At 58.2% G+C, this 115,343-nt stretch carries 108 protein-coding genes, 1 tRNA gene and 1 pseudogene (2 of these 110 running past the window's edge); 61 read left to right on the forward strand and 49 right to left on the reverse strand.

The window, feature by feature from the left end; translation table 11 throughout:
• From H8699_RS08145 to H8699_RS08160, 4 genes are all read right to left on the reverse strand, one after another.
• Positions 1-494, reverse strand: partial view of an MFS transporter gene (locus H8699_RS08145; protein WP_249285248.1) — the 5' portion only. It extends 757 nt beyond the left edge of the window; the window shows 494 of its 1,251 coding nt (coding positions 1-494); its start codon is at positions 492-494; the stop codon falls past the left edge of the window.
• 101 nt (positions 495-595) lie between these two features.
• Positions 596-1,249: an RpiB/LacA/LacB family sugar-phosphate isomerase gene (locus tag H8699_RS08150; RefSeq protein WP_249285249.1), complete on the reverse strand. Its 654-nt coding sequence runs from the start codon at positions 1,247-1,249 to the stop codon at positions 596-598.
• Between the two features lie 161 nt (positions 1,250-1,410).
• Positions 1,411-1,845 carry an RrF2 family transcriptional regulator gene (locus H8699_RS08155; protein ID WP_249285250.1) on the reverse strand — a complete coding sequence of 145 codons (435 nt, stop codon included), beginning with the start codon at positions 1,843-1,845 and terminating at the stop codon, positions 1,411-1,413.
• 75 nt (positions 1,846-1,920) lie between these two features.
• The gene (locus H8699_RS08160) at positions 1,921-2,355 is read right to left on the reverse strand and encodes a DMT family transporter (RefSeq protein ID WP_138294650.1); all 435 of its coding nucleotides are present in this window, start codon (positions 2,353-2,355) and stop codon (positions 1,921-1,923) included.
• 447 nt (positions 2,356-2,802) lie between these two features.
• Between H8699_RS08160 and H8699_RS08165 the strand changes: the two genes are divergently transcribed.
• The 11 genes from H8699_RS08165 (at position 2,803) to H8699_RS08210 (ending at position 11,222) form a co-directional block, all read left to right on the forward strand.
• Positions 2,803-3,939 carry a sodium ion-translocating decarboxylase subunit beta gene (locus H8699_RS08165; protein WP_138294649.1) on the forward strand — a complete coding sequence of 379 codons (1,137 nt, stop codon included), beginning with the start codon at positions 2,803-2,805 and terminating at the stop codon, positions 3,937-3,939.
• A 12-nt stretch (positions 3,940-3,951) separates the two neighbouring features.
• Positions 3,952-4,074 carry a hypothetical protein gene (locus H8699_RS12460; protein WP_279230265.1) on the forward strand — a complete coding sequence of 41 codons (123 nt, stop codon included), beginning with the start codon at positions 3,952-3,954 and terminating at the stop codon, positions 4,072-4,074.
• 76 nt (positions 4,075-4,150) lie between these two features.
• On the forward strand, positions 4,151-5,158 hold the full coding sequence (locus tag H8699_RS08170) for an FAD:protein FMN transferase (RefSeq protein ID WP_249285251.1): 1,008 nt from the start codon (positions 4,151-4,153) through the stop codon (positions 5,156-5,158).
• 152 nt (positions 5,159-5,310) lie between these two features.
• Positions 5,311-5,712, forward strand: coding sequence for a Fur family transcriptional regulator (locus H8699_RS08175; protein WP_249285252.1), 402 nt, complete (start codon positions 5,311-5,313; stop codon positions 5,710-5,712).
• 23 nt (positions 5,713-5,735) lie between these two features.
• Positions 5,736-6,542, forward strand: coding sequence for a ZIP family metal transporter (locus H8699_RS08180; protein ID WP_249285253.1), 807 nt, complete (start codon positions 5,736-5,738; stop codon positions 6,540-6,542).
• 80 nt (positions 6,543-6,622) lie between these two features.
• On the forward strand, positions 6,623-7,162 hold the full coding sequence (gene rbr / locus H8699_RS08185; RefSeq protein ID WP_138294645.1) for a rubrerythrin: 540 nt from the start codon (positions 6,623-6,625) through the stop codon (positions 7,160-7,162).
• A gap of 15 nt (positions 7,163-7,177) precedes the next feature.
• Entirely contained in the window at positions 7,178-7,834 is a 657-nt protein-coding gene (locus H8699_RS08190; RefSeq protein WP_249285254.1) for a flavin reductase family protein, read from the forward strand.
• 260 nt (positions 7,835-8,094) lie between these two features.
• Entirely contained in the window at positions 8,095-8,373 is a 279-nt protein-coding gene (locus H8699_RS08195; protein ID WP_147517333.1) for a FeoA family protein, read from the forward strand.
• The gene (gene feoB, locus H8699_RS08200; protein WP_330605212.1) at positions 8,370-10,385 is read left to right on the forward strand and encodes a ferrous iron transport protein B; all 2,016 of its coding nucleotides are present in this window, start codon (positions 8,370-8,372) and stop codon (positions 10,383-10,385) included. The genes H8699_RS08195 and feoB overlap by 4 nt, the downstream gene beginning before the upstream one ends.
• A gap of 9 nt (positions 10,386-10,394) precedes the next feature.
• Positions 10,395-10,568 carry a FeoB-associated Cys-rich membrane protein gene (locus H8699_RS08205; RefSeq protein ID WP_249285255.1) on the forward strand — a complete coding sequence of 58 codons (174 nt, stop codon included), beginning with the start codon at positions 10,395-10,397 and terminating at the stop codon, positions 10,566-10,568.
• 150 nt (positions 10,569-10,718) lie between these two features.
• Positions 10,719-11,222, forward strand: a complete 504-nt coding sequence (locus H8699_RS08210) for a hypothetical protein (protein WP_249285256.1) — start codon at positions 10,719-10,721, stop codon at positions 11,220-11,222.
• Positions 11,223-11,317: 95 nt separating this feature from the next.
• On the opposite strand, the gene H8699_RS08215 is transcribed toward H8699_RS08210, so the two are convergent.
• From H8699_RS08215 to glgB, 7 genes are all read right to left on the reverse strand, one after another.
• A complete protein-coding gene (locus tag H8699_RS08215) occupies positions 11,318-12,778 on the reverse strand; it encodes a CoA-acylating methylmalonate-semialdehyde dehydrogenase (RefSeq protein WP_249285257.1) in 1,461 nt (486 codons plus the stop codon).
• An 81-nt stretch (positions 12,779-12,859) separates the two neighbouring features.
• Positions 12,860-14,791 (reverse strand): glycoside hydrolase family 13 protein, encoded by a 1,932-nt coding sequence (locus tag H8699_RS08220; protein ID WP_249285258.1) that lies wholly within the window; start codon positions 14,789-14,791, stop codon positions 12,860-12,862.
• Between the two features lie 23 nt (positions 14,792-14,814).
• Positions 14,815-17,298, reverse strand: coding sequence for a glycogen/starch/alpha-glucan phosphorylase (locus H8699_RS08225; protein ID WP_249285259.1), 2,484 nt, complete (start codon positions 17,296-17,298; stop codon positions 14,815-14,817).
• A 118-nt stretch (positions 17,299-17,416) separates the two neighbouring features.
• Positions 17,417-18,868: a glycogen synthase GlgA gene (gene glgA / locus H8699_RS08230; RefSeq protein WP_249285260.1), complete on the reverse strand. Its 1,452-nt coding sequence runs from the start codon at positions 18,866-18,868 to the stop codon at positions 17,417-17,419.
• Between the two features lie 259 nt (positions 18,869-19,127).
• Positions 19,128-20,255, reverse strand: a complete 1,128-nt coding sequence (gene glgD / locus H8699_RS08235; RefSeq protein WP_138294636.1) for a glucose-1-phosphate adenylyltransferase subunit GlgD — start codon at positions 20,253-20,255, stop codon at positions 19,128-19,130.
• Between the two features lie 13 nt (positions 20,256-20,268).
• Positions 20,269-21,480, reverse strand: a complete 1,212-nt coding sequence (locus H8699_RS08240) for a glucose-1-phosphate adenylyltransferase (RefSeq protein WP_249285261.1) — start codon at positions 21,478-21,480, stop codon at positions 20,269-20,271.
• Positions 21,481-21,573: 93 nt separating this feature from the next.
• Positions 21,574-23,700, reverse strand: coding sequence for a 1,4-alpha-glucan branching protein GlgB (glgB, locus tag H8699_RS08245; RefSeq protein ID WP_249285262.1), 2,127 nt, complete (start codon positions 23,698-23,700; stop codon positions 21,574-21,576).
• Positions 23,701-24,249: 549 nt separating this feature from the next.
• On the opposite strand from glgB, the gene H8699_RS08250 reads away from it, so the two are divergent.
• Both H8699_RS08250 and H8699_RS08255 read left to right on the forward strand, forming a co-directional pair.
• Positions 24,250-25,203, forward strand: coding sequence for an aldo/keto reductase (locus tag H8699_RS08250; protein WP_249285263.1), 954 nt, complete (start codon positions 24,250-24,252; stop codon positions 25,201-25,203).
• A 245-nt stretch (positions 25,204-25,448) separates the two neighbouring features.
• Positions 25,449-27,377 carry a DUF4838 domain-containing protein gene (locus H8699_RS08255; RefSeq protein ID WP_249285264.1) on the forward strand — a complete coding sequence of 643 codons (1,929 nt, stop codon included), beginning with the start codon at positions 25,449-25,451 and terminating at the stop codon, positions 27,375-27,377.
• 58 nt (positions 27,378-27,435) lie between these two features.
• Here the strand turns inward: H8699_RS08255 and H8699_RS08260 are convergent, their stop codons facing one another.
• A complete protein-coding gene (locus tag H8699_RS08260; RefSeq protein WP_249285265.1) occupies positions 27,436-28,356 on the reverse strand; it encodes a LysR family transcriptional regulator in 921 nt (306 codons plus the stop codon).
• Positions 28,357-28,491: 135 nt separating this feature from the next.
• Between H8699_RS08260 and H8699_RS08265 the strand changes: the two genes are divergently transcribed.
• Genes H8699_RS08265 through H8699_RS08280 form a run of 4 tightly spaced genes read left to right on the forward strand, consistent with a single transcriptional unit; the run spans position 28,492 to position 31,946 of the window.
• Positions 28,492-29,418 carry a 4Fe-4S binding protein gene (locus tag H8699_RS08265; RefSeq protein WP_249285266.1) on the forward strand — a complete coding sequence of 309 codons (927 nt, stop codon included), beginning with the start codon at positions 28,492-28,494 and terminating at the stop codon, positions 29,416-29,418.
• The gene (locus H8699_RS08270) at positions 29,412-30,398 is read left to right on the forward strand and encodes an ABC transporter substrate-binding protein (protein ID WP_249285267.1); all 987 of its coding nucleotides are present in this window, start codon (positions 29,412-29,414) and stop codon (positions 30,396-30,398) included. Before H8699_RS08265 ends, H8699_RS08270 begins: the two co-directional genes overlap by 7 nt.
• Positions 30,355-31,188, forward strand: a complete 834-nt coding sequence (locus H8699_RS08275) for a FecCD family ABC transporter permease (RefSeq protein WP_249285268.1) — start codon at positions 30,355-30,357, stop codon at positions 31,186-31,188. The genes H8699_RS08270 and H8699_RS08275 overlap by 44 nt, the downstream gene beginning before the upstream one ends.
• Positions 31,185-31,946, forward strand: coding sequence for an ABC transporter ATP-binding protein (locus tag H8699_RS08280; RefSeq protein WP_249285269.1), 762 nt, complete (start codon positions 31,185-31,187; stop codon positions 31,944-31,946). Before H8699_RS08275 ends, H8699_RS08280 begins: the two co-directional genes overlap by 4 nt.
• 121 nt (positions 31,947-32,067) lie before the next feature.
• Here the strand turns inward: H8699_RS08280 and dnaB are convergent, their stop codons facing one another.
• The 4 genes from dnaB to H8699_RS08300 form a co-directional block, all read right to left on the reverse strand.
• The gene (gene dnaB, locus H8699_RS08285) at positions 32,068-33,408 is read right to left on the reverse strand and encodes a replicative DNA helicase (RefSeq protein ID WP_147517317.1); all 1,341 of its coding nucleotides are present in this window, start codon (positions 33,406-33,408) and stop codon (positions 32,068-32,070) included.
• 25 nt (positions 33,409-33,433) lie between these two features.
• A complete protein-coding gene (locus H8699_RS08290) occupies positions 33,434-34,396 on the reverse strand; it encodes an L-lactate dehydrogenase (protein ID WP_249285270.1) in 963 nt (320 codons plus the stop codon).
• 71 nt (positions 34,397-34,467) lie between these two features.
• Complete coding sequence (gene rplI, locus H8699_RS08295; protein WP_138294624.1) at positions 34,468-34,914, reverse strand: 50S ribosomal protein L9; 447 nt, start codon at positions 34,912-34,914, stop codon at positions 34,468-34,470.
• 136 nt (positions 34,915-35,050) lie between these two features.
• A complete protein-coding gene (locus H8699_RS08300; RefSeq protein WP_249285271.1) occupies positions 35,051-36,121 on the reverse strand; it encodes a DUF2232 domain-containing protein in 1,071 nt (356 codons plus the stop codon).
• 172 nt (positions 36,122-36,293) lie between these two features.
• On the opposite strand from H8699_RS08300, the gene nudC reads away from it, so the two are divergent.
• Positions 36,294-37,154 carry an NAD(+) diphosphatase gene (gene nudC, locus H8699_RS08305; protein WP_249285272.1) on the forward strand — a complete coding sequence of 287 codons (861 nt, stop codon included), beginning with the start codon at positions 36,294-36,296 and terminating at the stop codon, positions 37,152-37,154.
• Positions 37,144-37,623, forward strand: coding sequence for a YbaK/EbsC family protein (locus tag H8699_RS08310; protein ID WP_249285273.1), 480 nt, complete (start codon positions 37,144-37,146; stop codon positions 37,621-37,623). Before nudC ends, H8699_RS08310 begins: the two co-directional genes overlap by 11 nt.
• Before the next feature lie 218 nt (positions 37,624-37,841).
• On the opposite strand, the gene H8699_RS08315 is transcribed toward H8699_RS08310, so the two are convergent.
• On the reverse strand, positions 37,842-38,213 hold the full coding sequence (locus tag H8699_RS08315) for a DUF1292 domain-containing protein (RefSeq protein WP_147517311.1): 372 nt from the start codon (positions 38,211-38,213) through the stop codon (positions 37,842-37,844).
• 354 nt (positions 38,214-38,567) lie between these two features.
• Here H8699_RS08315 and H8699_RS08320 point away from each other — a divergent pair, with 354 nt between their 5' ends.
• Positions 38,568-39,347: a sugar phosphate isomerase/epimerase family protein gene (locus H8699_RS08320; protein WP_249285274.1), complete on the forward strand. Its 780-nt coding sequence runs from the start codon at positions 38,568-38,570 to the stop codon at positions 39,345-39,347.
• A gap of 63 nt (positions 39,348-39,410) precedes the next feature.
• Here the strand turns inward: H8699_RS08320 and H8699_RS08325 are convergent, their stop codons facing one another.
• The 6 genes from H8699_RS08325 to H8699_RS08350 form a co-directional block, all read right to left on the reverse strand.
• Positions 39,411-40,358 carry a Tim44 domain-containing protein gene (locus tag H8699_RS08325; protein WP_249285275.1) on the reverse strand — a complete coding sequence of 316 codons (948 nt, stop codon included), beginning with the start codon at positions 40,356-40,358 and terminating at the stop codon, positions 39,411-39,413.
• A gap of 48 nt (positions 40,359-40,406) precedes the next feature.
• Entirely contained in the window at positions 40,407-41,222 is an 816-nt protein-coding gene (locus H8699_RS08330) for a TIM44-like domain-containing protein (protein WP_249285276.1), read from the reverse strand.
• Between the two features lie 17 nt (positions 41,223-41,239).
• Positions 41,240-42,148: a TIM44-like domain-containing protein gene (locus H8699_RS08335; RefSeq protein ID WP_249285277.1), complete on the reverse strand. Its 909-nt coding sequence runs from the start codon at positions 42,146-42,148 to the stop codon at positions 41,240-41,242.
• A 39-nt stretch (positions 42,149-42,187) separates the two neighbouring features.
• Complete coding sequence (locus H8699_RS08340) at positions 42,188-43,246, reverse strand: TIM44-like domain-containing protein (RefSeq protein ID WP_249285278.1); 1,059 nt, start codon at positions 43,244-43,246, stop codon at positions 42,188-42,190.
• A 70-nt stretch (positions 43,247-43,316) separates the two neighbouring features.
• Entirely contained in the window at positions 43,317-43,865 is a 549-nt protein-coding gene (locus H8699_RS08345) for an HD domain-containing protein (RefSeq protein ID WP_249285279.1), read from the reverse strand.
• 188 nt (positions 43,866-44,053) lie between these two features.
• Positions 44,054-44,749, reverse strand: a complete 696-nt coding sequence (locus H8699_RS08350; protein ID WP_249285280.1) for a hypothetical protein — start codon at positions 44,747-44,749, stop codon at positions 44,054-44,056.
• Between the two features lie 197 nt (positions 44,750-44,946).
• Here H8699_RS08350 and H8699_RS08355 point away from each other — a divergent pair, with 197 nt between their 5' ends.
• The 11 genes from H8699_RS08355 (at position 44,947) to H8699_RS08405 (ending at position 58,996) form a co-directional block, all read left to right on the forward strand.
• The gene (locus H8699_RS08355; protein WP_249285281.1) at positions 44,947-45,867 is read left to right on the forward strand and encodes a sugar phosphate isomerase/epimerase family protein; all 921 of its coding nucleotides are present in this window, start codon (positions 44,947-44,949) and stop codon (positions 45,865-45,867) included.
• A 14-nt stretch (positions 45,868-45,881) separates the two neighbouring features.
• On the forward strand, positions 45,882-46,859 hold the full coding sequence (locus H8699_RS08360) for a 2-hydroxyacid dehydrogenase (RefSeq protein WP_249285282.1): 978 nt from the start codon (positions 45,882-45,884) through the stop codon (positions 46,857-46,859).
• 24 nt (positions 46,860-46,883) lie between these two features.
• Positions 46,884-48,224: a DUF1015 domain-containing protein gene (locus H8699_RS08365; protein ID WP_249285283.1), complete on the forward strand. Its 1,341-nt coding sequence runs from the start codon at positions 46,884-46,886 to the stop codon at positions 48,222-48,224.
• A 106-nt stretch (positions 48,225-48,330) separates the two neighbouring features.
• The gene (locus H8699_RS08370; protein WP_249285284.1) at positions 48,331-49,650 is read left to right on the forward strand and encodes an aspartate kinase; all 1,320 of its coding nucleotides are present in this window, start codon (positions 48,331-48,333) and stop codon (positions 49,648-49,650) included.
• Between the two features lie 55 nt (positions 49,651-49,705).
• Positions 49,706-50,650 carry an AEC family transporter gene (locus H8699_RS08375; RefSeq protein WP_249285285.1) on the forward strand — a complete coding sequence of 315 codons (945 nt, stop codon included), beginning with the start codon at positions 49,706-49,708 and terminating at the stop codon, positions 50,648-50,650.
• Between the two features lie 171 nt (positions 50,651-50,821).
• Positions 50,822-54,592 carry a phosphoribosylformylglycinamidine synthase gene (locus tag H8699_RS08380; RefSeq protein WP_249285286.1) on the forward strand — a complete coding sequence of 1,257 codons (3,771 nt, stop codon included), beginning with the start codon at positions 50,822-50,824 and terminating at the stop codon, positions 54,590-54,592.
• Between the two features lie 202 nt (positions 54,593-54,794).
• Complete coding sequence (locus H8699_RS08385; protein ID WP_249285287.1) at positions 54,795-55,607, forward strand: sugar phosphate isomerase/epimerase family protein; 813 nt, start codon at positions 54,795-54,797, stop codon at positions 55,605-55,607.
• A 71-nt stretch (positions 55,608-55,678) separates the two neighbouring features.
• Positions 55,679-56,488, forward strand: coding sequence for a sugar phosphate isomerase/epimerase family protein (locus tag H8699_RS08390; protein ID WP_249285288.1), 810 nt, complete (start codon positions 55,679-55,681; stop codon positions 56,486-56,488).
• 35 nt (positions 56,489-56,523) lie between these two features.
• Complete coding sequence (locus tag H8699_RS08395) at positions 56,524-57,330, forward strand: sugar phosphate isomerase/epimerase family protein (RefSeq protein ID WP_147517301.1); 807 nt, start codon at positions 56,524-56,526, stop codon at positions 57,328-57,330.
• 28 nt (positions 57,331-57,358) lie between these two features.
• The gene (locus H8699_RS08400) at positions 57,359-58,168 is read left to right on the forward strand and encodes a sugar phosphate isomerase/epimerase family protein (RefSeq protein ID WP_249285289.1); all 810 of its coding nucleotides are present in this window, start codon (positions 57,359-57,361) and stop codon (positions 58,166-58,168) included.
• A 21-nt stretch (positions 58,169-58,189) separates the two neighbouring features.
• Positions 58,190-58,996, forward strand: a complete 807-nt coding sequence (locus H8699_RS08405; protein ID WP_249285290.1) for a sugar phosphate isomerase/epimerase family protein — start codon at positions 58,190-58,192, stop codon at positions 58,994-58,996.
• Between the two features lie 79 nt (positions 58,997-59,075).
• Here H8699_RS08405 and H8699_RS08410 read toward each other — a convergent pair whose 3' ends face one another.
• The 5 genes from H8699_RS08410 to H8699_RS08430 all read right to left on the reverse strand — a co-directional run bounded on the left by H8699_RS08410 (position 59,076) and on the right by H8699_RS08430 (position 64,566).
• Positions 59,076-60,215 carry a hypothetical protein gene (locus tag H8699_RS08410; protein WP_249285291.1) on the reverse strand — a complete coding sequence of 380 codons (1,140 nt, stop codon included), beginning with the start codon at positions 60,213-60,215 and terminating at the stop codon, positions 59,076-59,078.
• 171 nt (positions 60,216-60,386) lie between these two features.
• A complete protein-coding gene (locus tag H8699_RS08415; protein ID WP_249285292.1) occupies positions 60,387-60,689 on the reverse strand; it encodes a Dabb family protein in 303 nt (100 codons plus the stop codon).
• 77 nt (positions 60,690-60,766) lie between these two features.
• On the reverse strand, positions 60,767-61,933 hold the full coding sequence (locus H8699_RS08420) for a phosphoglycerate dehydrogenase (RefSeq protein ID WP_249285293.1): 1,167 nt from the start codon (positions 61,931-61,933) through the stop codon (positions 60,767-60,769).
• A 27-nt stretch (positions 61,934-61,960) separates the two neighbouring features.
• Positions 61,961-63,043 (reverse strand): 3-phosphoserine/phosphohydroxythreonine transaminase, encoded by a 1,083-nt coding sequence (serC, locus tag H8699_RS08425; RefSeq protein ID WP_249285294.1) that lies wholly within the window; start codon positions 63,041-63,043, stop codon positions 61,961-61,963.
• 206 nt (positions 63,044-63,249) lie between these two features.
• Positions 63,250-64,566 (reverse strand): replication-associated recombination protein A, encoded by a 1,317-nt coding sequence (locus tag H8699_RS08430; protein ID WP_249285295.1) that lies wholly within the window; start codon positions 64,564-64,566, stop codon positions 63,250-63,252.
• A gap of 130 nt (positions 64,567-64,696) precedes the next feature.
• Between H8699_RS08430 and H8699_RS08435 the strand changes: the two genes are divergently transcribed.
• The 5 genes from H8699_RS08435 (at position 64,697) to H8699_RS08455 (ending at position 70,361) form a co-directional block, all read left to right on the forward strand.
• The gene (locus tag H8699_RS08435) at positions 64,697-65,788 is read left to right on the forward strand and encodes a DUF362 domain-containing protein (protein WP_249285296.1); all 1,092 of its coding nucleotides are present in this window, start codon (positions 64,697-64,699) and stop codon (positions 65,786-65,788) included.
• 120 nt (positions 65,789-65,908) lie between these two features.
• Positions 65,909-67,003: a glucuronyl esterase domain-containing protein gene (locus H8699_RS08440; RefSeq protein ID WP_249285297.1), complete on the forward strand. Its 1,095-nt coding sequence runs from the start codon at positions 65,909-65,911 to the stop codon at positions 67,001-67,003.
• A 237-nt stretch (positions 67,004-67,240) separates the two neighbouring features.
• Positions 67,241-68,005, forward strand: a complete 765-nt coding sequence (locus tag H8699_RS08445) for a hydroxypyruvate isomerase family protein (protein ID WP_249285298.1) — start codon at positions 67,241-67,243, stop codon at positions 68,003-68,005.
• Between the two features lie 89 nt (positions 68,006-68,094).
• Positions 68,095-68,370 carry a metal-sensing transcriptional repressor gene (locus H8699_RS08450; RefSeq protein ID WP_249285299.1) on the forward strand — a complete coding sequence of 92 codons (276 nt, stop codon included), beginning with the start codon at positions 68,095-68,097 and terminating at the stop codon, positions 68,368-68,370.
• Positions 68,371-68,492: 122 nt separating this feature from the next.
• Positions 68,493-70,361, forward strand: coding sequence for a heavy metal translocating P-type ATPase (locus H8699_RS08455; RefSeq protein ID WP_249285300.1), 1,869 nt, complete (start codon positions 68,493-68,495; stop codon positions 70,359-70,361).
• A gap of 92 nt (positions 70,362-70,453) precedes the next feature.
• Here H8699_RS08455 and H8699_RS08460 read toward each other — a convergent pair whose 3' ends face one another.
• A complete protein-coding gene (locus H8699_RS08460) occupies positions 70,454-71,218 on the reverse strand; it encodes an SDR family oxidoreductase (RefSeq protein WP_249285301.1) in 765 nt (254 codons plus the stop codon).
• Between the two features lie 21 nt (positions 71,219-71,239).
• Positions 71,240-72,208 carry a transglutaminase domain-containing protein gene (locus H8699_RS08465; protein WP_249285302.1) on the reverse strand — a complete coding sequence of 323 codons (969 nt, stop codon included), beginning with the start codon at positions 72,206-72,208 and terminating at the stop codon, positions 71,240-71,242.
• Between the two features lie 190 nt (positions 72,209-72,398).
• Here H8699_RS08465 and H8699_RS08470 point away from each other — a divergent pair, with 190 nt between their 5' ends.
• From H8699_RS08470 to H8699_RS08485, 4 genes are all read left to right on the forward strand, one after another.
• The gene (locus H8699_RS08470) at positions 72,399-73,784 is read left to right on the forward strand and encodes a TldD/PmbA family protein (RefSeq protein ID WP_249285303.1); all 1,386 of its coding nucleotides are present in this window, start codon (positions 72,399-72,401) and stop codon (positions 73,782-73,784) included.
• Positions 73,785-73,796: 12 nt separating this feature from the next.
• The gene (locus H8699_RS08475) at positions 73,797-75,149 is read left to right on the forward strand and encodes a TldD/PmbA family protein (RefSeq protein ID WP_249285304.1); all 1,353 of its coding nucleotides are present in this window, start codon (positions 73,797-73,799) and stop codon (positions 75,147-75,149) included.
• Positions 75,150-75,856: 707 nt separating this feature from the next.
• On the forward strand, positions 75,857-77,029 hold the full coding sequence (locus H8699_RS08480) for a phosphopentomutase (RefSeq protein ID WP_249285305.1): 1,173 nt from the start codon (positions 75,857-75,859) through the stop codon (positions 77,027-77,029).
• Between the two features lie 79 nt (positions 77,030-77,108).
• Complete coding sequence (locus H8699_RS08485) at positions 77,109-77,927, forward strand: MoaF C-terminal domain-containing protein (RefSeq protein WP_249285306.1); 819 nt, start codon at positions 77,109-77,111, stop codon at positions 77,925-77,927.
• 64 nt (positions 77,928-77,991) lie between these two features.
• Here H8699_RS08485 and H8699_RS08490 read toward each other — a convergent pair whose 3' ends face one another.
• The gene (locus H8699_RS08490; RefSeq protein WP_249285307.1) at positions 77,992-78,516 is read right to left on the reverse strand and encodes a DUF6125 family protein; all 525 of its coding nucleotides are present in this window, start codon (positions 78,514-78,516) and stop codon (positions 77,992-77,994) included.
• A 157-nt stretch (positions 78,517-78,673) separates the two neighbouring features.
• On the opposite strand from H8699_RS08490, the gene H8699_RS08495 reads away from it, so the two are divergent.
• From H8699_RS08495 to ileS, 3 genes are all read left to right on the forward strand, one after another.
• Entirely contained in the window at positions 78,674-79,135 is a 462-nt protein-coding gene (locus H8699_RS08495; RefSeq protein WP_249285308.1) for a MarR family winged helix-turn-helix transcriptional regulator, read from the forward strand.
• The gene (locus H8699_RS08500; RefSeq protein WP_249285309.1) at positions 79,132-79,647 is read left to right on the forward strand and encodes a flavodoxin domain-containing protein; all 516 of its coding nucleotides are present in this window, start codon (positions 79,132-79,134) and stop codon (positions 79,645-79,647) included. The genes H8699_RS08495 and H8699_RS08500 overlap by 4 nt, the downstream gene beginning before the upstream one ends.
• 388 nt (positions 79,648-80,035) lie before the next feature.
• Positions 80,036-83,161, forward strand: coding sequence for an isoleucine--tRNA ligase (gene ileS, locus H8699_RS08505; protein WP_249285310.1), 3,126 nt, complete (start codon positions 80,036-80,038; stop codon positions 83,159-83,161).
• Positions 83,162-83,226: 65 nt separating this feature from the next.
• On the opposite strand, the gene H8699_RS08510 is transcribed toward ileS, so the two are convergent.
• Positions 83,227-83,511: a DUF6809 family protein gene (locus H8699_RS08510; protein WP_249285311.1), complete on the reverse strand. Its 285-nt coding sequence runs from the start codon at positions 83,509-83,511 to the stop codon at positions 83,227-83,229.
• Positions 83,512-83,747: 236 nt separating this feature from the next.
• On the opposite strand from H8699_RS08510, the gene H8699_RS08515 reads away from it, so the two are divergent.
• From H8699_RS08515 to H8699_RS08525, 3 genes are all read left to right on the forward strand, one after another.
• Positions 83,748-84,617 (forward strand): class I SAM-dependent methyltransferase, encoded by an 870-nt coding sequence (locus H8699_RS08515; RefSeq protein ID WP_249285312.1) that lies wholly within the window; start codon positions 83,748-83,750, stop codon positions 84,615-84,617.
• On the forward strand, positions 84,614-85,348 hold the full coding sequence (locus H8699_RS08520; protein WP_249285313.1) for an RluA family pseudouridine synthase: 735 nt from the start codon (positions 84,614-84,616) through the stop codon (positions 85,346-85,348). The genes H8699_RS08515 and H8699_RS08520 overlap by 4 nt, the downstream gene beginning before the upstream one ends.
• A gap of 87 nt (positions 85,349-85,435) precedes the next feature.
• Entirely contained in the window at positions 85,436-86,143 is a 708-nt protein-coding gene (locus H8699_RS08525) for a hypothetical protein (RefSeq protein WP_249285314.1), read from the forward strand.
• Positions 86,144-86,199: 56 nt separating this feature from the next.
• Here the strand turns inward: H8699_RS08525 and H8699_RS08530 are convergent, their stop codons facing one another.
• The 3 genes and pseudogenes from H8699_RS08530 to H8699_RS08540 form a co-directional block, all read right to left on the reverse strand.
• Positions 86,200-87,225: a LacI family DNA-binding transcriptional regulator gene (locus tag H8699_RS08530; protein WP_249285315.1), complete on the reverse strand. Its 1,026-nt coding sequence runs from the start codon at positions 87,223-87,225 to the stop codon at positions 86,200-86,202.
• A 221-nt stretch (positions 87,226-87,446) separates the two neighbouring features.
• Positions 87,447-87,902 (reverse strand): annotated as a pseudogene (gene ybaK, locus H8699_RS12610) (Cys-tRNA(Pro) deacylase); the annotation flags it as partial.
• Between the two features lie 89 nt (positions 87,903-87,991).
• Positions 87,992-89,128, reverse strand: a complete 1,137-nt coding sequence (locus H8699_RS08540) for a Gfo/Idh/MocA family protein (RefSeq protein ID WP_249285316.1) — start codon at positions 89,126-89,128, stop codon at positions 87,992-87,994.
• Positions 89,129-89,339: 211 nt separating this feature from the next.
• Between H8699_RS08540 and H8699_RS08545 the strand changes: the two genes are divergently transcribed.
• The 6 genes from H8699_RS08545 (at position 89,340) to rpsR (ending at position 94,112) form a co-directional block, all read left to right on the forward strand.
• Complete coding sequence (locus tag H8699_RS08545) at positions 89,340-90,464, forward strand: aldo/keto reductase (protein WP_249285317.1); 1,125 nt, start codon at positions 89,340-89,342, stop codon at positions 90,462-90,464.
• A 58-nt stretch (positions 90,465-90,522) separates the two neighbouring features.
• The gene (locus tag H8699_RS08550; RefSeq protein WP_249285318.1) at positions 90,523-92,052 is read left to right on the forward strand and encodes a family 43 glycosylhydrolase; all 1,530 of its coding nucleotides are present in this window, start codon (positions 90,523-90,525) and stop codon (positions 92,050-92,052) included.
• A 48-nt stretch (positions 92,053-92,100) separates the two neighbouring features.
• Positions 92,101-92,955: an aldo/keto reductase family protein gene (locus H8699_RS08555; RefSeq protein ID WP_249285319.1), complete on the forward strand. Its 855-nt coding sequence runs from the start codon at positions 92,101-92,103 to the stop codon at positions 92,953-92,955.
• A gap of 128 nt (positions 92,956-93,083) precedes the next feature.
• Entirely contained in the window at positions 93,084-93,371 is a 288-nt protein-coding gene (rpsF, locus tag H8699_RS08560) for a 30S ribosomal protein S6 (protein WP_138294565.1), read from the forward strand.
• A 16-nt stretch (positions 93,372-93,387) separates the two neighbouring features.
• Positions 93,388-93,822, forward strand: a complete 435-nt coding sequence (locus H8699_RS08565; RefSeq protein WP_138294564.1) for a single-stranded DNA-binding protein — start codon at positions 93,388-93,390, stop codon at positions 93,820-93,822.
• A gap of 38 nt (positions 93,823-93,860) precedes the next feature.
• A complete protein-coding gene (gene rpsR, locus H8699_RS08570; RefSeq protein WP_207670646.1) occupies positions 93,861-94,112 on the forward strand; it encodes a 30S ribosomal protein S18 in 252 nt (83 codons plus the stop codon).
• 76 nt (positions 94,113-94,188) lie between these two features.
• Here rpsR and H8699_RS08575 read toward each other — a convergent pair whose 3' ends face one another.
• From H8699_RS08575 to H8699_RS08600, 6 genes are all read right to left on the reverse strand, one after another.
• A complete protein-coding gene (locus tag H8699_RS08575; RefSeq protein ID WP_249285320.1) occupies positions 94,189-94,719 on the reverse strand; it encodes a GrpB family protein in 531 nt (176 codons plus the stop codon).
• An 84-nt stretch (positions 94,720-94,803) separates the two neighbouring features.
• On the reverse strand, positions 94,804-95,358 hold the full coding sequence (locus tag H8699_RS08580; protein ID WP_249285466.1) for a phosphoribosyltransferase family protein: 555 nt from the start codon (positions 95,356-95,358) through the stop codon (positions 94,804-94,806).
• A 104-nt stretch (positions 95,359-95,462) separates the two neighbouring features.
• Complete coding sequence (locus tag H8699_RS08585; RefSeq protein WP_138294562.1) at positions 95,463-96,809, reverse strand: NCS2 family permease; 1,347 nt, start codon at positions 96,807-96,809, stop codon at positions 95,463-95,465.
• A gap of 326 nt (positions 96,810-97,135) precedes the next feature.
• The gene (locus H8699_RS08590; RefSeq protein ID WP_249285321.1) at positions 97,136-98,047 is read right to left on the reverse strand and encodes an SPL family radical SAM protein; all 912 of its coding nucleotides are present in this window, start codon (positions 98,045-98,047) and stop codon (positions 97,136-97,138) included.
• 27 nt (positions 98,048-98,074) lie between these two features.
• Positions 98,075-98,536 (reverse strand): GNAT family N-acetyltransferase, encoded by a 462-nt coding sequence (locus H8699_RS08595; RefSeq protein ID WP_249285322.1) that lies wholly within the window; start codon positions 98,534-98,536, stop codon positions 98,075-98,077.
• Positions 98,537-98,547: 11 nt separating this feature from the next.
• Positions 98,548-99,666 carry a GGDEF domain-containing protein gene (locus H8699_RS08600; protein WP_283244181.1) on the reverse strand — a complete coding sequence of 373 codons (1,119 nt, stop codon included), beginning with the start codon at positions 99,664-99,666 and terminating at the stop codon, positions 98,548-98,550.
• A 381-nt stretch (positions 99,667-100,047) separates the two neighbouring features.
• On the opposite strand from H8699_RS08600, the gene H8699_RS08605 reads away from it, so the two are divergent.
• From H8699_RS08605 to H8699_RS08625, 5 genes are all read left to right on the forward strand, one after another.
• Positions 100,048-101,121: a PTS transporter subunit IIC gene (locus H8699_RS08605; RefSeq protein WP_138294558.1), complete on the forward strand. Its 1,074-nt coding sequence runs from the start codon at positions 100,048-100,050 to the stop codon at positions 101,119-101,121.
• Between the two features lie 70 nt (positions 101,122-101,191).
• Entirely contained in the window at positions 101,192-101,344 is a 153-nt protein-coding gene (locus tag H8699_RS08610; RefSeq protein WP_249285323.1) for a hypothetical protein, read from the forward strand.
• Between the two features lie 115 nt (positions 101,345-101,459).
• The gene (serS, locus tag H8699_RS08615; RefSeq protein ID WP_249285324.1) at positions 101,460-102,737 is read left to right on the forward strand and encodes a serine--tRNA ligase; all 1,278 of its coding nucleotides are present in this window, start codon (positions 101,460-101,462) and stop codon (positions 102,735-102,737) included.
• A gap of 24 nt (positions 102,738-102,761) precedes the next feature.
• On the forward strand, positions 102,762-103,319 hold the full coding sequence (locus tag H8699_RS08620) for an SIS domain-containing protein (protein ID WP_249285325.1): 558 nt from the start codon (positions 102,762-102,764) through the stop codon (positions 103,317-103,319).
• Positions 103,320-103,414: 95 nt separating this feature from the next.
• Entirely contained in the window at positions 103,415-104,221 is an 807-nt protein-coding gene (locus tag H8699_RS08625; RefSeq protein ID WP_249285326.1) for a TraX family protein, read from the forward strand.
• Positions 104,222-104,268: 47 nt separating this feature from the next.
• Here H8699_RS08625 and H8699_RS08630 read toward each other — a convergent pair whose 3' ends face one another.
• The gene (locus H8699_RS08630; protein ID WP_249285327.1) at positions 104,269-105,252 is read right to left on the reverse strand and encodes a Gfo/Idh/MocA family protein; all 984 of its coding nucleotides are present in this window, start codon (positions 105,250-105,252) and stop codon (positions 104,269-104,271) included.
• A gap of 440 nt (positions 105,253-105,692) precedes the next feature.
• Here H8699_RS08630 and H8699_RS08635 point away from each other — a divergent pair.
• Both H8699_RS08635 and H8699_RS08640 read left to right on the forward strand, forming a co-directional pair.
• Positions 105,693-105,769: transfer RNA gene (locus H8699_RS08635), tRNA-Arg, on the forward strand.
• A 155-nt stretch (positions 105,770-105,924) separates the two neighbouring features.
• Positions 105,925-107,226 (forward strand): ABC transporter permease, encoded by a 1,302-nt coding sequence (locus H8699_RS08640; RefSeq protein WP_249285328.1) that lies wholly within the window; start codon positions 105,925-105,927, stop codon positions 107,224-107,226.
• Between the two features lie 219 nt (positions 107,227-107,445).
• Here H8699_RS08640 and H8699_RS08645 read toward each other — a convergent pair whose 3' ends face one another.
• The gene (locus H8699_RS08645) at positions 107,446-108,012 is read right to left on the reverse strand and encodes an RpiB/LacA/LacB family sugar-phosphate isomerase (RefSeq protein WP_249285329.1); all 567 of its coding nucleotides are present in this window, start codon (positions 108,010-108,012) and stop codon (positions 107,446-107,448) included.
• Positions 108,013-108,196: 184 nt separating this feature from the next.
• Here H8699_RS08645 and ade point away from each other — a divergent pair, with 184 nt between their 5' ends.
• Entirely contained in the window at positions 108,197-109,921 is a 1,725-nt protein-coding gene (gene ade, locus H8699_RS08650; protein ID WP_249285468.1) for an adenine deaminase, read from the forward strand.
• Between the two features lie 41 nt (positions 109,922-109,962).
• Here ade and H8699_RS08655 read toward each other — a convergent pair whose 3' ends face one another.
• The 6 genes from H8699_RS08655 to H8699_RS08680 all read right to left on the reverse strand — a co-directional run bounded on the left by H8699_RS08655 (position 109,963) and on the right by H8699_RS08680 (position 114,060).
• The gene (locus H8699_RS08655; RefSeq protein ID WP_249285330.1) at positions 109,963-110,331 is read right to left on the reverse strand and encodes a sporulation initiation factor Spo0A C-terminal domain-containing protein; all 369 of its coding nucleotides are present in this window, start codon (positions 110,329-110,331) and stop codon (positions 109,963-109,965) included.
• A gap of 22 nt (positions 110,332-110,353) precedes the next feature.
• On the reverse strand, positions 110,354-110,719 hold the full coding sequence (locus H8699_RS08660) for an Hpt domain-containing protein (protein ID WP_249285331.1): 366 nt from the start codon (positions 110,717-110,719) through the stop codon (positions 110,354-110,356).
• Positions 110,716-111,531 carry a response regulator gene (locus tag H8699_RS08665; protein ID WP_249285332.1) on the reverse strand — a complete coding sequence of 272 codons (816 nt, stop codon included), beginning with the start codon at positions 111,529-111,531 and terminating at the stop codon, positions 110,716-110,718. Before H8699_RS08665 ends, H8699_RS08660 begins: the two co-directional genes overlap by 4 nt.
• A 228-nt stretch (positions 111,532-111,759) precedes the next feature.
• Entirely contained in the window at positions 111,760-112,473 is a 714-nt protein-coding gene (locus tag H8699_RS08670) for a CvpA family protein (RefSeq protein WP_249285333.1), read from the reverse strand.
• Positions 112,474-112,503: 30 nt separating this feature from the next.
• Entirely contained in the window at positions 112,504-113,598 is a 1,095-nt protein-coding gene (locus H8699_RS08675) for a DUF5711 family protein (RefSeq protein ID WP_249285334.1), read from the reverse strand.
• 207 nt (positions 113,599-113,805) lie between these two features.
• Complete coding sequence (locus H8699_RS08680; protein ID WP_249285335.1) at positions 113,806-114,060, reverse strand: hypothetical protein; 255 nt, start codon at positions 114,058-114,060, stop codon at positions 113,806-113,808.
• 111 nt (positions 114,061-114,171) lie between these two features.
• On the opposite strand from H8699_RS08680, the gene H8699_RS08685 reads away from it, so the two are divergent.
• A protein-coding gene (locus H8699_RS08685) for a U32 family peptidase (RefSeq protein WP_249285469.1) crosses the window boundary here: on the forward strand, positions 114,172-115,343 show its 5' portion. It continues 934 nt past the right edge of the window; the window shows 1,172 of its 2,106 coding nt (coding positions 1-1,172); the start codon lies at positions 114,172-114,174; the stop codon falls past the right edge of the window.

Below are 115,343 nucleotides of genomic sequence, written 5' to 3' on the forward strand. Positions count from 1 at the left end.
AACGCCAGCGTGCTGATCAGCACCACGGCCACCTGACCCCAGCAGTAAAAAGAGTGCAGCAGGCTCATGGCGGGGGCTTTGGCGTCCCCGGGCAGGGCGTTGACGATGGGACTGATCAATACCTCGATCAATCCGCCGCCAAAGGCGTAGATCACCACGGCCAGCATCAATCCGGCATAAGGCGAGGGCAGCAGATTGGGCAGCACGGCCAAAAGGATCAACCCCAGCGCGCTGCACGCCTGGGCCAGCACCACCGCAAACCGGTAACCCACCTTATCCACGAATTTGATGGCGAAAAGATCGGTCAGAAGCTGTACGCCGAAATTCAGCAGGATCAGCTGGCCGATCAGCGTCAGCGAGATGGCAAAGCGGGTTTGAAAGATCACAAACAGCAGCGGGGCCAGGTTGTTGATGATCGCCTGGGTGATATAGCCCCAATAGCAGGCGTGCAGGGTATCGCGGTAGGTCTTTTGCCGCAAGGTAATCGCCTCCATTTTAAAGGATAACGCCTTTATTATAAAGGGCGGGTTAACTTCGCGTCAATGGATCAAAAAAAGACCGGCCCTTTTAGAGGCCGGCCTTTTTCGCAAACCGTTTACGCCTTGGCGTTATTATATTTTTCGGTAAGGATGGCCTTGAGCTGCGCATCCTCCAAGGTATCCACATCCAAGATCTCCCACACGCCCGGGAAGGTCAGCGTACGGGCGAGCACGCCCTGATCCATGCTGTTCAAGATATCTTTAAAGGGCAGGTGCGTCTGCGCGCTCATCTCCTTGAGCAGCTCACGGCTCTTGGCCTGCGCCTCTACGCGGGATTCGGGATAGCCCGCACCGCTGCCCGCGGTAAACAGTTTTTCAAAGATGAACTGCAGGTTGACGTCTCCAGCCCAGCCGTAGCCCTTGTTCAGCGGCAGGGAGATACAGTTGCCGCCGTTGATGCGCGCAAAGAGGAACGCATCCGTCGGCTCGGTGATCAGGCCGCAAAACACACCCGGATATTGCAGCGCCACGTTGACAAAGCCCTGGCCCGTGCCGCAGCTGCCCACGATAAAGTCCGCCCGGCCGGTGTTGAGCAGCAGCGCCGCCAAAAAGCCGGTCTCGATATAGCTCAGCTCCGGATCCCCGCCCTGCTGTTTCATGCCGGCGTTGATGATCGTATGCCCCTGGCCCGCCAATGCGGTCTCCAAAGCTTTCATGACATCGGGATTGCGATGGCCCGCGCTGGTTTCATTTACGACTGCGATTTTCATATTCATCACCTTAATCCAAATTTCTTTCGGCAAGCAAGCTGGCCGATTTATCTATAGTATAACACCAGATGCGCCTATTGTCTTGCGTATTTTAACAGGATATGAAAAACGCGCCGCTGCGATGCGGCGCGCGTCAGGCTAGCCCTTTGTTATCGTGCGCGCTAGAGTACGGATTGCGCGTCTTTTTGCAGCTGTATCTGCATCAAATCCGCCAGGGTGATCCGGTCGATTACGCTGGAGATCGCCTCGTCCAGCTGCTTCCATACCTCCAGGGTCGCGCACTGGTCGCGGCGGGCGCAAGGGTTATCCAGCCCCTCCAGGCAGGCCACCGGCGCCAGGCTTCCTTCGGTCAGGCGCAGGATAGACCCCACTGTATAGGTCTTGGGGTCGGCAGATAGCCGGTAGCCGCCCTGCGGGCCGCGGGTGCTGCGTACAAAGCCGGCCCGGACCAGCATGGTGATGATTTGCTCGAGATATTTATCGGAAATTTGCTGACGGGAGGCGATGCTGCGCAGCGAGATATTGCTGCCGTCGTTGTGCAGCGCCAGGTCCAGCATCATTCGCAGGGCATAGCGGCCCTTGGTCGAAATTTTCATAGCGTCACCTTCTTTAAGGCTATTATACCGTAGCCCGCGCGCTAAAGACAAGCGTTTAGAAGGGCGGCCGCTGGATTAGGACTTGCATTTGAATACCAGAACGCCTCCGATCATCATCGCCAGGCCCAGGTATTTGGTCCAGTCAAAGGCCACTTTTTCGGCGCCCAGCAGGCCGAAGGCGTCGATCAGCGCGGCTACCAGCAGCTGAGAGATCAGGATCGTGGAGATGGCGATGGTCGGGCTCAGGTCTTTAATGCCGATCATCACCGTGACGGTGATGACCAGACCTAACACACCGCCTAACAGGTATAGTTTGTTAACGTCGAATAATCCTTTTAAATTGTGATGCTCGCCCATCACCAGCATGGCGATGACCGATAGCACAAACGCCGTGCCCTGCACAAAGGCGTTAGAGCCGTATAGCCCGACTTTTTCGCTCAACCGCGTGTTCATGACGCCCTGTACGCTCATGGCCGCGCCGGCGATGATGCTCATAATCACACCTAACAATATAATCACCTCTGATGCTATTATGGTCCAAGCCCGGCAAAAAATACGGCGCGCCAACTTTAGAAGTTTTTACCGCTTTGGGCGGTTGCCAAATGGTGGGAATTCGTGTAAGATAAGTAAAGACAATTTTATCTGAAATAGGGGAGTAGTCTGCATAGCGATATGTAGTTAAGCCAACAAGCATGGGCGGATGCGTCAGATCTACCCTGGTTTAACTTTAAAAGGCGAGACTTATGAGTTGATTTTGACTCATAAGCCGCGCCTTTTTTGTTGAAGGTCTTGTCCACCTCTGTCGGGGTATATCGCGCCCCGCATGAAAGTGCGGGCAGGCCAGCATAATAAGGAAAGCGTGCGCGCTGCGGCCTGGCGCGGGACAGGGTATGGCGGTTTCGACCGGGCTTTGCCCGGCTTGAATATAAATAAAAAGGTTTAGAGAGGTGGAATCCCATGTCATTTCTACTCGATGGCATCATGGCGATAACCTGGCAACAGGCGCTGATGTGGGTGATCGGCGCATTGCTGATCTATCTGGCGATCATGAAGGAGATGGAGCCGGCGCTGCTGCTGCCCATGGGCTTTGGCGCGATCCTGGTCAACCTTCCGTTTTCCGGCGCGCTGACCCAGCAGATGGCGGGCATCGGCGAGGTTACCGGTATTTTGGACTGGATGTTTGAAGTGGGCATCCATGCGGCCGAGGCGCTGCCGCTGCTGCTGTTTATCGGCATCGGCGCGATGATCGACTTTGGTCCGCTGCTTTCAAATCCCAAGCTGTTGTTCTTCGGTGCGGCGGCGCAGTTCGGTATCTTTTTGACTATTTTACTGGCCTGCATGCTGGGCTTTGATCTAAGGGACGCGGCCTCCATCGGTATTATCGGCGCGGCGGACGGCCCCACGTCCATTCTGGTATCCCAGGTGTTAAACAGCAAATATATCGGGGCTATCGCGGTGGCGGCCTATTCCTATATGGCGCTGGTACCCATTATCCAGCCCTTTGCCATCAAGCTGGTGACGACGAAAAAAGAGCGGGCCATCGCCATGCCGTATAATCCCATGAAGGTATCCAAGCTGGCGCGCATCCTGTTCCCCATCGTGGTAACGCTGGTGGCTGGATTGGTAGCGCCGGCCAGCGTATCGCTGGTGGGCTTCCTGATGTTCGGTAACCTGATCCGCGAGTGCGGCGTGCTGCGCTCGCTGTCGGAAACCGCGCAAAAGGAGCTGGCCAACCTCATCACGCTGGTGCTGGGCATCACCATCGCCGCGAGCATGAAGGCGGAAAACTTTGTCAACGTGCAGACGCTGATGATCATGGGCCTGGGGCTGCTGGCGTTCGTATTCGACACGGTTGCGGGCGTGCTGTTTGCCAAGATCATCAACCTGTTCTCCAAAAATAAGATCAACCCCATGGTGGGCGCGGCAGGCATCTCGGCCTTCCCGATGTCCGCGCGGGTGGTGCAGAAGCTGGGGCTGGAGGCCAACCCGCAAAATCACCTGCTGATGCATGCGGTTGGCGCGAACGTGTCCGGACAGATCGCATCGGTCGTAGCGGGCGGCGTGATCTTGGCGCTGCTGCCCGGGTTACTGTAGGAGGGATTGCATATGAATTTACAGGTGCCTTTGATGTTGATGGGCCAGGGAATGGGCGCTATTTTTGTGGTGGTGCTCGCCATCTTCCTGCTCACCTGGCTGCTGGTTAAGATGAGCGGCAAAGCCAGCAAATAGCTAGAGCTGCAAAGCGGCGCATGTTCACCCATGCGCCGTCTTTTCATACAAAGAGATCCTGAAGGGAGCGGTTAAATTGAAGCAGAGGTCTATGAGTCTGGTGCTGTGCCTGCTGCTGGCCGTCTTATCCGGTTGCACGGGGCAAAAACAATCCGTCTCCAAAACGGATTTTGCTTTTGATACGGTGATTACCCTAACGGCCTATGGCGACGTGGATACGGCCGTGCTGGACGAGGCGCTGGCCCTGTGCCAGCGGTATGATGCGCTTTTGAGCCGAACCGAACCCGGCAGTGATGTATTTAATCTCAACGCCGCGCAGGGCGAGTGGGTGAAGGTGGATGAACAGACCTATGCGCTGCTGGAAAGGGCGACCGCTTATTCTGAATTGAGCGCAGGCTGTTTTGATATTACCACCGCGCCGCTTACCCAGCTGTGGAATTTTAAGGCGGAGCAGCCCCGGGTGCCGGGCAAGGAGGCCATTGAGGAGGCTTTGACGAAGGTCGATTATCATAAGATCGAAATGCGCGATGGCAATGAGGTACGCTTAAACGGCGGCGCGCAGATCGACCTGGGCGGCATCGCCAAAGGCTATGTGGCTGACCGGGTGGCGGAATTTTTAAAGGACCGCGGCGTGCGCCACGCCATTATCGACCTGGGGGGCAATGTGCTGGCCTTTGGCGGCCTGGCTGATGGGCGTCCCTTTACCATTGGCATACAGGATCCGGCGGGCGAACGGGGCACGCTGATGGCTACCTACACCGCTACGGATCTATCCTGGGTGACCTCCGGAAGCTATGAGCGGTATTTTGAGGTAGATGGGCAGCGCTATCATCATATTTTAGACCCCAAAACAGGTTACCCTGTCCAAAACGGCCTGGCTTCTGTCACGATATTTTCTAGCCAGTCGATTGAGGGCGATGCACTGTCGACAGCCTGCTTTGTGGCCGGGCCGGAAAAGGGGATGGCGATCATCGAGTCGCAGCCGGGTGTAGAGGCGCTGTTTGTGCTGACTGGAGGAGAGGTCTTGCGCTCCAGCGGCCTTGAGAACGACGAAAATTTAAAAATAATGGCGGCGGGGCAATAGGCAGGTATATTGGGACATAAAAAAGCGATACTAAACCAGTAGAACATTTTGCTTGCCGTGGAAAATTTGTCCAAAAGCTATTGACTTTCCTCTAATTTGATATATAATATCAATAAAGATTAAATTTTACTTGAAGAACGGTAGTGGAGACTATGAAGAAAAGGAATACGATTCAACGGCAATTGGTACTGCAAGCGGTGATTGACCATGGCATGCACCCCACGGCAGACGAGGTGTATGATAAGGTCAAGGCCATCTATCCGGATATCAGCCGGGCCACGGTCTACCGCAACCTCAATATCCTGGCAGAAGAGAGCAAACTGCGGCGCATCGCCGTACCGGATGCGGCAGACCGGTTCGACCAGACCTGCTCGGATCATTATCATATAAAGTGTACGGTCTGCGGCGCCTTCAAGGACATCGACCTGCCCTATCTGGAGCAGCTGGATGAGACGGTGGCAAAGATGACGGAATACGAGATGGAAAGCCACGATATCGTATTTATGGGCACCTGCCCACAGTGCCAGGAGGCCAAGCGCACGGGTAGCGATTAAAAAATGACTTGGAGGCGAAGGCGATGGATAATCCGGTCCTTTTAGCCCTGGCGGCGACCACGGGCACGTGGCTGTTGACAGCGGCGGGCGCCTCTATGGTATTTTTCTTTAAAAAGATACGCCCGCATGTGTTTAACGCGATGCTGGGCTTTGCGGCGGGCGTGATGGTAGCGGCCAGCTTCTGGTCTTTGTTGGCCCCGGCGCTGGAGATGGCGCAGGGCCGGGCGATACCGGCTTGGATGATTGCCGCGATTGGCTTTATCGGCGGGGCGCTTTTCCTGCTGGCGGCGGATCACCTGCTGCCGCATATCCACATAGGCCCTGAGGGCGGCCAGAGCCAGGCTGAAGGGTTGCCTTCCAAGCTGCGGCGCAGCATTTTGCTGGTATTTTCGATTACTTTACATAATATCCCTGAGGGCCTGGCGGTGGGCGTAGCCTTTGGCGCTGCGGCAAACGGGATGAGCGAGGTAACCGTGCTAAGCGCGATGGCGGTAGCGATCGGTATCGGCCTTCAAAACTTCCCTGAGGGCGCGGCGGTATCCATTCCGCTGCGGCGGGAGGGCCTTTCCCGAAGCAAGAGCTTTTTCTACGGCCAGGCGTCGGGAATTGTTGAACCCATCGCCGGCGTGATCGGCGCAGCACTGGTCAGCAGTATGCAGGCGATCCTGCCCTATGCGCTGGCATTTGCCGCCGGGGCTATGATCTATGTGGTGGTGGAAGAGCTGATCCCGGAGGCACAGTCGGGCGACCACCAGAGTACGCACTTGGCTACGATGGGGTGCATTGCCGGGTTTGCCATTATGATGATGATGGACGTGGCATTGGGCTAAAAGCGATATTCCCTGCCAAGCCCTGGGGCGCGGCGGTGAACAAATAAAGATTATACAATCGAGAAAAAGGAGAGACTACGATGAGCAATTTAAAAGGATCTAAAACCGAAGCGAACTTGATGGCGGCTTTTGCCGGCGAATCCCAGGCCCGCAATAAGTATACCTACTATGCCTCCCAGGCTAAGAAGGACGGCTACAACCAGATCGCCGCGATCTTTGAGGAGACCGCTAACAATGAGAAAGAGCATGCCAAGATCTGGTTCAAGCTGCTGCACGATGGGATGCCCCAGACGGCCGACAACCTGAAAGATGCCGCCGCCGGCGAGAACTATGAGTGGACCGAGATGTATGCCGGCTTTGCCAAAGAAGCCAAGGAAGAGGGCTTTGACAAGATCGCTGCGCTCTTTGAGATGGTCGCCAAGATCGAGAAAGAGCATGAGGAGCGCTACAATACGCTGCTGGCCAACGTTGAGGCGGGCAAGGTGTTTGAGCGCGACGGCGTGCAGTATTGGAAGTGCGCCAACTGCGGCCACATCCATGTAGGCCCCAAGGCGCCCGAGGTATGCCCGGTATGCGCGCATCCCAAGGCTTATTTCGAAATCAAGGCTGAGAACTACTAAGCCGAAGGAATGACGATGGACAGCGCGGTTTTATGGCAGCTTTCCTATGGCATGTATGCCATAGGCGTATCGGATAACGGAAGGCCCTGCGGCTGTATCGTCAATACCGTTACGCAGGTCACGGCGGAAAACCCGGTGATCGCCTTAAACGTCAACAAGCAGAACTATACTTATGATGTGATGATGCGTACGGGCGCCTTTAGCGTTTCGATCCTTACCGAACAGGCGCGGCCGGAGGCCATAGGCGCACTGGGTTTTGCTTCCGGCAGGGATCAGGATAAATTCCAGAATCTTGACTATGCGTTGACGGCGGATGGCCTGCCGATCCTGAAGGAGGGCACTTGCGGGTTTATCACCTGCAAGGTGATCTCCACGATGGAGATGGAGACCCACGTCGTGGTGCTGGCCCGGGTGCAGGATGCGTTTAAGGGCGCGGACGGCGTGCCGATGACCTACCGCTATTATCACGAGGTGGTCAAAGGGCGGGCGCCGAAGAACGCACCCACCTATCAGGCTCAGTCCGAGGAAGTATCGCAGCCCGAGCAGGGGCCGGGGAAATATGTGTGCGACCGGTGCGGTTACACCTTTGAGGGGGATTTCTCTCAAACGCTGGCAGACTTTACCTGCCCGCTGTGCGGCGCATCGCGCGGGCACTTTAAAAAACAGGGTTAATGCCTTTGCACACGCGTATTGAAAGGGAAGAGGACGTTTTCGGTCCCCTTCCCTTTTGTATTATGCGACCGGTTCTAGCGGACTGGATGCCGGGATATATATTGAGTAGATCATAATCCATACGCGATGCATGGCCGGGGAATATTGACAATCCAGTGGGGTTGTGGCATCATGATGGGCGGAGGATGTGTTAGGATACATTAACTCGATGCGATGCCGGTATGGCCGGCAGGCCGCATCCTAGTGGGGTAGTGGGGAAAATGAAATTAAGCGAAATGAAGATCGGCGTGCCATCCAGGATCGTGCAGGTCGGCGGCAGCGGCGCGCTGCGCCGCAGGCTGCTGGATATGGGGCTGACGCCCAGAACGCGGGTGATCATCCGCAAGGTGGCGCCGATGGGCGACCCGATTGAGCTGACCGTGCGGGGTTACGAGCTGACGCTGCGCCTGGACGATGCGGACAAGATCGACGTGCAGCCGCTGGACGAGGGCGAACGCGTGGCCAAGGCCGCGGTGCGGCCGGTGGGAGGGAAGGTATGAAGCTGACCTTTGCGCTTATCGGCAACCAAAACTGCGGTAAAACCACGCTTTATAACCAGCTGACCGACAGCAACCAGCACGTGGGCAATTTCCCCGGTGTGACGGTGGAGAAAAAGGAAGGGCAGATCAAGCGCCAGAAGGACGCCTGGGTGGTAGACCTGCCGGGCATCTACTCGCTCTCCCCCTATACGTCTGAGGAGCTGGTCAGCCGGGATTTTTTGTTTGACGCCAAGCCGGACGCGATTATCAACATCGTAGACGCAACGAACATCGAGCGTAACCTGTACTTGACCTTGCAGCTGATGGAGCTGGGGCTGCCGATGATCATCGCCTTGAACATGATGGACGAGGTGCGTGCCAACGGCGGTAGCATCGATATCCAAGCCCTGGAGCGGGAGCTGGAGGTGCCGGTAGTCCCCATCACGGCCAGTAAAAATGAGGGCGTAAGCGAACTGACCCAGCGGGCCATCGCCGTAGCCAAGGAAAAAAAGGCGCCGCCGCGCATCGATTTTTGCAGCGGCGCAGTGCATGAGGCGCTGCACGCCATCGCCCACCTGATCGAGAGCAAGGTGAAAAAGACCCCCTATTCGGTACGGTTTGCGGCCACCAAGCTGGTGGAGAACGACCAGCCCATGCAGCGCGCGCTGGGGCTGAGCGAGAGCGAACTGGATATTGTCGAGCACATCGTAAAACAGATGGAAGATCAGCTGGGGACGGACCGGGAGGCAGCCCTGGCGGACATGCGCTATTCCTTTATCGAAAAGCTATGCGCCAAGGCGGTGAAAAAGCAGGGCGAATCGGTAGCGCAGCAGCGCTCCCATAAGATCGACAATGTGCTGACCCATAAGGTGTTTGCGCTGCCGATCTTTTTAGGGATCATGATGCTGATTTTCTACCTGACCTTTGGCCCTATAGGGACGTTTTTGAGCGATCTGCTGGACGAGGGGATCGGCGCCATTACCTATATGGTGGATTTCAGCCTGACCCAATGGAACGTCAGCCCCTGGCTGCACTCGCTGATCATCGACGGGGCGTTCCAGGGCATCGGCAGTATTCTGTCCTTTTTACCCATTATATTGCTGCTGTTTTTCTTTCTCTCCATGTTGGAGGATAGCGGCTATATGGCGCGCGTCGCCTTTGTGATGGATCGGCTGCTGCGCAAGCTGGGGCTTTCCGGGCGCTCGTTTGTGCCCATGCTTATCGGTTTTGGTTGCAGCGTGCCGGCGATCATGGCCACGCGCACCCTTTCCAGCGAGCGGGACCGCAAGATGACGATTATACTGACGCCCTTTATGTCCTGCAGCGCGAAACTGCCCATTTATGCGGTATTTACGGCCGCCTTTTTCCCGCAGCATAAGGCGCTGGTGATGATTGCGCTCTACGTATTGGGTATGGCGGTGGCGGTGCTATCGGCACTGATCTTGAAGCGCACAGCCTTTAAGGGGGAGCCGGTGCCCTTTGTAATGGAGCTGCCGGCCTACCGTTTGCCCACGCCTAAAAGCGTACTGCTGCATATGTGGGATAAGGCCAAGGACTTCATCCACCGGGCCTTTACCATCATCTTCGTAGCCAGCGTGGTGATCTGGTTCCTGCAGACCTTTAACTGGTCCTTTGATATGGTCAGCGATAATGCGGACAGCATCATGGCCTCCATCGGCCGGTTGATCGCGCCCATCTTTATCCCCCTGGGCTTTGGGGACTGGCGCATGTCTACGGCGCTGATCACGGGCCTTACGGCAAAAGAAACCGTGGTGAGCACGCTAAGCATCTTAACAGGGGCCGGCGCCTCGGATACCGCGCTGCTGGGGGCGCTGGGCGGGCTGTTTACGCCGCTGACGGCGGCGTCTTTCCTGGCGTTCACGCTGCTTTACATGCCCTGCGTGGCGGCGCTGGCAGCTACCAGGCGGGAGATCGGTTCGACTAAGGGAGCGCTGGCGGCGATGGGCTACCAAACGCTGGTGGCATGGATCGTCTCTTTCATCGTATTCCAGGTAGGCTCGCTGTTTGTGTAAGGAGCGGTTATGAATTTACCGGAGATCTTACTCATCGTGTTGCTGGCGGCGGCGCTGGGACTGGCGATCCTGGCGATCATCCGGCGGCGCAAAAAGGGCTGCTGCGGTAGAGATTGTGCGGCCTGCGCGGCGCGCTGCGCCGATCCGCGGGAGCAAGAGCAGCATCCGTGGTGCAAAAAGTGAGGAGAGCCTGCATGGGCTTTACTTGAAAAAACGGCGATGGATTGTTATAATAATGAGGTATTAAAGCGCGTATAATGGTTCAGCGCGGGATCAAATGATCCCGCGCTTTTTCTTTTATTGCGCTATAAATCAAGAAAGAGAGGCTATGGAATGGATTTTCGCACAAAGCTCCCCCGGAACAAAAAGGAATTCGCACTGTTTATGGCGATTATTTCGATCCTGTCGGTCAATATCATTGCCCCGCTAATCACCTGTTTAGAGCTTGAATTCTCGCTGGAAATATGGGCGGATGTGTTGAAGGCTTTGCCTTTAATATGGATTTGCGTGGTGGCATTGGTATTATTGACATATAAGCCGGCTGAATGGTTGACGGGAAAGATTGTTAAACCGGGTGATAGCTTTTCCGCCCATATGGTAGTAAATGCTCTGTGCTCGGTCCTGTTGATGTCGGTTTTTTTAACGGTGATTGGTAGCTGGATCGGCAGCCGCCAGATCTCATTGGAGCCAATACGGATGTTCTTTTACAAATGGCCGCGTAATTTTGCTATATCCTTTGGAGTAGAGGCCTGCATCGCTCAGCCCATCGCCCGGATGGCAATGGCGAGCCTGCATCGCCGGAGGGATGGCGGTGTGGTGCCTAAAAGGACAGCTTAACTTAAAAGGATGAAGCATATCTGGGATTGCTGTGCAAATGAGCAGCAAAAAAGGCCTCCGGCGTCAGCCGGAGGCCTTTCCAATTCCTTAGTCCATTAGTCTTCCGCAAAGAAGCGGGTGGTGACGACCTTGCGCTGGGTCATAAAATCGAACACATCGCGGCCCTGGGCCTTGACGTCGCCATAGATGGACTCCTTTTCGCCGCCGAAGGGGAAATAGGCCACCGGCGCGGGGATGCCCACGTTGATGCCCAGCATGCCGGCCGAGGCGTTTTGCTGGAACTGGCGCGCCCAGTATCCATTCTGCGTGAAGATGGAAGCGCCGTTGCCAAAGCGGCAGTCCCGAATCAGCGCCAGCGCCTCGTCCAGGTTGGCGGCCTTCATCACACCCACCACGGGCCCGAAAATCTCCTCTTGATAGATGGCCATATCCTTTGTGACGTTGCCAAAGATGGTGGCGCCCACAAAGTGCCCCTTATCAAGCGGCGCGGGTAGCTGGAGATTGCGCCCATCCAGCAGCAGTTCGGCCCCGTCGGCAATGCCCTTTTCGATCAGGCCCAAAATGCGCTCTTTCGCCGCGGCGCTGATCACCGGGCCCATATCGGTATCCGGAGATAGCGCGTCGCCCGCGACGACGCCCTTGGCCGCCTCGACGAATTTGGCCACCAGCTCGTCGTACACTTCCGGCATGGCGACCACCAGGCTGGTGGCCATGCAGCGCTGCCCGGCGCAGCCAAAGCAGCTGGTCAGCAGGGCTTTGACGACCCGGTCCAGGTCCGCATCCGGCATGACGATGGTGTGGTTCTTGGCGCTGCCCAGCGCCTGGAAGCGCTTGTTGTTCGCCGCGCAGGCCATGGCGATCTTCTTGGCGGTAGCCGTGTTGCCCACAAAGGATACGCCCTTGACTTTGGGATTCTCCAACAGCGGCGCGGCAGTGTCCTTATCGCCATTGACCATATTGATGACGCCCGCAGGCAGCCCCAGTTTGTCGATCAGGGTAAAGATGCGCTGCATGGTCAGCGGTACCTGCTCCGAGGGTTTGATGACCAGCGTATCGCCCGCGGCCAGCGCGTAGGGCATAAACCAGAAGGGCACCATCCCCGGGAAGTTGAACGGCGCAATGATGCCAAATACCCCCAGCGGCTGGCGGATGACTTCGCCATCCATGCCGCCCGAGGCGATATCCATCAGCTTTTCGCCGGCCAGCAGCATAGGCGCGCCGCAGGCGCATTCCACATTTTGCATCATCCGCTTGATCTCCGCATCCGAATCGGCCTTGTTTTTGCCGCCCTCGATGGAGATCAGCCGGGAGATCTCCGGCAGGTCCTCCTGCAACAGTTGATAGAACTTAAACAGATAGGAAACGCGCACGCTCACCGGCGTTAAGCGCCAGGAACAAAAGGCTTCCTGCGCGGCGTCGATGGCGGCGTCCATCTCGCTTTGGGGCGAGAGCGGGACCTGGCCAATCAATTCGCCGTTGGAAGGATTGTAAACGTCTTTCAGTGCGCTTGCGGACTCCACCCATTGGCCCGCAATGTAGTTTTTCAGTGCCTGCATAGTAATAGATGCCTCCCCTAAATAATGGTATATAACAGTTAACCATATCTAAAGCATAGCAAATTGCAGGATATCCGTCAATTATTTTGCGGTAAGCAGGCGAGCCGTAAAACCTGAAAGCTTTAATTCCAGTTTTCCCTCCTGGAGCGCTGCAGCTTCACCGGTCAGCGCATCTGTCCAGAGCGGATAGGCGCTTAGACCATCCGGCAGCGATAATGTACAGCAGACCTCATCGGGATCGCGGTTGACGATGCAAAGGGCTGCCCCCTCCAGCGGCGCGCCCAGCGCGCCCATGCCGTCCTTTGAATAGCGCCAGATGCACAGCAACCCATCGCTGGGGGCGGTCACCACCAGGTAGCCCGTGCGCAGCGCGGAAAAGCGCCGGCGCAGCGCGCCCAGCGCCCTGAAGGCTTCCACCAGCGCGCCATCCTCCCGCCCCCAGGGATAGGCGGCACGGTTAAACGGGTCGCGCATGCCCTGCATGCCGGCCTCGTCGCCGTAATAGATACAGGGCGCGCCCGGCAGGGCATAAATCGCGCTGGCCAGCAGCAGCAGCTTTTGTTTGCCGCGCTGCAGCGCTTCTCCCTCATAAGATACGGCGGCCTGCTGCTCCCGGGTGAGGGTATCCGCCTGCGGCGCGCCGCACAGCACGGTCAGTGCGCGGGGCACGTCATGGCTGCTCATCAGGTTCATCAGCGCGTAAAAGGCCGGGACCGGGTAATTCTCCTGCAGGCTGAGAATGTGCCGCATGCAGCTACCGGCGGTGAGCGCGCCGGTCAAAAAGCCCAGCAACACCTCGCGAAGGGGATAGTTCATCACGCTGTCCAGCTGGCTGCCGCCGAAATAACGGCGCTGCTCGCCATAGCTCTGTTTGTTGGTGGCATCCTCCCAGACCTCGCCTAAAACGGCAGCCTGCGGGTCCTCATCCCTTACGGCCTGGCGCAGACGCTCTAAAAAAGCGCTGGGCAGTTCGTCCGCCACATCCAGCCGCCAGCCGCGCGCGCCGTCGCGCAGGTACTGGCGCACCACGCCCTGTGGGCTGCCCAGGATATAATCCTGAAAGCCGGGGTCCAGCTCCTTCACGCAGGGCAGCGTCTTAAACCCCCACCAGCAATCGTACTGGTCGGGATAATCCATAAAGTGATACCAACTGTAGTAGGGCGACTCCGGCGACTGATACGCGCCCAGGGTAGGGTAGCGCCCTTCTTTATTAAAATAGCGGCTATCAGAACCGGTGTGGGAAAAGACCCCGTCCAGCAGGATAGAGATGCCGCAGGCACGGGCCGCGGTGCAAAGCGCCTTAAAATCCTCGCGGGTACCCAGCAGCGGATCGATTTTCTCGTAATCCCCGGTATTATAGCGGTGGTTGCTGTCCGATTCAAAGATGGGGTTTAAATACAGCACCTCCACGCCCAGGCTTTTAAGGTAGGGCAGCTTTTCCTGAATGCCGCGCAGATTGCCGCCGTAATAATCGTCTGGGATGTATTCCGCCCGGCCTAGGGTAGGGGTATGATCCGGCACTTCGTACCAATCATGATGGAACCGCGCGGGCAGCTTTTCCGGCAGAGGGCCGGAGCGGGCGAACCGGTCGGGAAAGATCTGGTACATCACCGCGCCCTGCAGCCAGGCGGGCACCTGGTAATCCGGCCGGTAAACGGTGATCTGAAAGCGGGGCCCTTCGCTTTGTTCGCGCACAAGCCCCTCGCCCCCCAGCCCGTCGGCCGCGTTGCCATAATACAGGTCGCCCTGCTGGCGCTGGATCTCAAAATCATAGAACAGGGGGCCCTCCTGCGTGCCGGCGTCAAACTGAAGCTCAAACACCAGCTGGGAGAGGGAGCGGTCCCGGCAGCCCATTGCCAACTTGTGGATTTCGCCGCCGCAGGGCTGATAGCGCAGGTATACGGCCGTGGGCCAAAGGCTGGCTTCCACCACCAGGCGCAGGCGTATTTTTGTGTTAAAAACGACCGCGCCCGTGGGGGCGCGGTAACGTTCCTGTTGCGAATGATGAATCATAAAGTCTCCTGTTTAGCGTTCTTTCACTCCCGCTCCATCTGGATCGGCTCTAAGTGCCAGATGCGCTCGTTATACTCCTGAATCGTCCGGTCGCTGGAGAAAAAGCCCGCGTGGGCGGTATTGAGTACGGCGCGGCGGGTCCACTCCTGGGTATCGCGATAGACCCGCTGCACCTCCTCCTGCGCCTCGGCGTAGGGGGCAAAATCGTCCAGCACCAGATAGGGGTCGGCAATATTGCCGCCATCCCCGAAGAGCAGGGATTGGTACAGGTCGCTGAATTGGCGGGGGTGGTCGGCAGGCAGAGAGCCGTCTACCAGCATATCCAGCACGTTTTTCAGCGCCCGGTTGGTCTCGTAAAGCTCGCCGGCGTGGTAGAGCTTGTTGCGCAGCATGTTTTCCACTTCCTGCGCTTTGCGGCCAAAAATAAAGATGTTTTCGCCGCCCATCAGCTGGGCCATCTCGACGTTGGCACCGTCCAGCGTGCCGATGGTAAGCGCGCCGTTGAGCATAAACTTCATATTGCTGGTGCCCGAGGCCTCCTTGCCGGCGGTGGAGATCTGCTCGCTCAGTTCCGCCGCGGGGATCAGCACCTCGGCTAGCGATACGCAATAGTTGGGCAGGAAGACGACCTGCAGCTTCTCCCGAACCACCGGGTCGCTCTCCACCAGAACCTTAACGGCGTGAATCAGGCGGATGATCTCCTTAGCCCGGTAATAACCCGGCGAGGCCTTTGCGGCAAAGAAGAAGGTGCGTTTTTCGATGTTTGCGGCCGGGTCTTCCTTGAGCCGCCGGTACAAGTATAGAATATGCAGGGCATTGAGCAATTGCCGCTTGTACTCGTGCAACCGCTTGGCCTGGCAGTCAAACAGGCTGCCGGGGTCGACCTTGATATCCATCTTGGAGGCGATGTAATTGGATAACCGGGCCTTGTTTTCGGCCTTTACCCGCCGGAACCGCTCGCAAAACGCGGCGTCGGCGGCAAAGGGGATCAGCTTTTGCAGCTGGTCCGCATCTTTGATCCAATCCGGACCGATGGCCTCGGTGATCAGATCCGTCAGCCCCGGGTTGGCCTTGACGCACCAGCGCCGGATGGTGACCCCATTGGTGATGCCGATGATCTTGTCCGGCTCGGTGCGGGCCCAGTCGGCAAACAGATCCTTGCGCAGGATATCCGCGTGCAGCTGCGAAACGCCGTTGACCTTATGGCTCATGGCCAGGGCCAGGTTGGCCATACGCACCTGGTCGTAAGCGATGATGGACATGTAGCTGATCTTGCCGAAATCGTTGGGGTAGATCTCCCAAAGGTCATGGCAGTACTGCTCGTTGATGGCGTTGGTGATCATATGGATGCGGGGCAAAAGCTCCCGGAACATCTGCAACGGCCAGCGCTCCAGCGCCTCGCTCATCACCGTATGGTTGGTATAGGCAAAGCAGTTGCGCGTCACCTGCCAGGCGTCCTCCCAGGACAGCCCCTCCTGATCCAGCAGAATGCGCATCAACTCCGGGATCGCCAGGGCGGGATGGGTATCGTTGATATGGATGGCCACCTTCTCGTGCAAACGGGTGAGCGGCATATGCGGATAGCGTTTTTTAAAGTCCTTGACGATGTACTGGATGGTAGCGGAGGTAAAGAAGTAGTGCTGCTGTAGGCGCAGCATCTTCCCCTCCTGGTGATTATCCTCCGGGTAAAGCACCTTGGAGATGGTCTGCGCCAGCTCCGCTTCCTCCGCGGCGCGCGCGTACTCGCCCCGGGAAAACAGGCTCATATCCAGCTGCTGCGGGGCGCGCGCGCTCCACAGGCGCAGCGAAAGGGCCACGTCCGAATCATAACCGGAGATGGGGATGTCATAGGGCACCGCGATCACCGTATGGTAACCGGTATGGCGGATATGCAGCTGGCCACTGGACCAGTCCTCCTCGATCTGCCCGCCGAAGTGCACCTCCATCTGGTCGTCCAGGTTGGGCACTTCCCACACGTTGCCGTCGTCCAGCCAGTTATCCGGCATCTCTACCTGGCTGCCATCCACGATCTTCTGGCGGAACAGTCCGTATTCGTAGCGGATGCCGCAGCCCATGGCTGGAAGGCCCAGTGTAGCCAGAGAATCCATAAAGCAGGCGGCCAGCCGGCCCAGACCGCCGTTCCCCAGGGAGGGCTCGGGCTCGGACTGCTCGATCTCGGCTAGGTCTACGCCCAGCTCTTCGAGCGCCTGGCGGTAGGCCTCGTCCTGACAGAGGTTAATGATGTTGTTCACCAGCGAGCGGCCGATGAGAAACTCCACGGACAGATAGTACAGCCGCTTTTTCTGCTGCTGCACCCGGGCTTTGCGGGTCGCAGTCCACTTTTCCATGATGGCGTCCCGCACCGTCATGGCCACGGCCTTATAAAGCTGAGAGGGCGTGGCCTCCTCCAGCGTACGGCCAAAATGGCGGCGGAGTTTGCCGATCACTTCGCTTATAATCTGTTCCTTACGCGCCTGCAGGTCGGGCTGATTGCGCTTGATATCCATAAATTAAATACTCCTTAAAAAAAGGCCATCAGGGCAGAACCCTGATGACCTGTCGTTTGGGCAATACCCGCAAAAAGCATAACAAATCCGCGCAGAACTGTCAAATTTCGCAGTGGCCTTAAACCTGGCTGTACAGCTCCAGATAGGCGCGCGCGGAGGCATCCCAACTATAGTCACCGGACATAGCACGCTGCTGTAGTGTATGCCAAACATCCTTTTGCATGTGATAAAAGTAATTGGCCCGGCGGATGGTGTAGAGCATATCGCTGGCCCGGTAGGGCGCAAAGGAGAAGCCGTTGCCTTCACCGGTCTGCTCGTTGTAGGAGGTAACGGTGTCTACCAGGCCGCCGGTCTCCCGCACGATGGGCAGCGTGCCGTAGCGCAGGGCAATCAGCTGTGAAAGGCCGCAGGGCTCAAAGAGCGAGGGCATCAAAAACGCATCGCATCCGGCATAGATCCGGTGGGCCAGGTCCAGGTTAAAGCCGATGTATGCCCCTAGCTTGCCCCGGTACTGTTGGCAGGAACCGGAGAAGAAATTGGCAAAATGCGCGTCGCCGTCGCCCAAGATCACCAACTGCACCTCATCCTGCATAAAATCGCCCAGAACCTGTTCGACCAGATCCAGCCCCTTTTGGGTGTTGAGCCGCCCGACCATGCCGATCAGCATGGCCTTGGGGTTTTGCTCCAGGCCAAACTCCTCTTGCAAGCTGCGCTTGCAGGCCGCTTTGCCGGAGAGGTCGCCGGCTGTATATACGCTGAAAATCTTGGGGTCTGTTGCCGGGTCGTACTCCAAAACGTCAATACCGTTTAAGATGCCGTGCAGCTGCCCTTGGCGGGCGGAGAGCAGGCCTTCCAGCCGTTCGCCATAGTCCGGCGTTTGAATTTCTTTTGCATAGGTGGGGCTGACGGTGGTCAACTGGTCGGCATAGGTCAGGCCAGCTTTCATAAAGCTCAGGTCCCCGTGGAACTCCAGCACATCCGGGCGGAAGTATTCATCGGGTATGCTCAGCATCTCCTGTACGTGCGGCCAGTTGGAGAGACCCTGGTATTGCAGGTTGTGGATAGTAAATACCGTCTTTATGCTTGAGAAGGCGGGCAGATGCGCATATTGGGTCTTGAGCAGGAAGGGGACCATGCCGCTTTGCCAGTCGTGGCAGTGCAGCACATCCGGAATAAAGCCGATGCGCTCCAGGGAATTCAGCACCGCGCGGCAGAAAAAGGCGTACCGCTCGGCCTCGTCGTTCCCCCAGCCGTAGATATAATGGCGGTAAAACAGGTACTCGTTATCCACAAAATAATAGGTGACCCCATCCTGGCACAGCTGCTCGATGCCGCAGAAAACGTGCCGCCAGCCCAGGTCGAGGTAGAAATCCGTCACATGGGTCATCTCATTGCGGTAATGCTCGGCGATCTGCCCATATTTGGGTAGGATCACCCGCACGTCGTGCCCGGCTTTGGCCAGGGCGCGGGGCAGGGCACCCACTACGTCGGCAAGCCCACCGGTCTTGACGAAGGGCACGCACTCGCTGGCGACGTGCAAAATCTTTTTAGGGGCGAAATGTTGCTCCATTTGAACCTCCTGTTCTGGCGCCGAAGCGAGGGCGCTATGCTGCGCTGAAAGGGGCTTGTCCTTGCGGGGCGCGGCCCCCTTGCCCGGGGCCTTTTTCTTGGCAGGGGCCTTAGATGTGGCTTTGGCGCCAGCCTTTTTGGGTTTTACGCCCTTTTGATAAACGCCGGCGGGCCTGCGCTTGGCAGGCGCCTTTTTTGCCGCAGGGGCGGATTTTTCTATCGGAACAGCGCTTTTTTCGGTCTCTGGCATTTTTTCCTCCCTAAACGATGGCATTTTTCCCGATCAGCACCGGGTAATTCTCCTGGCCTACCAGGTGGCGGTCCCGCCGGATGATGGCGGACTTATCGATGATGACGTTTTCCAGGACAGCGCCGGATTGGATCTCCGAGCCCTGCATGATCACGCAGTTTTTGACCACCGCGCCGGGGGCGATGTGCACCGAGCGGAAGAGGATGCTGTCCTCAACCGACCCTTCGATCACGCAACCATCGGCGATCATGGAGTTGGAAACGTGAGAGCCGTTTTCATACCGGGTGGGCACCTCGTCTTTGACCTTGGTGTAGACCGGCCCGTTTTCATAGAAGATCTCCTGGCGCATTTCCGGCTCCAATATCTTCATGGAGTGCTTAAAGTAGCTCTGTACCGAATCCAGCCGGGCCACATAGCCCTTATAATCGTAGCCGTACAGCCGCAGGTCCTTGACCCGCTTCATCAGGATGCCCTCGGTAAAGTTATGCTCGTTATGGGCAAAGGCCTCGCCGATGAGGTATTCCAGCAGCGATTTTTCTAGGATAAACACGTTCATCATCACCTGGTTGGAGTGCGGGCTGGCGGGGTTGATCTCAAAATCCCAGATGCGGTTATCCTCCCGCAGCTGGATAAAGTCCCCGTCCACCATGGCGCTCATCTCCGCCGGGGTGGCATCTTTATAAAAGACGGTGATGTCCGCATTGGTAGCCACGTGCTGGGCAAGCGCATCGTCAAAGGTGCTTTTAAACAACACGCTGGAACCGGACAGAATCACATATCGCTGCGGCGCGTGACGGATATAGGTCATGGTGCGCTGCAGCGCGTCCACAATGCCGGTATAGCCGGTGGAGGAACTGCTCGAATCGATATAGGGCGGCAAAATGCGCAGGCCGTAACGCTTGCGGTCCAGATCCCAGGCTTTGCCGCTGCCCAGGTGATCCATTAAGGAGTTATAGTTTTGCTGGGCGATGACGCCCACGTTGCCCACGCCGGAGTTGACCAGGTTGGTCAGCAAAAAGTCGATGGCCCGATAGCGCCCCCAAATGGGGATGGCGGCGATCGGCCTCTTGGAACAAAGATCGCGCAGGTGGTAACTGTCCTCGCCGGTATAAATCATCCCTAAGGTATCTTTAATCATGCTTTCATCCCCCTTATTTGCCCGCTTGCAGGTCTTCAGCCGCCAGCATCTGCCCTTGGGGGATCTCCATCCCCGGGGGCACATAGGCGCCCGTGCCGATGACGGTGATGCCCTCGTTATCCGGCGTACCCTCTTTGAGCGGTACGCCGATCAGGGAGCCGGCCCCCACGGTGGTGTCCGGCGCGACGATGGCGCGATAGATGCGCGCCCCGCGTTCGACCTTGACGCCGGGCATCAGCACCGAATCGATCACCTCGGCGCCCTCGGATATCTGCACCGAGTTAAATAATACGCTGTGGTTGACCCGGCCGCAGACCAGGCAGCCTTCCGTCACCAGCGATTGGGTGACCTCGCCGCCATGACAGATCTGATGGGGCGGCTGCACGGCGTTGCGCGCATAGATGCGCCACATGGGGTCGTTGAGCTCAAAGCGCGGCGGGGAGGCGATCAGGTCCATATGGGCTTCCCACAAGCTGTACACCGTTCCCACATCCTTCCAGTACCCTCTGAAGGGATAGGCGAATAGATTGAGCTGATCCTCCAGCATACTGGGGATGATGTTTTTGCCAAAGTCGTTGCTGGAGAGCAGGTTCTCCTCATCCGCCTCCAGGTATTTGCGCAGCGCGCTCCAGGTGAAAATGTACACGCCCATGGAGGCCTTGTTGCTCTTGGGCTCCGGCGGCTTTTCCTCAAAATCGATCACCCGGTCGTCCTCGTCGGTATTCATGATGCCAAAGCGGCTGGCCTCGTTCCAGGGCACCTCGATCACGGCGATGGTGCAATCCGCCCCCTTGGACTCGTGGAAGTCTAGCAGCATGCTGTAATCCATCTTATAGATATGGTCGCCCGAGAGGATGAGCACGTACTCCGGAGAGAACTGCTCGATAAAGGGGATGTTTTGATAGATGGCGTTGGCCGTGCCCTTATACCACTCGCCCCCCTGCCCCTTCATATAGGGCGGCAGAACGAATACGCCGCCGTCGGTCCGGTCCAGATCCCAGGGCTGGCCGCCGGCGATATAGCTGTTTAGTGCCAGCGGCTGGTACTGGGTCAAAACGCCCACGGTATTGATGTCGCTGTTGGTGCAGTTGGAAAGCGGAAAATCGATAATACGGTATTTTCCGCCAAAATGAACGGCCGGCTTGGCGATATTGCGCGTCAATATCCCCAGACGGCTGCCTTGGCCGCCTGCCAGCAGCATCGCGATACATCTTTTGTGTTTCATGTGGTTCAGCCCCCCTAAGGTCGTTAAAATTATACTTGCGGCGCGCCCCAGCAGGGCGCCTGCCCGCGCTATATTATGGCCCGTCCGTACAGGCTATGACGGATCGGCCTTAATACCGGTTTTATCGTCCTTTTTTTGAGAAGATACCGCGCGCTTTCTACCCTTTGCCGTTGGCTTTTTGCCTATGTTTGCGGCGGGTTTTGCCGGAGAAGCGGCGGGTTCTCTTTCTCCTTTGGCTATATCTAAGTCCGGTGCGGTATTCTTTTTAGCAGCTTTTTTACCGGCGCCGCTGTTTTTCCGGGCTGGCGCGCGCTTGGGCTTAGGTTCCGGGTCGGGCGTATAGCGCAAAATGCTCACGCCCAGCGGCGGCACGCGCAGCTGCAGGGAGTAAGGGCTATCGTTCCACAATACCTCCTGGGTATGGAGCAGGCCGGTATTGGTCACGCCCGAGCCGCCCCAGCCGGGCTGGTCGCTGGAGAAGATCTCCTCTACCGTGCCGGGCTTCGGCAGGTTGATGCGGTAGTCCTCCCAGGCCACGGGGGTAAAGTTGCAGATCACCACCAGCTGCTCTGCGCGGCCCTTGCGCAGAAAGGAGATGATGGAGTGCATCGAATCGTTGGCGCCCAGCCACATAAAGCCCTCCCAGCTGAAGTCCTCCTCCCACAGGGCGGCGTGCTCCACATAAAAGTGGTTGAGGGCGGCCACATAACCCTGCATGTGCCGGTGCATCTCATATTGCAGCAGGTGCCATTCCAGCCCCTCGTAAAAGCGCCATTCGATAAAAGGTGCCAGCTCCGTCCCCATAAACAGCAGTTTTTTCCCCGGATGGGTAAAGGTATAGCCCAAAAGCAGGCGCAAAGAGGCGAACTGCTGCCAATAATCCCCCGGCATCTTGCCCAGCAGGGATTTTTTGCCGTGTACCACCTCGTCGTGATCCAGCGGAAGGATAAAATTTTCCGAAAAGGCGTACATCAGCGAAAAGGTCAGCTTATCATGGTGGTACTTGCGGTACACCGAATCCATGGACATAAAGTTCAGCGTATCGTTCATCCAGCCCATATTCCACTTGTAATCAAACCCCAGCCCCCCGATATAGGGCGGCTTGGTGACCATGGCCCAAGCGGTAGCTTCCTCGGCGATCATGATCGCCGAGGGCTTTTGCGCGTGTACCGTATCGTTTAGTTGGCGCAGGAAGGCGATAGCCTCGATATTCTCCCGCCCGCCATATTGGTTGGGCAACCAGTGGCCGGCTTCGCGCGCATAATCCAGATAGAGCATGGAGGAGACCGCGTCCACCCGCAGGCCGTCTATGTGGAATTCATTCATCCAATAAACGGCGTTGGAGATCAGAAAACTGCGCACCTGTGGGCGGCCGTAGTCAAAAATACAGGTACCCCATTCGGGATGCTCGCCCCGCAGGGGATTGGGATGTTCGTAGATCGGCGTGCCGTCGAACCGGCGCAGGCCCGGGTCGTCTTTGCAAAAGTGAGCGGGCACCCAGTCCAGAATCACGCCAATCCCCGCTTGGTGCAGCTGATCGACCAGATATTTGAAATCTTCGGGCTGCCCGTAACGGGAGTTGACCGAGAAAAAGCCCGTGACCTGGTAGCCCCAGGAATCGTCCAGGGGATACTCCATCACGGGCAGAAATTCCACATGGGTAAAGCCCATCTCCTGCACGTAATCCACCAGCTGCGCGGCGATCTCCCGGTAGGTCATCAAGCTTCCATCCTCATGCTGGCGCCAGGAGGACAGGTGAACCTCATAGATGGACATGGGGGCGCTGCGCTGATGCTGCCCGGCGTGGGCGGCCAGGTAGTCCGCATCCCCCCAGGCGTAACCGCTGGCATCCGCCAGGCAGGAGGCGGTGGCGGGGCGCAGCTGTGCGGCCTGTCCATAAGGATCGGCCTTGTAGATCCATTTGCCTTCCGGCGTTAAAAATGCATATTTATAACACTCGCCCGGCGCAAGATGATCGATCACCGCGGCGAACAGCCCCTCCCCGATAGGCTGCATGGGGTTGGCTTCATAATCCCATACATTAAACTCGCCTACTACGGCCGCCTTTTGGGCATGGGGGGCCCAGACCACAAATTGCCACTGGCTTTTTTCCGCGTCAAGCGGATGCGCGCCCAGGTAGCGATAAGCATCATATAACAAACCCTTTGTAAAAAGTGCTGATTTTTCGGCAAAGACAGGCGATTGAAATTGTATATCCATGTTATAGACCCCCGGATCTTGGCGGGCAGAACCTGTGCGCCAGATTGTTGGATGCCCCCGGTTTGTGCAGGAACATAAGGCGGTTAATACAGGCCGGAGGGCGGATAAACACCATGTTTACCTGTAGTATAGCACATAACGCATGGGTTGGAAATAGATTTAAACAAAGGCGAACGAAGCTTTTCAAGATGCGATTTTATTCGGGAATATAGCGTATAATCGTACAAAAGTATGCGTAAAAATGAATGCTGTAGCGAACTATGTCAAAATTCTGCAAAGAGAGATTGAACGATCATCCGGGGAAAAGAAAAAACGGACGGGAAAATCACGGCGTTACGGGTTATGCTGCCTGTATTACAGAACTGTTGAGGTGAGCTGGCAGTACCCGCCAAGCTGCCCGGACGGAATACGCTTGCTTTTATCGTTTATAAACTTTATAATATTTCGTAGGGCCATGTGGGCCCGTAAGCTGCGATTATAGGCGCGAGCGCTGACTACCCGGGGGACGAGCCTTGCGCAATATAAAAATGTAAATATGGAGGGAAAATCATGAGGTACAAACGCTTAGGAAAGACCGATATGAACGTATCCGTCGTCACCGTGGGTACGTGGGCCATTGGCGGCGCCGGCTGGGGCGATGTGGACCGCAACGAGTCCATCAAGGCGATCCGCGCGATGCTGGATAACGGTGTAAACTTTATCGATACCGCGCCGGTATACGGCCGCGGCTATTCCGAGGAAGTGGTGGGCGATGCGATCAGCGGCTTAAAGCGCGACGATTTCTACATTGCCACCAAGGTGGGCCTGACCTGGCAGGGCGAGGACGATCCCATCGTGCGCAACAACGGCCGGGAGAACATCTTCCGCGAGATCGACCTTTCGCTCAAACGCTTAAAGACGGATTATGTGGACCTGTACATCGTCCACTGGCCGGACTTTAAGACTGACCCCGCCGAGACCATGGGCGCGCTGACCGATCTGGTCAAGGCCGGCAAGATCCGCAATATCGGCGTATCCAACTATGACGAGCAGATGATCCTGGACGCCGAGAAATACGGCGTGGTGGGCGCCATCCAGCCGCCGTACTCCATGGTCAACCGCAGCGCTGAAAAGCTGATGAAATTCTGCAAAGAGCGGGATATCGGCACCATGACCTATGGCTCTTTGGGTGCGGGTATTTTGACCGGCGCCATCCGCGAGCTGCCCAATTGGGACCCGTCGGATACGCGGTTGAATTTCTATGATTACTTTAAGGAGCCCAAGTTCTCCAAGATCCAGCAGCTGCTCAAGGTGATGGATAAGATTGCCGAGGCGCACAACGCGCCGGTAGCGCAGGTCACCGTCAACTGGAGCACGCAAAACCCCATCGTGGATACGGCGCTGATGGGCGTGCGCAATCCCCGCGAGGCGGACGAGAACTGCGCCGCTACCGCCTGGGAACTCTCCGCCGAGGAGATCGATACCTTGAACAAGGCGATCGACCAATATCTGGGCGAAGCATAATCCGGGTAACAGCAAAAATGATAAAGGGCCCCGCATTTTGTGCGGGGCCCTTTGCTATACAAAAAAATTATTGTGCCCGAACGGTTGGACAGTAACGGACAAATGGAATGAACGGGATAGCAATAGCGCTGTGGGACCGGGCAGCGTGCAAAATCTGCAAATTATACCTGGTTTAACCGCCCGATTGGAATATAATAGGAAATAGAGGGGCGGGACAAAAGCCCCAGACGAAGGAGGGTCAATCGATGCGGTGGAACCTGCTTTATCCGGCGGCGGAACAAACGCTGGCCTTTGCGGCCGATGAACTCAAAGATTACCTGGAGCGGATGGCACCGGAGCTTGCGATAGCGCAAAACGGCGCGCAGGGGGAGGGCGTCCCTGTGCATTTGCGGGTGGGGGAGCCAGGAGAACTGGACATGCCCGAGGATGCTGACCCGGCACTGGACGACTGCTACAGCGTGGAGATCGGCCCGGAGGGTGGCCAGCTGGTGGGCAGCAACCCCAGAAGCGTGCTGCTGGCGGTATACGCATACCTTACCCGGCTGGGCTGCCGGTTCTTAAGGCCGGGAAGGCGCTATGAGCATGTCCCTAAAGTGGAGGATGAGGCGCTGGCACAGGCCTTTCAAAAGGCGGCCAGCCTGCGGCACCGGGGCATTTGCATCGAAGGGGCGGACGCCATCGAAAACGTGCTCGATACCATCGACTGGTTACCTAAGGTGGGCTACAATAGTTTTTTTATCCAGTTCCGCATCCCCTATTTCTTTTTGGAGAACTGGTACCGGCATACCGGCAACCCCTGCCTGGAAGCGGGCGAGTTTAATATGGCGCTGGCGCTGCACTATACGGACGAGATGATCGCCGCGATCAAGCGGCGCGGCCTGTTAGAGCACCGCGCGGGGCATGGCTGGACGGGAGAAGCCATCGGTTATCCGGGCCTGGGGTGGCAGCGCAGCGCCCAGCAGCCCCGAGAGGAAGTGCGTCCGCTGCTGGCGCAGGTGGATGGCAAACGCACGTTTTGGAATGGCATTCCGCTCAACACCAATCTGTGTTATTCTAATCCGGCGGTCATCGAGCGGGTGAGCGAGGAGATCGCCTGCTATGCCAGAGACAACCCGGACGTGGATTATCTGCACGTCTGGCTGGCGGATACCTATAACAATATCTGCGAGTGTGAGGCCTGCCAAAAGGAACATCCAACGGATCAATACATCCGCCTGCTCAACGCAGCGGATGAAAAGCTCCGGCGCATGGGGCTGCATACCCGCATTGTGTTTTTGCTTTACCAGGAGCTTTTATGGCCGCCGCAAAAAGAGCGGTTTAACCACCCTGAACGTTTTATCCTGATGTTTGCTCCCATTACGCGCACCTTTAACGCCAGCTATCCGGCGATGGAAGGCCTGCCGCCCATCCCGGAATACCGGCGCAACCGCATCACCCTACCGACCAGCCTGCAGGAAAACCTGGCCTACTATGCCGCCTGGCGTAAGGTTTTTAGCGGGGATAGCTTTGTCTACGATTACCCGCTGACCCGCGCCCACTATGGCGACCTGGGCTATGTGGGCATCTCCCGCATCATCAGCGGGGATATCAAGCAGCTGGCGCCCATGGGGTTTGGAGGTTATATGAGCTGCCAGCAGATCCGCGCGGCCCTGCCCAATGCCCTGCCCAATTACGTGATGGGCCTGACGTTGATGGACACGGACCAGGCGTTTGAACCCCTGGCGCGGGACTACTTTGCCCATGCTTATGGGGAGCAGGGCGAGGCGGTCTACGCTTATCTAAGCGCGCTTTCCGCCCTGAGCGACTGCGATTATCTGATGGGCATCGGCCCGCGGGAAAACGCGCAGGTGCGGGAAAACATGGCGGCCTGCCTGAAAAAGATCGACGCCTTTGCTCCGGTGATCGAACGCAACGTGGCGTGTCAGACGGGGCTGCGGTTGGATTTTTGGCAGCACCTTAGCTACCATGCGGATTACGCACGGGCCCTGGCGCGCACGCTGATGGATCTGGCAGCCGGGGATACCCGGCAGATGGAAACGGACTGGGGAAAATGGCGGGAGCTGATCTGCAAAAACGAGATGGACTATCAGGGCTGCCTGGATGTATACCGGGTCAGCGAGATCACCAGCAAATACACCGGCTTTCCCCGGGTGGAGAGCATTGACCTGTTTTAAGCAGCCATAAGGGAATAAAAAACTCCGGCTCATATAAATGAACCGGAGTTTTTTGGGTTTACCCCTGCAAGGCGTTAATCGGCAGAGGCGGCAGATTTTGCTCGGCGCAGATCTGGTCGCATTGGGCAAAAAACAGGCGCAAAGTGGGGGAGATAAACTTGTTTTTATGATAGACCAGGCTAAAAAAGCGAGTGAGGCGAACATCCTGTAAGGGGAGCTGCACCAAAAGCCCGCTGTCCAGCTCTCCCTGCACCAGACGGCGGGAGATCACGGTCATCCCCTGACCGGCCAGCAGGGCGCTTTTGATGGACTCGGGGCTATGGCAGACCCATTTGGCCTCAATGGAGACGCCGTTTTCGGCCAAAGCCTGCATAAATAACGCCCGCGTGCCGCTGCCGTCCTCCCGGAGGATAAAGGGCTGATCCTGTAAATCGCACAAATGAAGGTGACTGCGCTGGACCAGCGGATGCCCGGGAGGACAGACCAGGATCAGCTCGTCCCGGAAGAGGGGATGCACCTGAAGATCACGGCTTTTGACCTGCCCCTCGACGATGGCCAGGTCCAGCTCGCTTTTCAGCAGCCGGGCCTCGATCTCGCGGGTATTGTCGATATACAACTGGCAGCGTGCTGCGGGATGTTCCCCTTCGAAACGGGATACGATGCCGGACAGCACACAGGCGCCCACCGTCATCGTCGCGCCGATCATCAGCCTGGGCGCCTGGGAGGTTTGCTTGATGTCTGCCTCCATATCGTCAAATTGGGCGACGATGTGGCGCGCGTATCCTAAAAGGCGGGTGCCTGCGGGGGTGATATAGAGCTTTTTGGAGAGCCGCTCAAAAAGCTTACAGCCATAGTGCTGCTCCAGCTCGCCGATCGCCTGGCTGACGGTGGGCTGGGCGAGATACAGATGCTTTGCGGCCAGGCTCATCTTGCCCGCATCGGCCACGGCGATAAAGATGCGAAGGTGGCGAATAGTCATCTTGCTTCTCCTTACTATTGTAAATATCTATCGATCTGATTCAATAATACTATTATCATCTATAGAAGGCAAATGATATAATAGTGAAGAGGCGGCCGTGTGGGGGCCGCCCTAATGAGGAGGAGGGGTTCTAAAATGGAAATTAGCGCAGAACAACGCAAAAAGGTCAAGGGCGAGGGCTTTTTATCCAATAACGACGGCGTGCATTTTTCCGCCCGCATCATTACGGAGAACGGCGTACTGAATGCCAAACAGTTAAGAAACATCAGCGAGGTGGCCGACAAGTACGGCAACGGCGATATCGCCTTTACTGCGCGGCTGACGCTGGAGGTCCCCGGCATTAATTTTGAGGACATCGAGGCTGTGAAGGAATATGTAGCCCGCGAGGGGATGGAGACCGGCGGCACTGGGGCAAAGGTGCGCCCGGTAGTGGCCTGCAAGGGGACGGTGTGCACCTTTGGTCTGATCGATACCCAGGCCCTGGCCAAGGAGATCCACCGCCGCTTTTATAAGGGCTACCGCGCCGTGGCGCTGCCGCACAAGTTTAAGATCGCCGTGGGCGGCTGCCCCAATAACTGCGTCAAGCCCGAACTGAATGACCTGGGCATCGTAGGGCAACGGGTGCCGGTGCTGGATGTGGAGGCCTGCCGGGGATGCGGCAAGTGCAGCATCGTACAGACCTGCCCGGTGGGTGCCGCCAAGGTGACTGAAGGCAAACTGGTGATCGATCCTGCGGTATGCAATAACTGCGGCCGCTGTGCGCAGGTTTGCTACTTTAAGGCGCTGGCGCACCAGGAGGCGGGCTATAAGGTCTATGTGGGCGGCCGCTGGGGCAAGGATATCCGCCACGGCACCGCGCTTAAGACCATCTTTACCAGCAAGGAAGAGGTGCTGGATGTGATCGAAAAGGCCATCCTGCTGTTTAAAGAACAGGGCCGGGCGGGCGAGCGGTTTGCTACGCTGGTGGAACGCCTGGGCATGGAACAGGTGGAGCAGATGCTGCTGGCGGATGACCTGCTGCAGCGCAAAGAGGAGATTTTGGGAGGTTCGGACGCGTGCTGAAAAAAACTGGCGTGATCGCCGCAAGCCTGCTGTTGTGCGCGGCGCTGCTAGGCTCCGCCTGCGCCGGGCCCCAGGCGGCTTTAGAGGCGACGCCAACGCCTCTGGCGACGCAGACCCCGGCCCCAGCGCAGACCTATACCTTTCAGGATGCTTTGGGCCATGAGGTGACCGTGGCGTATGGCCCAGAGCGGGTGGTCGCCCTGATGGGCTCTTATGCCGAGACCTGGCTGTTGGCTGGGGGAAAACTGGTGGGGACCACGGAGGATGCCATCAGCGAGCGCGATCTGGAACTGGATGCGGATACCAAGGTGATCGGCCAGGTCAAAACGCCGGATGTGGAGAAGGTGCTGGAACTGGATCCGGATTTTGTCATCCTCTCTCCGGACATCGAAGGGCACCTGAAGTTGGATGAACTGCTGGGCAAGGCCGGCGTGTCGCATGCCTACTTTAAGGTGGAGGAGTTTGAAGAATACCTGGCCATGCTCAAGATCTGCACGGAGCTGACCGGCCGGGAGGACCTGTATGTGCAAAACGGCACGGCCATCGCCGAGCAGATCGATAATGTCAAGATGCAGGCAGCACTTTCTTCCTACCGACCCAGCGTGCTGTTTGTGCGGGCGCTGAGCACGAAAGCTAAAGCCAAGGCCAAGGATAATTTCGTATGCACCATGCTAGACGAGCTGGGGTGCGACAATATCGCCGCCCGGCACGATTCCCTGTTGGAGGACCTGAGCATGGAGGAGATCATCACAGAGGACCCGGACTTTATCTTTGTGGTGACCATGGGCGAAGAGCAGGCCGCGCTGGATGCGCTCAAAGCGGGTATCCAATCCAACCCGGCGTGGAACAACCTTTCGGCGGTAAAAAACGGAAAGTATATCATTCTGGATAAAGACCTGTTCCACTATAAACCGAACGCCAGATGGGGGGAGAGCTATGAAACCCTTGCAAAATATCTGTACCCCCAGCTCTTCCAATAGGGCGGGACGCAAATTCCTCGTATTGGGGCTGACTGCAGGTGCGCTTTTGATATTAGCGGTACTGAGTTTTTGCCTGGGTTCTTCGGGCCTGAGCCCGGAGCAGCTGTGGCGGGCGCTCATCCAGGGCGATGCGGGGGATAAGGCCTACCAAATACTGATGTATGTGCGCCTGCCCCGCACGCTGGGCGCGGTGCTGGCAGGCGGTGCGCTGGCCGTTTCCGGCGCGCTGCTGCAGGCGGTGCTGGGCAACCCGCTGGCCAGCCCGAACGTGATCGGCGTCAATTCAGGCGCCGGGCTTTTTACCATGGCTGCGGCGGCGTTTTTTCCAGGGGCCATCGCGTTGGGGCCGGTGTTTGCCTTTATAGGGGCGTTGGTGGCGGCGCTGGCGGTATATGCCATCGCCACGCGCACGGGCGCATCCCGGCGCACCATCGTGCTGGCGGGCATGGCGGTATCCAGCTTCCTGGGCGCGTTTACGGACATTATCCTCACCCTGTTCCCGGAAACGCAGATGAACCGCATCGCCTTTATGATCGGCGGATTTTCAGGGCTGAATATGAGCAGCCTGAGCCTGGTGGGGATATTGATCCCCATTGGGATCGCGCTGGCCATTGCTTTGGGGTACGAGCTGAACGTGCTCTCTTTGGGAGAAGAAGTCGCCGGCTCGCTGGGGCTGCGGGCGGGCGTCTACCGTACCGTTTATCTGGCGGTGGGCATCATTATGTCTATTCTGGGCGGCCCGTTCTTTGTCTATCTGCTCTTCCGGCGTAAAGGGGGGATGAGGATATGATCGAGCTTGGCCATATCCATGCGGGATACGAGGGCAGGCCCGTGCTGGAGGACGTTACCCTGCGGGCGGACGGCGGCGTGACCTGCATTATCGGGCCCAACGGCTGCGGAAAATCCACGCTGCTAAAGGTAGCCGCCCGGCTCAAAAAGCCGGAGACGGGCAGCCTGCGCTTAAACGGCAGGCCCTATAGCGATTTTTCGCCCCGGGAATTTGCGCGCCAGCTCTCCTTTTTGCCGCAGATACGGGATACCGCCGCGGCAACGGTTTACCAGATGGTGATGCATGGACGCTTCCCCTATCTAGGCTTTCCCCGCCGCCCCGGCAAGGGGGACCGCCAGATCGCCTGGCAGGCCATGGTAGACACCGGGGTGGAGGCCATGGCGGATAAGCCGCTGGCGGCCCTGTCGGGCGGAGAGCGGCAAAAGGTTTATCTGGCCATGATGCTGGCACAGGATACCCCCGTGGTCTTGCTGGACGAACCGGCCACATATCTGGATATCCGCCATCAGCTGGAGATCTTGAACTTGATGGGGAACATGCGCCAGCGGGGGAAGACCGTGCTGGCGGTGATGCACGACCTGAATCAGGCCCTCGAGATCGCCGACCGGGTCTGCCTGATGGATGCGGGCCGCATTGTGGCGCTGGATGCACCCAAAGCGGTGATCAAGAGCGGCGAGATCGACCGGGTATTCGGCGTGCGCACGCGGCGCATGGCCGATGAAGCGGGCCGGGAGTATTACCGGTTCGTAAAAGAATAGAAAGAGCCTTTGCCGGTGATTTGGCAAAGGCTTTTTAGGATAAAAAGCGACAGGCCGTTTAGGACTTGACGCAAACCAAAAGGGATGCTGCGCGCAGCATCCCTTTCCTTTAAATTTTTTGTTAGCCTTGCCAATCCCTGGCCAGATCCATAAACCGGGTATATTGCCCCTGCCAAAGCAGTTTGACCGTACCGGTGGGGCCGTTACGCTGTTTGGCGATGATCAACTCGGCAATATTGCGGTCCTCCGATTCGGCGTTGTAGTATTCGTCCCGATAAAGGAACATGACCACGTCCGCATCCTGCTCAATGGCGCCGGATTCGCGCAGGTCGCTGAGCATGGGGCGGTGATCCTGCCGGGCCTCAGGCGCGCGGGAGAGCTGGCTCAGCGCGATGACGGGCACCTCCAGCTCACGGGCCATCTGCTTTAAGGAACGGGAAATGGCCGAGATCTCCTGCTGCCGGCTCTCCGCGCCGCTGCCGCTCATGAGCTGCAGATAGTCGATCACCACCAGCGAAAGGCCTTTTTCCAGCTTGAGGCGGCGGCATTTTGAGCGCATTTCCAGTACCGTGATGCCGGGCGTATCGTCGATATAGATGGGCGCCTGCGACAGCGGAGCCATGGCCAGGGTAAGCTTTTGCCAGTCCTCGTCGGTCAGGTCGCCTGTACGCACCTTTTGCAGCTCTACCAGCGCCTCCGCGCACAATAGGCGGTTGACCAGCTGATCGCGCGACATCTCAAGGGAGAATACCGCCACGGTCTCATGATTTTTGACTGCGGCGTTCTGCACGATATTCATGGCGTAACTGGTCTTACCCATGGAGGGGCGCGCGGCGATCAGGATCAGTTCAGCCGGGTGCATGCCGCTGGTCTTGTAATCGATATCCGCAAAACCGGTAGGCACGCCGGTAATGCGGTTTTTGTGCGAGTAGATATCCTCGATCTGGGCCAGGCTCTCCAGCAGTGTGGGCTTGATGTGCACCAGCGCGTTGGCCGTGCGGCCCAGTGATAGGTCAAAGATCTGCTTTTCGGCAAACTCCATCACGCCCTGTGCGGGGCCGCTGGCCTCATAAGCCTGCTGCGAGATATCGCCGGAGGCCTTGATCAGCCGGCGCATCAGCGAATGATCCGCGATGATCTCCACATAGGAGCGGACGTTGGCCGTTGAGGGCACAAAGCGGCTGAGCTCTGTGATGTACTCAAGCCCCCCTACCCCCTCGACAGAGCCGCGGCGATAAAGCTCGTCCACCACCGTTACCAGGTCTACCGGTTGGCCGGCCTCGTAAAGCGCGGCCATGGCGCGGAAGATCTCCTGGTGCTGGGGCCGGTAAAAGTCCTCGTCCTTCAGGCGTTCCAGCGCGATGGCGACCGACTCGGCATCCAGCAGCATACAGCCCAGAACGGACTGTTCAGCTTCCGCGTTATGGGGCGGCAACCTGCCACCGGTTCGCTCCTGCGCCATGGGGTCAGCCTCCTTATGGTTAAGATTACAAGTTCAATTCATCAAGCGCTGCGCGCAGCTTATTGGCCGATGCGTGCAGCAGCAGCATTTCCTCTCCGCTTAAGGCAACGGGCAGCACGCGCTCTACACCGCCTTTGCCCACCACGCAGGGCAAAGACAAAGATACGTCCGGCAGGTCCAGATAGCCCTGCACATGGGTCGAAACGGTGAGCACGGCCTTTTCGTCGCGCAAAATAGCCTCGGCGATCCGTCGCACGGCCAGCGCCACGGCATAATAGGTGGCCCCTTTGCGGGAGATCACGTTGTACGCCGCGTCGCGCACATCCTGGTAGATCTCACTGCGCACCACATCGCTTAAGTGCCGGTCGCACGCGCCGCACTGGTGGCAAAAATCCATCAGGTCCATGCCGGCTACCGAGGTCAGCGTCCAGGCGGCAAACTCGCTATCCCCATGCTCACCTAAGATATAACCGTGGATATTGCGCGGGTCGATGCCGGTATGCTGGCTCAAAAGCAGGCGGTACCGGGAGGTATCCAGCACTGTGCCCGAGCCGATGACCCGCCCGGAGGGCAGATGATCCAGCATGATCGCGCTGATGTGGGTGAGCAGATCCACCGGATTGGCCACGATCAAAAAGACCGCGTCCGGGCACTGCTCTTCCAGGATCGGGATGATCTGGCGGTAGATGGCCATGTTGCGGTTCATCAGATCCAGCCGGGTCTCGCCCTCTTTTTGGTTGACGCCCGCGGCCAAGATGACCAGCGCCGCGCCGGCGCAATCCTCATAATCTCCGCTGCGCACCTGCACCGGCGGCATAAAGGCCGCGCCGTGGGCGATGTCCATGGCTTCCCCTTCGGCCCGGGCCTTGTTGACATCCACTAAAACCAACTCTGAAGCCAGGCCGGAATCCGCCAGGGTAAAGGCGCAGGTGGCGCCCACAAGGCCTGTGCCGACGATGGCGATCTTATCATGCTGTAAAACGCTCATGGCAAATCCTTCTTTCTTGTTGCCGGCCGCTGCGGCCGCCCTTTACCATAGCTTATCCGGGTTGCAGGCGCTTATTCGCCCACCACGTCTACCAGAATGTTAAAGGTGATCTCGGGATAGTAGCGCACCAATACCTGCACGCTGCCCAGCGCGCGGATGGGCTCGGCCAGCTCGACCTTGCGCCGGTCCACCTCCATGCCCAATTGCTGCTGCATAGCCTGCGCGATCTCCTTGGCGGTGATGGAACCAAACAGGCGTCCATCCTTGCCGACGCGGGCGGCGATCTTCACGCGCTTGCCCTCCATCTTTTGGGCCAGCGCCTGCGCATCCTGCTTTTCCTGCTGCTTGCGGTGGGCCTGCGCATCCTGCTTTAAGCGGATGCTGTTGAGCTGGGCCGCGGTGGCTTCTACCGCCAGCTTGCGCGGGAAAAGAAAATTGCGGGCGTACCCTTCGGAAACCTCGGCCACCTCGTTCTTTTTACCGGTGCCCTTCACGTCCGCTAATAAAATAACCTTCATTTTTATGACCTCCCCAAACCGTTATCAAAACGGAAATTTGCTTAGAACCATAGCCATTATACCACGCTTAATGCAAGCTGACCATCGCCGGGCTTGCGTTTGGCATGGTGAATATTATACTAACGCATAACCCGATTTACAAGCTGTTTAGCGGCCCGTGCCCGCCGCCGCCGCTTTTGCGGCGCAGCTCCATGATCTCACGGATGCGAAAGAGCAGGTCCGCCATGCCCAGCATCATCACCAGCGGCGAGGCAAAGATCAGCGCCAGGACCATGATGATAAAGCGTACAGCCTTTGGCACCTTGCCGGAATAATTAAAATAGTAGCTGAGCAGAGCCAGCCCCTGCGCGCCGAAGCAGATGGTCATCAGCGCGGAGGATACCATCTGGCCGATGCTGAAGATCGCCCCGCCCAGGCAGGAACCCACAAAGGTGAGCGCCGTAAGCCCCAGCAGGCTAAAGCCCAGCCAGCGGGGCATGCGCCAGTAGCGTAGCGGAGGCAGCTTCGGGATGGGCGCGGCCCCCCAGCCCAGCGCCCGGCTCAGCAGGGAGAGGCGCGCTTTGGCGCCGGCGCGGCGCAGCGCCCAACTGGGTAGGGCGTATAGCAGCAGCCCGCCTAAGGCGCTGGCGCCGATCAGCGCAGTGGGCGCCATCAGCCCCAGAGAATTTTGGAACAGCAGAATAAACTGCTCCATCTGGCCTTCAAACGTGGCGGCATCCAGCGGCTGGCCGGCCGCCGACAGCATCTCGTTCACCTGGGCGATGAGCAGCTGGCCGCTGCCCTCGATATTGGCCAGCACCATCTGGCGCACCACATCGGCTACCGTAGCAAAGATATCCTTGCCCGTCAGCACCGGGGTGAGCAGGATGGCGGCCATTAACCCCACCAAAACGCCGCCGCAGATGAACAGCAAACTGTCCACAGGGCCTTTGCGCCTGCCGATCATCTCGCCTGCCACCACCACGGGTAGCGCTACGGCGATCAGCGCCAGCGCGCCGGCCGGCGCGAAATCCAGGAGGGATACGGCCAGGGCGTAGATGACCAACGCCCCCAGGGCGGCGTACTGTTCACCGCGGGCGTAGAGATAGCTCAGCAGCGCCATGGGCAGTAGGATCAGCGGCGTAGCCCCGGAAAAATAAAGGGCTGCCGCGCAGAGCAACATCAGCAATATAAGGGTGAAAAAACGCTTTGCGCTGAATTTTTGCAACGAAAAAGGCCTCCTTTACCGATACCTTTGCAATAAAACATAGTTAGAGTTTATTCTATCTTTAATATAAAGCGATGTCAACACGCCAACTATCTTGATCGTTTGCATTGAACGGCTGCCAGTGCTAAACTACTGCTTAGAAGTTTTTAGTAAAGGGATGGGAAAAGAGAACATGTTCCATCATATCGCGCCGCATCGGTTTTCAAACGCATTTGCCCCGGCCTTGGCCCGGGCGCAGGATTTTATTTTACACTACAGCGCCAAGGGCGAGATTTTGCTGCTGGCCCGGGAGGGAGATTATGCGCTGCCACGGCTTTGCGACGTGGCGCCTGAAACGCTGGGGCAGCTACAATATCTTTTTGAGATGGATGGGCAGGGCTGTTACCTATCGGCGGGGGAAACGGCGCTGCGCGTGCCGGGGGGCGGATATTACCCGGTGAACCTGCTGCGCTCCAACCTCAACCGGGATACGGCCTATGCGGGCGTTGTGGGCGCGCAGCTGAGCCGCTGGTATGGGGACAACCGGTTTTGCGGGCGCTGCGGCGCGGCCATGGCGCCCAGCCAGGGCGAGAGGGCGCTGATCTGCACCGGCTGCGGCAAAACGGTGTACCCTAAAATCTCGCCGGCCGTGATCACTGCGATCATCGATGGGGACAGGATTTTGCTGGCGCGCGGGGCGCACTACGGGGCTAAGTTCTTCTCGCTGATCGCCGGGTACGTGGAGATCGGCGAGACGCTGGAGCAGGCCGTGGCCCGGGAAACGATGGAGGAGGTGGGCGTGCGGGTCAAAAATATCCGCTATTACGCCAACCAGCCCTGGCCGTTTTCCGATTCGCAGATGATCGGCTTTTTTGCCCAGCTGGACGGGGACTCCACCTTGCATATCGACCCGGCGGAGATCGCCGAGGCCGCCTGGTTCGAGCGGGAAACGCTGCCGGATCATCCCTACAGCATCTCCATCGCCGGAGAGATGATGGAGGCCTATAAGCGCGGCAAAGTTTATTACCGGGGAGGGGATCTGATTGTCGATTGAAGCGGCGCGCGAGCATTTGAAAAAATGGGGCAGGGATCAGGACATCATTGAATTTGACGCATCCAGCGCCACGGTGCCGCTGGCAGCACTGGCGGTGGGCTGTGTGCCGGGGCGCATCGCCAAGACGCTTTCATTCCAGGCGGAGGAGGGCTGCCTTTTGATCGTGGCCGCGGGGGATGCCAAGATCGACAATGCCAAGTATAAGGCGCGGTTTGGGCGCAAGGCCAAAATGCTGACCCCGGAACAGGCGCTGGAGCAGACCGGACACGCCGTAGGCGGGGTATGCCCCTTTGGTGTGGGCGCGCAGGTACAGGTATTTTTGGACATATCCCTCAAGCGCTTTGAAACGGTCTACCCGGCCTGCGGTTCGGGGAACAGCGCCATCTGCCTGACTTTGCCGGAGCTTGAGACCTACTCGGGCAGCCGGGGATGGATTGATGTATGCAAGGGTTGGCAGGAAATAGGCTGATATAGCGATAAAAAAAGAGCCCGTAGAGGCTCTTTTTTACTGCGCCCTTCCCTTTCCTCGGCGGGGCGCAGCCAGCGGTGCCAGCGCATCCCTTAGGATCGCTCGTTGGATCACTTCTACCGTCATTTGACTTTTGGATCGCCAGGGGCAAAGCTATTTAGAAAAGTTAATACGAGAAAAGCCGGGCCTTTTCGGCCCGGCTTTTTGATCATTCCTGCTTAGTCGATGCTTTCTTCCTCATCCTCGGCGGCCTCTTCCAAACGCTTCTGGGCGATGGCGGCTACCGTGTCAAACAGCTCGTCGGGCACCGGCATGAACTCCTCGGTCTCCTCGCCGGTCACCACTTTCATGATGTACACGTCGCGCTCGCCGCAGCCGTCTTCACAGCCGCAAGCTTCGCCTTCGGCATGTTCATGCTCGCAGTCGCAGCCCTCGCTCAGGTCGATCAGTACGGCGTACTCCTGGCCGTCGTGGAAAAAGTAATCGATAACGTCCAGCTCAAACTCGTTGCCATCATCGTCGGTAAAGACGACGAAATCGCGCTCCTCGTTCTCCAGCTCGTTATTGACGGGATTATTCGTATTTTCCATATTTGTGCACCACCTTTTATACTTTTTAGGTTGCTCCGGCTCATTTTACCCTATTTAGAAGGGCTTTGCAAGTGGATAGGTACGCGACTTTTGAGGAAATGCGGCAGCTATGGGGCGCAAGCGAGGCATAGGGATGCACGCATGCAGGAATTATTGATATTTTGAACAAAAAAGTTGGGCACCGCTTGTTGATTTTGCGCTGTGAGAGTACAATAAACAAAAACGTTGTAAAATGCCAATATTTAAGCGATTTGTGTTTAAGGGAATATCCCTTGCATGGACTGGTTGCGCGTGAAGTTCCGCGCTGACCAAATGATTGGCCGCTTAACGGCCGCAGATTAGGAAAGAAGGTAGATGAAAATGAAATTTGGCATCTGTACGCCATCTAAGAATTATGAGGCGGCGGCTAAAATCGGCTATGATTTTATCGAGCTGCCGGGCACGGAGCTTGCGCTGATGTCCGCCGGGGAGTTTGCAGCCCTGCGCGCACGCGTTCAGGAGACAGGATTGCCGGTAATCAGCCTCAACGCGATCTTTACCCCGGAGCAGAAGATCCTGGGGCCGCAGCCTACGCCCTGGGCGGAGCTGTGCGCGTTTTTCGGCACGATGGTACGCCGCGCCGGGCTGCTGGGCGTCAGACAATTTGGCATCGGCGGCGGCTTTGCGCGGGATATCCCCGAGGGGTTTGACCGGGCAGCGGCCGCGGCGCAGTATATCGCCTTTGTGCGGCTGCTCTCGGATATGGCGCAAAAGGCCGGCATTGGGGTGAGCATCGAATACCTGCGTGCTGCCGAGACCAATTTCATCACCGATTTTGACCAGGCTAAAGCCATGCACGATGCGGTGGACCGCGCCAACGTGGGCCTGCTGGTAGACGCCTACCATAGCGCGTTTGACGTGGCGCCGGGCAATGTGCTGCGCGCTGGCGCGCGGCTGTGGCACTGCCATGTGGCCTGCCCGGAGGGGCGCTATTGGCCCCGGCGGGAGGATGGGACGGATTACGCCCCCTTCCTTAGGGCGATCGAGCAAAACGGCCGGCCGGGCCGGGTCAGCATTGAGGGTAACGCGCCGGGCGAATTTGAGCCCGCGGCCGCGGAGGCGCTGGCTGTTTTAAAGGCGGCGGCGCGGCAGTAGTCATAGACGAATAGAAAACCACCCCGTGACCACGTGCACGGGGTGGTTTTTATTTAAACTGAACTAAGCGCCGCCCTTTTGAGATACCGCGCAGATGGTATAAGAGGCAAAGCGCCAATCCGCCTGGGAATTCTGTAACCTGCTATCGCAATAGGCACAGCGCGCTTGCCCCGGCCCGGCCACCGGCGCGCCGCAATGGGGGCAACGCCGTAGATTTTGGCTGGCGCGGGCAGCCGTGCGCGCCATTTTAGAGCGGATCAGCGTCCATTCATAAGTGGTGTATAGCTGCCGGGTGCGGCTACCGGCCACCACGGTGTCCCCCGTCCCCTGGGTGATATAGTCGATTGCGCGCACCTGCATCCGCACGGTCAAAATATCGTATGTCGCGTCCTGCTTGTAATCTGTGATCTCATTTGTCAGGAGGGCCGTCTGCTCGATGTGATGGGTACGATGGCGGCGGGTATCCTGCGCAATCTCCTGGCTGAAGTGTTTAAACAGCGCCTCAGTGGTCAAAGCCCGAAGGGTAGACAGGTCCTTATCCTGCCGGGCGCGCTGTATTTGAAGGAATCTTTGTCCTGCCTGCAGCAAGAAGTCCTGCTTGGAAAACCCTGGGTCGGCCTTGCGCAGCGGCTGTATCAGCGCATCGGACAGGTGATGGGAGGGCGGCAAAGGCGCCAGGTAGTTTTCCTTTTTATACCGCTTGTACCATCCGAGAAAACGGAACACATAGTATCCGGCAAACAAGGCGATGAGGATCCACAAGATGGCTAGTGAAGCGCTGGCGTCCTCTTGCCGCACGGCCCGCGTGAGTTGTGAGAGACCGCCGCTGATGGCGTCAATGGCAGCTCCGCTAAGACCGTCACCGGATGAACCGCTGCTAGAGTCAAAGGAAAAATCGCCTTCTCCATGGAAATTGCCTGCATCAGCTAACCCGAATGCGGGTAATATGGAGAGCAGCGCCAGGGTAAGTATCCCGATGGCGAGCAGGCGGCGCAAAGTCGGTTTTTTCATCTTAATAACCTGTATTCCTTAAAAAATAGCGGTTGGAAAGCGACGTGATTAAGGCGTGCGAAGGATCTTGTACACCGTCCATTCTATTTCTGACGATAGAGTGGCGCCGCAATAGCCGCAATGCCCTGGCTGCTCCGGGGTAAGCGGCGCGCCGCAATGGGGGCATTCCTGCGCTTGTATTTGAGGACCCTTGATGGTTTGAAGGCGGCAGGGGCGGCCGAGCGTCCACTGATAGTCCACACGCGGGACGCGCTGCGCTTCCAAATAGGCCATGCCCTCAGGCGCAGGGGCATAGGTCGGCGCAACGGACAGGCGTAGGATGAAGTTATCGCGCCCCGCCTGGCGGAAATAACCGGTAACGCAGCAGGATAGGAGCGTGATCTGGGTCACGGACAAGACAGACGGACCGGCCCAGTATGCGGACAGCTCCCTTTCGAGCTGGGCATAGCAGGCGTCATCCACCAGAGGGCGGATGGCGGTGAGATCCCGCGCCCCGAAGGCCTGCGCCAGCAGCGCAAAGATCCGCGCAGCCTGCCCCAGCAGCTCTTCCTGTGTAAAATCGGGATTTTTCTTGCAAAAGCGCGCGAAAGGCGACGGTGTTTCTTTTTCGGGCAGATGCTCGCGCGCTTTCCTGGCCTGCAGATGGCGGCTATAAAGCCTGCCCAGCCACAGGATCAGGCCGATTATAGCCAAAAGCAAAAGCAGATAACCCGCTGCGGAAACGGGGGAGCCGGCGTGGGCGGCAGCAGCGTCCGCACTGGCCGCGAGCGCCCGTGGCGCAGGGGCCAGAACGCATGCGCCCCCTAAAAGCCCCATAAACGCCCGCCCCAGGCCGGGATGTATTTTGCGCTGCCACCTTTCCAAAGTCTGGCCCCCCTTACTTACCGGCTCTGTTGGGAGATGCCGCGGATGGCGGAGATCACCCAATCGTACTCGCCCGAGGTCAATACGCTGGAGCAGTATTCGCACTGGCCGGACTGGTTGACGTTTACCGGCGCGCCGCAGTTGGGGCACTCGGTCATCCGCACGCCGATCTGCTTGGGCGTTTGCACGCCCTTGGAGCGGATCAGGGTCCACTCATAGGTCATAAACAGTTCCTTGGTCTTGCTGCCGCTGACCACCGCGCCGGTGCGATCGTCGGTCACATAATCGATGATACGGGTCATGATGCGGATGGTCAGCACATCGTTTACCGCATCCTGCCGGTAACCGGTGATCTCGGTGGAGAGCACCGCGATGCGCTCGACATGGTTGGTCTGCTGTTTTTGGATGTACTCGTCGATCTGGCGGTTAAACTGGCCAAACAGCGCATCGGTCATCAGCATGCGGATCGGAGCCCACTGCTTTTGCTCCCAGGCCTGCTGCATCTGCACGTACATGTTGCCCACCCGCTCGAGCAGCGCCTCTTTAGAGAAATTGGGGTCGGCCTGGCGCAGCGGAGCCAGCAGGTTATCGGCCAGCGGCCGCGGCGTATTGCCTGCATTAAAGGAGACGCTGGAGGTTCCCTTCTTTTTACGGGTACTTTTAATGATTAGGTAGACTACCACGATTACAACCAGCACGAGGATGCTAAACGGGGAGAATGAGCCGCCGCCCGAATAACTGCCGCCCGAACTCCAGCTGCTGGAACTGGAACCGCCCCAGTCGGAACCGCCGCCCGAGCTGCCGCCGTAATCGCTCCCGCCGGCGAAGTTGCCCGCGTCGGCCAAACCCAGCGCCGGCAGGGCGCACAGCAGCGCCGCGGCCAGGGTCAAGGCGATCAGGATGCGGAAGAGTTTTTGCTTTTTCATAAAGTAACGCCCCTACAAAAATTTTATGGGATAAACCCGTCAACGGCTGCGCTGGGAGATGCCGCGGATGGCGGAGATCACCCAATCGTAGGCGCCGCTGGTCAACACGCTGCCGCAATATTCGCACTGGCCGGATTGGCTGAGGGATACCGGCGCGCCGCAGTTGGGGCACTGGGTCCATTCGGCCTCGTCTGCCTGGCGGGTCTTGGCCAGCTTGGAGCGGACCAGCGTCCATTCATAGGTCATAAACAGCTCTTTATCCCGGCTGCCGCTGATCAACGCCCCGGTATCGTCGTCGGTCACATAATCGATGATGCGGGTTTCAAGAAGCACGGTCAAAACATCGTTCACCGCGTCCTGGCGATAATCTGTGATCTCCACCGACAGCACGCGAATGCCTTCCACGAAGTTGGTGCGGTGCCGGTTGATGTATTCTTGCATCTGGCGGTTAAACTGGCTAAACAGCGCATCGGTCATCAAAGCGCGCATGGGCGCCCACTGCTTGGCCTGCCAGGCCTGCTGCATCTGCACGTACATTTCGCCCACCCGCTTGGCAAAGGCCTGCCGGGTGAACCCGGGGTCGCGCTGGCGCAGCGGAGAGAGCTGAAAATCCGATACCGCGTAGATAGGCGCCGGGCGGACGGGGTCCGGCGGCGGAGCTTCCTTTCGGTTAGCCGGCGGAATAATCCTGAATAATAGATAGAGCCCAAGAGCGATCAGCCCAAGTAGGAATATAATGATCAACATGATTCCCGGATCGGCGGGAGGATGGGGAGACTTTTTGGTGCTATGGGACGCGCTGCCAGCGTTGTAACTGGGGCTATCATCCTGGCTGCTGTACCGATAACTATCTGAACTATCGCTATACCAGCTGCTGGAGCCTCCTGAACTGCTCCAACTGGAATTGCCCGAACTGCTGCCGCCGCTCCAACCGGAACTGCCGGAGCTGCCGCCGCCGCTCCAGCCGGAGCTGCCGCCGTAATCGCTGCTGCCGGCAAAGTTGCCCGCATCGGCCAGCCCCAGCGCGGGGATGGATAGCAAAAGCAGCCCGGCTAAAATCGCGGCGGTCAGCGCCCGGGCCCAATGCCTTTTGCGCATTCAAAACGCCCCTCTCAAACGAACTGGTTTATGTGTTGCAGTTAAGTTGTAACGCCCTGCACGCCGGCGCTTAGGCCTCGTGGAAAGAATCCACGATCTGGGCATCCGCCAGGTCGATGTGTGAAAAGAGCCACGCCTCTTTATAGACGGGGGCCATCTTACTTTGCGGGGTATGGGTCAAGATCAAATGGATGTATTCCAGCGCCATGCCGTGCTTGCGGGCGTAAAAGGCACCCATCGCCCCGTGCTGGATCAGGCGGCCTATCTCGCTTTTGCGGGGCGTGCCATCCGGCCCGGGCTCAAACTCCAGGATCTTGCTTACATCGTGCAGGTATCCAAGGGCGATGATCCGGTCGTGATCCAGCGCGATGCCCTGATATTCTTCCATGGCCTGCGCTACGGCCAGGGCGCCCTGGGTGGCTGCGTTGATATGATCCACCAGCCGGAAAGGATGCGCCTCGGGATTAAAGCAGGCGTCCTCCAGGCGCGGCCATAGGCAATCGGCAAAGGCATCCTGCCAGACGGCGATGATCTGCTCGGTCAGGCGGGCATCGCCAATGCGGCTTAGTAAAGGGAAAATGCGCAGCAGCTCCGCGCGCGAAAGCGAATGTTCAGCCAAAAACAGCGCCCCTTTCGACGAAATAGATACTAATAGTATATTTTCCTTTATCATAGCTTATATTTTAAACGGCTGTAAAGCATGAAAAGGTAAGTGCGACAAGAAAAAGCGGCCCAGGGAAGACCCTGGGCCGCTTTTTCTTGCGCTAAGGCAATGCACTACAGGTGATGGGAGGTTCGGTTAGGGGGTCAGCACCCGCAGTTGCAGCTGCGCGGCTGGATGTTGTTATCCACATTGCAGTTGCAGCCCACGGGGAAAACCGGCAGACTGAAAAAGTCGTTGCACACGCCGGAGGAGAACTCCTCGCAGGGAGGAATCGGGCAGAAGCCGTAGCTGGGGATCAGCAGTTCCACTTCCGCGGTGATCTTCAAGATGATGGTGACGCATACTGTGACCTTGAAGCAGTTGTTATCGCAGTATGTACCGGTTACGCATACGGCGCTGGCCAACGCTTCCGCCGTGAAGGGAACGATGGAGTCGCAGGGCACGCACAGGATTACGTCTTTATGCACCGTGATGCAGCCGTAGCCCAGGCCCTCGCAGCCGTTGGCATCCTCAAAGAGGATCTCCAGGGGGATTTCCACATCGGCGCGGACGCGGGCAAAATTCGGCCGGTCGTCCAGGCGGTCGATGCACAGGTTGTGCAGCTTGCCGGAGCAGGCGGTGGAGCGGCAGGATACAAAGGTCAGCGGATAGCAAAACTGTTTGTCAGCGGGGTAAAGGTCGCAGATGCAAATGTTCACATCGTCGATCTGCTCTTGCTGCATGCAGCTGTCGTACACCTTTTTGACCTGGACGCACACCTTTTCGCTGATACCCTGGGCACCGTTGGTGCGGCCGGGGCACATTTCGTTACCTGCGTTTTGGGGAGAATAGAAAGACATGTCATGGCCTCCTTTAAGATTGTTGTTTGACCGGTTTCGTTATCAGGATATGCTGGGGGCAAAATTTGGTTCCAGTTGCGCGGCTTCCTTTCGCACAATTATTTACAGTTGCGGCGCGGGCGTGGTATAGTTTTACTGGGACAATTTGGGGACGCTGTGTAATAAATCGAGCAGACGACGAAAGGAGCAAAACAGAAATGGACGCTTCGATGTACCGATATTTTAAACCCGGCCTGATTCACTTTATGGCCTATCCCAAATGTATGGGCGGGACGGATGAGAGCATTGTTGAAACGGTGCGCGCCATCGCCCGGGACGATTATTTTACCGCTATCGAGCTGAGCTGGATCAAGGACGACGCGGCGCGCGCCCAGGTCAAAAAGATTGTGACCGACGCGGGGCTTACGGTGCGCTACGGGGCCCAGCCCCGGCTTTTGACCACGGGGCTGAACATTAACGATGTGGATGAGGCGGGCCGGCTGAAGGCGCTTAAGACCTTGAAGGAGGGGATTGACGAGGCCTATGAGCTGGGCGCCAAGGGCTTTGCCTTTTTGAGTGGGAAGTATACCGAGGAAAATAAGGACGCGGCCTATGACGCGCTGGTGCGCTCCACCCGCGAACTGTGCGCATACGCGGCCCAGAAGGATGGTATGCGCGTGGCGCTGGAAGTGTTCGACTATGATGTGGACAAGTGCAGCCTGATCGGCCCGGCGGACCTGGCGGCAAAGTTTGCAGCCGAGGTACGCGAAACCTGCCCCAACTTTGGGCTGATGGTGGACCTAAGCCACCTGCCGCTGCTGCACGAGAGCGCCAGGGAATCCCTGCTGCCGGTGAAGGATTATATCATCCATGCCCACCTGGGCAACGCGGTAGATCCCAAGCTGGACCGCGCCGCCCCGGGTTATGGGGATCAGCACCCCCGCTTTGGCTTCCCGGGCGGGTGCAACGGCGTGCCCGAGATGGTGGAATTTTTGCGGGTGCTGCTGGAGATCGGCTTTTTGAATACCGAGAACCCGCCAGTGGTCAGCTTTGAGGTCAAACCCTTTGGGGATGAGGAGCCGGAGCTGGTGATCGCCAATGCCAAGCGGACGCTGAACGAAGCCTGGGCGGCCCTTTAAGGAGGTAAACGGATATGCAGCCGAACATTTATGTGACCCGGGAACTTCCGGAAAAGCCCATGGCGGCGCTGCGCAAGCTGGGCAACGTGATCTGCAACCCGGAGGACCGGATGCTGACCCATGAGGAATTAATAAAGAATGTGGCGGGGATGGACGCGGTGCTCTGCCTGCTGACCGACCCCATCGACGAGGCGGTGCTCAAGGCCGCAGGGCCCCAGTGCAAGATCTTTGCCAATTACGCGGTGGGCTATAACAACATCGACATTACCGCCGCTACGGATTGCGCGATCTGGGTGAGCAATACCCCGGGCGTGCTGACCGAGGCGACGGCGGATATCGCCTGGGCGCTGCTGTTTGCCTGCGCGCGGCGCATCGTCGAGGGGGACCGCTATATGCGCGAGGGGAAATTTACCGGCTGGGCGCCCAAGCTCTTTTTAGGGCAGGATATTACCGGCGCCACGCTGGGCGTGGTGGGCGCGGGCCGCATCGGCGGGGACTTTGCCCGCAAGGCCAAGGCCTTTGGCATGAAGGTGATCTACCATAACCGCAGGCGGGACGAAGCGCTGGAGCGGGATTGTGACGCGGAATGGGTCACGCTCCCGGAGCTGCTGCAGCGCTCGGACTATGTTTCCCTGCACGTGCCGCTGACCATGGAGACCCGGCATCTGATCGGCGAAAAAGAACTGAAGATGATGAAGCCCACGGCCATCCTCATCAATACAGCGCGGGGCCCGGTGGTGGATGAAAAGGCCCTGGCAAAGGCCCTGAAGGAGGGCACCATCTGGGCTGCCGGGCTGGATGTGTTTGAAAACGAGCCGGAATATGAGATGGAACTGCGGGACCTGCCCAATGTGACCATGATGCCCCATGTGGCCAGCGCCACCATCGCCACCCGCGACAGGATGGGCATGATGTGCGTAGAGAACATCCAAGCGGCCTTGAGCGGCAAGCTGCCGCCCAACTGCCTGAACCCCGATGCGCGCTCGCTTTAACCGGATTGGTAAGGAGGAGACCCTTTGACGGATAGCCAGAATACGGCGCGGCTGCGGCGGGTAGGCATTTGCCCGCCGCAGGTTTTGTTGCCGGAAAAGCAGATCGACTTGAGTAAATGGGCGGTGATCGCCTGCGACCAGTATACCTCCCAGCAGGATTATTGGGATAAGGCGGCGGACATCGTGGGCGGCGCGCCCTCGGCGCTGAACCTGATCTTCCCCGAGATCTATTTGGAGCGGCCGGATGCCGCGCAGCGGATCGAGCGGATCCATCAGGCCATGGCCTCTTACCTGGAAAATGGCGTGCTGGCCGCGCCGAGGCAGGGCTTTATCTATATCGAGCGGCAGACCGCGCACGCGCCGCTGCGGCGGGGCCTGTTGGCCATGATCGATCTTGAAAAGTACGATTACAATAAAGGTTCAACTTCGCCGGTGCGGGCCACGGAGGGCACCATTTTATCGCGCATCCCGCCGCGCCAGGCGGTGCGCCGGGGCGCGGCGCTTGAACTGCCCCACGTGATGCTGCTGATCGACGACCCTGAGCACAGGGTCATCGAGCCACTGGCGGCGCATAAACATGAATTAGAAGTAGCCTACGATACCGACCTGATGCTGGGCGGAGGGCATGTGACCGGGTTTTGGGTAGAGGGGGAGGAGGCCTATGGACGCCTGGCCGACGCCCTGGAAGGGCTGTGGCAGGACATCGCCGCCAAGTGCCCGGAAGCGCCGGTGCTTTACGCCGTGGGGGACGGCAACCACTCCCTGGCGACGGCCAAGGCCTGCTATGAAGAACTGAAAAAGGCCCTGGGCGAGGCGGCGCTGGCCCACCCGGCTCGTTGGGCGATGGTGGAGATCAATAACGTGCATGACGAGGGGCTGACCTTTGGCCCCATCAATCGGGTATTGTTCCATACCCAGCCCCAGGAGCGGCTGGCGGGGCTGTTGGCCCGCGCCAAAGCCCTGGGCTGGCAGCCTGACCTTACGGCGCTGGCGCCTGAGGAACTGTGGCCGGCCGTTTGCGCGGCGGACGCGGCGGGCGAACAGGCCCTTGGCGTAGTAGCCGACGGCGTATGCGGGCTGATCCGTTTGGGGAACCCGGGCCATCCCCTGGAGGTGGGGGCCATCCAGCAGTTGCTGGATGAAACCCTGCAGGACGGTGAGAGCCTAGATTATGTGCATGGCATTGAAACCACCCTAACGATGGGGATGCAGCAGGGCAATATGAGCTTTTTACTGCCGGCCATGGATAAACACGCCCTGTTTCCGGCGATCGAGCAGGCGGGCGCCCTGCCGCGCAAGACTTTTTCCATGGGCGAGGCGGATGAAAAACGCTTTTATCTGGAGTGCCGCAGGATAACGGCTTGACGCGGGATGCAGGCTTACTTTATAATATCACCCATGTGCGCGCGGAATTTGACGCATGCGCGCGAAAATGTGAATTGGGTTTATGCGTGAGGGAGGATGCACCATCATGGGCAATAAGGTGGTCAAGTTCGGCGGCAGCTCGCTGGCGGACGCGGGGCAGTTTGCAAAGGTAAGGGAGATCATCCGGGCGGATGCGGCGCGTCTGTTCGTGGTGCCGTCCGCGCCGGGCAAGCGGTTTGCCGACGATATTAAGGTCACGGATATGCTGTATGAGTCTCAGCGGCTGGCCTGTGCCGGGGAGGACTTTGGGCCGGTGTTTGACCGGATCTGCCAGCGGTACAGGGGTATTGCCAGGGATCTGGGGCTGCAGTGCGACCTGGAAGGGCCGCTTCAAAAAGTGCGGGAAGACCTGGCCGCCGGGGCGGATGCGGATTATGCCGCCAGCCGGGGCGAGTTTTTAAACGGGATCCTGCTGGCGGACTATCTGGGCTATCCCTTTGTGGATGCGGCGGAGCTGATCGTATTTGACGAGGCGGGCAACTTCCTGCCGGAGGAGACCCAGAAAAAGGCCAGCGCGGTGCTCAAGGACTATACCTGCGCGGTGGTGCCCGGCTTTTACGGCGCCAAGCGGGATGGCACGGTCAAAACCTTTTCCAGGGGCGGCTCGGATATTACCGGGGCCATCGTGGCACGGGCCATCGATGCGGCGCTGTATGAGAACTGGACGGACGTTTCCGGCTTCTTGATGGCGGATCCTCGCATCGTGAAAAATCCGGAAACCATCGATTACATCACCTATCGCGAGCTGCGGGAGCTCAGCTACATGGGGGCCAGCGTGCTGCACGAGGAGGCCATCTTCCCCGTAAGGCTGGCGGGCATCCCCATCAATATTAAAAATACCAACGCGCCCGATCACCCCGGTACCATGATCATGGACCGGTTTGACGAGGCGGCCCGCAAGCATACAGTGACCGGCATTGCCGGGCACAAGGGCTTTACGGTCATCACCATTGAAAAAGAGATGATGAACACGGAGCGGGGCTTTGGCCGCAAGGTGCTCAGCGTATTGGAAAAATTCGATATCTCCTTTGAGCACATGCCCTCCTCCATCGATACCCTTTCGGTGGTGATCGCAGACGCGCAGCTGGGCGACAACCTGGATGCGATCCTGACCAGCCTGCACGAGGCGGTCTCGCCGGATGCGCTGGAGGTATCCGACAACATGGCGCTGATCGCCACCGTAGGCCACGGCATGGTGCGCCAGCGCGGCGTGGCGGCCAAGCTTTTTGACGCGCTGGTAGGGGCCGGCGTCAACGTAAGGATGATCGACCAGGGCTCTAGCGAAATGAATATCATCGTAGGCGTTGAAAGCGACGACTTTGACCTGGCCGTAAGGGCCATTTATCAGGCATTCGTAACCGCCTAAGGGGCAACAGGTAGATTGCGCGTCGGGCGGCCCGCGAGGGAGGAAGGGCAGGACGATGGGAGCGCTTATCGTATCCGCATTGCAGGGCGTATTGCCGATTTTGCTGATGATCGCCCTGGGCTATGGCCTTGCGCATTATAAATGGATCACGGAGCATACGGGGCATTTTTTGACCGAACTGGCGCTGAAGGTGGCCATCCCGGCGATGATGGTGAACAACATGAATGTGTACTTCACCACCGAGTCCCTGCGGGAGGCTGGCTGGGGCCTGTTGGCGCCGCTTTTGGCCATTGCCACATCTTACGGGATCGGCACGCTGGTATCCTTGGCGGCGCGTATCCCCAAGGGGCGGCGCGGCGTGTTTCGGGCCATGTTCGCCTGCGCGAATACGGTGGTGATCGGCCTGCCGGTGGCGACGGCCCTGTTCGGGGAGGAGGCCGTATCCCCCGCGCTCTTTTACTTTGCTTGCAACACGCTGGTCTTTTGGACGGTGGGCGTGATGGGGATCCGCCGGGACGGCGGGGGAAAATTCAGCTTTCACTTAAAGGATCTAAAGTCGATCTTCTCGCCTGCGCTGACCAGCTTTATCGTGATGATCGCCCTGACGTTTGCCGGGGTACGGCTGCCCGATTTTATCCTGGATACGGCAAAATCCCTGGGCAGCATGGCCACGCCCCTGTGCCTGATCTATACGGGCTTTATCATCCAAAGCATGGGGCTTAAAAACCTGCTGCACGGCTGGGACCGGTCCTCCGCCCTGGTGATGGCGGGGCGGTTTGTCGTGACGCCGCTGATCGTATTTACGGTATTGTCGGCCATCCGCACGCCGGAGATCATGCGCAACGTATATATGGTACAGTCCGGCATGCCGATCATGAGTCAGACCCCGCTGGTATCCAAGTCCTATGGCAGCGATGCGGGCTTTGCCAGCCGTATGGTGCTGGCGACCACGGTATTTAGCCTGATCTTTGTGCCGGTGATGCGGGTAATTCTGGGCTAACCGGGCTTTGAACGCGCGCCCCCGATAAGGGGGCGTTTTTTGTTGGATTCTCACGGGGATTAATGCCTGAAAGGGCGTGCACGGCGCTGAAAGCTGTGATATAATAACCCTGTATCATTACGTAATAATAAGCATATAGTTCTGAGGGGTCCCCCCTCTAGGAAGCGAGGCATGATTTTGGTCCGTAGGGTATATGTTGAAAAGCGTCCGGGTTTTGATGTGGAGAGCAAGCGCCTGCAAAAGGAGCTGCGCAGCGTTTTGGGCTTAGAGGGCCTGGAGGATGTGCGCATCCTCGTGCGGTATGACGTGGAGAACCTGCCGGAGCAGGACTTTGACAAGGCGGTGCGGATGGTGTTTTCCGACCCGGCGATCGACCAGGTGACCGATGAGGTGCCCCATGGCGAGGGCTACCTGCGCTTTGCCACAGAGTTTTTGCCCGGCCAGTACGACCAGCGCAGCGATGTAGCCGCCCAGTGCGTGCAGATGCTGACGCTTGGCAACCCGCCGCTGATCCATGCGGCTACGGTCTACCTGCTCAAAGGGCTGGATGAGGCGGACCTGCCGCGCGTGAAAGAATATTGCATTAACCCCGTAGAGGCCCGGGAGGCCGGCTGGGATAAGCCGGAAAGCCTGGAGGTTGCGCTGGATGCGCCGGAGAAGATCGCGGTGCTGGAGGATTTCCTCTCTGAGGACGAGGCTGCCTTGAAAGCTCGGGTCAAGGACATGGGCCTGGCGATGACCGTGAAGGACCTGGCCTTTGTGCAGCGCTATTTCCGGGATGATGAAAAGCGCGCACCCAGCATGACCGAGCTGCGGGTGATCGATACCTACTGGTCGGATCACTGCCGGCACACCACCTTTTTGACGCATCTTGAAAACATCAAGATCGAAAAGGGGGCCTGGACGGCGCCTATCGAAAAATCCTATGCGGAGTACTGCGCGGCGCGCAAGGTGCTGTATGCCGGGCGTACCGATAAGCCGGTGACGCTGATGGATATGGCGACCATCGCCGCTAAGGAGCTGCGCCGCCAGGGCCTGCTGGATGACCTGGACGAGTCTGAAGAGATCAACGCCTGCTCGATCGTGGTGCCCGTGGATGTGGACGGGGAAACGGTCGAGTACCTGGTGATGTTTAAAAACGAGACCCATAACCACCCCACGGAGATCGAGCCTTTCGGCGGCGCGGCCACCTGCTTGGGCGGGGCGATCCGCGATCCGCTGAGCGGGCGCTCTTACGTGTATCAGGCCATGCGCATCACCGGCGCGGCGGACCCCCGCCAAAGCCTGAAGGATACCATGCCGGGCAAGCTGCCCCAGCGGGTGCTGGTGCGCACGGCGGCCCAGGGCTACTCCAGCTACGGCAACCAGATCGGCTTGGCCACCGGCAAGGTGGAGGAGATCTATCACCCCGGTTACGTGGCCAAGCACATGGAGCTGGGTGCGGTGATCGGCGCAGCGCCTCGGGAAAACGTGGTGCGCGAGCGGCCGGCGCCGGGCGACCAGATCGTGCTGCTGGGCGGGCGCACCGGGCGGGATGGCTGTGGCGGCGCCACCGGTTCTTCCAAGGCGCACACCGAGGAGAGCTTGACCACCTGCGGCGCAGAGGTACAAAAGGGCAATCCCCTGACCGAGCGAAAAATTCAGCGCCTTTTCCGCAAAAAAGAGGTCAGCCGGCTGATCAAGCGGTGTAATGACTTTGGCGCGGGCGGCGTATGTGTGGCCATCGGCGAACTGGCCGAGAGCCTGGATATCAATCTGGACGCGGTGCCCAAAAAATACGAGGGCCTAGATGGCACGGAGCTGGCCATTTCCGAATCTCAGGAGCGGATGGCCGTGGTGCTGGACGCGGGCGACGTGCAGAAATTTTTAGACTACGCGCAGGAAGAGAACCTGGAGGCGACCCTGGTGGCCACGGTCACCCCGGGACGGCGGCTGCGGATGTTCTGGAACGAGGATTGCATCGTAGACATCAGCCGCGATTTTCTGGATACTAACGGCGCGCCCCAGCAGGCGGACGCGACGGTGGCGGCGCCCTGTGGCGTACCCTTCTTCGATCGGGAGATCGAGGTACTGAAAAATAATGGCGGAGACCGGGCCGCGGCCTGGAAGGAAAACCTTACTGGGCTGAACGTGTGCAGCCAAAAAGGGCTGGCCGAGCGGTTTGACGCCTCCATCGGCGCGGGTACGGTGCTGATGCCCTTTGGCGGCAAGTATCAGCTCACGCCCAACGAGGCCATGGCGGCCAAGATCCCTCTTTTGGAAGGAGAGACCGATACCGCCACGCTGATGGCCCATGGCTACGATCCGGATCTGTCCTCTTACAGCCCCTATCATGGCGCCATGTATGCGGTGATCCATTCGTTGGCCAAGATTGCCTGCGCGGGCGGCGATTACGCTAAGGCGCGGCTGACCATGCAGGAGTACTTCCAGCGGATGACCGGGGACCCCACGGGCTGGGGCAAGCCTATGGCGGCGCTGCTGGGCGCGTATGAGGCGCAAAAGCGCATGGGCACCCCGGGCATCGGCGGCAAGGACTCCATGAGCGGGACGTTTAACGATGTTTCGGTACCGCCTACCCTGGTCTCTATCGCGGTGGGGATCACCAAGGCTTCCCAGATCGGCTCGCCCGAGTTTAAGCAGGCGGGCGGCGCGGTCGCCCTGCTGCCGGTTTTGCCGGGGGCTGACGGCATGATCGACTTTGAAGCTTTAAAGGCCAACCTGGAGCGGGTAGGTCAACTGGTGCGCCAGGGCCAGGTGCAGGCCGCCGCTACGGTGGGCCAAGGCGGCGCGGCCGCCACGGTCAGCAAGATGGCCTTTGGTAACCATATCGGCTTTGAACTGGCGAAGGGCGTGGACGACAAGGCGCTGTTTATGCCCTACTATGGCAGCGTGGTGCTGGCCTTTGCGCCGGGGGCGGATGTGGAACAGGCGCTGAACGGGCTCGATTGGCGCATGCTGGGGCAGACGATCGACGTGCAGGAGATCCGGCTGGAGGGCCAGACCCTGGCGCTTGAGGACTGCATCGCGGCCTGGACGCAGACGCTGGAGCGGGTATATCCGACCGATGCCGCGCCGCTGACAGATGTGATGGTGGATAAGCTTTACACGGGCCGGCCGGCTATCCTGCATGCGTCCGGCAAGGCGCAGCCCCGCGTGGTGATCCCGGCCTTCCCGGGTACCAACTGTGAGGAGGATACGGCGCGCGCCTTCCGCAAGGCGGGCGCGGTGGCCGATATTATCGTGCTGAAGAACCTGACCCCCGCGATGATCGAGGACTCCATCGCGACGCTGGAAAAGGCGATCAGGGGGGCGCAGATATTGATGCTGCCGGGCGGTTTCTCCGGCGGCGACGAGCCGGATGGTTCCGGTAAATTTATCGCGACCACGCTGCGCAACCCGCGCGTGAAGGACGCGGTAATGGAATTGCTGCAAAAGCGGGATGGGCTGGCCCTGGGGATCTGCAACGGCTTCCAGGCGTTGATGAAGCTGGGCCTGCTGCCCTATGGCGAGATTCGGGAGATCGACGCGGATTGCCCGACGCTGACCTATAACACCATCGGCCGGCACGCCAGCTGCATGGTGCGCACCCGCATCGCTTCGGTAAAATCGCCCTGGCTGTCCTACGTAGAGGCGGGCGATATCCACACCATCCCGATTTCCCACGGCGAGGGGCGTTTCGTAGGGCCGGAGGGCCTGATTCGTCAGCTGTTTGAAAACGGCCAGGTGGCGACCCAATACGTGGACCTGGCGGGCAACCCCACCATGGACAGCGCCTTTAACCCCAACGGGGCTATGGCGGCCATCGAGGGTATCTTGAGCCCGGACGGACGGGTGATGGGCAAGATGGGCCATTCCGAGCGCATTGGCGCCAACGTGGTGCGCAATGTGCCCGGTGAGAAAGATCAAAAACTGTTCAAAGCCGGCGTGGATTATTTCCGCTAAGCGATGGGCGGTTTTTAGAAACAGATTGGATAGAGAAGTGGCGCAGTCACTTCTCAAAAACTGGAAAGCGGACGGTTGCCGTCCGTTCTTTCCCGCCCTAAAAGGCAGGAATGTTTACTAATTTCATTTTTGTACTCTGCACGCAGGGCGCGGCTTTTCGTACCCGCGTGAAGCGTAAATATGACTACGGGAGGAATGGAACATGGCGACTACGGTAACGCAACCTACCCAGATCGCTGCGATTACGTATACCATTCGCGATTATTTGACCAACCGCGAAGACTATGCGGAATCGATGAAGAAGATGAAAAATATCGGCTTCAAAGCGATCCAGGGCGGCAAACCCGCGTTCTTTACGAACGAGGAGTTTAAAGACCTGCTGGATGAAAACGGGCTGATGCTTTGCTCTTATGGCGGCAGTCTGGACCGTATGCGTGGCGACTTTGACGCGTTGGTAGAGGAGATCCACTACTTTGGCTGCACGGCCACGTCGATCGGCGCGATCCCGGTAGAATACCGGGATACGGAAGAAGGCTATTACACCTTCGTCAAAGAGTTTAACATGCTGGCCAAAAAGTTTGCGGACAATGGGATCGACCTGATGTATCACAACCATGCGCAGGAGTTCCGCCGTTTCAAGTCCGGCAAGCGGGGGATCGACATCATCTTTGAGGGGTTTGATCCGCTCTACACCAAGTTCATGCTGGATACCCACTGGGTACACTCCGGCGGGGACGATGTACTCAAATGGATCAAAAAGTGCGAGGGCCGCATGCATACCCTGCATTGTAAGGATTATATGATCGATCCGGATCCCAGCATCACGGATCTGGGGCTGGCGCCCAAGCTCTTTGCCGAGATCGGCGAGGGCAACCTGCCTTGGCAGCAAATCGTGGATACGGCGCTGTCCATCGGAGTTAAGTGGTTCGTTATTGAGCAGGACTTCTCCCGCCGCAACCCGTTCGACAGCCTGGCTATCAGCATCAAGGGCCTGCAGAACGTGGGACTGAAGTAGGCAAAAACGTAAATTAAGGGGCAAGCAAAATAAACAACGCGATCCATCGCTATTGAAGGAGGGTATTTTCTATGGCATCTCAGATCGGTGTTTGCAGTTACACAGTGCGCGATTTTATGACCAATAAAACCAGCTTTAGGGATTGCTTAAAGCGCCTGCAGGAGCTGGGCTTTGAGGTTTGGCAGGGCGGCAAGGCCGCTTGCTGCGATTCCATCCCCGAGATGGTGGACCTGCTGGCCGAGTACGGGTTTAAAAATATCACCGGCAGCGCCGGGTACGACGATTTGATGAGCAACCTGGACAAGGTGATTTCCGACGCCAAGGCCTTTGGCGTGCAGCACATCAATACGCCTACGCTGCCGCTGAAAAACCGCGTCAGCGCCCAAGGGTATGAGGCCTATGCCAAAGAGATGAACGAGGTCGGCAAAAAGCTGCGGGACAATGGGCTGAAGCTGATCTATCACAACCACGCGATGGAGTTTGCCAATTTCCCGGGCGGGAAAAACGGCATGCAGATTTTGCTGGACAATACCGACCCGGAAAACTTCGGCTTTATCATGGATACGCACTGGGCTTCCGCCGCGGGTGCGGACCCGGCCGAGTGGGTGCTCAAGCTGGAAGGGCGCATGGATATCATCCACTTTAAGGATTATGCCATCGACCCGAATCCGGAACCCCAGCACATCCAGGATATCGGCGGGGTGTATAAGATCTTTGCCGAGATCGGCTATGGCAATATCAACTGGAAGCCCATCGTAGAGAACTGCCGCAAGATCGGCGTGCAGTACTTTGTGATCGAGCAGGATTATTGGCGCGGCTGCCCCATTGAGGCGCTGGCCAAGAGCAAAAAGTACATGAACGATGTGCTGGACATCCATTAATCAAAACTTGAACAAAATTAGGGGGTAAATGAATCATGGCTAAAATTGGTGTTGTTGAATATACCATCCGTCACTACCTGCAGAATCCTGTAGACTACAAAGAGGCGCACGAGAAACTGGCCCAGATGGGCGTTGAGTACATCCAGGGCGGCGTGCCCAAGTTCCTGAGCCTGGAAGAGTACAAAAAGGGCTTGGATGAGCTGGGCCTGCACAACATTTCTGCCGGCGGCCAGTATGACGATATCATGGCCGACCCGCAGGCGATCGCCGACAAGGCCAAATTCCTGGGCACCCGTTTTGTCAGCGTGGCCACCATCCCGATCCACTTCCGCATGCGCGGTGAGGAAGGCTACAAAGCCTTTGCCAAAGCCATGCAGGAAAAGGTGAAGTTCTTTAAGGCCCAGGGCCTGGAGCTGACCTATCACAATCACGCGGTGGAGTTCGTCAATTTTGACAGCGGCAAGCGCGGCATGGATATCCTCTTTGAGGAGACCGATATGAACCTGATGCTGGATACCCACTGGGTAGCGGCGGGCGGCGCTGACCCGGCGGCCTGGATCAAAAAGTGCAAAGGCCGTATCCCCGTTGTGCATTACAAGGACTACGGCATCGCCAACGTTCAGGAGCAGGACTACATGGAGATGAAGAAAGTCACCGAAATCGGCGGCGTGTACAAACGCTTTATGGAGATTGGCTGCGGCAACCTGAACTGGCCGGCCATCGTGGAGGCTACCAAAGAGGCTGGAAGCGAGCTGGTGATGATCGAGCAGGACTTCACCCTGCAGAATCCCTTCAATGGCTTGCAGACCAGCATCAACAACATTAAGAGCTGGGGCATTTAATCGATAGACTTCAGGAGGAGAAATGGGAATGAATGAGAGAATCGGCCTCCAGTTGATCGGCATCCGCGACCTTTTGACCACCTCCCAGGGCATGAAAGACGCCTTTACCGAAGTGGCTAAGATGGGTTACGGGCTGGTCTCGGCGGGGCGTGGGCGCCTGCCTGCGGATATCAATGTGCAGGAAGTCGCGGATCTGATCCACGGCCTGGGCATGAAGACCGCGCACACCAACGTGCCGTTTGAGACGCTGATGGACGAGGATGGCTTTAAGCAGACGCTGGAGGAGCAGAAGATCTGGGATAACGAGTACATCGTCATCGGGTCTCTGCCGCCCTGCTACCGTACTTCGCAGGAGGGGTACCGTACCTTTGTTAAAGGGCTGAACACCCTGGCCAAAAAGCTGAAGGATAACGGGCAGACCCTGCTGTACCACAACCACGCCCAGGAGTTCCGCCGCTTTGCCGACGGCGTGCGCGGCATCGACATGATCGTGTTCGACAGCGTGCCTGAGCTGGGCTTCCAGCTGGATACCCATTGGATCCAGTCCGGCGGCGGGGATATTTACTGGTGGATGCGCCAGGTCAAGGGCCGCCTGCCCATCCTGCACTGCAAGGATTACATGATCGATCCGGATGCGAGTATTACGGATCTGGGACTGGCGCCCAAGCTCTTTGCCGAAGTGGGCGAGGGCAATATCGATTGGGTCAAGGTGATCCGCGTAGGCGAGGAGATCGGCGTGAAGAACTACGTGGTGGAGCAGGATGAAACGCGCCGCCATCCGCTGGAGAGCGCGCGCATCAGCTTTGAGAATCTGGACCGCGCCATGGCGCAGGCTTAATATTTAAGGAGGATGAATCAAATGCCTAAAGCTTTAATCGGTGTTCAGACGATTGCCTTCCGCGATTATCTGGATACGAAGAATGATTACATGAACGCCTTTAAGCGCGTTGCGGATATCGGGTATGATGGCGTACAGCTGGGCGTGGGCGTGAAGGAAAACGCGCCCTGTGCCAAAGAGATCAAGGAGATCATGGACGAGGTCGGCATCGTTTGCACGGCGATGAACGCCCCCTTTGAGAAACTGGAAGAGCATCTGGATCAGGTGATTGCCGATGCTAAGGCGCTGGATACCAAATACATCGTTATCGGCGCTTCTCCTGAGTGGGTGCGTACGGGCGGCAAAGAGGGTTTCCTGGATTTTGCCAAGCGCTTGAATGTGGTGGGTGAGAAGCTGGCCGCCGAAGGGCTGTATCTGCACTTCCATAACCATGCGCTGGAGTTCCGCAAATATGATGGTGTGACCGGTATGGATATCCTGCTGGAGAACACCGATCCCCGGTACGTATTCTTCCAGCTGGATACCCATTGGGTACAGTCCGGCGGCGGGCATGTGGTCAGCTGGATCTACAAGGCCAAGGGCCGGATGAAGGTCGTCCACTTTAAGGATTACCTGATCGACCGTTATTCGGATACCTCCTTCCTGGAGTGCACCCATCGCCTGTATGCCGAAGTGGGCGAGGGCAGCCTGAACTGGCTGGACATCATTCAGGCTTGCCGCGACATCGGCGTGGAATGGTTTGTGACCGAGCAGGATCGCTGCGTGTATCGTCCGCCGTTTGAGGCGATCAAGATCAGCTACGATAACCTGCGCAATTTCGGCCTGTAAAATAGGGCTGAAAAAAGCAGATTAAAAAAGGCCGGGCATTTTGCCCGGTCTTTTGTTTTATATTAATGCCTTAGAACCGTTAAAGGACGCCTTCGCCGCCAATATCCGCAGGCTGTAAGGTGGCCATAATATCTTGCAGCTGTTGCTGGCGCTCCTGTGATACAGTGGGCATGGACATAAAGGCGCCGTAAAACAAACGATGCTCATAAATAAAGCTGATATAGGTGACGTGCGGCAGGTCATTGTTAGAGCGGCGAGTAATGCAGACCGCCTCTGTACCCAGCTTGTCAAGGGGCATAGTAACCGGGTCTTCCCAGCAGGATTCGTCATCTGCATATCCTGCCCCGCTGGCAAATTCTCTGGCAGTTTCCTCAAAGGCGGCAAACTCCTCCTCCAGCATCGTATCGTAATCCTCGTAGTACCAAAGCTGAATCAGCTGCATGGCGTTATTCCATTGCAGCCCTATGGGGTAATTCCGCATAAATTCGGGAAGACAGATATCCCAATCTTCCGGGACTTCGATGGCAAGACTGTGATCCCAGGCCGTCCAGCGCCCATCTTCTCCGCGAATCGGCTTTCTCTTTAGATAGTCGCTTAAGCGCGCTTCATCTACCCGGAAGCTTTGAACAATGGCCTCCAGTTTATCGTAATAGCTGGCGGGTAAAACAATAGTAAAATTATAGCCTATCTCGTCAGTCATGATCTCCAGGTTGAGGAAGGCATATTCATCCATCTGTGAAAAGGAGTATGTCGCATGGCCGCCCTGGGAGAGCGTTGCGCTTTTTGACTCAAACCGCTGTTCATCAAAAGTAGGAGAAACCATTAGAACCATCTGGCTGCTGTAACTATGGTTGGATCCGGCCGTCAGTTGATAATCATCGATCAGGGCGAAATTGGTGTATACAGAGAAGATCGGGTCGGCCGGCGAGGCGTAGCATTGCGACATCATCAAAGTTCCGTTATACGTATAAGGCCCCAACTCCTCCGGAAGACCAATGGAGTATAGCCCAAACCCCATTTCGGTGCGAACAAGCCCCTCCGCTATGGCCGGAGGTGTGGGCGTGGTAGTAGCCTGAGGAGCGGGAGCGGACGCTGCAGGTGCAGGTGTGGACACCGGCGCAGGCGTAGCGGTAGCCGCCGGTTGGTATTTACCCAGATCGGACGCACAGCCTGGAATAAGCAGTATAATAAATAAAAGCAAAGCAAGGTATTTCTTCATACTACCCCTCCGAAGATTTTCTTTTGTTAATAAATAAATGAAAGAACGTTATAATGGTATTTTTGATAATCATGTGATGCTTTTATCATAACGGCTAAGCTGGCATGCAGTCAATAAAAAAGTGACAGGATTTAATCCTGTCACTTTTTAGCATCTCCAAAGTAAAAACTCTTACCCTAAGTCAAAATCCAGACAGATGCGTTCCTCCATGACAGATTTGACAAAGCCGGCAGCCTCTAGGTGTGCGGGGTGAACCTGGTAGGCGGCTAAAGCGGCCTGGCTCGCAAACAGGCTGATCAGCATCACGGACTTGTCGCTGGTATCGAGCGGATCGATCAAGACCTCTAGTTCCACGACGCCTTCTATCTGGCCCTTGAGGGCTTCCAAAGTCTCTTTTACCTTTTGGGCGTTGTGCTGGTTCTCTTCGGCGCTAAAGCCCTTCTGGTGCGCCCAGGCAACGATATGACGGATCATTTTCGCATCCTCCTTATGTTGTAAAGTTATGAGAAAAGGCCACAGGGGCTATTCCTGTGGCCTTTTTGTATCATGGTCTAGAACGTCAACACGCGGATGACGCCCTCAATCCCTTTAAGGGCGCTGAGCACGTCCTCGCCCGCTGCGTGATTGCTCTCGATCAAGGTATAGGCGAGTTCCCCGCGGGACTTGTTGAGCATGTTATCGATATTGATGTTGTACTGCCCGATGGTGCCGGTGATGGCACCAATCATCTTAGAGACGTTCTTATGCACCACGCCGATGCGGAAGGTGCCCTCTACGCGGGGCATCTCCAAATGCGGGAAGTTGACGGAGTTGACGATATTGCCGTTTTGCAGATAATCGGCGATCTGCTCGGCAGCCATGTGCGCGCAGTTCTCCTCGGACTCCGGCGTGGAAGCGCCCAGGTGGGGGATGCAGATCACGTTATCCACATTAAGCAGCTCGTCGTTGGGGAAATCCGTTACATAGCAGGCCAGCTTGCCGCTCTGAAGCGCCGCCAGCACGGCCGGCGTATCCACCAGCTCGCCGCGGGCGAAGTTCAAAAGGCGCAGGCCCTCTTTGGCGCGGCCCAGCAGATCCGCATTGAACATGCCGCGGGTCGCATCGGCCAGCGGCACGTGGATGGTGATATAATCGCACTCCTCAACCATGGCCTCGATGGATTTGACGTAGTGCACGGCGCGGGATACGCCCCAGGCCGATTTGACCGAGATGTAGGGGTCATACCCGTACACATCCATGCCAAAGGCGGTGGCAGCGTTGGCTACCATGACGCCGATAGCGCCCAGGCCTACGACGCCCAGCTTTTTGCCCTTTAGCTCCGGGCCGACAAACTGGCTCTTGCCCTTTTCAACCAGCTTGCCCACCTGGCCGCCCTGCCCTTTAAGGGTGCGCGCCCATTCGATGCCCTGGGCGATCTTACGGGAGGAGAGCAGCAGGCCCGCCAGCACCAGTTCCTTTACGGCGTTGGCGTTGGCGCCCGGGGTGTTGAATACCACAATACCCTTTTCCGAAGCCTTATCCAGCGGGATATTGTTGACGCCGGCGCCCGCCCGGGCAATGGCCAGCAGGTTCTCATCAAAATCCATCTCGTGCATGGAAGCGCTGCGCACCAGGATGCCCTGGGCGCCCTCCACCTCTTTGCCCACTTCAAACTGGTCGGCGGGGAGGTGGTCATAAATGCTATCGCTAATGGCGTTTAGCGTACCGATCTTAAACATAGGGGAACCTCCTTCTCTATCTCCGTTTTACTTGTTGCGGGCCTCAAAATCGCGCATGAAGGCGACCAGCTTTTCAATGCCCTCGTTGGGCATGGCGTTGTAGATGCTGGCGCGCATGCCGCCCACCAAACGGTGCCCCTTGATGTTGACAAAGCCCTGCTGCGCCGCCTCTTTAACGAACTGGGCGTCCAACTCTTTCGAAGGAGTGACAAAGGGAATGTTCATCAGGGAACGGTCCTCTTTCTTGGCCGTAGCCTTAAAGAAGGAGGAACTATCCAGATAGTCGTAGAGGATAGCGGCCTTTTTCACATTGTTTTCGTACACGGCCGCCACGCCGCCCTGCTCTTTGATCCACTCAAACACCAGCTTAGCCATATAAATGGCAAAGCAAGGCGGGGTGTTATACATCGAATCGTTATTGGCGTAGGTGTTATAGTTCATCAGCACCGGGAGCTTATCGCAGCTGCGCGAAAGCAGGTCCTCACGGATGATGACCACGGCCAGGCCCGCGATGCCGATGTTCTTCTGCGCGCCGGCATAGATCAGCCCAAAGCGGCTGACATCCATGGGCTCAGAAAGGATGTTGGAGGACATATCCGCCACCAGCGGCACGTTGCCGGTCTCCGGCCACTGCGTATAACGGGTGCCGAAGATGGTGTTGTTGCTGGTGATGTGCACGTAGTCCGCCTCGGGGTCGAAATCCTTGCTGTCAAAGGCGGGGATCTCGGCGTAATTCTGCGGCTTGGAGTTGGCCACGATGTTTACGTCCACGAACTTAGCCGCTTCCTTGGCAGCATTGTTGGCAAAGTTGCCCGATACGATGTAATCGGCCTTGCCGTTGACCTTCAGGTTCATGGGCACCATCGAAAACTGCTGGGTGGCGCCGCCCTGGATGAACAGAACTTTGTAGTTATCCGGAATCTGCATCAGCTCGCGCAGCAGGCTTTCCGCCTCAGCGATGATGGCCTCATAGGGCGCGGAGCGGTGGCTCATCTCCATGACGGACGAACCGGAGCCGTTACAGTTGAGCAACTCGGCCTGCGCTTTTTGCAACACGCTAAGCGGCAACATGGACGGACCTGCAGAGAAATTGTACACGCGATTTTCCATTTCGGATGTGCCCTCCTTATTTATTCCCCGTAAAACGGGACGCCGGCTGGAACCGGCGTTTACATTGTTAATTTAATAACGATACAAACTTTATTATACTGCCCCCGCCACAATTTGGCAAGCCGCAAAGCCCCCAATCTCCGGCCCTAAAGGGGCACAATTCCCCATAAAATTGCGGAATGTTTGGGTTTTGCGGCGTGGCGGCATTATTTCCCGTCCGGATCCCAGCCGCGGCGCAGCCAGTTTTCGCGGATGCGCGCCTCGCTGCCCTGATCGGACGGGCGGTAATAGGTCCTGTCCTTGACGGATTCGGGCCGGTATTGCTGGGCCACCCAATGGCCGGGATAATCGTGCGGATACTTATAACCCTTGCCCGAACCCAGTTTACCTGCGCCCTTATAGGAGGTATCCCGCAGGTGTACGGGCACGGGCTGGTGCAGCGTGCCCTCCACATCGGCGTTGGCCGCGTCGATGGCCATCACCACGGAGTTGGACTTGGGACTTTCGCAGATAAAGATGATGGCCTGGGCTAGGTTGAGCTGGGCCTCGGGCAGCCCGTTGAACTCCAACGCCTGCGCCGCCGCCACGGCCTGCACCATGGCCTGGGGATTGGCCATCCCCACGTCTTCGCTGGCATGGGCGATCATCCGCCGGGCGATGATGCGCGGGTCGATCCCCGCACTCAGCAGCCGGGCACACCAGGCCAAGGCAGCGGTGGAATCCGAGCCGCGCAGGGATTTGCAAAAGGCGCTGAGCATGTCGTAATATTGCGATTCGTCGATGTTGAGCACCCGGCGCTGGATGGATTCCTCGGCCGTCTTTAGGTCGATATGGATAATGCCGTCTGCATCCGGCCGGGTGGTGAGTACCGCCAGCTCCAGCGCGTTTAGGGCGCTGCGCACATCGCCATTGGCCACATCGGCAATGTGGCTAAAAGCCTCCTCGTCCATCTGCACGTCCATCATCCCAAAGCCCCGCTCCTTGTCTTCCAGCGCCCGGCGCATGGCCAGCAGGATATCCGCCTCGCCCAGCGCCTGGAATTGGAAGATGCGGCACCGGCTGACGATAGCCGGCGTCATGGCAATGGCGGGGTTCTCAGTGGTGGAGCCGATAAACAGGATGATGCCCTTTTCTACTGCGGGCAAAATGGAATCGCTCTGCGCCTTGTTCCAGCGGTGGCATTCGTCCAGCAGCAGGTAGGTGCGCTTGCCGTATAGCTTCAGGCGGTTTTCCGCCGCCTTGATCACCTCGCGAACATCCGCCACGCCGGAGGTTACGGCGTTTAACTTAACAAAGGCGCCGTTGGTGTTGTTGGCGATGATGGAGGCCAGCGTGGTCTTGCCGCAGCCCGGAGGGCCGAAAAAGATACTGCTGGTCAGCCGGTCCGCTTCGATGGCGCGGCGCAATAGCCGCCCGGGGCCGATGATGTGCTGCTGGCCGATGAATTCGTCCAGCGTGCGGGGGCGCATCCGGTCGGCCAGGGGGGCGCTTTGCTGGGTATTGCTGGTAAAGAGGTCGTCCATGAGCTTCGCTTCCTCCGTTATGATCCAAAATGGTACTTCTTTCTATAGTATAAACCAGGCGCGGACAAAAGGGAAGTTGCCAAGGGCGCAGGCCCGCCGTTATAATAGAGCCGTAAAGGGGGATCAAAGGATGCGTAAGGATCAGATACTGGTGACCTACGGAAGCGATTTAAAGCGGATGGCCGGGGAACTGATGGCTGCGGCGGATGTACAGGCACAGCTTAAAAGCGGCATGCGCATTGCCCTAAAGCCCAACCTGGTAGTGGCCAAGCCCTCATCTACCGGGGCGACCACCTCGCCGGAGCTGGCCGCGGGGATCGTTGAATATCTGCTGGAATATGGCTTTAAGGATATCGACATCATCGAAGGTTCCTGGGTGGGGGACGATACCGGGCGGGCTTTTGAAGTTTGCGGCTACCGGGCTCTGGCCAAGCGGTATGGGCTGGGGCTGTACGATCTCAAGCGGGATGCGACCGTTACCCGCAAGGTGGGCGGCGAGACGCTGACGCTCTGCCGGCGGGCGGCTGAGGCGGATTTCCTCATTAACATGCCGGTGTTAAAAGCCCATTGCCAAACGGCGCTGACCTGCGCGCTGAAGAATATGAAGGGCTGCATCCCGGATCGGGAAAAGCGGCGCTTCCACCAGGCGGGGCTGCACGGGCCCATCGGTGCGCTGGCCAAGGCCCTGCCCCCGCAGCTGACGGTGGTAGACGGACTGTGCGGAGACCTGACCTTTGAAGAAGGCGGGACGCCGGTGCAGATGAACCGCGCCATGCTGGCCTGGGATCCGGTCAAGATGGACGCCTATGCGGCCGAGCTGATCGGCCTGGAATTAAGCGAGGTGCCTTATATCGGCATCGCGGAAAGGCTGGGCGCGGGCAGCACGCAGATCGGCGGAGATACCGTGATCGAGCTGAACCGGGCCGAGGGCGGAGCGATAACCCCGCAGGCCACCCGGCGGGTAGCCCATCTGGCGGCCCATGTGGAGGCGTTCCAGGCCTGCTCGGCCTGCTATGGCAGCCTGATCCATGCCTTGCAGCGCATGGACGAGGCGGGCCAGCTGGGCAGGCTCAAAGGTAAGGTGCACATTGGCCAGGGTAACCGGGGCAAAGCGGGCGCGGGCATCGGCATCGGCGCGTGCTGTAAAGGATACGAGCGGTGCGTGATGGGCTGCCCGCCCAGCGCGCGGGAGATCTTGGCCGAACTGACGAAAGAACGGTAGACACATAAAAATGTGCAAAAGCGCCCAATTTTTGGACGCTTTTGCTTTATTCTCCCCGAATTCCTGCTATAATAAGGGCATAGATAAACGCGGGATCGACCGCGAAAAGGGGGATAAGGCATGTACGAAACAGCACTGCCGCCGATCTTTGAGGGCGAGCCTTCCCGAAAGGCGTGGGAGGAGGGGCGCAGGCAGGAAATTTTGACCCTGCTCAGCGATCAAGTGTACGGCTTTGCGCCCGGGCCGGACCAATACAAGATCAGCTTTAAGCAGATCGGGCAGGAAGATTTTAAAGGGATCGCCACCCGGCGCATGGTGGAAGCGACGCTGCATACGGCGCGGGAGGATTTCCGCTTCCGCTTTGTGGTATTTTTGCCCCATGGGGCGGCAAGGCCGCTGCCTCTGGCGCTGATGATCTGCATCCGCGTGCTGGATCGGCCGATGGACGTGGCGCATCTGCACGAGATCCCCTCCTGGCCGGTAGAGGATATTTTGGCCCGGGGCTATGCGACAGCGGGTTTTTACACCCAGGATATCGCCCTGGACCGGGAGGACGGGTACTTTGAGGGCATCCTCAAAAGCTTTGAAGGGGACGGGGAAGACCGCCCGGCAAACGCCTGGGGCGCTATTGCCGCCTGGTCCTTTGCCGCCAGCCGGGTGATGGATTACCTGCAGACCCTGCCCGAGGTAGACCCGGCGCGCATTGCCGTGGCGGGCCTTTCACGCGGCGGGAAGGCGGCGCTGTGGTGCGCGGCCAACGATACCCGCTTTGCCTGTGTGGATTCCAACGAATCCGGCTGTACGGGCGCGGCCATCACACGGGGTAAGCAGGGCGAGCACGTCAAGGAGATCAATACCACCTTTCCCTACTGGTTCTGCGAAAATTATAAGGCCTATAATGAGCGCGAGGACGAGATGCCCTTTGACCAGCATATGCTGCTGGCGCTGATCGCCCCGCGGCTGCTGTATGTTTCCAGCGCCAGCGAAGATAGCTGGGCCGACCCGGAGGCGGAGTACCGGGGCGCCTATGAGGCGGGCGCCGTCTATGCGCTATACGGCCTTAAAGGGCTGGCACAAAGGCAGATGCCGGGCATTGACCAGCCCCGCCACGAAAACGCGGTGGGCTATCACCTGCGCGCGGGCGAGCACGACATGACGCCTCATGATTGGGCATTTTTTATGGATTTTCTGGATCGCCATTGGCCAAACGACTGATGAGAGGGCGCGAATTTTCGCGCCCTTTTTTGCAGCGCCGCTGCTATACGCGCCCGCCCGGGCGTACAATATAAAAAGATAGATCGAGCACACATCTTTACGTGAAGAACAGGCGACCCAACCCAAGAGAAAAGAACAAAAGCGGCTGCGGAAAATGCCCGGCAGAAGCTTGCATATCGACCTTATGCGTGACCGTATCCTTTTCGCATCCGCATTTTTAAGAAGGGGGATATGAAGTTGAGGATTTCCATTTGCGTCAATTCTGTGTACGCGGGGCGGGACTTTGTGGAGAGCATTTATGCCTGCGCGGCAGCCGGGGTCAAGGCGATCGACATGTGGAGCTGGCGGGACCAGGATATGGAGGCGGTGGGCCGGGCACTGGCGCAGACCGGCATACAGATCGCCGCCATGAGCGCGGGCTGCTCTAAAATGGTGACGCCGAAGGATAGCGCGGCCTTTGCCGGCGGCATACGCGAGGCGATCGCCGTGGCCGACCGGGTGGGCTGCAAGACCCTGATCGCCGGGCCTGGGGATGCGGCCTGCGGGCTTTCGCGGGGCTACCAGCACGACAACATCGTTTCCGCGCTCAAGGCCGCCGCCCCTATCCTGGCAGACGCGGGCAAGACCTTGGTGCTGGAGCCGCTCAATACCGCTGTAGATCATCCTAAGGCTTACCTGTGGTCCTCTGACGAGGCGTATGATATCTTGAACGAAGTGGATCAGCCCCACATCAAAATGCTGTACGATATTTACCACCAGCAGATCATGGAAGGCGACGTGCTGACCCACATCCAGCGCATGCTGGGACGCATCGGCCACTTCCACGCGGCGGGCGTGCCCGGACGGCATGAGCTGGACGGCGGTGAATTAAACTATACCGCAGTGCTCGATGCGATACGGCAGGCCGGGTATGCCGGCTTTGTGGGGCTTGAGTATTACCCCTCTGAGGGGACGGCGCCGGAGGAGGGATTTACGCCGTATTTGCAGCGCTACGGAGGCTAATGGGAAAGTTAGGCAGGGCAATGCTTGACAAGCCGGGCCGCCGCTCTTTACAATAACCATATACCCCTAGCGGTATTTGGAGGTGTGAGATGAGACAGTGTATGGATGCGGAGAACCTGCACCGCAGGCTGAAAAAGATCATCGGCCAGGTCCAGGCAATCGACCGGATGGTGGATCAGGACGTACCCTGTGAGGACGTGCTTTCGCAGATAAACGCCGCAAAATCGGCCCTGCACAAGGCGGGGCAGGTGGTGCTGGAAGGGCACATTCAGCATTGTGTGCGCGATGGGATCGAGCATGGCGACGCGGATAAGACCATTGAAAGCTTTGCCAAGGCTGTAGAGCGGTTTTCAAATATGGGTTAGCCTTTACGATTGACACCAGCGGCTGCTTTTCCGGCCGCTGGTTGTTTTTTACCCCTTGACAATCCTATACCCCTATAGGTATATTATGCACATACCCCTATGGGTATATAGGGAGGTTGTATATGGAAAAGCTGGAAAGAATTTTGGCATGGGGCGGATTTAAAAAGGACATCGTATGCCTTGCTCTATCGGGAATAGCGCTGCTGATCAGCATATTTGACCTGCTCCCGTTGCCCTTTGACGCGGCATGGATAGCGATTGTATTATGCGGTGTGCCCATTGTTTTAGAGGCATTGATCGGCTTGGCGACGGCTTTTGATATAAAAGCGGATGTGCTGGTCTCTATTGCGCTGATCGCCTCTGTCATTATCGGTGAAGATTTTGCGGCAGGAGAGGTGGCCTTTATCATGCAGCTAGGCGCGCTGCTGGAAGAGATGACGGTGGCGAGGGCGCGAGCGGGTATCGAGCGGTTGGTAAAACTAAGCCCCCAGTCGGCCAGGGTGCTTATGGAGCAGGGCGAACGCATGATCCCTGCAGGGGAGGTAAAGGTAGGGGATATCTTGCGCGTACTGCCCGGGGAGAGCATACCGGTAGACGGCGTGATTTTGACGGGGCAGACCTCGATTGATCAGGCGGTGATGACGGGGGAATCCTTACCGGTGGATAAAGCGGCAGGCGATGAGGTCGCCAGCGGCACCGTCAACCAATTTGGCTCTTTTGATATGCGGGCGACCAGGGTAGGAGAGGATAGTTCTATCCAACGCATGATTCGCCTGGTGCAATCGGCCGATGCGGGCAAGGCTAAAATCGTAGGGCTTGCGGACCGCTGGGCTACGTGGATTGTCATCATCGCCCTCAGCGCTGCTGGGCTGACGTGGATGTTTACCGGGCAGATCATCCGGGCGGTAACGATCCTGGTGGTGTTTTGCCCTTGCGCGCTGGTGCTGGCAACGCCGACTGCGATCATGGCGGCCATTGGCAATGCGACCCGGCACGGCTTTTTGGTACGGGAAGGGGATGCGCTGGAGCGATTGGCCGGCGTAGCACGCATCGCCTTTGATAAGACCGGGACGCTGACCTATGGAAAGGCACAGGTGACGGCGGTAAAATGTATGACGCCCCGCTTGGAAGAAGCGGAGCTGTATGCGCTGGCTGCCTCGGCAGAGCGGCGCTCAGAACATCCGCTGGGCAAGGCGGTGGTACAGGGGTATCAAAGCCAGGGCAAAGGCGCGCTACTAACGCCAGAGCGCTTTCAGATGATCCCCGGCCGCGGAGTAGCCGCAAAGGTTGGCGCCCGGATGGTATTAGCGGGCAATGCTGCACTTTTGCAGGACAACGGCATCATTCTCTCGGCGGCAGAAAAAGAGGCGAGGGACTACCTGGAGGAAGGCTGTACCGTGATCTATGTAGCGGTAGACGGCGAGGCGGCAGGTTTTCTGGCCCTGGCCGATACGCTTCGGGCGGATAGCCCAGATATGATCGGGCAGATCTCCAGGCTGGGGATCATGCCCGTGCTGCTCACGGGTGATCACGCGCGCGCAGCCGGGGCGATTGCCGCGCAGGCGGGTATTGCACAGGTGCACGCCGGCTGCCTGCCGGAGGATAAGCTCAACTGGATCGCGCAAAGTCAGGCACAGGGCCAGCACGTTTGTATGATCGGCGATGGCATTAACGACGCGCCGGCGCTGAAAAAGGCGGATGTGGGCATTGCCATGGGTGGGATAGGCAGCGACATCGCCGTTGACGCGGCGGACATCGCACTGGTGGATGACGAAATACGGGAATTGCCCCATCTGCTGGCGCTGTCCAAGCGAATGATGGTCACCATTAAATGCAACCTGGCATTTTCCATGGCGCTTAATTTTCTAGCTATTGCGCTGGCTATTACGGGGGTGCTGAACCCCGTGGTGGGCGCGTTGGTGCATAATGCCGGGTCGGTGCTGGTCATCGTCAACTCCGCCGTGCTTTTAAAATGGCGAAGACGAAGATAGGTTTGACTATAAAACATCCTTTGGTTGGGAAAAGAAAAGCACAGGCTTTCAGCCTGTGCTTTTTTGCGGTTAGAGAGGGCAGCATATACGCGTTACACTGCCAGAATCCCGCCATCTACGGCCAGGATATGCCCGGTCACATAGTCTGAGGCGGCGCTGCCCAGAAAGATAAAGGCGCCGCGCAGCTCTTCTGGCGTGCCCCAGCGGCCCATGGGGAGGCGGTCCAGGGTTTTGGGGTACTCCACCGGATCCTGGCGCAGGCCGGAGCTGATCTCGGTCTCGATAAAGCCGGGGGCCACGCCGTTGACACAGATCCCATAGGGCGCCCATTCGTGCGCCAGGGATTGGGTGAGCAGCTTGAGCGCGCCCTTGGAGGCGGCGTAGCCCTCGATCTGGCGCTTGCCCAGGTAGCTGTGCAGGGAGCACAGGTTGATGATCTTACCGCTGCGCTGAGGGATCATGCACTTTGCCGCCAGCTGGGAAAGGTGCAGGGCGCTTGTCAGGTTGAGCTCCAAGATACGGTCCCAGGCGTCGAGGGGATAATCCGCTGCCGGGAAATCTTCGCACATCCCGGCGTTGTTGATGAGGATATCCACGCCGCCAAGCGCAGCTACAGCTTTTTCAAAGGCATGTTCGCGCGCGGCGCGATCCTGCAGGTCCACTTGAAAGCCATAGGCGGGTGCACAGGGCGTATGCAATGCCTGCGCCGCATCCAATACCGCGCTGGAGCGGGCCAGCAGGGCAACCGACGCGCCCAGTTCGTGGTAGCTTTCCGCCACCGCCCGGCCAATGCCGCGGGATGCGCCGGTAATGACGGCGCGCTTGCCCTTTAGGTCAAATAATTCTGCTGCTTTCATATCGTGCTCCCTCCTTACGTTTCAGCCGTTGGTGTTGCCTGGGATGGGATAACCGTATTTGGTCTTATACGGCAGGGTATGATCCTCCAACAGAGTATCCTCGTTGATCATAAAATAGTTCTCCCGCGGCGTACCGGCGGAGGTGCCGCCGCCATCGTCGGCATACCCAGGGTCGTCATAGGTCGGGTCAATATAATAGACCTGGTCGTCCATCTTTACCAGGTTCCATTCGTGGCCCACGTTATCAGCATACCCGATCACCCGGATGCAGTAAAAGCCGGCCAGGTTGGCGATGTACTGAAAGGTGCGCGCGTATCCGGAACAGACTGCTTCGCCCCGCACCAGCGCGCCATAGATGTTGGAACAATCCCGGTAGACCTCGTTATCCTTCATGGCCCCGTTGGGGTCATAAGGCTTGTTTACGTCATAATCCGTATAATAACGGGCGATGCCGATCACATTATCGTGGATATAGCGCAGCTGCTCGGCATCGCTCCCGATGGAGGGCAGCTCGTCGATAATGGGGCGCACCATCTGGTCGATCACGTCCTGGGCCTGGGCCACCTCGTCGGCGGTCATATAATAGGTATAGGTGATCTTTTGGACGGAGGCGCCGTCGGTTTGCAGGTTGAGTTTGGGATACAGGTAGAAAAACTCCGGATGGTCGTAGAGAATGTATTCAAATACCTTGTTGACCTCGTCCTGCTGGGCGTCGCCATTTAAATGGGTCACCGGCTCTAAGGCCTGGATCTCAAACATCAGCCGGTCGTACAGTTTTTTTTCATCGGCATTCAGGGTGGCATAACCCGCAGGCTCGGTAAAGGCCTGGGCTTTGCGGGTATCCGAGGAGAAGTCCGCCTCCGGGTCGTCGGCTAACAGATCCGCCCCTGAGGTGGCGGCGGGCGCATCGCCCTGCCCCAAAAGGCTGCACCCGGGCAGGGCGGTGAGCAGCCCCAAAACCAATAGCAGTGATATCGTTTTTTTCAACATAATGGCCTCGCTTCAGCATCAATCATTGCGGCGCGCCGGGCGCCGCCTTTATCATAGCATACCGCTAGGGCAGGGGACAAGAGAGGGAGAAAGTGGTATGATAAAAATAAGGAATGAATGGAAAAACGGTTTGCTGGTGCGGCGAACCGGGTAGCCTTAAAAAGAGATTAGACCACAAGGAGGAAGGAAAATGCTGGATCGGGATGCGGCCCTGGGTGCGCTGCAGATCGCGCAAAAGGGCGGAGCGGATTTTGCCGAAGTATTTATGGAGGATACGGAGAGCACGGCGCTGAGCATGGTCGGCGGTAAGATGGAAAACGCGCAGACCGGCCGTATATTCGGCGCGGGCGTGCGGGTGATGCGGGGCGTTACAGCGGCCTATGCCTATACCAATGACGTGAGCCGCTTAGGGCTTGCCCGGGCGGCGCAGCAGGCGGCCGCGGCACTGGACGCTCAGGCGGGAAGCCCTGAGGAGATTGCCTTTCAGGTGGAGGGCGATGGCCGGGCGATTTGGGCGCAGCAGCTGCCCGGAAAGGTGCCGGGGGCGGAAAAGGCCGCACTCGTGCGGGAAGCGGACCGGGCGGCGCGGGATATTTCGCCCGAGATCGTGCAGGTATCCTGCGGCTATAGCGATGTGGATCAGCGGATCTGGGTGTGCAATACCGCAGGGCTGTTTGCCCAGGACCGGCGTGTGCGGGTGCGCCTGGCGGTGCAGGCGGTGGCCTCTGACGAGCAGCAGAACCAGACGGGGTTTGAAGGGCCGGGGGCAGCTATGGGCTTTGAGGCGTTTCGCACGCGGATCGATCCGGCTTTGGCGGCGCAAACGGCGGCGCGCACAGCCGTTACCATGCTGCACGCAAGGGAGTGCCCGGCGGGCCGCTTCCCCGTTGCGATCGATTCCGGCTTTGGCGGGGTGATCTTTCACGAGGCTTGCGGCCACTCTTTAGAGGCCACCAGCGTGGCCAAGGGCGCGTCCGTATTCTGCGGCATGCGGGGTAAACCCATCGCCGCGCCCTGCGTTACCGCCATTGACGACGGCACCCTGCCGGGAGAGTGGGGCTCGGCAGCTATGGACGACGAGGGCAACCCGACCCGGCGGGTGGTGCTGATCGAAAACGGCATCCTTAAAAATTATCTGGTGGACCGGCTGGGCGGCCGGCGCATGGGTATGGAGCCCACAGGCTGCGGACGGCGCCAATCCTACCGGTTCACGCCTACCTCGCGCATGTCCAATACTTTTATCGCCCCGGGGGAGAGCACAGATGAGGAGATCATCGCCTCGATCGACAAAGGCTTGTACGCCAGAAAGATGGGCGGCGGCTCGGTCAACCCGGTGACGGGGGACTTCAACTTCGCCGTGCAGGAGGGGTACTGGGTCAAAAACGGCAGGATACAGGATGCCGTGCGGGGCGCCACCCTGATCGGCAAAGGCGCGGAGGTGCTGATGAAGATCGATAAAGTGGGCGGCGTGCTGGCTCTGGGCCAGGGCATGTGCGGCTCGCTGTCGGGCAGCGTGCCCACCAATGTGGGCCAGCCGATGATCCGGGTATCGTCCATCACTGTGGGCGGCAGATAGGAGGGGTTGAAGATGACGTTTGACGCTTTTAAAGATCGGGTCTTTCAGCAGGCCAAGGCGGCGGGGCTGGAAGAATTTGAGCTATATTACACCGATGGGGAAAAATTTGCGGTAACCGTGTTTGAAGGGGAGGTGGAATCCACCGATATCTCCAAAACCGCCGGGGTGGGTTTCCGCGCCAAATGGCAGGGAAGTATGGGCACCAGCTTTACAGAGGCGCTGGATGAGCGCGCCGCCGGAGAACTGGTGACCCACGCGATGGAGAGCGCACAGCTCAAACACGCGGACGGAGAGGAGTCCTTCCAGCCGGGCGGGGCGGCCTATGCCCATTGGCCAGAGCAGGGGCAAGGGCTGCAGGCGATCACTGCTAGCCAGAAGATCGAGCTGGCCCAAAGCCTTGAGCGCAGGGCTAAGGCGCTGGACGAACGGGTGCAAAGCGTGCAGCATTGCAAGGTGCAGACCGGCCGCGGCAGCGTGCGCCTGGTCAACTCCCTGGGGCTGGATGTACAATTTACCTCGGGGATGGCGATGGCCATGCTCGAGCCCGTAGCAGCCCAGGGGCAGGAACGCAAAAGCGGATTTGCCTACCGGGGCGCGGATCAGTGGGCGCAGCTGGATGCGGACGGCCTGGCGCGCGAAGCGGTAGAAGACGCGGTAGACGCGCTGGGAGCGGGGCCGCTGCGCACCGGCCGGTATGAAGTGATCTTTAAACCACAGGTCATGTGCGACTTTCTGGCGACCTTTGCGGGCTGCTTTAGTGCGGATGCGGCGCAAAAGGGCCTCTCGCTTCTGGCGGGAAAGGAGGGGGAAACGGTGGCTTCCCCTGCGGTCAGCCTGATCGATAACCCGCTGATGCCGCAGGTGCTGGGTGCGGCCCCCTTTGACGACGAGGGCGTGCCGGGCAGGGAAAAGCTGGTGATACGCGAAGGCGTGCTGCAGACCCTGCTGCATAACCGAAGGACGGCGGCCAAGGCCGGGATCGAAAGCACGGGTAACGCCAGCCGGGCGGGCTATGCCGGGCGGATCGGCGTGGCCCCTACGATATTTTATCTGGCCCCCGGCCCGGTGCATACGGAGGCGGCGCTGGCGGCCCAGAAAAAAGCCTTCTACGTTACGGCGCTGGAGGGCCTGCATGCCGGGGCCAACGCGGTCAGCGGGGATTTTTCCCTCTCCGCCCGGGGCTTTTTGCTTGAAAACGGCCAGCGGGCCCAGCCGGTGGAGCAGGTGACCCTCTCGGGTAACTTTTACCAGGTGCTAAGGGAGATCGTCAAGGTGGGGGACGACCTGTATTTTGACCTGCCGGGGGGCAGTTGTTTTGGCAGCCCGACGGTATGGCTGGGCGAACTGAATGTGGCAGGCAAATGATTAAAAATGATAAATAAAAATATTTGAACAAATACTTGACGGATTTTGATCGCAGTGCTAAGATGAAGATGACAAAAGGGAAAGGAAATAAGAATAAGAAGCGGATGGTGTGTAAGAATCCGCAAATTCTTGAAAGGGGGCGATTCCGTTGTACGAAGATCAGCAGTGGCAGCGTTTAGCTGGACGGAATCGTATTCCGGCCTGCTAAACGCAAAGCGAGCGTGAGCCCGGGCGGCCTTAAAAAAGCTAGGGCGGGCAGCTCACAAAAGCGGGATAGGTAAACGCGGCTATCCTGCGGGCGGGAGGATTTGCAACCGCTTATAATAGGCCCAAAAGGTAAAACCCAGGATGGCTTATATACCGGCAGCGTTAAAAAGAGTAAACAGACGGCCGTTAGGCTGGCGCCCCGGCAAGAGGGGCGAAGGAGAAAGGTAAGAGCCGGTCATATCGTAAGAAAGGGCTGAGGGTAAAGCCTTAAAGGCTCCGCGAGAAACATCACAGGGAAAAGTGATGACAATCGCATACATCCAAAGTAGAGGCGGCTTAGACGCTTTGAAAGCAGTAGAAGCGTAACAAGAGTCTTTGAATTGGAGGAAACAGTAAAAGTACAAAGCGCGGGGAGAGACGAATAAAGTCTCTCCCCCTTTTATTTTGGCGGCAGGGGGGATAGAATAAACGTAAGATGATGGACTGGAGGAAAACGCAACATGGCTAAACGCGTGTTTCTAATCGTTTTAGATAGTTTGGGGATCGGCGCACTGCCGGACGCGGCGGAGTTTGGAGACACGGGGAGCAATACCCTGCGCGCAGTTGCCGGCGCACAGGGATTTTCGGCGCCCAACCTGCGGCAATTAGGGCTTTTTAATATTGAGGGCGCCCCGGAAGGGTTGAGCGCGCCTCAGCCCAGCGGAAATTTTGCCCGGATGGCCGAACGCTCCCGCGGCAAGGATACCACCACCGGGCATTGGGAGATCACCGGGGTGATCTCCCCCAAAGCCATGCCGACCTTCCCCCAGGGTTTTCCGCAGGAGGTGATCCGCGCATTTGAGCAGCGGACCGGCCGGGGCGTGCTGTGCAACCGCCCTTACTCCGGCACGCAAGTCATTGCCGACTATGGACAGGAGCATTTGGATACCGGCAAGCTGATCGTCTACACTTCGGCCGACAGCGTATTTCAGATCGCCGCGCACGAGAGCCTGGTTCCCCCGGAGGAGCTATACCGCTATTGCCGTATGGCCCGGGAGATTCTGCAGGGGCCTTACGCGGTGGGCCGCGTGATCGCCCGTCCCTTTACCGGACAGGCGCCGCACTTTACCCGTACGCCCCGCCGCCACGATTTTTCGCTGCTGCCGCCTAAAGATACCCTGTTGGATTTGCTGTGCGCCGCCGGGCGGGAGGTGATCGCCGTGGGCAAGATCAAGGACATATTTGGCGGGCGCGGGGTGACGCGCGCGCTGCCCACTGCCGGGAATGCCGAGGGGATCGTCCGTACCTTGGAGCTGACGCGGGCGCCGTTTTACGGCCTTTGCTTTGTCAACCTGGTGGACTTTGACATGCTTTATGGACACCGGAACGATGTGCAGGGCTACGCCAGGGCACTGGAGGCTTTTGACCAGGCGCTGCCCGCCATCATGGAAGGAATGGGGCAGGAGGATATCCTGATGATCACGGCGGACCATGGCTGCGACCCTTCGACGCCATCTACCGACCATTCCCGCGAATACACGCCGCTTTTGGCCTGGGGGCCGGCGCTCAAGGGCGGCGTGGACCTGGGCACGCGCGCCAGCTTTGCGGATATTGCCCAGACCGTGTTGCAGGCCCTGAACGTTAAGGGAGATAGCCTTGCGGGTACGTCGTTTTTGGATGAGATGAAGCGTTAAGCCGGTTTGCCTTGCGCAGAGGCGGCCGCCTCTGGTAAACTTGATATTAGCAAGCTAAATATTTATTGGGGGGATAGAGATGGAAAGGATCGCACGGCGCTGGAAATCGCTCAGCCAGGAGGAGGTGCGGCGCATCAGAAATGCCTCTTCGGTGGAGCAGTACGCCACAGGTGGCCTGGCAGGCGGACAGTACATGCCGGCGTATACCGGCGCGCTGACGGGGAAAGCGGTAACGTTGAACTTTGAGGGACGGGAGGCCTTGCACTATAAGTTTGAGGATGCGCACGCTTTGGCCTGGCAAGATGGCGCGGGCGGGGAGGGGCGCGAGTTTTATCAAGCCCATGTAGGAGCGCAAAACGTCTACTTTGTACACCACGCGGTGGAAGGGACGCTAGAAGGGCGCACGCTGGTGCTGGATTTTGACACGGGGCTGGTCACGCTGTGCGCGGCGAAGATTGGCAATGGATATGAGGCCCGGGAGGTCGGCCATACCTTCTATTTTGGACGAATCGCGGGGGTGGGCGATGGCAAAGCGCCCTTGCACGGCTTTACCCACGATCTGGTAGGCAAGGCCATCCGCTGGACGTATCGGGAAAATGAGATGATGGTCAAACACGTTTACCTGACGCCGCAGTACTATGCCTATACCATGATCGGCGGGTTGAACGGGTGGACCAGCGCCACCCCGGCGGATTATGTAAAGATCCGCGAGAACCTCTATATCTTTACCTGGCTGGAGGAGCGCCAGGCGGGGATTGAGGGCATCTGCCTGATCGACCTTGAGGCCATGCACGATGTGGGCGGCTTTTTCGGCATCAACAGCGGCGATGCTTTTGAGTGCTATACCTTTGGCGCAAAGGGAGAGTGGAGCACGCCGCATACGGATTTTGAGGATTAATTAAAAGTTTATCATAAAGCAAATGCCCGGATCTTAGCATCCGGGCATTTGGTTTTTTGTGGCGCTATTGCGCCTCATTCAGCGTAAACAGCCAGGAGCAGGCGCAGGTATCGTCGCAGGAGTCCGGATAGCAGCTGACGCACTGGCAGGTGATCCGCTCGTCGATCGTGCGGGCGAACCCTGCATATTCGATCAGCCCGACCGGCTTGCAGGGATGCAGCGCCATATTTTTGCGGGTGCGGGCGCTTTGTACCCGGCATTCCAGCGTGCGATAAAGCAGGGTATTGCCCTGGATACGGATCTCATCCTGATTGATGTTGGCGTAAAAGCGTAAGGAAAGCGCGCGGGCCAGCCCCTCCAGTCCCGCGCGTTCGGGCAGGTTTAAAAACTGCTTGATCCGTCGCGCCTCGATAACCGTAAATCGCTCCCAAGCCTGCGCGTCGTGGACCATCGCCTCGTCCATGCCATATTTTTGCTCGATGGACTGGAACCAAACGCCGTCCATGGCCAGCCAGTTTTTGGAATAGAGCGTGATCAGGGAGATCAGCTCTTCCTTGGTCATTGCCTGCAAAGTTTCATTTTCTCGCATATTGGGGATACTCCTCGTCATTATTTATCGTAATTTGTGCTTCAGCGCTATTATAGCACATGTTGCGTCCCGCTTTTCCGGATATAAAAGCGGATTTGACCTGGAAGAGCCCATATGCTATGATAATACGTAACCAGTTACTATATGGGGAATGACGATGAAACAGGAAAACGAAAAGAAGTTCATCTTTGGCAGCTTGTTCGTGCTGGCCAACCGTCTGCAGCTGGCGGGCGATCAATTCGACCCCCAGGTGACGATGAAGCAGTGGTTTTTGGTGGCGATGGCCTCGCAGTTCCGTGAGCCGCCCACCTTAAGCGCGCTGGCGGAGCTGATGGGCTGCACCCGGCAGAATGTTAAAAAGTTGGCGGTGCTGTTGGAGAAAAAGGGGTTTTTGGAGCTGCGCCGGGATGGACGCGACGCCCGAGCCCTGCGCGTGGTGATGACACCGCACTGCTACACTTACTTTAAGGGGCGGGAGGCGGCGGAGGACGAACTGCTGGAAACGCTGTATGCGGGCATGAGCCAGGAGGAGATCGCTGCGCTGCACCAAGGGATGAAGCATCTGACGGAGAATCTCGAAAAGATAGAAGCGCGAATGGAGGAGGGCTTTAAAGCGTGAAGACGTGCATTATTTATACGACCCGGCATGGCGCGGCCGCATATTGCGCCCGGCAGATCGCCCAGCAGCTATCCGGGGAGGTGCAGTTGCTGGATTTGGGCGAAGGGACGCCTGCCGCTTTGCCGGAGGCGGATCGGTACATCCTGGGCGGCTCTATTTACATGGGGATGGCGCAAAAGGCGCTCAAGGCGTTTTGCGGGAAATTTGCCGATGGGCTGCTCCAAAAGCCGCTGGGTCTCTACCTTTCCTGCATGGGGGTAGAAGAGGAGATGGTGCGCAAACAGCTGCTGGACGCCTTTGGCACGCAGCTGCTGGATCATGCGCGGATCGCCGCGAATTTAGGCGGCGCGTTCGATTTTGACAAGCTGGGGCGGATGGAGCGCTTTATCGTCAAGCAGGTGGATAAGGCCATGCGCAAACAGGGCAAAGAGGGGCTGGGGCCCTTAAAGGGCCAGGTCAGCGCGATCGCGCCTGAAGCGATCGCCGATTTTTGCGTAAAAATGGAAGGGTGAAGCGGCCTGGGGACCCTTTACAAAATTTCGGCAAGGCGCTATAATAGATTGACCATAAGGTAAACGCGGCGATGGAGACCGGCGTTTATCCTTCGTGCCAAGCGAGCCGGGGAGGGTGCGAGCCCGGCCACAGAGGGGTAGATGCGACATCACTCCGGAGCGGCCGGAGCCAACGCGCTTTTTGCGCAAGTAGTTCCGGACGGGGGCCTCCCGTGACAGAGGCGCCCGTATTGCGGTTTTGGCAATGCGGTTTTGAGGTGGGCGCTTTACAGGCGCCAAATTGGGTGGTACCGCGAATCAGTTTTCGTCCCATAGGGGATGGAAGCTGTTTTTTTATGGGTCAAATGGATCATGATGAGGATTTTAGGATAGGAGGAAGCGCGAAGCGATGTTGAAAAAAGTTTCGACAGACCTGAACTTTAATGCCCGCGAAGGCGAAGTGCTGGACTTTTGGAAGAAGAACGATATCTTCAAAAAGAGCATGAAGCTGCACGAGGGCGCACAGACCTTTACCTTTTACGATGGGCCGCCTACGGCCAACGGCCGCCCGCATATCGGCCATATCATCACCCGGGTGATGAAGGATATCGTGCTGCGGTATAAGACCATGAAGGGGTACGATGTGCTGCGCAAGGCGGGCTGGGATACCCATGGCCTGCCGGTGGAGCTGGAAGTGGAAAAGCTGCTGGGCCTGGACGGCAAGCCGCAGATCGAGCAGTATGGCGTAGAGCCCTTTATTGAGGAGTGCAAAAAGAGCGTTTGGAAATATAAGTCCGAGTGGGAAAAGATGAGCGACCGGGTGGGCTACTGGGCCGATATGGAGGACCCGTACGTCACCTACGATAACAACTATATCGAGTCGGAGTGGTGGTCGCTCAAGACCCTGTGGGACAAGGGGCTGCTCTATAAGGGCCACCGGGTGGTGCCCTACTGCCCCCGCTGCGGCACGGCGCTTTCCAGCCACGAGGTGGCCCAGGGCTATAAGGATGTGAAAGAGACCTCCGTCTTTGTCAAATTCAAGGTGGAAGGCGAGGAGAATACCTATATCCTGGCCTGGACGACCACGCCCTGGACGCTGCCCAGCAACGTGGCGCTGTGCGTCAACCCCCACGAGACCTATGTGAAAGTCAGCTTTGAGGGCGAGTTCCTCATCATGGCCCAGGCGCTGGTGCCCTCTGTGCTGGGGGATGGAGCCCAGGTGGTGGAAGTCTACGCCAAGGGCGAGGATCTCAAGGGCCTGCGCTATCAGCCGCTGTTCCCCTACGCCAAAGTGAAGGAGGGCTCCGCCTGGTTTGTGGTAGCGGACGACTACGTCACCTTGAGCGATGGCACGGGCGTGGTGCATACCGCCCCCGCCTTTGGTGAGGACGACGCCCGCGTGGGCCGGGATAATAACCTGCCCTTTGTACAGATGGTAGACGCACAGGGCAAGTTTGTGGAAGGCTGCGACGAGCTGACCGGGATGTTCGTCAAGGATGCGGACCCGGTCATCATCGAAAGGCTAAAGAGCGAGGGCAAGCTGTTCCGCGCCCTGGAGTTTGAGCACAGCTATCCCTTCTGCTGGCGGTGCGATACGCCGCTGCTGTACTACGCGCGCTCCAGCTGGTTTGTTAAGATGACGGCGGTGCGCGACCGGTTGATGGAGATCAACCGCTCGGTCAACTGGATGCCGGAGAACATCAAAGAGGGCCGGATGGGGAACTTCCTGGAGAATGTGATCGACTGGGGCCTTTCCCGCGAGCGGTATTGGGGCACGCCGCTGCCCATCTGGGAGTGCGAGTGCGGCCATACCACGGCCATTGGCTCCATCGCGGAACTGCGGGAAAAGGCCGTGGAGGACGTACCCGAGGATATCGAGCTGCACAAGCCCTATATCGACCGGGTGCACATCCGCTGCGAAAAGTGCGGCAAGCCCATGACCCGCGTGCCCGAGGTGATCGACTGCTGGTACGATTCGGGCTCTATGCCCTTTGCCCAGTGGCACTATCCCTTTGAAAACCAGGATAAATTTAAGGTGCGCTACCCTGCGGACTATATCACCGAGGCGGTGGACCAGACCCGCGGCTGGTTCTACGTGCTGCTGGCCATCTCCACGGCGGTGTTTGACCACGAGGTGTTTAAAAACTGCATCGTGCTGGGCCACGTTAACGATAAAGACGGGCTCAAGATGTCCAAGCACAAGGGCAACGTGGTGGACCCCTGGACGGTGCTGGACAAACAGGGCGCCGACGCGGTGCGCTGGTACTTCTTTACTAACAGCGCCCCCTGGCTGCCCAGCCGCTTTTATGAGGAAGCGGTCAGTGAGGCGCAGCGCCGCTTTATGGGCACGCTGTGGAATACCTACGCCTTCTTCGCCCTGTACGCGGGGATCGACCAGTTCGACCCCACTGGATTAAAACTTGCGGATTGCAAGCTGAATGTGATGGATCGCTGGATCCTCTCGCGCCTTTCCAGCCTGATTACGGCTGTGGATAAGGGGCTGGAGGGGTACCATATCACCGAGACCGCCCGCATGCTTGAGGGCTTTGTGGACGACCTTTCCAACTGGTATGTCCGCCGCTGCCGCGAGCGCTTCTGGGGCAAGGGCATGACGGAGGATAAGCAGGCCGCGTTTATGACGCTGTACACCGTGCTGGTGGAGTTTAGCAAGCTGGCCGCGCCCTATGTGCCTTTTATGGCCGAGAGCATGTACCAGAACCTGGTGCGCTCCTTTGATGAGCACGCGCCCGAGAGCGTGCACCTGTGCGCCTTCCCCGAGGCCGTCTGCCCGGTGGACGCGCATTTGGAGCAGCAGATGCAGGAGGTGATGGAGCTGGTGGCGCTGGGCCGCTCGGCCCGTAACACCGCCGCCCTCAAGAACCGCCAGCCGCTATCGGCTATGTACGTGATGGCGCCCCAGAAGCTGGATGCAGAGTACGCGGCGCTGATGGCCGATGAGCTGAACGTGAAAAAGGTAGCGTTTGTATCCGACGCGCGGGAATTTACCACCTACACCTTTAAGCCGCAGCTGCGCACCGTGGGCCCCAAATACGGCAAGCTGGTGGGCGCCATCGGCAAGGCGCTGGGGCAGGTAGATGGCAATGTTGCGATGGAGGAATTGAACGCAGGTAAGGCGCTGGAGTTGGAAGTGAACGGGCAGAATGTATCCCTGGCGAAAGAGGATCTGCTGATCGCCACCGCCAACAAGCCCGGGTATGTGGCCCAGACCCAGGGGGATATCACTGTGGCGCTGGATACCAACCTGACGGAGGATCTCATTGAGGAGGGCCTGGTGCGCGAGATGATCTCCAAGGCGCAGACCCAGCGGCGAGAGGCCGGCTTTGAGGTGACCGACCACATCGCCCTGGATATCGCGGGCGATGAGAAGATCGACGCGGTGCTGGCCAAGTTTGGCGATCAGCTCGCAGCCGATGTACTGTGCGACGCGCTGCAGCAGGGCAAATCTCAGGGCGGCGTGACGCGGGAATGGAACATTAACGGCATCCCCGTGAAGATGACGGCAAAGGTGCTGTAAATAGCAGTGACAAGGCAAAACCCCCTGCGCGATTTTGGGCAGGGGGTTTTGCCGTCGTATGGGCTTCATTGCATCAGCCTTTCGCGCAGTGCCATGACCTCTTGCATCAGCAGCGTGCCCAGTGCAAAACCGCGGGCGTATATATCGGCTGTTTCCAAATGGTCTGCAAGCGTAAGCAGGTCCTCTAAAGATTGAACACGTTTATAATCGTCCGAAGACATTTTTTCGCTGAAGTAATGCTCTTCGTTTTCGATCTTCTTAAGTAGGGCTTTGTGCTCATCGGTTTTGGGCAAGGCCGATTGCCAGGGAGTGATTTCGCCAGCATATAAAGCTTCTAGCAATGATTTCATACGAATTCCTTCTTTTAAGATTGGGTTTGGGGTGGAACTCCCATAAGCGCATCTTACCGCAAAATGAAGGTTTCCCGGCGATATTGAACAAACTGTTCTAAACGGCGCGAAAAAGCCTGCTCCGCGCCCTTTGCGCCCGGGATGGACTCTGCTATAATAATGAAAATAGATTGATATTCGAGCGGGGCGTGCGCGGGGGCGAGGCCCATCTCGTAAAGGAAAGGAACGCATATAAAATGCTGTTGGCAACCAATTGGCAGGATTATCAGGTGCTGGATACCGGGGATGGAGAGAAGCTGGAGCGTTGGGGCAGGTATGTGCTGCGCCGGCCGGATCCCCAGGTGATTTGGCCCAAGACGCTTGCGATAAAAGAATGGGAAAAGGCAGATGCCTTTTATACCCGCAGCGCCACCGGCGGCGGGCAGTGGACCTACCGCAACCGCCTGCCTGAAAGCTGGCAGGTGGGCTATGGGGCGCTCAGTTTCCGGGTCAAGACCATGGGCTTTAAACACACCGGCCTTTTCCCCGAGCAGGCCGTAAACTGGGATTGGATGGCTAAAAAGGTGGCCGGCGCGGGCCGCCCGGTGCGGGTGCTGAACCTGTTCGGCTATACCGGCGGGGCTACGGTGGCGCTGGCGGCGGCCGGGGCCCAGGTGGTGCACGTGGACGCGGCCAAAAATATGGTGGCCGCCGGTAAGGAGAACCTGCAGCTTTCCGGCCTGGGGGATAGGCCTGTGCGCTGGATCGTGGACGACTGCCTCAAGTTTGTGCAGCGCGAGCAGCGCCGGGGCCGCCAGTATGAGGGGATATTGATGGACCCGCCCTCCTACGGCCGGGGGCCGGGGGGCGAGGTGTGGAAGCTGGAAAACGAGGTCTACGGACTGATTGGCGAATGCGTTAAGGTGCTCTCGGATGCGCCGGTCTTTTTCCTCATCAATTCTTACACCACCGGCCTTCAGTCCATGGTGCTGTACGATCTGATGCAGCGCGCCATCGTGCCCAAGTTCGGCGGCCGGGTAAGTGCCGATGAGATCGGCTTGCCTATCAAGGACCAGAAAATGCTGCTGCCCTGCGGCACCACAGGCCGCTGGGAGGCCGACCGATGAGCCGGGTGGTCTATGAGGATAACCACCTGCTGGTGGTGGATAAATCCCCCAACGTGCCAGTGCAGGCGGATGCCAGCGGCGACAGCGACCTGCTAAGCGAGATGAAGGCGTATATCAAGGCGCGCTATCAAAAGCCGGGGGCGGTCTACCTGGGGCTGGTGCACCGGCTGGACCGGCCGGTGGGGGGCTTAATCGTCTTTGCGCGTACCTCTAAGGCGGCCGCGCGGCTGAGCGACCAGGTGCGCCGCCGCGCGCTGGGCCGGGTCTATTGGGCCGTGGTGCGGGGCCAAATGGCCCCGGAGGGGACGCTGGAAGACTACCTGCTTAAAAATACGGCTGAAAACCGGGTTTCGGTGGTGGCGGGCGATACGCCGGGCGCGAAACATGCGCGGCTGCGCTACCGCGTTCTGGCTGCGCGGGATGGGCTTAGCCTGGTCGCTATCCGCCTTGAGACCGGCCGTTCCCATCAGATACGGGTGCAGTTCGCCCATGCCGGGCATCCGCTTTGGGGCGATCAGCGCTATGGCCGGCCCTACAGCAAGCCCGGGGAGCAGATCGCGCTTTGGGCGCGGGAGCTGCATCTGGAGCATCCCACAAAAAAAGAGCCCATGGCGTTTGAAAGCCCGGCCCCCCAGAGCGAACCCTGGCGCCTGTTTGAGCGGGAGATCGCCGCCATACCGGCCGGCGGGGCGGGCGCGGGCCTGGGCGGGGAGACCGAAAAAACCATATAAAAAGGGCACGCATAAAAATATTTTTATAATATCGGCCAGCGCTGCGCAAACTAGCTTCACTTAAATAGCAATAAGGAGTGGAAAGTGATGCGCAGACAAAAAGCACGGCGCGGGAAACTGGCGCCGTTTATCATTGTATCGGCTGTGGCGGTAGGCGCCGCGCCGCTGGCCATCGGCCAGCTGAAAAGGACCAGTTACCGTCTCTCCCGCTATCACCAGCTGATGGTGGAGCAGGAGGCCGGGGATATGGTCTATATCCTCTTTAAGGGCAGCGACCAGGCGCTGGGCGATATCGGCGTGCTGCCGCTGGACCGGCTGGAGGGCGAATTGAAGCTCCGGGGTCTGGAGGGCGCTGTGGAGGCGCAGGAGGTGCGGGATGCGTTGTGCCTGCGCGAGGGGGATAAGCTGGGCTTTTACCCATTGGCCAAGATTGAGGAGGGCTACCGCATCGCCAGCGATGGGAAGACCTTCCCGCTGGGGCTGGTAGCCGGAGTGCTGACAGTGCTGGCCAACGAGGGGCGGCCAGTGGGCGAGATCTATGAAAAGGACGAGCTGCAGATCATGACCTTTGAGGGGCGGGCCCTCATCAGCCTGGAACTGCCCATGGCGCCGGAAGCGCGGCCTCAAAGCCGTCCGCTACTAGACGCGGCAGGGCAGCTGGGGCAAAAACTCAAGGATGAGTTTGCGCCGGTGATGGAATTGCCGCCCCGCACGCTTTGGTTATGGCAGGGGACGATGATAGCGGCCACCGCCGCCGTAGTCGGCCTGGGCATGGCGCTGATGAAGCGGCGCTGAAGGATAAAAAGAGGGCCGGGGCAGTTAGTAGCCCCGGCCTTTCCCTATCCTTTTTATTAGATATTATAACGGGTTTTGACGATCACATCGGTAAAGAAATATTCCTCCTTGGGCTTTTTGCCGGTAAACAGGTATTGGAACAGCGTCATCACCGGCTGGTAGCCCTGCTCAAAGGAGTTTTGATCCAGCAGAAAGTCCAAAGCGCCCTCGCGCAGGTTCTCGCGGTTTTCCGGCGTGTTATCATAGCACACAACCTTTACCTGGCGGGCCAGGCGCAGCTCCCGCAGGGCCTGGCATACGCCGGATTGCCCGTTGGAGGCGATAAAGATGCCCGCAAGGTCCGGATGCTGCGCTACCGCATCCAGCACCGCCTGGCGGGCTACGGCGTCGTCATCCTGGGTCAGCGCCAGGTCCAAAAAACGGATGTCCGGTGCGATACGCCCCAGCTCCTCCATAAAATAGGCGGCGCGCCGGCTGTGGCTGAGGTTGGAAAGGTGCCCGGTCATCACCAGCACTTTGCCCCGGCCGCCCAGCAACACCTGCATTAGCCCCGCGGCGGTATGGCTGGAGCGCCGGTCGTCCTGGCCGATAAAGCACAGCCGCTTGGTGCCGCTGATATCCGCGTTAAAGGTCACCACCGGTATGCCCTGGGCGATCAACTCGTTGAGCCTGCGGCGCAAAAGGTTATCGTCCACCGGGAGCAGGGCCAGGCCCTTGATGCCCGCTTCCACCAGCTCGTCCACCATTTCGATCTGCCGCTGAGCGTCCATGGTATCAATCTCGCGCAGCAGTACCTCGGCGCCCAGGTTGCCTACCTCTTCGGCCGCCTTTTGCGTCCCCTTTATCAGCATGCGGATAAACGAGGTCTGGGCGGATTGTACGATGACGCCGATCTTAATGGGCTTTTTGGTCAGCGCCAGCGCCCGGCCGATGCGGTTGGGCTCATACCCCTGCTCTTTGGCGATGCGGCGGATGCGTTCCGCCACCTCGGGCTTGACGCGGCCGCGGTTATACAGCGCCCGGTCTACCGTGCCGCGGGAAACGCCGGCCAGCCTTGCAATTTCTTTAACGGTTACCGCCATAAGCAGAAATGTACTCCTTTGATCCTGTCAGATATTATTTACAGTATTATATACATACTTTTATCTTATTTGCAATCAACGTCAGGTAAACAAAAGCTGCCGGTCTCGCACTTCAGGTAGCCGGTAAGGGCTCCCGGGGCCAGGCGCAGCTGTACGCCCCGCGCGCCGCCGCTTACGGATATGGCCGGATGGTCAGGTAAACAAAAGCTGCCGGTCTCGCACTTCAGGTAGCCGGTAAGGGCTCCCGGGGCCAGGCGCAGCTGTACGCCCCGCGCGCCGCCGCTTACGGATATGGCCGGATGGGTAAGCGCGCTGCTGTCCAAATAGGTGGGATAATTCTTTTTCATTCCCACGGGGGAACAGCCGCCGCGGATATATCCTGTGAGGTTTTGAATCTCGCGCATGTGCACCATCTCAACCTTTTTGTCGCCGCAGGCGGCGGCCAGCGCCTTGAGGTCCACGGTCTGCGCCACCGGGATGATGCACACCAGGATGCCGGTACGCTATCCGCGCAGCACCAATGTTTTAAAGACGGTATCGGGGTCCAACCCCATCTTCTGCGCAGCGGTTACGCCGCTCAAATCGCTTTCATCCACCGGATAGGTCAGCACCTCAAAAGGGACCTTTGCCGCTTCCAGCAGGCGGATCGCATTGGTTTTCACTTTTTTTGTGGCCATAGCTTCTGCACTCCTTGCCATGAGATCGAAATAGGGCCGGCGCATTAAACGCCGGCCCTATTTTAGCATATTTTGTTTTGCGGCACAAATCAGTCGTCAAACTGATAAACGCCCGCTTTAGTGCCGCCGGCAAAGGGCCGCGGCCGCTCAAGCGTAGAGGGTACCTCGTAATACTGGCCGCTGCGGGCGGAATCCACCATACCGTCCAGCACGTCCAGCACGTGATAGGGCAGATCCATATGCGCGCGGGGCTTGCGGCCGTTCTGGATGGCCTTGGCCAGATCCGCCACGGCGATACCGCGGCTGTCCTCCGAGAAGGGGAACATCAGCGGAATCTCATAGGTGGGGTTGTTCCAGGCGCCCTCGCGCAGCAGGCCGATGGGGCCGTGGTACATATTCGGGTCGCCGCAATAGAGCACGCCCTCGGTGCCGATGATCTCCACCTGCGGGATCTCGCCCTGAGGGCCTACGCTGGTCACCAGGAAGTTGCCCACTACGCCGCTTTCAAACTCCAAAGTGGCCGAGATGGTCTGGGGCGCCTGGGGTTTGACCGTGTGGCCATAGCGTGGGTTATCCGGGTTTTTATAGGTAAACTGATCTTTGGTGATGGAGAAGTTGCCGGCCACGCGCTTGACGGGGCCCAGCAGGTTGACCAGCGCCGTCATATAATAGCCGCCCATATCGTGCAGGATGCCGGCCCCCGCCGCCATGGAATACTCCCGATCGGTAGAATCCATGTACTCCGGGAAGAAGGGGAAGCCGCGCACGCAGATGGCGCGGGCCGCGATGGGCTTGCCGATGGTGCCGTTATCCACCAGCTTGCGGGCGGTTTGCAGCCCTGCGCCAAGGAAGGTATCCGGCGCGCCGGTGACGTACAGCCCCTTGCGCTTGGCCAGGTCGTACACCTTTTTGGCCAGGTCGCGGTTCAGGCTCATGCATTTTTCGGTATAGACGTGTTTGCCGGCTTCCAGGGCCTGGACGGTCACCGGATAATGGGCGCGCATATACGTCAGGTTCAGTACGATCTCGATCTCGGGGTCGTTAAAGATCTCCTCATTGGTCAGCACCTTGATGCCGTACTCCTGGGCGCGCTTTTCGGCCTTTTCCGGGATCAGGTCCGAGCAGCCCACAAGCTCCACTACGTCGTGAAAAGTTTGGGTAAGGTTCTGCATGTAGATACCGCTAATCATGCCCGAACCGATGATGGCAGCCTTTACTCGTTTCAATGGAAACGCCCTCCTTCATATCGCTTATTGATTTTATTATAACATACGCATCCCGAAAGAGCAGCATTTTTGATCAGGCTTTTCCAAATTATGGAGGGAACTTTATAAACAGGCTTAAATTTTGCCCGCAGTTGCGGTATACTGATAATAAGCGCGCAGAGCGCGATTCATTTCTGCAACCTACATACAATTAAAAAGGGGGGACTGGGGCATGATCTATCGCAATTTTCCCAAGACCAATACGCCGGTAAGCGTGGTTTCGCTGGGAGCGGAGCACCTGCTGCAGGTGGACAGGGCCACCTGTATCGACGTGGTGAGCGCCGCCATCGACCATGAGATGAACTATATCGACCTGTTTATGAGCGAGGACTATGTGCGCGATAACATCGGCGCCGCGCTGAAGGGCCGCCGCGATAAGGTGATGATCGCCGGGCACCTGGGCAACACGCAAAAGGAGGGGCAGGCCTTCCGCACGCGGGAACTGGGGCTGTGCGAGCAGTACTTTGACGAGCTTTTGACGCGGCTGGATACCGACTATATCGACATCCTGATGCTGCACAACATCGACGAACTGGAGGATGCGAAAACCTGCCTGGACCCGGATGGCTTTTTGGGCCTGGCACAGAAATACCTCAAGGCGGGCAAGGCGCGGATGCTGGGCTTTTCCAGCCATTCGCCCAAAGTAGCGGCCTACCTGGCCAATACGGGGATCTTTGATGCGACCCTGTTTAGCATCAATCCGCTGTTTGACCTGATGCCCGAAGAGGCGACGCTGGAGGAGATGTTTGACGAGGGGCGCCAGCAGGAAACGGCGCAACACGCCACCGCCGCCGCATCGGCGCGCACGGCCTTTTACCGCCAGTGTGAGGCGCAGGATATCGGCATCGTGGTCATGAAAGCCTATGCGGCCGGGGCCATGTTCAAACAGGGTTGGACGCCGGAACAGTGCATCGCCTACGCGCTCTCCCGGCCGGGTGTGGTTTCGGTAGCCGCGGGCTGCCGCTCGGTAGCGGAGGTGGAGGCCGCCGCGGCCTATGTGAATGCCACAGAGGCCCAGCGGGACTATACCCTTTTGATGCAAAGCGCCCACTGGAACGCCGAAGGACTTTGCATGTACTGTAACCACTGCCTGCCCTGCGCGGCGCAGCTGGATATCGCGGCCATCACCCGGCTGCTGCACCGCTTCCAGGAGGGGGATAAGACCGCGCAGGAGGCTTACCGCGCCCTGGCGCACAACGGCGGGGAGTGCCTGGCCTGCGGCGGATGCGCCACCCGTTGTCCCTTTAACGTGGATGCGCCGGGGAACATGCGTTTGGCCCATGCGTTGATGGGTTGAGGATAAACAAACCGCCGGCTAGGGCGGTTGTGATCAAAAAAGGGGGAGCAATTTTATTATGGAAAAGAGAACCTATTGCGCGGACCTGGGCGATGGCACTTACCGCAACCCGATCCTGCACGGCGATTATCCGGACCCGGCCGTGCTCAAGGATGGGGAGGACTATTACCTTGTCAACTGCTACCAGCCCATGGTTTGGCACTCCATGGACCTGCTGCATTGGGAGCCGCTATATGAGCTGCCCTATTCGGTGGGCGGTGCGGCGGATATCTGCAAGTACGGCGATACTTATTATATCTATAATATCGATCCTTTCCGCAGGGATGAGGCGGATTACAAGGCCTCCAGCGTAATGGTGCTGACCACGCAGGATATCAAGAGCGGCCACTGGGACGGCCCCTTTTACGTGGGACCGGCCTTTAATATCCTGGGCGGGCACGAGCTGATCGACCCGGGGCATGTGGCGGATTTTGAAGGGCGGCGCTGGCTGTACATGTCTGAAAACGTGTGCTTCCCCTTGACGCAGGATGGGCTGCACTTTGCCGGCCCGGGCAAGCGCGTGCTGGAAGATGAGGTGTTCCCCGACGACTGGGAGATCCAGGGCGTGTATACCGAGGGGCCGCGCTTTACCCTGAAGGACGGTTGGATCTATCTGACCATCGCCGCCGGCGGCACCATGGGCCCGCCCACCAGCCATGGGGTATTCTCCTACCGCTCCAAGCATGCGGACGGCCCTTGGGAGCCCTCGCCCTACAATCCTATTATCCGCACGCACTCGCGGCACGAGCGGTGGATCAGCAAGGGCCACGGCACCTTGGTGGAGGCGCCGGATGGCAGTTGGTATATGATGTATCACGCCTTCCTCAACAACCGCTTCAATCAGGGCCGCATGATGCTGATGGAGCCGGTGGAGTGGACGCAGGATGGCTGGTACCGCATCCCCGAGTGGAGCGGGGCGGATAAGGTATTGCCCGCGCCCAAGGGCGGCAAGGCCGTGCCCCACGGCTATCCCACCCACGTGCAGTTTCCCAGCGAGGATCTGCCCTGCCAGTGGTATTATACCGGGCGCGTGAAAGAGCGTATCCGGGCGGTGGAGGACGGCATCGTGATGCAGGGCAGCGGCACCTCCCTGCACGATTCGGACGGGGTGTTGGCCTATAACGCCTTATATGAGAACTTCGAGGTGATCACCCGCGTAACGGTGGGCAACGGCGCGGGCTGCGGCATCTCCATGTATTACAGCCCCTCGCACGCGGTAGGGTTTGCCCTGAAGGATGGGTTCACCTGGGTGTTCAACTGCGGCCACGCCAATTTACAGCGGCATTTCAGCGGCGTGGAATATCTGTGGGATCAGGCATATTTGAAGTTGACCGTCCGCCATCAGGTGGTCAGCCTGTGGATCAGCCCGGATGGGGAGCAGTGGACCAAGCTGCCGCCCTCCTTTAACATCGCCCATCTTTCGCATATGGCGTATATCCCCCGGGGCGAGATCCACGGCATGGGCATGTACCCGGCACTGTTCACTTACGGCACCGGCGAGGCCACCTTCCATGAATTCACCATCCGGGAGCTGAAGCTGGAGGATTAGGAATATACGCTTAAGGCTGAGGCTGTACCGCATAAGGAGGAACAAGCATTGAAAAACGTTTTGCTTAAAAACGGCGTGAGCATTCCCGCTATCGGCTTTGGCACCTGGACGCTGCAGGGCGAGCGCGGGTATCGCGCCTTTCGCCAGGCGATCGAGTGCGGATTCCGCCACTTTGATACCGCAGAGAGCTATGATACCGAAATCGAACTAGGGCGCGCCATTCGCGATAGCGGCGTCGCACGCGAGGAGTTTTTTATCACCAGCAAGCTGCCCGGCGAGTTCAAGGCCTATGAGATCGCCAAAGCTACGCTGGAGCAAAGCCTGGAGCGGCTGGGGATGGACTATCTGGATCTGTACATCATCCACGCGCCCTGGCCTTGGGAGGAGCAGGACAGCCCGGATTGGGCGGATGGAAACCTTGCCGCCTGGCGCGCGATGAGCGAGGGGTACAAGGCCCAGAAGGTGCGGGCGATCGGCCTGTCCAACTTCTCCTACGCGGATATTGAGCGCATATGGGACCGCTGTGAGATCAAGCCCATGCTCAACCAGATCAGGCTGCATATCGGCCATGTGGCGGCCTCCACGGTGCGCTACTGCAAAGAGCATGGCATCGCCGTTTCGGCATGGAGCCCGCTGGGCGGCGCGCCGCTGCGCGGCAAGGTAGCCCTGCCTGAGTGGGTGACCGTTAAAACCTACGCCAAAAAATATGGCGTAACGCCCCAGCAGCTGTGCCTGCGCTTTGCCATGCAGTATGGAGATATCGTCATCGGCCGCACGGGCAACGAGAAGCACATGCTGGCCAATCTGGCGATCGAGAACTTCACCATTTCCGATGCGGATATGCTGGCGCTCTCCCAGATCGACCCGTACTGGCAGGGCGGCGAGAAAAGCCTGTTTGCCTGAGGGGGATCAAGCCTGGGGCCAGGCAGCGGTTAAATTTGCATTTTCAGGGACGCTGTGCTATAATACTACAGCGTCCTTGCTCTACCCCAAGATGGGCAGGGCCTTAAGTCCAAGAGGAGGTGAAAGGCATGAATCAGTATGAAGTGCTCTACATCATTGATCCGACGCTGGAAGAAGAAGCCACCAAAGCGGTGATCGAACGTTTCAACAAGCTCATTGCCGACAATGGCGCGAAGGTGACGGATATCGATGAATGGGGCAAACGGCGTTTGGCCTATGAGATCAACGATTTGAACGAGGGCTACTATGTGCTTTTGCACATGGAAGCTGCGCCGGAATTCCCCTCGGAGCTGGAGCGTAATTTCCAGATCTCTGAGAACATTATGCGTTACCTGGTTACCCGGGTAGGCGAATAAGGAAGGTGGACAAGGCATGAATCGAGCGATTTTGGTGGGGAACCTGACCCGCGATCCGGAGCTGCGCGCCACGACCAGCGGCGTAGCCGTGTGCTCGTTCACAATTGCCATCAACCGGCGTTTTGCGAACCAGAACGGCGAGCGCGAGGCGGACTTTATTCCCATCGTGGTGTGGCGGGGGCAGGCGGAGTCCTGCGGGCGCTACCTGCATAAGGGCAGTAAAGTGGCCGTTTGCGGCACCATCCAGACGCGCAGTTATGATGCGCAGGATGGCACGCGGCGCTATGTTACCGAAGTCGTAGCCGACGAGGTGGAGTTTTTGACCACCCAGGGCGGTAATGGCGGCGGGGACGGCCGTTATCAGGACCGGGGAGATTCCGGCTTTGGCGCCCAGGCGCCTGCGGCCCCGGCGGATCTGCACAATATCGAGGATGACGAACTTCCGTTCTAAATCCCAAGTATCGTTGATTTTAAAGGAGTGAAAGCATTATGGCTATGGATCGTGGCGAGAGAAGGCCGCGCGGCGGCCGCCGTCCGCGGCGTAAGGTCTGCAAATTCTGTGTAGACAAGGTACAGCATATCGATTATAAGGACGTTTCTTCCCTGCGCAACTATGTTAGTGAGCGCGGCAAGATTCTGCCCCGCCGGATGACCGGCAACTGCGCGAAGCATCAGCGCCAGCTGGCAATCGCCATCAAGCGCGCGCGCATCGTGGCGCTGCTGCCCTACACGGCGGAATAAGAGTTTTAAAGAATAAGGGCTGCCCTTGGACGCGGGGCAGCTCTTTTTTTATATCTTTTTAGGGCGCGGTTGTTCTTTACCGGGCCTTTTGGCCTGCAAGCTTCAAGATAGCTTGGATAAAATCCGCCTTGCCGGCGGTATAACGGTCCCGGTCGTCCGGGTATTGCGCGGCCAGCTGGCGCTTGAGCGCGCAATACTGCTGCGCAGCTTGCGGGTGGGCATTGAGATAATCGCGAAAAGCAACGTGTGCGTCAAAGGCCGGGTGGCCGGCCGCATAGCAGTGGATGTGTTCCAGAGATAAGCTAAGGGGCCCATCGCCCCGGCGCACGAATAGAAACCGCCCGGGTACGCCGCTTTCGCCGCGAGGGTCGTACCCGGCCTTAAGCATCGCATCCTGGTCGATGGCGGCAAGCGATTTGACCTGCACGGCCACATCCAGGATGGGCTTGGCATCGATCCCCGCGATGGCCGTACTGCCCACGTGCTGGATATCCAGCAGATTTTCGCCCAGCAGGGGCATAAGCAGCGCCTTTACGGCCCGGTACTCCGCGGCCCAACCTTTGCAGTGCGGGGCCAGCTTGACCTTGTAACGTGCAACACCTTCCATAGCTGCTCCATCCTTTCCCAGTACTAATATAAAAATAACCCCTCCTGCCTGAAAAGGCAAGGAGGGGTTTGGCTTTGTGCAAAACTAGCCTTTGATGGAACCGTCCGCGTTAAAGACCGGCAGCTTTTCCAGATACCGGATGTCCGCGCGCTCCTGGGCATCGCCCTCGGCCAGCACCGCCATGCGGCCCACCACGTTGCCGCCCACCTGGGTGACCAAAGCCTCGATGGAACGGATGGAATCGCCCGTGCTGATCACGTCATCCACGATCAAAACGCGCTTCCCGCGCAGTAGGGCAGCGTCTTCTCCGCCCAGGTACAGCGTTTGCTCCTTGGCGGTGGTGATGGAGTTGACGCGGGTGGAGACCACGTCCTGCATGTAGAGCTTGGGTGCCTTGCGCGCCACGACGTAGGTGTTCTCGCCGGCCTGTGCCGCCATCTCATAGAGCAGGGGGATCCCCTTGGCCTCCGCGGTGATCATGATATCGTGCGCCGGGGCGAGCTTTAAAAGCTCACGGGCACAGGCTTTGGTGATCTCCACATCCCCAAACATGATAAAGGCTGCGATATACAGCTGGTCGTTTACCTTACAAAGCGGCAGCGCGCGCTTGCACCCCGCAATCGTCATTTCGTGACGCATACCCATTATTCAAGCACCCTTTCTTAAAAGGAGCGGGCGCAGCCGCTTGGCAGTACCCTTTCTGCAAGCTGCGCGCCCCCCTTTTACAAAACCGTTTGTTTTAATTAGATCGCCATGGTGATGATGCGCAGCGCAAACAGCGCAAAGCACACCCACATCACGGGATGGATATCGCGCACCTTGCCGGTGAGCAGCTTGAGGATAACCCAGGTCAGCATACCGAACATGATGCCGTTGGCGATGGAGTAGGTGAAGGGCATCATGATGATAGCCACGAAACCGCCCAGCGTATCGGCGATGTCGCCCTCAAACTCCATTTTCTTGACCGAGCCCATCATCAGCAGGCCGACGAATACCAGCGCAGGCGCGGTGGCAAAGCCGGGGATCGCCGTAAAGATGGGGTAGAAGAAGATCGCCACGATGAACAGCACCGCAGTGGTCAGCGCGGTCAAACCGGTGCGGCCACCCTCGGCCACGCCAGCGCTGGACTCGACATAGCTGGTGACCGTGGAGGTGCCCAGGCACGCGCCCACAACCGTACCGATCGCGTCGCTCATCAGCGCGCGGCCGGCGCGGGGCAGCTTGCCGTCCTTATCCAGCAGGTTGCCCTTGCTGGCAACGCCTACCAGGGTGCCGACGGTGTCGAACAGGTCGACAAACAGGAAGGAGAAGACGATAACGGCAAAGTCCAGCAGATGCTCGCCCACCCAGGCAAAGTCAAACTGGAAGAAGGTGGACTGCTGCACCACCGGCAGCAGCGTCCAATTGGAGAAATCCGGCAGCAGGGAGTTACCCTGATACCAACCGATGCCCTGGGCGATCATGCCCAGCACCCAGGTGATGAGGATGCCCAGCAAGATGGAACCCTTGACGTTGTGATGATGCAGCGCGCCGATCACCAGCAGGCCGATCATCGCCAGGGCAAACTCGGGCGATACCACCCGGCCCAGGTCTACCAGCGTGCTCTCGCTGGCGATAACGATGCCCGCGCCCTTCAGGCCCACCAGGGTGATAAACAGGCCGATACCCGCCGTAATACCCAGCTTGAGGTTGGCGGGGATGGTGTTGACCAGCGTCTCGCGGAATTTGAACAGAGAAAGCAGAATGAAAATGATACCTTCAACCAATACGGCCGTTAACGCTACCTGCCAGGGCACGTTCATCCCCAAGCATACCGAATAGGTGAAGTAGGCGTTTAAGCCCATGCCGGAGGCCAGCGCCACCGGGTAGTTGGCCAAAAAGGCCATGCACAGCGTTGCGATCGCAGCAGAGATCGCCGTGGCCAGGAATACGGCGTTAAAGTCCATCAGCGCTACGCCTGCGTCCGCGCCCGAAAGCATCAACGGGTTGACGATCAGGATGTAGGCCATGGCCAGAAACGTGGTAATACCGGCCGTGATTTCGGTACGTACATTGGTACCGTGCTCTTTGAGTTTAAAGAGCTTCTCCATAATAACCCCTCCAGATAAAAAATGTTTATGTCATCAGGCTACGCGCGCCTGTTCTTCCCAGCTTGTCCGGTCGAGGGCCAAAGCAAAAGCGGCCGCAGAGGCGGCGGTCATCCCATCCGCCGGCGGGCAAAAAGTACGGTTCTCTGCAACAGTAAAAAAGGAAAAGCCATATCCCAGCCTCCGCCTTTTAAGTTACCTAAAGTACGAAGAAGATATAGCCCAAAACCCGCTGAAAAGGGAAAGCGCATAAAGCCATCGGGCTTGTCCCTATGATCTTTATGCGGCCTTAACAGACGCATATATTATAACCAGGTTGGCGCTTTTTGTCAATTTTGAGACCCTAAATTAAAAGCTACCTGCGCGTTCTCTTGCAGGGCCTGCGTCATTTTTTCCTTCATGGGCTTGGCGTAACTGCCCGTCAGGCCATAATGCGCCCGGCGCTCGCCTACCATTTGGTAAAGCGCGTCTTTATAACCCTTAGGCGCGCCGCCGGTCTTGTACAACTCGTGCAGCGGCGCCGAGAGATGGGGATAGTGCTGATCGATAAAGCGGAAAAACACTTTCCGCGTCTGCCCACGCAGGTAAAGGGTACCCGGAAGGCAGTAGTGCACCCGGCTTGCGTGCGCAGCGGCGAACAGCGCGTCGATATTTTCATAGCTGTCCGTTAGGTAGGGGATGATGGGCATCACGTGCAGGCCGGTGGAGGCGTTGGTTTTGCGGAACTGCGCCAGCATCTCAAAGCGCCGGAGTGAGGGCGCCGCGCCGGGCTCCAAAAGGCTGCGGACGGATTCATCCATGGTGGTGACGGTGGCGGCCACGTTGACATAGGTGATGCGGGAGAGCTGATCGATCAGGTCGTAATCCCGTAGGACCAGCTCGCTTTTGGTGGAGATGATCGCCGGCGTCTTGTAGCGGATGAGCAGCCGCAGCACCTCGGTCATCAAGCGGTAATGGGCTTCAGCGGGCTGGTAACTGTCCGTCACCCCGCCGATGTTGACGACCTCCCGCTTCCAGCTGGGCGAGGACAGTTCCCGCTCCAGGGCCTCCAGAATATCAGTCTTGGCGTAGATATGGCCAAAGTAATCCTCCGTATCCAGATAGCGGTGGGAATACATGGCGTAACAGTAGCGGCAGCCGTGTTCGCAGCCGCGGTATAGGTTCAGGTCCCAATGATAGGGCACGCGCCGGCCCAGCTCGTGCAGGGCGCTCTGGCAGGGGAGAATATGATATTCCGTCATAATCGGTTCGGTTCCTCTTTTCTAAGGTTATAGCGGCGCAGCGTAGATCCGCGAGCTTTCTCCCCAGGGATGGTAACCCTGGCCGAGATAGGAAAAGCCATAGCGCTCGTAATAGCCGGTGTGATCGGTACACAGATAGAGCGTTTCATATCCGGCGGCGCGCGCGTCGGTTTTAGCACGCGCCAGCATAAGGGCGCCATAGGCGCGGCCCCGATAGGCCGGTTCGATATATAGGGCGCAGAGCCAGGGATAAAGGTCCATCCGGCTGATAAAGTCGTTGGTGATCAGCCCTGCGCAGCCGATGACCGCGTCCTCCATGAATAGCAGGTACCATTGGGGCAGCGGGGCCTTAGCCCCGATGCAATGGCGGATACAGTCCTCATAGACCATAAGACTTTCCGGGCTGGCCCACTTGTCCTGAAAATAGCGGATCGCGGTATCCGCTATGGCCGGTTGCTGGCATACGGAGACGATCTGCGGTTGTTTCATGCCTTTTCCTCCTAACGGCCCTTTACCTGGCTCAGGCGGGATTTATGCACGTACATTTTACGGTCTGCCAGGACGATCAGCCCATCCAAATGCTGCCCGTTTTCCGGATAAGAGGCGATGCCGAAGCTGAAACCCAGAAACTCGGGTTCCCCCTTGCCCAGGGAGATGGGGCTTCGCTCTAACCGGCCGCGCAACCGCTCGGTCTGCTCCAGGCTGCACAGCAGGATGAACTCGTCTCCCGAGATGCGGTAGGCCTCGCCCATTCCGGCGCTTACCCGCCGGGCGGCGCGCGCAAAGCCCGCCAGATACCGGTCCCCGGCGGAATGTCCGTAGCGGTCGTTAATGGTTTTAAAGCGGTCCAGGTCGATAAAGATGAGGCTGAAGGGCCGCCCTTGGTCGATCAGCGCTTGCGCGTCCTCATAAAAACTGATGCGGTTTTTAAGGCCGGTCAGCGGGTCGGTACGGTTTTGCCGCCGCAGCTGCTCGGCATCCTTATCGGCGCAGACCAGGTCGTGAAAAACCCGGTAACTGCGCAGGATGATCGCACCGATGATTACCACCAGGATCAGCTCCAGTAGGGCCTGGTCCTTGGTAACGAATACGTAATTGAGCAGCACGCAGCTGATAAACCAAAAAAAGCTCAACCGCAACAGGCTGCTGAGGGTTTTATCGGTAACATTTTGCAGGATGTAGAGGAATTGACTTTTAATAAAACGCAAAAATAGCCGGAGCGTAAGCGCGTAAAATACCGTTTGGATGATCAAAATCGTAAGGGAGAAATCTGTTTGGGGCAAGAACGTTGCGACCCGCACCGCCAGGGAAAAGGCCAGCATGGTATAGATCCAGGCTGAACACATGACGGTAAAGGTATATTTGAGCGGCTGGTCGTAGATAAAATAGCAGGGCAGCAGATAAATAAAGCCAAATAGAACAAATAACCCATTCCCATTGCCGTAAGAGGGAAGCGAGCTGAGCAGGCAAATCATGCCGCCTACCAGCGCTGCGGTAAAAAGCGCAAAGGAGGTCCACAAGGCGACGGGGCGAAGCTTGGGTGTAGAACAAAAGTTTAACGTATAAAAGTTGATCGTCACCATTTCAAGGATGATGATCACGTGGCAAAATATCGTCATAGCGCTCTCCATTTGGGTAAAGCCTTAATATGCGTCAGGTTTTCATTAAGCTTAACACAAACCAATGGACAAGTCGATGCCTGGGGATTGCCTAATTCATCCATTAGAGGCCGCCGGTAAAATGATAGACACCCGCTTCCCGGGGAGAAGGGGGGGCCTGCACCATTCCGCTAAAAAAATCGATATCAGGCGGCGCATTGGCGCGGCAAAATACCAGCCCGTCTATGGACTGGAACACGGCGCCGTAAAAGAAGTAGACGCAGTCCCCCTGGACGGCTACGCGGCATACGAAAAAGTACATATGTCAAGACAGGTGCATTGACAATACGGACTATCTTCGCTATGATGAAAAAGATTTAACCAAAAGAGAGGGTAAGGTGTATGGCAAAGGCAAAAAAGGATAATGGAGGCATCATCAAACGTTGGGCCAGGCGCTGGTTTATCGATGCGCTGGGTTCCATGGCGATGGGCCTGTTTGCGACGCTGATCGTGGGATTGATCCTGGAGCAGCTGGCCAAGATCCCGGGGCTGGATGTGCTCAACCAGCTGGCTACGGTGGCCAAATCCGGCCCGGTGGTGGGCGCGGCCATCGGCGTTGCGGTAGCCACGGGGATGAAGGTAAAGCCCCTGGCGGTGTTCTCTGCGGCGGTAGTGGGCGCGGTGGGCTACAGCGCGGGCGCTGAGGTTTTAGTCGCCGGTACCCAGGCAACCATGACCGGCGGACCCTTGGGCGCTTATCTGGCGGCGCTGGTGGGCGCGGAGATCGGCAACCTGGTGGCCGGACGCACCAAATTTGATATTTTGTTGGTCCCGCTTAGCGCCATCATCTCCGGCGGCCTGGTGGGTATCGTTACCGGGCCGTATATCGGCGGGGCCATGGCGGCGATGGGCACCTTTATCAACGATATGACCGTGCTCCAGCCCCTGCCCATGGGTATCGTCATTTCGGTGGTGATGGGGATGATCCTCACCGCCCCGATCTCCAGCGCAGCCATCGCCATCGCCCTGGGCCTGGAGGGCCTGGCAGCGGGCGCCGCTACGGCGGGCTGCTGCGCGCAGATGATCGGCTTTGCGGTGGCCAGTTTCCGCGAGAATGGCTGGGGCGGGCTGGTCGCCCAGGGCCTGGGTACCTCCATGCTGCAGGTGCCCAACATCGTGCGCCGGCCGCTGATCTGGCTGCCGCCTACGCTGGCTTCGGCCATCACCGGCCCGATCGCCACCTGCCTTATGGGGATGACCAATAACCCCGCAGGCGCGGGTATGGGCACCAGCGGCCTGGTGGGCCAGGTCTCCACCTGGATCACCATGTCCCCCACCATGGACCCGGTACTGCTCACCCTGAACATCCTGCTGCTGCACTTTATCCTGCCCGCGGCGCTGACGCTGCTGATCTCCGAGGGGATGCGCAAACTGGGATGGATCAAGTTTGGCGATATGAAGCTGGAGCTGCAGTAGCCCTTGCATTTTAGCGCGTGGCGTGTATAATGTAAGTGCATAGCGGCGATAATAGCCGCGGATACAGGTGATGAAAGGGACATGGGCCTTTTTTGACGCGGAAAGAGAGCCGGCGGTGGGTGCGAGCCGGGGCGCGGCAGTGGGGCTTTCCACCCTGGAGCTTTGGGAGCAGGGGCACTTTGGCCCTCAAACCCGGCGGATCAGCCCCGTTACCGGCTATTGAGGCTGGCCGTTTTTGGCCGGCGAATTTGAGTGGCACCACGGATGACCCCGTCTCATGTATGAGACGGGGTTTTTTAATTTAAAAAGCAATGTAAAATGCTGAAAGGATGAGCGATATGTTGGATTTAAACCGTATCCGCAGCGACGCGCAGGGCGTGCGCAACGCGCTGCTCAAGCGCATGGACGAGGTGAGTTTTGATGAACTGCTGGACTGGGACGCGCAGCGCCGCGCGCTGATCGCCAAAAACGATCAGCTAAAGGCCCAGCGCAATAAGGTCTCCTCCGAGATTCCCAAACTCAAAAAAGCGGGGGAGGACGTGCAGCCCATCTTCGCCCAGATGAAGCAGATCGGCGGGGAGATCGACCAAAACGATGCGAAGCTCAAAGCGCTGGACGGCAAAATCCAGGGCTTCTTACAGGGGCTGCCCAACATTCCGGACGAGGATGTGGTGGCCGGCGGCAAGGAGAATAACGCGGTGCTGCGCCAGTTTGGCGAAAAGCCTGCCTTTGACTTTGAACCCAAGGATCACGTGACCCTGTGCGAGTCCTTGGGGCTGATCGACTATGCCCGGGGCGCCAAGCTGGGCGGCAATGGGTTCTGGATCTATACCGGGCTGGGCGCGCGGCTGGAGTGGGCCCTGCTCAATTATTTTATCGACGAGCACATTAAAGATGGCTACCAGATGATGATGGTGCCCCACCTTTTGACCTATGCCTGCGGCTATACCGCCGGCCAGTTCCCCAAATTTGAGGAGGACGTGTTCTGGCTGGAAAAAGACGGCGAGGCCCGGCAGTTCCTGCTGCCCACGGCGGAAACGGCGCTGGTCAGCCTGCACCGGGATGAGATTTTGGACGAGGCGGAGCTGCCCAAAAAGTACTTCTCCTACACGCCCTGCTATCGCCGGGAGGCGGGCAGCTACCGCTCGGAGGAGCGGGGCATGATCCGCGGCCACCAGTTCAATAAGGTGGAGATGGTGCAGTTCACCCGCCCGGAGGATTCGGCCAAGGCCTTTGAGGAGCTGGTGGGCAAGGCAGAGCGCCTGGTGCAGGGCTTGGGCCTGCACTATCAGGTTTCTAAACTGGCGGCTGGAGATGTAAGCGCATCCATGGCCCGCACGTACGATATTGAGGTGTGGATCCCCAGCATGGGTATTTATAAAGAAGTAAGCTCGGCCTCCAATTCCAACGATTACCAGGCCCGCCGGGGCGGCATGCGCTTTAGGCGGCCGGGCGGCAAGCCCGAGTTTGTGCATACCCTAAATGCCTCGGGCCTGGCCACCAGCCGGGTGCTGCCGGCCATTGTAGAGCAGTGCCAGCTGGCGGATGGCTCGGTCAAGCTGCCGGCGCCGCTGGCTCAGCGCATGGGGATGGAGGTATTAAAACCCGTAAAATAAGCGGCGGAGAAAATGGGGGAGCCAATGATGTTTAAAGAGCTGACCAATATGGTGTTGGGCGAGCTGGAAGCGGTGTTCGCCCGCATGCAGGAGGCGGATGTGCGCCCGCTGCTGGAGGCCCTCAAGTCCGCACCGCGGGTATTCTTGCTGGGCGCCGGGCGTGAAGGGCTGTCCACCCGCGCGTTTGCCATGCGGCTGATGCACCTGGGAAAGGCGGCCTATTGGATCTGGGACGATACCACCCCTGCCATCGGCCCGGGAGACCTGATGGTGTGCGCCTGCGGCTCGGCTGATGTGGGGCACGAGAACTATATCGCCCAACAGGCCAAAAATGCGGGGGCGGATCTGGCGCTGATCACCCCGGCAGGGGAGGGCTATCTGCTGGGCATTGCGGATATCGTGACCCGGGTACCGGCCGCGGCCTACAAGGCGAAGGGAGATTTTGTGCCCTCGGAGCAGTTGATGGGCAACTTGTTTGAGCAGACGCTGTTTTTGCTGTATGATATCCTGGTGATGCAACTGCGCCAGGAGCTGGGCGTGAGCGCGCAGGAGATGGTCGCCCGGCACCGGAATGTGGAATAGCGCGGCGCTATGCGCCTGATAAAAGCCGCATCGCCCCAAACGGGCCGGTGCGGCTTTGCTATGCGGATAGGTTTGCCTAAAATAAGGAGAAAATATTGAATAAAAAGCGGGGTTTTACGGCCGCTGGGCTCAAAGCAGTTGCCGCTTTCGCCATGCTGGCGGACCATGCGTACAAGGTTTTCCAACCGCAGCTGGTAGGCGCCCTGCAGGCGTTTTTCCATGTGGATGCTGATGGCGGACAGCTTTTGCTGCTGCTTTTTTGCGGCGCTACCAGCATCTCTTTTTACATCTTCGCCTACTTCTGTGGGGAATCCTGCCGCTATACCCGGCATAGGGGGCGGTACCTGCGCAACCTTTTTGCCTTTGCGCTGCTGTCCGAACTACCCTTCCAGCTATTGCTCGATATCATCCAAGGGGAGCCGTTGCAGGTGCAATGGGGACTGAGCAACGTAATGTTTACCCTACTGTTGGGTGCATTAGCCTGTTTTGGCTTTGATACCCTAGCCCGGCAGGGCAAAAGGGGCGCAGGGGCGCTGTTTGTATTGCTGTGCGCGGGTACCGCAGGGGCATTGGGCACGGATTATGGGGCGTATGGCGTCGCCGCGGTATTTATCTGCTATTTTTGTGAGCATCCACGGCAAAGGCTGCTTGCGCTGGGGGCGGTCATCGTTTTGCAGTACGTGATGGGTGTATTAGCGGTGGATTTTTTCACTTACGGTTATAATGGCTATGCCCTGATGGAAACGATGATCTTGATGGCTTATGCACTGTGCGCCCTGCCGCTGCTAAGCGCCTACAATGGTCAGCGCGGCAGGGGATGGCGCTACTTTTTCTATATTTTTTACCCCGCGCATATCGCGCTTCTGGTCTGCCTGTACGTTTGCCTGGAGACAGGGCGTTGATCGGTTTTTACATAAGGCCGGCGGAGTTATCCCCTGCCGGCCTTATTTTAATGGTTTAAACCGTCGGTCGCGTGCGCGGCTTCAAGTATGCCGGCAGCAATGGCGCTTTGGCTTGCCATTTGCATAAAAAACGCCTCATCCCGCTGAAAGATCGCATCGCGGAAGCGGGATAATTCAAAAACCATGCGCTCTCCTTCGGGTTGCCGATCGATCACCTGTTCCTGCCCGTTGATCAGCGCCCGGAAAGGGGGAAAGACGCTTAGCCGCCCCGGCGCCTCGATCCGGCCCTGTTCCCCCTCGATCCAACATCCCGTTTGCAGATCCGCATTCTTCGCCGTTTCGATCTCGCAGATAAAGGTAGGGTATTCCAGGCGCAGCTTGCCTGCCAGGTCGATCCCGTTGAGGCCGTATTCCGCCTGATAGCTTACCTTTCTGGGCGCGCCGAACAGATCCACCGCTACGTGGATGCAATAGATCCCCATATCGTTCAGCGCGCCGGCCTGCATCTCGGGGTTGAAAATATTGGGGTTCTCTCCGCGCAGGTAGGCGTCGTATTTAGAGGAGTAACGCGCGTGGCAGATCTTGGCGCGACGGATCGTCCCCAGCTGTGGAAGCAATGCCTTGCAGCATAGATAATTGGGCATATGGATCGTGGTGATCGCTTCAAAGAAAAATACGCTTTTTTGACGCGCGGCCTGGATATAGCTTTGGACATCCGCCGCACTTAGGGCGGCCGGCTTTTCGACGATGACGTGCTTGCCGTGCCGCAGCGCCTGCAGCGTCTGCCCGGCGTGGAAGCGATTGGGTGAGGCGATATAGACCGCGTCTACATCGCTGCGATCTAGCATTTCTTCGTAGTCGCAGCAGCTATCCTGTACGCCCATAGCCGCGGCAAAGGCTTTGCCACGCTCCGCATCCCGGGAAAAGACCACCCGGCTGGCAACCCCCGGCGTACGCCTGATGGCCTCTTGCATCTGCTGCATGATCGCGCTGGTGCCGACGGTGCCGATATTCAAAGTTTGCTGATCCATATTTTAACCTCGCTTTCAGGGTTGTTGAGCTGTTCTTCTGAGCAGTTTTGGTAGGCAGCGTTGGCCTATATGTCCCCAGGCAGTCCGCGGACAGAAACCAAGCTAATATGATTATACTAGAAAAGCCGGCGGTCCGCCGGCTTTTTACCGACCATTCAGCCCCAAAATTTATAGATGTTTTTGGCGTCGATCATAACGGGCTGCAGAAAGTTATCTTCCAGCGTTCCGCCATGGGATCGGGGAGGTATGGCGGCTATCGTGGAAGTGAGCCGCCGCGCGGGTATAAACAAGTTGGGGCTTGCAAACGCCCCGAGGGTTCTAGTAGTTGCGGGATCGATAATGATACTTCATACCTTGCCTATCAAAAATGCGATTTTTTCTTCGGGTTTCCAGTTGACAAACGATGATGTATTTTATATAATAAATAGGCACTTGGACATGTGCCTGTAGCTCAGCCGGATAGAGTGTTTGGCTACGAACCAAAAGGTCGGGGGTTCGAATCCCTCCAGGCACGCCAGCAGGCTAGGCCTGCATGCAAATCGCGCTCTTCACTTTGTGGAGAGCGTTTTGTTTTGTTGTCCGCGTTTTTAATGGGTATCTATTTTGTCAATGCGCACAGAAGAAGGCAGAGCAGCCCTCAGGCGAAGATGCGGGCGGGAAGGAGACTGCGTCATGACCGCCAAAAGGGCGGCGGCCTGGGCATGTGTATGGACGCTGGCGCTGGCGGCGGTGCTGTGGGGGCATATGGATTTTGTGCGTCAAGCCCTTGAAACAATGCCGGAAGCCGTCGCCATCAGGCTAGAGCAGGGGCTGGAGCCGCAAGTATTTTTAAGGGAATCTGTCGCAGGCGGGCTGGACTGCGCGGGGGAGGCTGTGCTGCCCCGGCAGATGCTCTCGGGTGGAATGGTGCCGGCAGGGATCGAGGTGGAACCGCATTTGGCCAGCGCCGGCTATGGGCGAATCGCGGCCCTGCACTTGATAGAGGGCAGCTTTTTCGGCGATACGCGGGCGAATGTGATCGTCATTAGTTCGCAGTTGGCTCGCCGGCTTACCATGACGCCGGAGGCGGTGGGAATAAAAGTACGGATGAACGATACGGAGTATACGGTTTGCGGCGTCTACCAAAGTAGCGAAATGTGGGCCGCGCAGATTTCGCGGACAGACCGGGAGATTGTCTATTTGCCGATGGCCAACGCCCGGCCTTTAAAGGGCGCAGGAATGCCGGCCGACACAAAGGCGCCCACTGCGGGAGCGGACAGCACGAATCGTGAACCGGAACAAAGCGCGGAAGGAATTAAGACGGATACGGCCGCGCAGGCTATAGCGGGAGGGGAAGTGCCGGATGCGGGGCCTGCCGCCGCGAAGGTAACGCGCGTGCTGATGCCCCTTGAGGCACGCTATCTGTCCCAAGATGCGGAGCAGATATTGCGCGCGACGTTTTCCGATCCCTTCACCATAGCTCAGATCGTCGATTTGCGGGAAACGCGCGCAACTATCGGGCAAATCTTTCGGCTGGACTTTGCCGTCGCGGGTATCTGCTGTTTCCTGATTCTGATGCAGCTAGGGCTGGGAGGATACCGCATGCTATTGCCTGCATGGAGGGAGGCGCTTGCCAGCCGCCTGCCCATTCCGCGGGAACAGCGGCGCAGGCTGATTCAACGCAGCGTAGGCTACGCCCTGGTGGGGACCGCCGCGGCGGCCATACTGGTGCTAGCCTGGACGATCCCCATACTGCCTGCGCGCTGGCTGCCGGAGGGGTCGATCCTGAACGCGGGACATTATGCTCGCTATTATGTCGATATAATCCAGGCCTATAACGGTGCAGGATATGATTATGACGCGTTGCTGACGATACGGCTGACCGCCTGGTCTTTTGGCTGGCTGTGCGCGGCTGCATACCTTGCAGTCATGGCATGGCTGCGCTGGCATGGCGTCATCAATGGGTGGCAACGGAATAAAGATGGGCGGATGTGAAGTGATAGCCGAAAGAGATAAAAACGATTAGGACAAAATTAAAGCCGCTCTTTTATTCTTAGAGAACGGCTTTTACCCGATTTCGGGCGCTATCAGTTTACTTCTCGCACCCTGGACGTAAAGCGACGCTTTCCAATGCAAAATGTGAAAAACGCCCGTGCAATTACCTGCATGGGCGTTTTGGCATCGGTCTAACGCTGGATGGGACGCGCTTTCCACTTAGTCCGGCTTATCCATCAACGCTAAAGGTACCTCTCCCAGATGCTTGAGTTCAAAGCCATTCTTTTTAAATTCCTCATAGGAAAAGGCATTCAGCTCATCACAAGCCAGCTTGTGGAACTCGTAAAAGTTAGGCCACCACTCGTAAGTATCCCCCAGGTTGTGGCTGAGGTAAGCGTCGGTGATCTCCTTACCCATTTGAGGGGCGACGTAGAAAGCGCCCATAGCCAATACGTTTACCTCATTGCCCGTGATGGCGCGCAGGGCCGCGGGCACGCTTTCCACGACGCCGGAAAACACGCCTGGGCACTTGCTGGCGGCAATATGGATGCCCATACCCGTACCGCAGAAGACCAGCGCGCGCTCAAACTCGCCCTCGGCGATCTTGGCGCCTACCTTCAGGCCGATGCGGTGGAACATCTCCGGATTTTCTTCATCCGCCGCGCGCACGCCGATATCGGTGACCGTCCATCCCTTACCCTTGAGGTGCTCGACCACGGCCTCCTTAAGCGGAAACCCAGCAAAGTCCGCCGCGACGAGAATCTGTTTGTCCTTAATAGTCTTCATTCTTTGTCCCCCTTCTGCCCGGACGCGCCGGGCTGTGCGTTAAGTGTAGTATAGCAAAAGTAGAAAAGCATATTCAAGCACCGGTCTACAATTACGGCGTAGTAGAGGTACAATGGAATGGACAAAACAGATGATTTCCGTTATACTGGCCCAAAATAAACCGTTGCAAAAGGGGTGGCGCGTGATGCTGGAAACCTATACGGAAAAGGCCGGCGCAAGGCTAAGAGAAAAACAGCGCATCCTGTCTGTAGCAGCCGGACGGGAAAAGGCGGACCTGGTATTTAAAAATGCCCGGTATGTCAACGTATTTTCTAACGAGATCTGCCGGGCGGATATCGCCCTGGCGCAGGGGCAGATCGCGGGGATAGGCCGGTATAGCGGACGGCAGGAGATCGACGCATCGGAAAAGATCATCCTGCCAGGGTTTTTGGATGCGCACGTGCACCTGGAAAGTTCGCTTTTGTTGCCCGGCGCCTTTGCGGGGGCGGTTTTACCCCATGGCACGACCACGGTGATCGCCGATCCCCACGAGATCGCCAATGTGATGGGAACAGCGGGGATCCAGTACATGCTGGAGGCCACGCAGGGGCTGCCGGTGGATGTACGGTTTATGCTACCCTCCTGCGTGCCGGCGACGCCGCTGGATGAAGCCGGCGCTGTGCTGGATGCCGGGGAACTCGAGCCGTTTTACGCCCATCCCAGGGTACAGGGGCTGGGCGAGATGATGGATTATCCCGGCATCTTAGAGGGAAAAGCGCGGACGCTTGAGAAGGTAGTTGACGCGCAGGCCCACGGGATGCGGATCGATGGCCATGCGCCGGATCTGGCACCACACGCGCTAAACGCCTATGTGGCGGCGGGCATCTATTCAGACCATGAGTGCCATGACCTGGAGGACGCGATGCAAAAGCTCAGGCGCGGGCAGTTTATCATGATCCGCGAAGGGACGGCTGCGCGCAACCTGGAGGCTTTATCGCCCCTGCTTTGCCAGCAATACGCGCAGCGGTGCATGTTTTGTACCGACGATTGCCATGTAAACGAGGTGCGTGCCCGGGGGCATATCGACCATATCCTGCGCCGCGCCATCGCGCTGGGGGCAGACCCGGTTGCCGCCGTGAAAGCGGCCAGTTTTAATGCGGCGCAGTATTTTGGCCTGAACGATCGGGGCGCTATCGCCCCGGGCTACAGGGCGGACCTGGTAATGATCGATGACTTTGAGTCCCTTAAAGTTGAAAGGGTATGGATCAAGGGCCAACTGTGGGCGCAAGATGGCGTAGCGCGCGACTTTACGCCGCCGGCGGTCTCGCCGGGGCTGGAGCGGCACGCCCGGGATACCTTTCATCTAAAGCAGCTGTCTGCGGAAGATTTTGCGCACAGTGGGCCGCTGGGCGTAATTGGGATGATGGGTGGAGAGATCACCACGCTGGACGCGGGCTGTGCCAGGGACATCGACCTAAATCAGGATATCCTAAAAATCGCACTGGTTGAGCGGCATAGCAATACCGGCCATATCGGGTTGGGTTTTCTAAAAGGATATGGCCTGCGGGCCGGCGCGGTGGCCACCAGCATCGCTCACGATGCACACAATATCGTAGCGGTAGGGGAAAATGAGGCGGATATAGCTGCTGCCGTCAACTGCGTGGCAGAACTTGGCGGAGGCATCGTGGTGCTGCGGGACGGAAATGTGCTGGCACAGCTGGCGCTGCCGGTCGCCGGGCTGATGAGCGATGGAGCGTGTGCAAAGGTGGATGAAGAACTGGCGCTGGCCAAGAAGGCGGCCAGGGCGCTTGGCGTTTCAGACGGTATCGATCCGTTTATGACGCTGAGCTTTATGGCGCTGCCGGTCATCCCTGCGTTACGGCTGACCACCCGAGGTGTGTTTGACGTGCGGCAAGGGAAAATGGTATAAGAAGTTGCGCTGCGGCGGGCCCAGGCCCGCCGCAAGGCTTATTACAGGCCGTAGCGGGCCTGCTGGGCGACGGTGGCGATGAACATCGCATTGGTGGGACGGTCGCGCCCCGGGTCCAGAAGTGTTGAGAACAGCTCCGCTTTAACAGGAGAAGGGCTGCGCTCGAAGGTGATGCGGATGGCGTTGCGCATGGAGCGCTCTACCATGGAGGCGTTGATCGCATAATGATGGGCGATGACGTGATAAAGGCGGGTAGTGGCGTTGGCGAACAACTCGTGATTATGCGCCATGAGAATGATGGCATCGCGCAGGTAGATAAAGCCCTTTAAATGTGGCGGCACGCCGATACTGATTAATTGATTTGCGACGATAGATTCTATTCGTGTGTCATAGTCACATTCATACGACATGGATCGTTGCTCCTCCTGTCCGTTAATCGGATGCGGTCTGCATATAAGTTTCAATTGAGGTAATGATTTTATAATAGGATATCTGGACGCTGTTAAAGGTATGGTTACAGGCCTCCAGGTCTTTTTTCTTGGCGTATACGCACAGCTGCTGGCAGTGGGCGGCCAGCGGGGTAAAGCCCAGATTCAGGCACAGCCCCTTGAAGTTATGCGCCGCATGATAGATCGCCCCCGGCTCGCGGGAGCCTATGGCGGTTTTTAATTGCGCATAGCTAGGGTCAGCAGGGAAGCGAAGAATATAGCGCTTGATTGAGGGCATGGGTACGCCCAGACGCGTTAAGGTCACCTCCGGCTCTAAGATGATTTCGTTGAGCAAGTCTCTGAATTTCATAAAGCTTTCATGACCTCCTGCGTCGTTGGCTGATCAAAATAGATTTTGGCGGCGGTTTCCTCGGCCCAGGTATAATCCAACATATAATCCTGTACGTTTGCGCTTAAGGTTGGATTATTTAAATGGTCGAAGTAATCGCAATCCAACCCGCCGGGATTGATGTTGCAAGAACCCCGTACGCTGTGAAAGATATCGCTGGAGTCGTACTGGGCCAGCACCTGTTTGAGCATGATAACGGCTTTGCGGTACAAGCGCTTGGTCTTTTCGTCGATCGGGCGTTCCGGCCAAAGTGCCTCGATGGCCTCCTCCATGCCGACGGCGCTGCCGCACCGGTCGATACACATGGCTAAAAGTTCTTTGGATTTGGCGTTTGAAAAGTACAGCGGCTGCTCCCGGTCAAACACATCAAAGTGCCCGAAAGTCCTGACGGTCAGCCTTTGGCGCAGGCGGTGGCTCAGCAGCGTCGCCCGCTCGATCGCCTCGGCGATATCCCGGCAGACATAAGGCTTGCAGATATAAAAATCCGCCTTCATGCGCATGGCTTCGGCACAATATCCCGGCTCGCTGGCCACGTAGATCAAGATGATCTTGGGATAAAGTTTGCGCAGCTCGCGCCCCAGCTCCAACCCATTGAGCCCAGGCATGTCGATATCCAAAAAGGCGAAATCCACGGTGTTATTGCGTGCAAAATGCAACGCATCCAGCGGGGATTGAAACGCGCCCAGAATGGCGACGTGCTGGGAGAGCACGCATATATCCTGCAATATTTCAAGGGATAATTGGTTGTCATCCACCAATATGGTTCTTAACATTCTCATTCTCCTGATCTAGTGTAAGCACGCTGTATTTATGACAGGAATGATTATACCACACCCAGCGCTACTTTAACGCCACCCTTTTAACAAAAGAAATGCTACTTTACGACATCTTATATAAAAGTGAGGTATTTTTATATAAGATGTTGCGGAAGCCGTATTTTTGCGCGTTTGAGACCGCAAAAAAGCCGCCCGGCGGGCGGCTTAAAGACGGAGCGATAACAGCTAAATGATACTGCTGAGCATATCCAGGATAAAGTTGCTCTTATAAAACAGCGAGGCGAAGAATGAATTGTCCAGGTATTGGTTGACAAAGCTGATCGGCATCACCGAGAGGATGACCGGCACGATGGCGAACAGTACGAACATCAGCAATATGCCCTGCACCAGGCCAAAGCACCCGCCAAGCACACCATCCAGCGTCTTGAGCACCGGCAGGCTGACCACGGCATGCGTCATGGCGATGATCAGCGCGAAGATCAGCGAGAGGGCGAAAAAGATGATCAAAAAGCTGATGACATTGACCAGCAGGTTGCCCAGCGTGGTGTTGAAGTACTGCCCCAGCGTCACGACGCCTGCCTGCCCGGTAAAGGCTTGATTGAGCACGTTTTCCCGCAGCATGGTGGTCACCGAGGAGGGAAGTCCGCTGGTAGAGAGGATGTCCGTCAGCTGTGAGGAGGTGACGGAGGAGGCCGGTTGGGAAAGGATCTCAAATCCGGTCAGCGTTTCTGCCGCCCCATCGGACATATAACCAAACAGCTGCCCCCAGAAAGAGGAGCTCATCAAAAACCTGGAGAGAAAAGGGTAGAACAAAAATGCCCCCAACCAGGACAGGAAGGTAGAGGCCAGGGACAGTGCCGTACGGGTAAAGCCCCGGTAAAAACCGTACAATACAAATATGGCCAATAAGACCAGAATTGCGATATCAAGAATATTCAAAGCGCGTTCCTTTCTAAAAGCACAAATCGTTTAACCCAGCGGTACCTTGTAGACCGAGGCGCCGTCGCTGACCAGAGCGAAGCTGCGGTCCGGCGAGAGCGTAACGGATTGGATATCGATGGGGAGCAGCGTGTTCCCCTCGCTTTGGCCGGAAAGCGAATAGGTGTACACGTTGCGGCCGGCAAAAGCATAGACTTTGCTGCGCCCGAAGTAGACGCTATGGGTGTCGTCCGGCAGCTTCAGGCTCTTATCGCCCTCGGGCAGAGTGGCCAGCTGCAACTGGGTGGGCGCCAGCTTGGTGGCCGCATCCAGCTGCTGGGGGATGAGGGCCAAGCGCATCGCTTTATCCAGCTGCGCCGCGTCCGTCACGCTCCAGCCATAGACCAGGCGCTCGTACTGCTTTTCACCATCCTTATTGTAGCACACCACATTATTGGTTCCAATAAGCAAATAGTTCTCATCGGTCACCAGCGCGTCGTAGCAGACTTGGTTATAGGCGGTCACCATGCCGCTAACGGCTTTGCCGGGGTTATAGGTCGTCAGCCTGGAAAGCGGCGAAGGGGCCAGGGTATCCAGCGTGATCACCCAGACCTGCTTGCCATCGGGCGCATAATCAAACTTGAGCGCGGTCTGGTCCTGCAGGGCGATCTGGTCTACCTGGGCGCCGGCCCGGTCAAAAACATCCAGGCGGTAACCGCCCTCAGAGGTTTGCACCAGCGCGGCGGCCGTATCCTGGCCGCACCGGGCCATGATCAGCTTGTCCGTCCCGTAGGATTGCTCAAACAGGCGGGCGCCGTTTTCGTCGTATACCTGCATCAACCGCTCGGTATAAAGAGCCGTCAGCTGGCTGGAAGCGGCCAGGGTGCCCTGCACGGCGGCCTCGCTGTTCCACATGGCGTTGCCTGCGGGGTCGATTTTATAAAGCCGCCCCTTTTCCCAGTATAGGATGCCGTTGCTGGCGGCGGTATAGGGCGTATCCCCCGCAAAGGTTAGCGGCGCGACCTCCAGCGAGGCGGCCTGGCGGGCGGGCCGCCAGATGAGAAACTCGCACAGTATCAGTGCGATGATCACTAAAAAAAGCGCGACAAACGGAATAAATTTGCCTACGCGTATCCGTCGTTCCATCTTCATTCTCCTATTTAAACGCCCGAAATAGGCGTGAAACTGCCTGAAGCTGCGCCCGCTCCATGGTAAACAAAATCAGGAGGGCTGGACCTTTTTTACAAAAGATCAAACCATCCTTTGCGCGAAGTATAAATGACCCTTATATATTGTAAAGCAAAAGGGGGGACAAATGCAATCTAAAACCGAAATGGAAACAAAACCGATACTTTAAAATAGCGGGCTGTAGCTGCGCCGGCGCAGGATAAGCGCCAGTTGCTCCGGGCTTTTGCCGCGGCAGGGCAATAGCAGCGCGCCGCTTTCGGCGGGCCGGGGAGGCAGGCGCAAAAAGATGCCCTTATAGACCGTGGCACCGTAAAGAAAGGCCTCGTATCCCACGGCCTGGGCGGCGGGCAGGCAGGTAAAGCCCATCCTGCTCAGGGCGCGGGCTTGCGGTGCGGCATCTTCGGTATAGGCGATCAGCATGGCGGCCTCCTTTTAATATTTGACGCATGGGGGACCCGGTGACTATACTAATAATGATGAAACGATGGAGCGTGAAGCCATAAATTAGTATATCCGCGCGGACGGCCTTTGATGCACGAAAGGGGCTGCCTGGCGGAGCGGGAAGGACAGGATCACATGGAGATATTGGCGCCGGCGGGCGGAATGGAGCAGTTGCAGGCGGCGGTGCGCAGCGGGGCGGACGCCGTTTATTTTGGCGCGCAGCTTTTTAACGCCCGGCGCAACGCGGCCAACTTTACCGATGAGGAGATACCCAGGGCCATTGCCTACTGCCACGCGCGGGGCGTACGGGTGCATATGACGCTCAACACCCTGGTGCAGGATGGGGAGATGGACGGGGTGTGCCGCACGCTGGAACAGATCGCCCGGGCCGGGGCGGATGCGGTGATCGTTCAGGATCTGGCGGTGGCGCGCCTGGCCCGGCAGATCTGCCCGGAGCTGAAGTTGCACGCCTCGACCCAGATGGCGGTGCACAACGCGGCGGGGCTGCGCCTGCTTGAGGAAATAGGGTTTTCCCGCGCGGTGCTGGCCCGTGAACTGAGCCGGGAGGAGATCGGCCGCCTGGCCGCGGGGACCGGCCTTGAAGTGGAGGTGTTTGTGCACGGCGCGCTGTGCATGAGCGTTTCGGGCCAGTGCTACCTCTCCGGTATGCTGGGGGGGCGCAGCGGCAACCGGGGGCTGTGCGCCCAGCCCTGCCGGCTGGATTTTAAGGCCGGGCAGAGGGGGTATGCCCTTTCGCTTAAGGATCTTTCCCTCATCGGGCAGATGCGGCTTTTAGAGCAGCTGGGGGTGGCCTCGCTCAAGATCGAGGGGCGGATGAAGCGGCCCGAGTATGTGGCCTGCGCGACCCGCGCCTGCAAACAGGCATTGGAGGGAGAACAGCCGGACTTGGAAAGCCTGAAGGCCGTATTCTCCCGCAGCGGGTTCACCAATGGCTATTTTGCGGCCAAACGCGACCTTGCGATGTTCGGCACACGCACCCGGGAGGATGTGCAGCAGGCGGGCGGGGTGCTGGGGCAGATCGCCGCGACCTACCGCCATGAGGCCAAAACGGTGCCGGTGGATATGCGTTTGACTGTGCGCGACGGCGCCAGCCCGGAATTGCAGGCGATGGGGCGGGGTGTGCGCGTTTGCGTGCAGGCGCAAGGCGAGAAGCCGGAAAAAGCCGTCAACCGTCCGCTGGACGAGGCGCAGGCCCGCCAGGCGCTGGAAAAGACGGGAGGGACGCCCTTTTACCTGCGGGA

This window comes from Luoshenia tenuis, from assembly GCF_014384745.1.
GTDB lineage: Bacteria > Bacillota > Clostridia > Christensenellales.

Bases quoted from the DNA above. Each gene is read 5' to 3' on its own strand.
- H8699_RS08150 (WP_249285249.1), bottom strand. From the start codon at position 1,249: ATGAAAATCGCAGTCGTAAATGAAACCAGCGCGGGCCATCGCAATCCC.
- H8699_RS08155 (WP_249285250.1), bottom strand. From the start codon at position 1,845: ATGAAAATTTCGACCAAGGGCCGCTATGCCCTGCGAATGATGCTGGAC.
- H8699_RS08165 (WP_138294649.1), top strand. From the start codon at position 2,803: ATGTCATTTCTACTCGATGGCATCATGGCGATAACCTGGCAACAGGCG.
- H8699_RS12460 (WP_279230265.1), top strand. From the start codon at position 3,952: ATGAATTTACAGGTGCCTTTGATGTTGATGGGCCAGGGAATGGGCGCT.
- H8699_RS08175 (WP_249285252.1), top strand. From the start codon at position 5,311: ATGAAGAAAAGGAATACGATTCAACGGCAATTGGTACTGCAAGCGGTG.
- H8699_RS08180 (WP_249285253.1), top strand. From the start codon at position 5,736: ATGGATAATCCGGTCCTTTTAGCCCTGGCGGCGACCACGGGCACGTGG.
- rbr (WP_138294645.1), top strand. From the start codon at position 6,623: ATGAGCAATTTAAAAGGATCTAAAACCGAAGCGAACTTGATGGCGGCT.
- H8699_RS08190 (WP_249285254.1), top strand. From the start codon at position 7,178: ATGGACAGCGCGGTTTTATGGCAGCTTTCCTATGGCATGTATGCCATA.
- H8699_RS08195 (WP_147517333.1), top strand. From the start codon at position 8,095: ATGAAATTAAGCGAAATGAAGATCGGCGTGCCATCCAGGATCGTGCAG.
- feoB (WP_330605212.1), top strand. From the start codon at position 8,370: ATGAAGCTGACCTTTGCGCTTATCGGCAACCAAAACTGCGGTAAAACC.
- H8699_RS08205 (WP_249285255.1), top strand. From the start codon at position 10,395: ATGAATTTACCGGAGATCTTACTCATCGTGTTGCTGGCGGCGGCGCTG.
- H8699_RS08210 (WP_249285256.1), top strand. From the start codon at position 10,719: ATGGATTTTCGCACAAAGCTCCCCCGGAACAAAAAGGAATTCGCACTG.
- H8699_RS08215 (WP_249285257.1), bottom strand. From the start codon at position 12,778: ATGCAGGCACTGAAAAACTACATTGCGGGCCAATGGGTGGAGTCCGCA.
- H8699_RS08220 (WP_249285258.1), bottom strand. From the start codon at position 14,791: ATGATTCATCATTCGCAACAGGAACGTTACCGCGCCCCCACGGGCGCG.
- H8699_RS08225 (WP_249285259.1), bottom strand. From the start codon at position 17,298: ATGGATATCAAGCGCAATCAGCCCGACCTGCAGGCGCGTAAGGAACAG.
- glgA (WP_249285260.1), bottom strand. From the start codon at position 18,868: ATGGAGCAACATTTCGCCCCTAAAAAGATTTTGCACGTCGCCAGCGAG.
- glgD (WP_138294636.1), bottom strand. From the start codon at position 20,255: ATGATTAAAGATACCTTAGGGATGATTTATACCGGCGAGGACAGTTAC.
- H8699_RS08240 (WP_249285261.1), bottom strand. From the start codon at position 21,480: ATGAAACACAAAAGATGTATCGCGATGCTGCTGGCAGGCGGCCAAGGC.
- glgB (WP_249285262.1), bottom strand. From the start codon at position 23,700: ATGGATATACAATTTCAATCGCCTGTCTTTGCCGAAAAATCAGCACTT.
- H8699_RS08250 (WP_249285263.1), top strand. From the start codon at position 24,250: ATGAGGTACAAACGCTTAGGAAAGACCGATATGAACGTATCCGTCGTC.
- H8699_RS08255 (WP_249285264.1), top strand. From the start codon at position 25,449: ATGCGGTGGAACCTGCTTTATCCGGCGGCGGAACAAACGCTGGCCTTT.
- H8699_RS08260 (WP_249285265.1), bottom strand. From the start codon at position 28,356: ATGACTATTCGCCACCTTCGCATCTTTATCGCCGTGGCCGATGCGGGC.
- H8699_RS08265 (WP_249285266.1), top strand. From the start codon at position 28,492: ATGGAAATTAGCGCAGAACAACGCAAAAAGGTCAAGGGCGAGGGCTTT.
- H8699_RS08275 (WP_249285268.1), top strand. From the start codon at position 30,355: ATGAAACCCTTGCAAAATATCTGTACCCCCAGCTCTTCCAATAGGGCG.
- H8699_RS08280 (WP_249285269.1), top strand. From the start codon at position 31,185: ATGATCGAGCTTGGCCATATCCATGCGGGATACGAGGGCAGGCCCGTG.
- dnaB (WP_147517317.1), bottom strand. From the start codon at position 33,408: ATGGCGCAGGAGCGAACCGGTGGCAGGTTGCCGCCCCATAACGCGGAA.
- H8699_RS08290 (WP_249285270.1), bottom strand. From the start codon at position 34,396: ATGAGCGTTTTACAGCATGATAAGATCGCCATCGTCGGCACAGGCCTT.
- rplI (WP_138294624.1), bottom strand. From the start codon at position 34,914: ATGAAGGTTATTTTATTAGCGGACGTGAAGGGCACCGGTAAAAAGAAC.
- nudC (WP_249285272.1), top strand. From the start codon at position 36,294: ATGTTCCATCATATCGCGCCGCATCGGTTTTCAAACGCATTTGCCCCG.
- H8699_RS08315 (WP_147517311.1), bottom strand. From the start codon at position 38,213: ATGGAAAATACGAATAATCCCGTCAATAACGAGCTGGAGAACGAGGAG.
- H8699_RS08320 (WP_249285274.1), top strand. From the start codon at position 38,568: ATGAAAATGAAATTTGGCATCTGTACGCCATCTAAGAATTATGAGGCG.
- H8699_RS08325 (WP_249285275.1), bottom strand. From the start codon at position 40,358: ATGAAAAAACCGACTTTGCGCCGCCTGCTCGCCATCGGGATACTTACC.
- H8699_RS08335 (WP_249285277.1), bottom strand. From the start codon at position 42,148: ATGAAAAAGCAAAAACTCTTCCGCATCCTGATCGCCTTGACCCTGGCC.
- H8699_RS08340 (WP_249285278.1), bottom strand. From the start codon at position 43,246: ATGCGCAAAAGGCATTGGGCCCGGGCGCTGACCGCCGCGATTTTAGCC.
- H8699_RS08350 (WP_249285280.1), bottom strand. From the start codon at position 44,749: ATGTCTTTCTATTCTCCCCAAAACGCAGGTAACGAAATGTGCCCCGGC.
- H8699_RS08355 (WP_249285281.1), top strand. From the start codon at position 44,947: ATGGACGCTTCGATGTACCGATATTTTAAACCCGGCCTGATTCACTTT.
- H8699_RS08360 (WP_249285282.1), top strand. From the start codon at position 45,882: ATGCAGCCGAACATTTATGTGACCCGGGAACTTCCGGAAAAGCCCATG.
- H8699_RS08370 (WP_249285284.1), top strand. From the start codon at position 48,331: ATGGGCAATAAGGTGGTCAAGTTCGGCGGCAGCTCGCTGGCGGACGCG.
- H8699_RS08375 (WP_249285285.1), top strand. From the start codon at position 49,706: ATGGGAGCGCTTATCGTATCCGCATTGCAGGGCGTATTGCCGATTTTG.
- H8699_RS08380 (WP_249285286.1), top strand. From the start codon at position 50,822: ATGATTTTGGTCCGTAGGGTATATGTTGAAAAGCGTCCGGGTTTTGAT.
- H8699_RS08385 (WP_249285287.1), top strand. From the start codon at position 54,795: ATGGCGACTACGGTAACGCAACCTACCCAGATCGCTGCGATTACGTAT.
- H8699_RS08390 (WP_249285288.1), top strand. From the start codon at position 55,679: ATGGCATCTCAGATCGGTGTTTGCAGTTACACAGTGCGCGATTTTATG.
- H8699_RS08395 (WP_147517301.1), top strand. From the start codon at position 56,524: ATGGCTAAAATTGGTGTTGTTGAATATACCATCCGTCACTACCTGCAG.
- H8699_RS08400 (WP_249285289.1), top strand. From the start codon at position 57,359: ATGAATGAGAGAATCGGCCTCCAGTTGATCGGCATCCGCGACCTTTTG.
- H8699_RS08405 (WP_249285290.1), top strand. From the start codon at position 58,190: ATGCCTAAAGCTTTAATCGGTGTTCAGACGATTGCCTTCCGCGATTAT.
- H8699_RS08410 (WP_249285291.1), bottom strand. From the start codon at position 60,215: ATGAAGAAATACCTTGCTTTGCTTTTATTTATTATACTGCTTATTCCA.
- H8699_RS08415 (WP_249285292.1), bottom strand. From the start codon at position 60,689: ATGATCCGTCATATCGTTGCCTGGGCGCACCAGAAGGGCTTTAGCGCC.
- H8699_RS08420 (WP_249285293.1), bottom strand. From the start codon at position 61,933: ATGTTTAAGATCGGTACGCTAAACGCCATTAGCGATAGCATTTATGAC.
- serC (WP_249285294.1), bottom strand. From the start codon at position 63,043: ATGGAAAATCGCGTGTACAATTTCTCTGCAGGTCCGTCCATGTTGCCG.
- H8699_RS08430 (WP_249285295.1), bottom strand. From the start codon at position 64,566: ATGGACGACCTCTTTACCAGCAATACCCAGCAAAGCGCCCCCCTGGCC.
- H8699_RS08435 (WP_249285296.1), top strand. From the start codon at position 64,697: ATGCGTAAGGATCAGATACTGGTGACCTACGGAAGCGATTTAAAGCGG.
- H8699_RS08440 (WP_249285297.1), top strand. From the start codon at position 65,909: ATGTACGAAACAGCACTGCCGCCGATCTTTGAGGGCGAGCCTTCCCGA.
- H8699_RS08450 (WP_249285299.1), top strand. From the start codon at position 68,095: ATGAGACAGTGTATGGATGCGGAGAACCTGCACCGCAGGCTGAAAAAG.
- H8699_RS08455 (WP_249285300.1), top strand. From the start codon at position 68,493: ATGGAAAAGCTGGAAAGAATTTTGGCATGGGGCGGATTTAAAAAGGAC.
- H8699_RS08460 (WP_249285301.1), bottom strand. From the start codon at position 71,218: ATGAAAGCAGCAGAATTATTTGACCTAAAGGGCAAGCGCGCCGTCATT.
- H8699_RS08465 (WP_249285302.1), bottom strand. From the start codon at position 72,208: ATGTTGAAAAAAACGATATCACTGCTATTGGTTTTGGGGCTGCTCACC.
- H8699_RS08470 (WP_249285303.1), top strand. From the start codon at position 72,399: ATGCTGGATCGGGATGCGGCCCTGGGTGCGCTGCAGATCGCGCAAAAG.
- H8699_RS08475 (WP_249285304.1), top strand. From the start codon at position 73,797: ATGACGTTTGACGCTTTTAAAGATCGGGTCTTTCAGCAGGCCAAGGCG.
- H8699_RS08480 (WP_249285305.1), top strand. From the start codon at position 75,857: ATGGCTAAACGCGTGTTTCTAATCGTTTTAGATAGTTTGGGGATCGGC.
- H8699_RS08485 (WP_249285306.1), top strand. From the start codon at position 77,109: ATGGAAAGGATCGCACGGCGCTGGAAATCGCTCAGCCAGGAGGAGGTG.
- H8699_RS08490 (WP_249285307.1), bottom strand. From the start codon at position 78,516: ATGCGAGAAAATGAAACTTTGCAGGCAATGACCAAGGAAGAGCTGATC.
- H8699_RS08495 (WP_249285308.1), top strand. From the start codon at position 78,674: ATGAAACAGGAAAACGAAAAGAAGTTCATCTTTGGCAGCTTGTTCGTG.
- ileS (WP_249285310.1), top strand. From the start codon at position 80,036: ATGTTGAAAAAAGTTTCGACAGACCTGAACTTTAATGCCCGCGAAGGC.
- H8699_RS08510 (WP_249285311.1), bottom strand. From the start codon at position 83,511: ATGAAATCATTGCTAGAAGCTTTATATGCTGGCGAAATCACTCCCTGG.
- H8699_RS08515 (WP_249285312.1), top strand. From the start codon at position 83,748: ATGCTGTTGGCAACCAATTGGCAGGATTATCAGGTGCTGGATACCGGG.
- H8699_RS08520 (WP_249285313.1), top strand. From the start codon at position 84,614: ATGAGCCGGGTGGTCTATGAGGATAACCACCTGCTGGTGGTGGATAAA.
- H8699_RS08525 (WP_249285314.1), top strand. From the start codon at position 85,436: ATGCGCAGACAAAAAGCACGGCGCGGGAAACTGGCGCCGTTTATCATT.
- H8699_RS08530 (WP_249285315.1), bottom strand. From the start codon at position 87,225: ATGGCGGTAACCGTTAAAGAAATTGCAAGGCTGGCCGGCGTTTCCCGC.
- H8699_RS08545 (WP_249285317.1), top strand. From the start codon at position 89,340: ATGATCTATCGCAATTTTCCCAAGACCAATACGCCGGTAAGCGTGGTT.
- H8699_RS08550 (WP_249285318.1), top strand. From the start codon at position 90,523: ATGGAAAAGAGAACCTATTGCGCGGACCTGGGCGATGGCACTTACCGC.
- rpsF (WP_138294565.1), top strand. From the start codon at position 93,084: ATGAATCAGTATGAAGTGCTCTACATCATTGATCCGACGCTGGAAGAA.
- H8699_RS08565 (WP_138294564.1), top strand. From the start codon at position 93,388: ATGAATCGAGCGATTTTGGTGGGGAACCTGACCCGCGATCCGGAGCTG.
- rpsR (WP_207670646.1), top strand. From the start codon at position 93,861: ATGGCTATGGATCGTGGCGAGAGAAGGCCGCGCGGCGGCCGCCGTCCG.
- H8699_RS08575 (WP_249285320.1), bottom strand. From the start codon at position 94,719: ATGGAAGGTGTTGCACGTTACAAGGTCAAGCTGGCCCCGCACTGCAAA.
- H8699_RS08580 (WP_249285466.1), bottom strand. From the start codon at position 95,358: ATGCGTCACGAAATGACGATTGCGGGGTGCAAGCGCGCGCTGCCGCTT.
- H8699_RS08585 (WP_138294562.1), bottom strand. From the start codon at position 96,809: ATGGAGAAGCTCTTTAAACTCAAAGAGCACGGTACCAATGTACGTACC.
- H8699_RS08590 (WP_249285321.1), bottom strand. From the start codon at position 98,047: ATGACGGAATATCATATTCTCCCCTGCCAGAGCGCCCTGCACGAGCTG.
- H8699_RS08595 (WP_249285322.1), bottom strand. From the start codon at position 98,536: ATGAAACAACCGCAGATCGTCTCCGTATGCCAGCAACCGGCCATAGCG.
- H8699_RS08600 (WP_283244181.1), bottom strand. From the start codon at position 99,666: ATGACGATATTTTGCCACGTGATCATCATCCTTGAAATGGTGACGATC.
- H8699_RS08605 (WP_138294558.1), top strand. From the start codon at position 100,048: ATGGCAAAGGCAAAAAAGGATAATGGAGGCATCATCAAACGTTGGGCC.
- H8699_RS08610 (WP_249285323.1), top strand. From the start codon at position 101,192: ATGAAAGGGACATGGGCCTTTTTTGACGCGGAAAGAGAGCCGGCGGTG.
- serS (WP_249285324.1), top strand. From the start codon at position 101,460: ATGTTGGATTTAAACCGTATCCGCAGCGACGCGCAGGGCGTGCGCAAC.
- H8699_RS08620 (WP_249285325.1), top strand. From the start codon at position 102,762: ATGATGTTTAAAGAGCTGACCAATATGGTGTTGGGCGAGCTGGAAGCG.
- H8699_RS08630 (WP_249285327.1), bottom strand. From the start codon at position 105,252: ATGGATCAGCAAACTTTGAATATCGGCACCGTCGGCACCAGCGCGATC.
- H8699_RS08640 (WP_249285328.1), top strand. From the start codon at position 105,925: ATGACCGCCAAAAGGGCGGCGGCCTGGGCATGTGTATGGACGCTGGCG.
- H8699_RS08645 (WP_249285329.1), bottom strand. From the start codon at position 108,012: ATGAAGACTATTAAGGACAAACAGATTCTCGTCGCGGCGGACTTTGCT.
- ade (WP_249285468.1), top strand. From the start codon at position 108,197: ATGCTGGAAACCTATACGGAAAAGGCCGGCGCAAGGCTAAGAGAAAAA.
- H8699_RS08655 (WP_249285330.1), bottom strand. From the start codon at position 110,331: ATGTCGTATGAATGTGACTATGACACACGAATAGAATCTATCGTCGCA.
- H8699_RS08660 (WP_249285331.1), bottom strand. From the start codon at position 110,719: ATGAAATTCAGAGACTTGCTCAACGAAATCATCTTAGAGCCGGAGGTG.
- H8699_RS08665 (WP_249285332.1), bottom strand. From the start codon at position 111,531: ATGTTAAGAACCATATTGGTGGATGACAACCAATTATCCCTTGAAATA.
- H8699_RS08675 (WP_249285334.1), bottom strand. From the start codon at position 113,598: ATGGAACGACGGATACGCGTAGGCAAATTTATTCCGTTTGTCGCGCTT.
- H8699_RS08680 (WP_249285335.1), bottom strand. From the start codon at position 114,060: ATGCTGATCGCCTATACCGAAGATGCCGCACCGCAAGCCCGCGCCCTG.